Below are 112134 nucleotides of genomic sequence, written 5' to 3'. Positions count from 1 at the left end.
CCGATGAGAGCAAGCCGCCAGCGTTGCTGCTCAACGCATTGAAGAACAGCCGCCGTAATTGCGCGCTTTTTTTCTTCCTGAGATGTCGGCTGCTGGCCGGTAGCGGCCGTCCGCCAGTAGCACATGGAATTCCACTGGAACTACGATATGCTCAAATAGCTGCTCACCGCTCCGCCTAATAAAAACCCAGGCCGCACGATTACAGGCTTGTGTTGATAGGGAGTCCCTGTGCATTGAGCATATCCTGCAGTTTCGCGGCATACAGCTTATCGATCATGCTCGTAATCGGAGGATCCACATGCACCATGCTGATGGCAATCGTCTGATGCACGCTGCGCCCAAACGCACCGGTCTCCACAATGAAGGCTTCGGCACGATATCCCTTCTGGTGGGAGTAGAGCACATCGATTTCATCATGTGTCATCTGGAACAGCATCCCGTAGGCCCATTCGCCCGGCGCTCGGAGCAGGATTGCCTTTTCCCGAACAATGACCTGATGATCTCTGACCCTGGCAGCTTGAGGTGCACGGATCTCCAGCCCTTTCGCGCGCAAGGACGAAGAGTCCATGTGCAAGCCGTAGAAGAAAATATTAACCAGCCTGTTGGGAGTGTTGTCAGCCATCGACGTCAGTGTGAAGGGCGAAGGGTATTGTGGCGAGATGTTTTGCAGCGAGGTAGCCTAGTCTAACATTCACGCCCAATCTGTCGCTGATCAGCGCAGACGATATCTCGGAGTGACTAACATCCGGACGATCCCGCCGCCACCGCTACCCCACGAGGCGGCATCTTTTCCCTACTGGGCATTGTTCAATTCAAAGAATGTCAGTTTCTGGCCGGAAGCAGACCTTTTGGTATGAGGCTTGCGGGTCAGTGGAGGCAAAATATCAGTCAGCTCCTCCGGATCAATCTCCGATCCATCTCACAGAAACCAGGATCGGAGCTCAACCGATTCTGGCGCCCAAGGGTGGCTCAACAAGCTCAAAGATTCTTGGCGTAGAACGGTGTTAGTTTGGCCACCGCGGTTTCGACGTACTTGGGAACCCAGTAAGTTTCGATGTGGGTGGCGCCCTCAATCTTGAATAATTCCTTGTCCTTGGCGCCGCTGGCTTTCGCAAAGGCCTCCTCCGTCATGTAAAGGCTATCGGCCTTGCTGCCCGCCATCATGAGCAACGGCTGCTCGATCAGCGAGATCTGGTCCGTGGCATCCCAGCGCATCAGGTCGAGCAGGCTACTGGTGGTGTATCTGAATGTCGACCCCGGATGGGCATGGGTGCGCCAGTAATATTCATATCCCTGTCGATACAGATCGAACGGCAACGCCGCAATCTGCGCATCGGTCATATCTGCGTCTCCCGAGTAGAGAATCTTGCCACCAGCGCGCTGCCGGGCTCTTGCATCCGAGGCTTGCTGCAGACGTTGCTGAACCGAAGCGAGCTGCGAGTCGACGTATCCGTTGCGCCGCACCCGGCCCGAGTTGAACATGCTGAGCGTGGCGACGGCCCTGAAACGCTTATCCGTCGTTGCCGCCGCCAGCGAATAGCCGCCGCCACCGCAGATGCCGAGTAGCCCTAGACGTCCGGCATCGACGCCCGCATACGAGGTGATGAAGTCGGCCATCCCGTGGATGTCCTCGATACGGTTCGTGGGCGTGTCCACCGAGCGCGGGAGCCCGCCGCTGCCTCCCTGGTAGGCGGCATCGGCGGCAATGGCGATATACCCCTGCTCCGCCAGGCGTTGGGCGTACAGGCCGGCCGTTTGCTCCTTCACGCCCCCGTTGGGGTGCGCGACGACTACCGCAGGATATTTTTTCGATGGGTCGAAGTTCGCCGGCGTGTAGACGTTGGCAACGATGTCCAGGCCATTGAGCTGGTAGGTCACGGGGTGGATGTTGACTGCGCCGGGTACGTTGGCAGTGATTGCATCACCGTACACCAATGTAAAGGGATTGTTGCGGTAGTCGGCAGCCGTCGCAGGAGGAGAAAGGGTCATGGCAGGCAATCCAAGGGTGATTGCGGAAACGGCGAGTGCAGAGGTCCCGAGGAACTCGCGGCGTTTCACGTCGATGGCGTTGTGGGTCATATTGATTCCGGTCTCATGGAACCTGGACGCGGGAAGCGCCCGGGCGCAAAGGGTCAATCCAGCTTCTTTTGATTGAGGAAGGCAGATACCAGGCCGGCAATCTGTACGTTGTTCAGGTCGGACATGATGAAGTGCGTATTTCCGTGGATGCCCGCCTCCGGGAGGTGCACCAACCGGGCGTCGCCGCCGTGCCTGTTGATGGTATCGACCCAGATCCTGGCCATGGCAAGTCGCACGCGCCAGTTATCCTGGCCGCGCTCTGCCGTGGGCGTCGTCGGGAAGTTGTCGCCGTAGTAGATGACTATGGGGATTCGCGTCAGCTTGTCGAAGTCCTCTGCCGAAACAGCTTCAGGCGCCAGTGGCCCGGCCGCACTGGGCATGGCAGGGGGAAGTTCTCCTGGCGGGAAGATGAAGCCGCTGCCGGGTTCAAATGCGACGACGGCCCTGACGTTGGGCGACTTGATGGCCGTCAGCCAGCCAGGACCACCGCCCTGCGAATGCGTGAAGAGAATGGCGGGACCGGTCTGCTTCATTAAAGCGACGATCGCGTCCGAAATCACGCCGGCGTCATAAGGGCCGGTGTTGGGCGTGACAGAACGGAAGAACTGGTCCAGCGTTTCCGGCTTGCGGTCGAACTGCACATTGTCGAAGTATTTGGGCCATTTTCCGATTCGGAACTGGTCAAAGAACAGTTGATCGTTAGGTGCCGGAACGACAGAGGCTGCGACGGTGCTGCTTCCGGCGCGCCCGCGGCGCGGCTGGTCGACGAGATAGACCGGAAAGCCTCGGCGCAGGAACAGGGTCTGGAAGCCCTCGCGGCCGTCCGAGGTGCTCTCCCAGCTGCGCGCTGACTGGAACGCCCCATGCAACATGACGATAGGCAGGGGCCGCGGATTCAAAGGTACTTGATAGAAAGCGTAGAGGTGGTCTCCATGGAAACTCTGTCCCGCGGACGTCGGGTTATTGTTGTCGTAGCGCCCGGGCATCTGCAATACCGTGCCACCAACAGCAAAGCTGCCCTGAGCCTGAATCGCCAGAGCAGCAGGGGCGGCATTACCGCCACCATCTGGCTGAGTCGCGCACCCGGCGACGAATGTTGTCATGGCGACCGCGGTAGCCATCAGGATGCGATTGATGTTCATGTTCAACCTTTCGATGCGGCGGCCAAGGCCTGTGAGAGCGCTTCGCTGGCGCGGGCTCCGGTTTCAGGGCAGATATGGTCGGCGAGAATCCGTGAAAGCTGATGTAGCTGAGCGGCGCTCAAGCCCACGCGCAGACTTGCCCTCATGTGCGAGCGCAACTGCGCCTCGGCTCCTGGCGTGGCTGCCAGCGCGCCGACGGTCGCCAGCTCGCGACTTTGCCAATCGAGGTTGTCGCGCTCGAAGATGTCTCCGAACAGGTGCGCCTGCAGAAACTGGTTGATCGTGGGCGCAAAGTCGAACACGGCACCTTGTACCGGCCCGCCGGAAATCTCTGTCTGATTGGCCTTGCCCACCGCGACCAACTCGGCTCCTGTGGCAAGCACCCGGCCAGGTTCACGCCCCTGTGTGTCGGCGATACCGCGCTGCTTACGTAACTCCACTACCTTCAGCAGTTCGCCGAGCGCATTAAGGCTTCTGGGAAAACCGGCGTAGGCATAGAGCTGCACCAGGATTTCCTTGGTTTCGTTGATGCTCAACCCGGCATCGAGACCTTGACCCAATGCGGAGTTGAGTTTTTGCATATCGCTGCTGGCCGCGAACGCGGCGATTACCGGAATGAGGCGCTGCCGGGCCGACAAGGTCTCGGATGCGGGATAGGCGCGAGACCGGGCGGCGATCGCCGGCGAAACCCCGGTGCGACTCCAGGCGGCAAGATAATCGTCATCAGTGACCTTGCTTTGCCAGATGACCGAGACGCCATTCTCCTTCTCCGCGATAGCCACGTGCGTCATCGGATCGTTGGGACCCGCACCATGCCAATGAAGCACATTGGCGGGGATGACGACGACATCACCGGCGTGGATAAGCCTGGCAGGCTGCCCCTGTTGCTGAACCAGGCCGCCCCCCGCCGTGACGATCAGCGTCTGCCCCAAGGGATGACTGTGCCAGGCAGTCCTGGCGCCTGGCGCGAAGCGTACCGTGGCGCCCCCGGCCTTGCCCGGCGCCAGGGCCTGGAAAGGCGCACTGATGAGCGCGGCGCCCGTGAAGTGGTCTGCTGCGCCTGTGGCGGCGGGCTGGGTCGATGACGAACTGACTTCGATCACCGGCGCAACCGTGCTGGTCGCAATGGACTGCGCGTCAGCACCCACTGCGATCGCGGCCAGCGCAACGTAAAGCGGGAGTGACCTCATGCGGCAGCTGGCCACGATGACGGCCAGCACCTTACCCTGATGACGGCCGGGCGCGCGGGGGCAAGCGGGGTTCACGATGCGCCTCAGATGTCGAGCTTGCGCTCGGCCATCCATTTGACGATAGATGGATCGCGATGCGAGAAGAAGCTGCTCGTGTTGGTGTCGAGCGTCGCAATGCGTGCCATGTCGGTGTCGTCGAGTTCGAAGTCAAAGATGGCGATGTTCTCAGCCATGCGTTCCTTGCGCACGGTCTTGGCAAGGGCCACGATGCCGCGTTGAACGAGCCAGCGCAGAACCACCTGACCGACCGACTTGCCGTGCCGCGCCGCGATGGCCACCAACACTTCGTTCTCGAAAAGACCGTTGCGGCCTTCCGCGAAGGGCGCCCACGCTTCGGCCTGTACGCCGATTTCTGCCATGAACGGGGCCGCTTCCAGTTGCTGCTGGAACGGATTGACCTCGACCTGGTTGACTGCCGGCGCAATGTCGTTGAACGCCTTGATGTCCATCAGGCGGTCGGGATGGAAATTGCTGACGCCGATGGCACGCAGCTTGCCGGCCCGATAGGCATCCTCCATTGCGCGCCACGATCCGTGCACATCACCAAACGGCTGGTGGATCAGATACAGGTCGAGGTAATCGAGCTGCAACCGGCGCAGGGATTTCTCAATCGCCTGCTGGGTGCGTTCGTAGCCCGTCTCCTGGACCCACAGCTTGCTGGTGACAAACAGCTGGTCGCGAGCAATTCCGCTCGATCTGAGTCCCTTGCCAACCGCCTCTTCGTTCATGTACGAAGCGGCGGTATCAATGAGCCGGTATCCGGATTCGATCGCGTCGACAACGCTACGTTGGCATTCATTGGCGTCGGCGATCTGGAAGACACCGTAACCAATGATGGGCATATGCAGGCCATTGTTCAGGACGACGTGTTGCATGTATTTCTCCTCACAGGAAATCTGATGAAAAGAAGTTTAAGCGGCACACTGGCATCTGAATAGTGACAGATGAGTTGATGAATTAGCATAAAATTGATGATAATAGAGCGCGCAGGAGCCCTGAATGGCAATCAATGAACTCCGTTCCATCACGACCTTTATCAAGGCGGCAGAGCTGGGAAGCCTGCGCAAGGCCGCCCAGGCGCTGGGGATTAGTCCGCAGGCAGCCAGCAAGGCGCTCGCCCAGTTGGAGGCGCATCTGGACGCGCGCCTGTTTCACCGCACCACGCGGGTGATGTCGCTGACGGATGCCGGGCAGAGGTTGTTTGAAGACGTCCAGCCGTCGGTACTGGGGATGCAGCGGGCGCTTCAAACGGCGAGATCGGCCAAAGATGAATTCGCCGGGCCTTTGCGAATCACCGGTCCGCGAACGACGTTCCAACCCATCCTCTGGCGCCTGGTTGAAGAGTTTTGCGATATGCACCCCGGTATTCAGCCAGACGTGCTGCTGGAGGACCGCATCGGCAACTGGGTCGAAGATCGGGTGGACGTGGGATTTCGCCTGGGGCCCTCGCCCCATGAAGGTGTCATCGCCCGGCGACTGTTCCCCGTTCAGATGCCCATCTGTGGCGCACCGTCGTACTTCGGGCAACACGGAATGCCGGACTCGGTAGCCGCCCTGGCATCACATCGCTGCAGCGTCTACCGGCATCCAAGCACGGGAAAGGTGGTTCCCTGGCGCGTGAAGCTGCGCGATCAAGTGGTCGACCAACCGGTGGTCCCGGCGATCTACAGCAACGACGAGCTCTTTGAACTGCAAGCCGTCCTGGCGGGAAAAGTGATTGCTCAGCTTGCCGGCGTCACGGCGGCGCCCTACATCCGCTCGGGCCATCTGATTCCCGTTCTCGCGGATCTGGGTACGGGGGAGCGAATTGGTACGGAGGATTTTGCCGGCAGCTTGATAGGTGCCTAGGGCCTGTTAACAATTACAGCAGACAGATTGTTAACAGGCCCTAGTTGAATTTTCTGCCCTTCAGGTGCCTGAAGTTGCTCCCCTGGCAGCAAACCACCTCCAATTACACCTGCGATTATCAAATCTCTGTGAGCTTCAAAAAAATGTGAGAGCACCACACCCGTTACCGGACCCGCGAGTCTGACCAGGTAGTTCCTATCGTGCGTCGGCACCACCTTGAAATTGAAGTACGGCAGCCTTAAGCGTCGCACTGTAATCCTCATCATCACGTGAACAAGACGTGTCTGAGAAGACTACGGTGCCTGACCTATAAATCACGAATGCGCGTTTGCTACCTGTGTATTCGCAAACGCGAGCCTCAATATCAAATAGATCCTCGACCTTGATTGGCATCCATTACGGCTTTGGAATATCTGTTCTCATCATTAAATTTTTCTCATAGTCTGAACATAAAAAACAAACCTCAACCCCAATTTTGTGAAGTTCACACATGCCTCGTTGTCCCCGGCCCATCTCACGGGCCATTCCAGACATGACGAATTTTTTGCAAGTGAGACAGGCATGCAATTCCAACCGATCACCAAATTCTCTCTTGCCTAAAATTTTGAGAAATGACTCAATGCTTCTCGATAAATCAGCACCACTTTCAATCCGATACTCTTTACCATTTAAATGCCATTCAAGAATCTCTCCTGCCAGAGTCCAGCGACCAACATACGCAGCAGCCTTGCCGTTAAGACGTAGTTCTCCAGATAGGGCATTTATCATTTCCTTACCTTATTTAACGAATTCACTAGGGAATTACAGCAGCCAGATATAAGCGCAAACGAGGTTGAGCAAAGCGAAATAGTTGCGTGCAAGTTTTTCAAAGCGAGTGGCAATGCGGCGAAATTGCTTGATGCGATTGAAGAAGCGCTCAACCAGATTGCGCTGCTTGTACAAATGCAGGTCATAGTTGCGCTGAATCAGCCGATTGCGCTTGGGCGGAATGACGGCAACGGCACCGCGATTTTCAATGCTACGCACCAGCGTATCAGCGTCATATCCCTTGTCGGCCAACACGGCATCGGCGCACAACCCTTCCAGCAATGTATCGGCTTGCGTGATGTCAGCGATTTCACCGCCGGTCAGCAACCAACGCACCGGATTGCCAAGCCCATCCACCACCGCGTGAATCTTGCTTGTCAAACCGCCACGCGAACGACCTATCGACTGACAGCCATCTTTTTTTGTGCGCCTGCGGCGTGTTGATGTGCGCGCACCACCGTGCTGTCGATCATTAGCATTTCCATGTCACGATCTTCGCTGACGGCATCAATAATGCGTTGCCATATGCCAGTCACAGTCCAGCGCTTGAAACGCGTGTAGGTCGTATGCCAATTACCCAATTCGGCCGGCAAGTCACGCCACGGCGATCCCGTGCGCACGATCCACAGCACCGCCTCGATAAACAGTCGGTTATCTTGCGCTGTCGCGCCTCGATCTCCTACCTTACCCGGCAACAGTGGCTCAAATTTCTTCCATTGATCGTCACGCAGCAGCTTCCTGACTTCTTGCATTTCGGTACTCGGTTATTCGAATACTGAATGTAAACACATTTCTCTAAATGTTAACAGGCCCTAGTATTCTGTTTGCAAGCTCCGCCAATTTTTCTCCATCGGAAACCTTGTCGATGACATTGAGGGTGATCATGTCGGTCCATCGGCTCAGGTCGCTCTCGGCAGGCGGGGTGAATTCGTTCTGACCGTTCTTTGACCAGCGATGAAGATAATTCACGCCATCCAGGCTCAGTTCGTTGGCGCTCGCCGCCTGCGCCAGTGTCGGCATCAGTGCAAGAGCGAATGCCAAGGCCCACAGATAACGTAACTTCGAAGCTAAGCGTTTCATTTCGACTTCCTTTTTTGCCGCCAATGGATCCGACCTTGTCTTATCGAGTACGTCACGGCAGCTCCTGGCCGATAGCGGACTTCTACTAACGGACATCGCATGACTTTTCGGCTGTCAGTCTTTAAGGTGCTTTTGCACGTCTTCCTTGGCTTGCCCGTTTAATTTTTGAAATTCACCTATTAGCCTATCGCATGCGTCTTTCGTTGCCTCGCACAGAGCAGTCATTTGGATGAATAAAGGTGAGTTGAAGCATCGCGATGACGCTACCGTGCAGTTCCCCTACCAGCAAATATTGATTTGCATCACTGTCGATGAGCTCGAAGGCTTGCTCGTATAGACCTTCGTCACTACCGACTGCTTCGCGGCCTTGTCCTAACGTATCGTCTATTAGCAATTCCAAGAGCCGAGGTAAGTCACTCCGCACTGCGCGGCGTGCGGTTAAGTCCATGAATTCAATCATCAATGTTTATCACTTCTTTTTGAATTAATAATTTTCAGGCAGTTAATTTCAAAGTTTGCTTCTGGCGATTGAGGATATTCGCACTATGCGGTGAGGGAATCTAAGACTTCTTTCAACACAATCAGTTACGCGTCTCAGTTATCTTCTGAGGTTTGAATGTCTCGGAATGGGGCATCGTGAGCAACTCTGATGTGGCGCTCTCAAACTTCATCACAAGGAAATCGAGGATGGCCCGCACGCGAGGAGGCATGTACTTCGTGGCGTGAAACACTGCATACACGCCAGCTTCTTCGATGGCATTCTGAACCAGGAGCGGAGTAATTCTTCCGTTTCGAATGTCATCAACGGCATCCCAAATGGTTCTGCGCGCCAGACCTTTGCCGTCCAGAAGCCACTCACGCGCGAGCGCGCCGTCATTCGTTTCCCAGGCTCGCGCCAATGGAATGACGAAGCGCTGGAGACGGCCATTGCTTTCGAAATGCAGCTCGCTCAGAAGACCGGTCGCCGTCGACAGCACGACGAAGTCATGATGGGCAAGATCTCCGACCGTGAGTGGTGTCCCGTGTCGCACCAGATAGGTAGGCGCTGCACACAGCACTCGCCAGTTCGGCGCCAACCGGCGAGTTGCGAGTGTGCTTTCGTCAGGCCTCCCGAACCGAATGGCAAGGTCGATGTCATCCTGCAGCAAATCCGACAATGCGTCTGACAAAGTGAGCGCAATCTTCAGTCTGGGATGGGCCTGGCAAAATTCATCCAGCCAAGGCTTGAGTGTGCGGCGGCCAAAATCGGCCGATGCGGAGATGCGAATTTTCCCTCTGATTTCGCGCCTGCCTGCCAGCAGCTCGGCCTCGGCATCATCGACCGCGTCGAGTGCTGTTTTGCAGTAACGCAGGTATTGCTGCCCCTCCTCGGTGAGGCGCAGCTTGCGAGTGGAGCGATCGAACAGCTTCGTCTGAAGGGCCGCCTCCAGTTTTTGCAGTCTGGCGCTGGCAGCCGCGGGCGACAGGCCGAGCTTACGCCCTGCGGAAGAAAGGCTGCCAAGTACGGCAGCCTCTGAAAACAGGCGCATATCGCCGAGTCTATCGGTGGCCATTATTCACATGGATTTGAAGATGAATCAAATATTAGACTAATTATCAATTTTAGATTGGTCGGTCACACTGCGCCCTGTTTCGACCATAAAGAAAGAGAATCTCCAATGACCAATCAATCAAACCACTTGGTGCCTCTCCCTTGCGAAGGAGGCCGGGGTCTACCGCTGGCAGCCTTGCTGGCATTGACGATGGCCAGCTTCATCGCCACCGCAAATGAAAGCGTACCGGCCGGATTGTTATTCGGCATTGCACAGGGCTTAGGTGTTTCGGAGGCGGGTGCCGGCCAACTCGTGACCTGCTGTGCATTCGGCTCTGGACTGGCGGCAATACCGTTGACAGCGTTATTCGCTGAATGGCCGCGACGCAGACTGCTGCTTGCAGCGCTTTCAATTTTCCTGGTTGGTAACACGATGACGGCGGCGACCGACTCCTACCTGGCCGCATTGCTCGCGCGCTTCGTGATCGGCTTGGCCACCGGTGTGACCTGGAGCCTGCTGGCAGGCTACGCCCGCTCGCTCGTCGGGCCTGCGCGCCAAGGGCGCGCGATGGCAGTGGCGATGGCAGGCATTCCATTAGCCCTCGCATTGGGCATGCCGTTAGGAAGCTGGCTTGGTGCGGTGGCTGGATGGCGTAGCGTGTTCCTATTCCTTGCTGCGATGGCGGCGGTGCTGATCGTCTGGGTCTATGCCGCCGTTCCTGAACTGCAAGACAGCCAAACACTGCGTCGTAAGCGTTTGCCAGAAGTCCTGACCACGCCGGGTGTTGGGCCGATTCTGGTGGTACTGGCGCTGTGGATTTTTTCCCACTACCTGATGTACACCTACGTTTCCCCCTTGCTTGCGTGGCTCGGTTTCGAGCCCCATTTGCAGCAGGTATTGCTGATATTTGGCCTAAGCGCGGTGGCAGGAAATTGGCTGGTAGGTATGCTGATTGATCGCTGGCTGCGTCGCCTGGTGCTTGCATGTCTTGCAGCATTCGTTGCGACAGCCGCCGGCTTCTCGTTGTCCCCCTCGAACCCTTTGCTGGTCGGCATTGGCGTCATCGTTTGGGGGCTGAGCTTCGGCGGTGCCCCGACGCTGTTGCAAACAGCGCTAGCCGACCGTGCGGAGGCAGAGGCCAACATTGCCCAGTCGGTACTCGTCACGGTCTTCAACCTGGCCTTCGCCGGCAGCGGCGCGTTAGGCGGCGCACTGTTGGAAACACAGGGGGCCAGAACACTTCCCTGTGTCGCGGCAGGCTTGCTGGCAGCTGCCGGATTGATCGTATGGCAAGCATCCCATTCCGGTTTCAAGAGAGGTCCCCGATCCGGTAAGTGATGCCAGAAGAATCAAGTCTGGTTGTGGCCGATAGAGGATGTTGCCAAAGTTGCATCCTTATCCCGCAACATGAATTATTTAGTACAAAAAAATGCGCGATTAATTAATAGCTGGGCGCCATCAGCTTTTTCAGATGGATTCAACTGAATGTATTTTTCTACTTGGCGAAGCAGATCGAGTGTCGAAGCTTTATCTTTATCGACGCAGGCTAAACCGACATTGAGGGCCGAGTTAACGCTGCCTGTTACGTATCCACTCACGTATATCGCTAAAGCTGAATTGGCAGTCGAAAAACTAAGTGCTTCTGAAACACCTTTCTCAAGCTCATTCGATGTTAGCGCCATCGCACTTGTAGAACACATGAGAGATGCTGCTACCGCCACTACTTTTCTAACCAGTGTCATGAAAATCTCTTCTGAAAAATCCTTATATGAAAGACGTCAGCTCTTGGCCGATAGCCGACTTCAAAATCAATCCACTATGGCTAGCGATCCTGAAATCACACTAAGCAGGAAAAATTTGCGGTACTCCATGAGTAAATTCCAGCGGGCGATATTCCCAGCCTCCGTAGGAGCGACTGCGATATGGCATCACAATGTATGCACGTTTATGGTGTTGGTTTTCTATATCAAACATCGCTGCCTGCCATCCGTCGCTAGCAACCTGTTCAGGGGGAATGGGGCAGCATATAAGAGTTGCTACCAACTCCTTCCTTTTGACCATCGGTAGAATCTTTTCAAGAATCTCTCCGATTGCGGAGCCCAACTCCTTACTCTCACTGGAGATTTCTTCCGGCATGTCGCTGTCGTTACTCATCGTCAAGGCAAACGTTTGGAATTCGCCGTTCGCTTTCAGACGTTGTTGTACGATTTCTTCAGCTATATCCAGCAACGCCTCCATGTCTTCCGACAAATCCATTGCGCATTAACTCCATCTTAAATTCACTGTGAGGGCCATAGCGTACAGTCAATACTCTTTGAGGCCATTGGATCGCCACTGCTGGCCGATTGCGCACATCTTGAACGATGTGCCTCAACTCCGACTACGAAGCTATAGTGATGCAAAAATAGAGTTTTACGGTAGCCTCTAAATTGATCTTTGCCCAGGTTTCGGCCTCTTGCATAATCGTCTTCCGGCAAATTTCCCCTGCCTGACCGATAGTGTAATCCTCTAGACTAGTTGTTCCTTTGGGGGCACTACCATGGCCGGTGAGACCGTTCTCGTCCTGTGTCCATCCTTCCCAGCCAAGAATATGTACGCGCTTCGTAACGAGATAATCGATACACTCGATTGCTTGGCGTAGCGGAAGAACTATCTCTACAGAGGATATTGATTGACGCGCAAGATGTGGGGCAGGAACTCTAGTTGGCTCATTGTCAGATTTTAGATTTCATTCCTATGTTGTCCGTTCCTGGCCGCTAGCGGACGAATCCATTAGCGAACTCTTGAAAATTATCTGCTATTCGGATGGCGACCTCAGGCCCCATTCCAATCAGTGGCAACATGTAGACACTGCCTTGTTCATCAAAGGCTAGCACTTCACCACCTCCATTTCCCGCAAAGGCAACGAAGCCGGGCGCGTACGTTTCGATTTCAATATCCGAATTGCTTCCAGCAATTTCATCCATAGTCCAGAGGATGACGTAGCCTGGGCGCGCCTCGTCGACAGTGAATCCTTCGAACAAACCATTTTCTTGAATATAGTTGCGGTAGCCGCTTGGTATCGATGGAAGCATAGTATCTAGCTCATTGTTTTTGAAGGTCCGCTTCTGGCCGAGTGCCGTCCCATACCTCTTCGGAGCGCGCATTCAGATAATCATCAACCCTCTTCAACAGCAATGCGCAGCGTTGCACCGTCGCTTCACTATCATTCAATTCCTGACGTTCGACGATGACAAATTCCTTAATGATTGAACCGGCCGGGAACTGCTGCCAGCTCAGATCTAGATGGTACCAATCACCGCCGACGCGAAGCCCGTTCCAGAAGTGGACGTCTAGCGTCTGCCCGGTCCATACCTTCCCTTTAATGATTTCGGTTTCTGGGTAGTAGTGCTGCACTACCCGGGATGTCGGGTAGCACTGGCCCAAGGCCGGATTTCCCGTTTGCTCAATTTCTAAATAAGCGGTTTTCCTATCCCAAGACGCAGTTAGCGCTTCACGAAGGCGGAGCATGAAATCCTGGGGTAGATGCGCCATCGTCAATACCGATCTATGTTGTTGCGCCAAGGCGCTTAAGGACTGGAAAATTGCCAGCGATGCCGGCCGACAGGAGACCCGGCACTTCGAAGTACTAAGGTACTACCGGTTTTCATCCGCAAGCTGCCGATGAAACAGCAGGCAACGTCACTGTCTTGTCCGCACCTCAATCTCTTTCATCGAGAATCGAAGTGGGGACAAGCTGGTCAACGGCGACGGGCTCTGGTCGCCGCTCAGTTGACGAAAGAGATGTCGTCCTTGGCCTGCGGCGGAATCTTGATCGCGATGGCTTTGACAGGGCCGCTGGTCACAACCGCGCCTGCATGCGCCGTTCCTTTGGGAATGATGATCAAGGTTCCGGGCTTGAATTCTTTGAGCTCGCCGCCCAGCCACATCGATCCGGTGCCTTCAACGATGTATTGGATCTCATCCGTCTTTGCGTGAATGTGCTTGCCGACGTTGCCTGACTGAAGATTGACTGTGGCATTGTCCGTATTGACCAGTATCTTCGACCGCAATTCCGGATAGGGAGTGGCAGGCAGCGCGGCATGTGTGATTGCATTGAGATCAATCACGGCCGGCACCAGAGGCGCCTGTTCTGCATGGGCATCTGCAACAAGATGCTGGGCCAGCGGCGATGCCGCCATTCCCGCTGCAAATGCGCCGACAACGGCGAATGAAAGAATGATGTTTTTTTGGCGCATGGCGATTCCTTTTTTAGTTGTCTTAAATTGCATGGATAGCCTATCTAGGCTGCGCTGATTATGGCACTAACAAGGCTTCACCATAGAGCGCCGACGGCCGGCATTGATCCCGCTGAAGTGCTTGCTTGACGACTCAAGGCGTATCGAGGAATTCGCGTTCCCGCACTTTCGGCGCGTCCCTATATTGTTTTGCTTAATCTTATCGTTGATAATTGCGGCCATGAACGATACTCCACTCCGCCCCCCTCTTCCTGATCGGCTCTCGATCGACCCTCGCAGCCCGCACTACGATGCGGCCATCTTTGAGCATGATGTCGGCATCAAGCTTAACGACAGAGAGCGCTTTGATGTGGACGAATATTGCATCAGCGAGGGATGGATTAAAGTCCCGGCCGGGAAGGCACTCGATCGCAAGGGCAATCCTCTGATGACCAAAGTCAAAGGCAAGGTCGAAGCTTTTTATCGGTGAGGGCGGCGCCGGGAAGCGGCGCGTCCTGATTCCGTGATTGTTTGCAAGGGCAGCTGCGCTACGAATTTCGATAGCGCAGCTGCCCTTTTTGCCGATGGCCGAAGTCGAGGCCGGGCTGACAGGCACAAGCGCCTCTCCCTACAGCCCGGTGAGAATTTTTATCGCTTGCGCAGCGGCAATCTGGCGGTACAGCTCTGCACCGATGCCACCATCTGATCGGCCATCGTGGTCAGCTTTTGCGTCATCTCCGCCTCGCTCTTGTCGGTCGCCGGCTGCGGCGCCATCTGGAATAGCGCGACTTCGATACGATCAGGCCCGCGCACGAAAATCCGGTGCACGGAAAGCGACTGGATCGGCTTTTGCGGATTGGTATAAAACGCCCCGGTGACCAGTGGGAAGGGACCGTTTTCTGTGTCCGGCGCGAGATCCTTCAGCTTCAGTCTGAGGGTCGGGCCGAAATCGGTCATGGTGCGGACCACGCCGAGATCGCGTCCGGTTGCCGCTTCCGCCTGTTTATAGACATCTGCCAGGGTGCCGATTTCGGACTCCGGCGTTCTGCCTTCTGGCAAGACCGACACGGCGAGTGCAGCAACGATTTGGTTATCGTATTCCACCCGGCTCAGGTGGATGGAGTTGCGGTTGAACATGCCTTCCACCATTCTGCGGGCGCGTTCAGGCGTGGGAAAATTGCCGCAGTAGACGCCGGCCCAGGCGGTCTTGCCATCCCAGCTGCCGTCCGACCAGGTCACTTCATAGGCCTTGCTCGACAGCACGAACTGTTGCTGGTCTTGCGCTTGGGCTGCCTGCATGCTGCATCCCGAGGCAACTGCAAACGCCACCACCAGCTTCAATGCATGAACGGAGTTACGGTAAGGCGACATGGTTTTCCCCTGATTCTTGTCCGCGCATGCATGCGATATTGCGCGGCGTTGTTATGTAGCATGAGACCTGCACCTGAAATGGCCACCGAAATCCAGACCGCGCGCAGCGGAAAATGGGGCCAGAGAATCATACCTGAGCTTCCGGCATCGCCCTCGCCGGCCTAGCCTACTATCCGTGAGGTCGCCGATCAGATACTGTTCAAGCCCTTTTGCACGCGCCATGACAAGGGCAAGGTGAACAACAGGATCGCCGCCAGCGTGATCAGCGCGGCGGAAATTCCTGCCGCATCGCCGAGCCGGCCGAACACCACCGGAGACACCGCACCGCCCGCAATGGTGCCGGTGTAGAACAGGGCAAAGGCGTGCTCGTGCTTGTCGTGGCCGGCCAGTTCGGGCACCACGCCATACAACACCGAGGATGTGCCGTTCAGGGCCAGACCCAGCAGCGGCAGCATCGCCATCAATCCCGACAAGGGCAAAAATACCGCCAGCACGATCAGCACGGACGTCATCGATTCGGTCAGCCAGACCGTCTTCATCATGCCGATGCGCGCGCCGAGATAACCGCACAACAATTTGCCGAAAGCGCCGCCGACGAACAGCAGCGACAGCGCGAAGCCTATGCCTGCGGTGCCGGCGCCCTTGCCTTTCAAGAGAAACGGCAGGAAGGTGAGAAAGCCCATGCGCACCGCGCTGTCCAGCGTCCCGGTCAGCAATAGGGCGCGCAGGCCCGCGGGCGATCCGCTGCCGCTTACCTCCCTGGCGGCTTTCGCCTTGCTCATGGCGCGCTGCTCAGGCGCCGGAATCAGCCACCACAGCAAACCCGCAGCGGCCAGACCAAGCAAGCCCATCAGGGTGACGCTGGCCTGCCAGCTCATGACCACCAGCGACAGGCCGACCAGCCCCGGGATCAGCGTCTTGCCGATATCGCCGGCGAAGTTGTAATGCGACAGTGCTTCTTTCACTCCGCCGCCGGCCTGATGTGTGTCGGTGATCAGAGACGATGACAAGGGATGCTGCGTGCTGGCGCCGAGCCCGCCCAGCACCAACGCAATCAGCAGCACCGTCAGACCGCCGGCCTGCCCGGCGATCAGATAGGCGACGCCGGCCAGGGCGGTGCCGCCGATCAGCATGCGTTCGCGGCCCCAGCGTTTTGCCATGCGGCTGGCCAGCAATTGAAACGCCGCCATCGTGCCGGAATACGATGCGCGCAATAGCCCGACCAGGGCGTAGCTGATGGAAAATTGCGACTGCCAGATCGGCAGCAGTACGTAGATCAGATCGGTCAGGCCGTCATGAACGGCATGCGCGCTGCAGGCTGCGATCAGCGAACGGCGACGCACCGAGGCGTCGGCGATATCCGGGTCACGCGGCATTGAGATGGTGTTGAGATCGCTCATGGTTCAGGGCTGGTGAAATCGGGATCAAGCTTGATGAAAATTAAGGCGCTGTGTCCATCTCCTGACTTATCCATTGCAGCACCGAAGGATGCTGAGGCTGCCAGCCCAACTCCGCTCTGGCGCGGATACCGCGAATGCGGCTGTTCGATCCCAGCGAATAGCGCGCGCCATTCAGGCCCCATACCGCGATCGCCTGCTCTTCATCCAGCCCCTCTATGGCTGGAATGCCCAGCCGATTGCTGATCGCCTGCGCAATCTCGGCGAACGAAGCTTCGCCGTTTTCCGCAAAATAAAATCCCTTGGATGAGGGTGCCTCCAACGCCAGTTGATATAGCGCGCAGACGTCATCGATATGCACCGTAGACCAGCGGTTCAGGCCGGCGCCGACAATCTGCACCACGCCCCTGGCCAGCGCATTTTTCACCAGCGCCGGTGTCTGCACGCTATGCGGGTTCAGGCCTCTTCCCTTGCCGTAAATCAGGGTGTTGCAGATGACGATGCCACGCACGCCGGGGGCGGACAGAATGCGCTGGTCCAGTTCATAGCGCGCCTGCTTGCCGGCGCTGACGATCAATGGCGTGCTTTCATCGAAGATCTGTTCGCTGACTTTATTCCCGGCAACCGCGTCGCCTACCTGGCTGGAACCGCTGGTGTGCAGCAGAATTTTCCGGCTGCCGCTCAACCCTGCGAGCAACGCCTCAATCGCGGGCCGGTGATCGCTGCTGGCGCAATTGATGACGGCATCGGCCGCCCTTGCCTCGCGCGTCAACAACCCGCTGTCATCCAGATCGCCCTGCACCGGCTCGATACCCGCCTGGAGCAAGGCCTCGGCCTTGCTCATGTCGCGCACCAGACCGCGCACCTGATAACCGGAGGCAAGCAGATGAAGCGCGATTGAACCGCCGACATAACCGGTCGCACCGGTGATAAAGACTTTCATTTTTCTGTCGATCTCCCATGTATTAATTCTTGTCATGCCCCACATAAAATGTGTGGCGGATATCGGTGGCGAAGTGAGCAGGCAGGCTCTCTCCTGCAGTCTGTCATTTTACTTTGAGCCAATGGCTCTCGCTGGCGAGCCTGAGAACTATCAGGAATCGCCTGATTCAGAACACGCCGCCAATAAGAGATGATCGGGGCGGAGCCTGCCATACTGCAAGAAATCTGTGCTGGCAAGAAACGAAGCTCTTGAGATACGCCACCAAGCCCATGTGATTGAACAGCATATTTCTTGCTAAGATTGAAACATCAATGAACGACCACATTCCCATGCATCCCATTCACGCAGTCCCTTCAGAAAACATCCCTGCAGACAATGCCGAAGACGCTTGCTCAGGCTGCCGCAACTCATCGGCGCCGGATATCGAATTCGAATTTGCCTATCAGCCCATCGTCGACTGCGCCACCAGATCGGTGTATGCCTACGAAGCGCTGGTGCGCGGCCCCGCGGGCGAGTCTGCCGCCAGTGTGCTGGCGCAGGTGGACGACACCAATCGTTACCGCTTCGATCAGGCCTGCCGCACCAAAGCGGTTGAGGGCGCGGCGCACCTGGGCATGACTGAGTTGTTGTCGATCAATTTTCTGCCGAATGCGGTGTATCGTCCTGACGTCTGTATTCGCAGCACCTTTGCCGCCGCCCGCAAATACAATTTTCCGATTGAAAAGATCATTTTTGAAGTGACCGAAGGTGAGCGCGTGCAGGACCGGCCGCATCTGGTGAACATTTTCAAGGAATACCGCCGCTTCGGCTTTCAGACGGCGATCGATGATTTCGGCGCCGGTTACGCCGGTCTGAATCTGCTGGCGGAATATCAGCCGGATCTGGTCAAGATCGACATGGATCTGGTGCGCAACATCGATCAGAAGCAGCCGCGTCAGGCCATCGTGGCCGGCATCACGCGCATCTGCAAGGATCTGAATATTCGCGTGCTGGCCGAAGGCATAGAAACGCGCGCCGAACGCGATTTTCTGCTGGGCACCGGGATCAGCCTGATGCAGGGTTACTGGTTCGCCAAACCCTTGTTCAAGGGCCTCCCCAGGATTCCCGACACTGTCTGGGATTGACGCCGCAAAGCGATATGGCCTGAATACCTCGCCAAGCGCCCCCCTATGAACCTCTGCTGCTGATCCGGCTTACCACTCCCCCGCGATTCCACCCAAGGCATGAATGGCTGCGGCCAGGCGTGCGCCGATTTCGCAGCGGCCGGCACGAATGACCTGCAGCTGGCGATCATCGCCGATGTCGATGCTGCGTTTGCTCTTGATGAGCGCGATCATGCGCTCGCCTTCATGCAGTTCGTCGAGATAGGCGTGGATCAGCACTGACCAATAGACGCGCGGCTCAGGCGTGATGCATGTTGCCCGTAGAGGCGATTTCCCATGCCCGCCCTGGCGCTGCGACGACGATGCGACGGCGGGATGCAGGTGACTGGCAGCAGGCCGGATCATGCTCCCCGCAACTCCCTCTCCCTATCCTGCTCCCGCTCGTAGGCGGCCAGACCGCGCAGATAGATCAGACGGATAAATGCCGCCCGGCTGCGCTGCTCGCGGCTGGCGTGCTGCTCGGTGCGCGCCAGCTCGTCTGCATTGAGACGCAAGGTGATGGGTTGAGAGCCGGCGTGTGGAGACACACCTCGAATGTGGACTTTTGTACTCATGAGATATCATTTGTGTACGTGAATCAGGCAATGATTGCATTTTAGTAAACAATTTTTTACTCTGCAACACATTCAATAACAAATGATTACTTTAGGCCAAAGACTCAAAGAAGAACGAAAACGTCTGGCTCTCACGCAACCAGAATTTGCACTGGCGGGCGGCGTAGAAAAAGCTACCCAGATCAACTACGAACAAGACAAGCGCGCACCGAATACCGACTACCTGGTCGCGATTGCGGGGATAGGCGTAGACATCGGCTATGTGCTGCTGGGGATTCCGTCCAGCGCTGCGTTGCCTGAGGATGAAGCCGAATTGCTGGTCGGCTATCGCAGACTCGACATGCGCAACAAGACGCGCGTGCTGGGCGTCATCGAAGGCATTCTGGAAGCGGAAAAACCCGTGCTGCCTGCCAGGCAGGCAAGCGATCCTGCCAAGGCCAACATCGCGCGCGCCAAAACAGGCAAGCTCGTCGGCAAGCCGGCCCTTGAGACGGCCGACCAAGCGTCTTCCGTTGCGCGCAAGAAAAAATAGTCAGCGTCCAGAGCCGACCGTATCTGCGGAGAATCGGGGTCCTCCCGAATATGAATGGCGGCGGTTTGCCCGGCATGCGCAATATGCAAGCGTCAAGGTTCACACAAGCGGCACGCGACAGTGCGTGGATACGGCGCCGCATTCTTCACACTGTTCGTGCGACAAATTGACGCAGCCTGCTGAAGAACTCCAGATTTATACTGCCGGACCTTCTTCACGAGTCAGAATTGGCGGATTGATACGCCCCCAGCATTCTGCAAGCACGCCATGACAAGCAATGTATATCGCTCGACGGACGACGCCGGCGTTCATTCGACTACCAGATCCGATGTGAGCCAGCTGCTGCGCAGACTTCACTTTTACATCGGGCTGTTTGTCGGCCCCTTTATCCTGATCGCTGCGGTCACCGGCACCTTGTTCGTCCTGACGCCGCAAATCGAAAGTCATCTGTACGCGGAACAGCTGTTCAACACCTCCGCTGGCCGGGCACATACCCTGGACGAACAAGTCGCGGTCGCCAAACACTACATCGGAACGCAAGCCCGGCTTTTTGCCGTACGTCCGGCCAAAGAGCCGGGCTGGAACAGCCGCATCATGTTCACGCAAGCGGGTCTTGGCGACTCCGAAAGCCGTGCGGTCTTCATTGATCCGGTGAGCCTGGCCGTCAAGGGCGATTTGATCGTCTACGGCACCAGCGGAACCCTGCCCTTCCGCACCACGCTCGATTATCTTCATCGCAATCTGCTGCTCGGAGATCTCGGCCGCAACTACAGCGAACTTGCAGCGTCCTGGCTATGGATAGGTTCTTTAAGCGGCTTGTACCTTTGGTGGGCCGCCCGCCGCAAAGCTCGCAGCCCGATTCGTCGTCCTGCGAGCGCAAGAAGCATACATAGCCTGCTCGGACTCTGGATCGTCATCGGCCTGGTCTTCTTTTCGGCGACAGGACTGACCTGGTCGAGATGGGCCGGCGGAAATGTCGATCTGCTGCGCGCCAGGCTGGGATGGGTCACACCGTCGGCATCCATGCAACTCGCCGACAGGCATCCGGAAGCAAGCGGCGGTGAACATGCGCATCACCACGGCGGATCGGGCATGAAGATGGCGCCAATGCCCTCCACGCCAATTGAAATTGATACGGCGAAATTCGACCTGGTGCAGTCAATTGCAAGAGCTGGCGGGATCGATGCCAGGGAGCTTGAGATACGTCCTCCCCGCAATCAGAATCAGGCATGGATGGTGCGTGAGGTAGACCGATCGTGGCCGACTCAGGTCGATACGGTGGCCATTGATGCGGATCGCAAGATCATTACCAGCAGAGCCGATTTCGCGTCATTTCCCCTGATCGCAAAATTGATACGCTGGGGCGTCGACGCCCATATGGGCATTCTCTTTGGCCTCGCCAACCAGATTGCCATGGCCCTGTTTGGTATCGCGCTTACCGCGATGATTATCCTGGGCTACGTCATGTGGTGGAAGCGCCGGCCTGCCATCAGCTCGTCCATGCGCACCTTGAGCGCGGCTTTTCTTGAGATGCCACTGCCTTACCGTATCCCGACGGTGGTTCTGGCACTGCTGCTGGGCTGGGGAATGCCCTTAATGGGGCTCAGCCTGATCGTGTTCCTGATGATCGATATTCTGAGATTCCGGCTGTCGCGAGTGCAGACGACGAGCTGATCTATTGCAATGCGTGGAGATTGAAATTGCGTGGAAGCCTGCTTTGAATTGCAAAAGAGATGCGTGCCGAATAGTCGGCCGTACATGCAGAAGAAATAGATCGGGCCGACATTTCGCCAATGCTCAGCGGGCGCCGTCATTACCAAACGAATGCGCAAGAAAAAAGCCCCTCACTCTTTGACAGAGTGAGGGGCTTTCAACATCCCGATTTTCTTTGGAATACGGATACTTGCAACACACCCGCAAGCAACCTTACAAAATCGACCAGGTGAAATTTAGAACGGGATGTCGTCGTCCATGTCCGAGAAGTTTTGCGCCGGGCGCGAAGCCGGTTGCTGACGCGGGGCGCCGCCACCGCTCGCACCGCCGCCTGCGCTCTGGCGTGGAGCGGAGCTGCCGCCACCGCCGCCGCCGTACGATGCGCCGTCATCCATCGACGGCCCGCCGCCACCGCCGCCTTGACGGCTGCCCAGCATTTGCATGCTGTCGGCGATGATTTCGGTGGTGTAGCGCTCGACGCCATCCTTGTCTTGCCACTTGCGGGTCTGCAGACGGCCTTCGATATAGATCTGCGAGCCCTTTTTCAGATACTGGCCGGCGATTTCAGCCAGCTTGCGATAGAAAGTGATGCGGTGCCATTCCGTCAGCTCTTTCTTTTCGCCGGAATTCTTGTCTTTCCAGCTTTCGGTAGTGGCCACGGCGACGTTGGTGACGGCTTCACCATTCGGCATGTAGCGCGTTTCCGGGTCGCGCCCGAGGTTGCCGACGATGATGACTTTATTGACCGATGCCATTGTTTCTCCTGAATTTCAATTTCAAATTAAGCTGTTGCCTGCGCCGCCTGGGTCCCGCGGCGCGGCAGGTTTTTCATGTTAGCCGCGATTATAAGCCAGGTCAAAGTCACGACCGAGCAAAGTAGAAATACCGACGAAGCATTCACATGTTGTTTGATGAAACCGCCGAAAGCGCCGCCGCAGAACAGCCCCAGCGCCTGTAGCGTGTTGTAGATGCCGAGCGCCGTGCCCTTGGCGGCGGGCGGCGCAATGCGCGACACCAGCGAGGGTTGCGAGGCCTCCAGAATGTTGAACGCGATGAAGAACAGGAACAGCAGCGCGACCAGTACACCCCAGTGCGTGACCGGATGCGAGAGCGCAGCCCAGAATCCGATCTGCACGATCAGCAGCAGCGTGATGGCGGCGACGAATACCTGCTTCATGCGGCCATGCTTTTCAGCAACAAACACCGGCGGCAGCATGAACAGGAACGACGCCAGCACCACCGGCAGGTAAATCTTCCAGTGCTCGTCGATGGCGATGCCGGAATACTGCACCAGCGCCGACGGCAGCACCACGAACATGGCCAGCTGCGTCATGTGCAGTGTAAAGACGCCGAAATTCAAGCGCATCAGTTCACCATGCCTGAGCACTTCGCCGAACGGCACTTTCCGGGCTTTGACCATGGGCGCCTCAGGCACCAGCCACAGCACTACGCCGATGGCCAGTACCGACAGCACGCCGGTCAGGCCGAAGATGCCGCCCATGCCGATCAGCTTGTAAAGGATCGGTGATGCGACCAGCGAAACCGCGAAGGTCAGACCGATGGAGGCGCCGACCATGGCCATGGCCTTGGTGCGATGCTCCTCTCGGGTGGAGTCGGCGATAAAGGCGGTGATGGCGGCCGAGATCGCGCCGGCGCCCTGAATTGCACGGCCGACGATGATCCAGATCAGGCTGTCGGCGCCGGCGGCGATGAAGGAGCCGACGGCAAACAGCACCAGTCCCAGCACAATGACCGGCTTGCGGCCGTATTTATCGGACGCGGCGCCCAGCGGAATCTGGCCAAAGGATTGCGCCAGACCGTAAATGCCCATGGCCAGCCCGACCAGGGTGGCGTTGTCGCCGCCCGGCAGACCTTTGGCAAATACCGAAAACACCGGCAGGATCAGAAACAGGCCCAGCATGCGCAGCGCGAAAATCGACGCCAGCGAAGCGCTGGCGCGCACTTCTGCGCCGCTCATGCGGCTCTTCTCGGGCACGGCGAGGGGAATTTCGGGGGAAGACAGTTGGCTCATCTGGATGTGTCGAATAACACCGAAATTGGCTGCAAACCCGATATGTTAGCAGCATTGATGCAGGGTCTCGGCGTTCGTGTCCGGCGCTGCATCGGCATGCCGGATGCGCCTCCTGAAAAATCACGCAAGGAAGCGCCGCAGCAAAAATCCTACAAAGCAGAAAATATTCATTTTTACAGTACGTTACAGTCTGAAACAAAGGCAAATCTGGGTAGAATCATGCATTGCCGTTTTTATCATTTTCGACAATATTTCATCCTGTTTTTCGAAATTTTGCTCGCATTTCTTTGAAAAAATGAGAACGGTACAAGGGGTCGCAATTACCGATAAAAAATATCCGCACGGTAATTTTTTAAACCATTTTTAATTTTTTACCGCATTTTTTTGTCAGCGCTTAATCATCCTCACGCGCTCTATTCAGCATGACTTTTTCTTTACGAGCCGTTCCCGCCGAGACCATCGTGCCATCCGGAGCGACTCCACTACATTCCCGTTCCACATTTGCGGTATCGCAGACCACCGGCTGGCTACTGCTGGCGGTGATCGCCTGTATCTGGCTGCTGCCGGGCATCTTCGATCACGGCCCGTGGAAGCAGGACGAGACCTACAGCTTCGGCGTGATTCACAACATGCTGGTCACCGGCGACTATCTGGTGCCGACCAACGCCGGCCAGCCCTTCATGGAAAAGCCGCCGCTGTATTACTGGACGGCTGTCGTGTTTGCCAAGGCCCTCTATCCATGGCTCAGCTATGCCGACGGCGCGCGCGTCACCAGCGTGTTCTACATGCTGATCACCCTGATCTTCGTGGCCTTGATCGCCAAGGAAGTCTGGCGCGAGAACGACATTTTCAATCTGCGCGTGCTGGGTACGCTGGCCTTGTTTGCCGGCTCGCCGGGCATGGTCAAGCATGCGCACGACATGTTCACCGACGTCGCGCTGGTGTGCGGCGGCGCCATCGCCCTGTACGGTTTGCTGAAAATCGCCATCAACGAGCAGGAAGGCAAGCCGCAATTGTCGGCCGCAGTCTGGTTCGGTCTGGGCGTCGGTATCACCGAAATGACCAAGGGCCTGTTCGTACCGCTGACTTATGCCGCCACCGCCATGTGCGTCGGCGTGCTGGTGCGTCAGTGCCGCTCGCTGTCATACTGGCGCATGGTCGGCATCGCAGTGCTGGTGTCGCTGCCCTTCTTCCTGATCTGGCCGGCATTGCTGGCGCAGCATTCCGTGCCGCTGTTCATGGAATGGTTCTGGGACAACAACGTCGGCCGCTTCTTCGGTTTCTCGGTCGCCAAACTCGGTTCGGACAATGACTCGACCGTGATCTTCCGTGCGCTGTCGGGCTTTGCGCTGCCGGGTTCGGCTCTGGCGCTGCTGGCGCTGGCCGCCGGTGACTGGCGCCGCATCGGCACACCGCGCGTGGCCTTGCCGCTGAGCTTCTGCGCCATCAGCATTGCCGTGCTGCAAAGCTCGGCCACCGCGCGCCAGCTTTATCTGCTGCCGGTGCTGCTGCCGCTGATCATGCTGGGCACCAGCGCGATACCGCGCCTGCCTAACTGGTTCCATGTGCTGTGGGACTGGTTCTCGCGGGTGCTGTTCGGCCTGGTGTCGGCGGTGGTATGGGCAACTTATGTGGTTTCGACCATGCCTTTCGAATATCACCACTGGATCACCTACTTCGGCCGCTGGCTGCCGCTGGGCTTCATCACCCCGATCCAGCCGCTGGCGCTGACCGGCGCGATCATCATGAGCGGGGTCTGGCTGCTCAGCCTGCGCCATCTCAAGCTGGCCGCCAAATGGCGCGGCGCCTTCAGCTGGTTCGGCGGCATCACGCTGATGTGGGGCCTGACTTATACCTTGCTGATGCCCTGGGGCGACTACGCCAAGAGCTATGAATATACCTACGGTGAATTGCGCGAAAAGATCACGCATGCCTGGCAGCCGAACGACTGCATGGCCAGCGTCAACCTGGGTGAATCCGAAGCGCCCATGCTGTTCTATTACACCCGGATCATGCATCAGCCGATTGACGGCTTGTCGAAGACCCAATGCAACTGGGTCATCCTGCAAACACCGGGCGAGACACCTCTGCCCGACGGCACATGGCAACTGTTCTGGGAAGGCCGCCGCGATGGCGACGAAGATCAACTGCTCAAGGTCTACAAGCGCAGCAGTGCGGCCGAATCAACAAGTGCGCAGACTGCCGCAAAATGATGCAGTCTCCGCAGCCGGAGCCTGTATTCATTAATCTTGAAGCAACAAACCAGAGCCGGCCCCGCGCCGGCTTTTTCTATTGCCGGCAGGCTTGCCGATTCCGCTTGAATGCGGCGCAGCATCGGCCTCTGCCGAGGCTTGACAGTCCTGTTATAGTTACAGGTTGATTCTCCGCTTCCCTCTTACCCAGCGCCACCGGACGGCAGCGCGGCGGCAGGAAAACTTTGCTGAAGGCATCCATGGAAGAAATTCGCATTCGCGGCGCACGTACGCACAATCTGAAGAACATCAGCCTCGATTTACCCCGCAACAAACTGATCGTGATCACCGGCTTGTCCGGCTCCGGCAAGTCTTCGCTGGCGTTCGACACGCTGTACGCTGAAGGCCAGCGACGCTATGTCGAATCGCTGTCGGCCTATGCGCGCCAGTTTCTGCAATTGATGGAAAAGCCCGATGTCGACATGATCGAAGGTCTGTCGCCGGCCATTTCCATCGAACAAAAAGCCACCTCGCACAATCCGCGCTCGACGGTCGGCACGGTCACCGAAATTCACGATTACCTGCGTCTGCTGTACGCCCGCGTCGGCACGCCGTATTGCCCGGATCACCCTGAGCATCCGCTTGAAGCGCAGTCGGTGTCGCAGATGGTCGACGCCGTGCTGGCCATGCCGGAAGACACCAAGCTGATGATCATGGCGCCGGTTGTCGCCAATCGCAAGGGCGAGCACGCCGACCTGTTCGAGCAGATGCAGGCGCATGGCTTCGTGCGCTTCCGCGTGCAGAGCGGCACCGGCGTGGCCAAGGTGTACGAGGTCGACGAACTGCCCAAGCTGAAGAAGACCGAAAAGCACAGCATCGATGTCGTGATCGACCGCATCAAGGTCAAGGCCGACATCAAGCAGCGTCTGGCGGAAAGCTTTGAAACCGCGCTGCGCCTGGCGGAGGGCCGTGCGATCGCGCTGGAAATGGACAGCGGCAAGGAACACATGTTTTCGAACAAGTTCGCCTGCCCGATCTGCGGCTATTCGCTGCAGGAGCTGGAGCCGCGTCTGTTCTCGTTCAACAACCCCATGGGCGCCTGTCCCGAATGCGATGGTCTGGGCCATATCGAATTCTTCGACCCCAAGCGCATCGTCGCCTTTCCCAATCTGTCGCTGGCCTCCGGCGCGATCAAGGGCTGGGATCGCCGCAATCAGTTCTACTTCCAGATGCTGTCTAATCTGGCGGCCTTCTACGAATTCGACATCGATCAGCCCTTCGAGCAGCTCGACGAAAAATCGCAGCAGATCATTCTTTACGGCTCCGGCAAGCAGAACGTGCCATTCACCTATGTGAACGAGCGCGGTCGTACTGTCATCAAGGAACACACTTTCGAAGGTGTGGTTACCAATCTGCAGCGCCGCTATCGCGAAACCGATTCGATGGCAGTCAAGGAAGAGCTGGCCAAGTTCATCAATGAAAAGCAGTGCCCGGCCTGCGACGGCGCGCGTCTGCGCATCGAAGCGCGTTTCGTGAAGGTCGGCACCGGCCGCCAGCAGCGCGCGATCTATGAAGTGGCGGCAACGCCGCTGCGTGAAACCCTGCACTTCTTCGAGACCCTGAAGCTGACCGGCGCCAAGAAGGAAATCGCCGACCGCATCATCAAGGAAATCGTCTCGCGCCTGACCTTCCTCAACAACGTCGGCCTCGACTATCTGTCTCTTGAGCGCAGCGCCGATACGCTGTCCGGCGGCGAAGCCCAGCGCATCCGCCTGGCCTCACAGATCGGCTCCGGCCTGACCGGCGTGATGTATGTGCTGGACGAACCGTCCATCGGCCTGCACCAGCGCGACAACGACCGCCTGATCGATACGCTGCGGCATCTGCGCGACATCGGCAACAGCGTGCTGGTGGTGGAGCACGACGAAGACGCCATCCGCACCGCCGATTACGTGGTCGACATGGGCCTGGGCGCAGGCGTGCACGGCGGCGACATCATCGCTCAGGGCACGCTGGCCGACATCCTGAAAAGCAAGAAATCGCTGACCGCCAAGTACCTCAACGGCACGCTGGAAATCGCCGTGCCGAAGAAGCGCACGCCGGCCGATCAGGAGCGCATGCTGACCATCACCGGCGCCACCGGCAACAATCTGAAGAACGTCGATTTCGAATTGCCGGTCGGTCTGCTGACCTGCATCACCGGGGTCTCCGGCTCCGGCAAATCGACGCTGGTCAACGACACCCTGTATCTGGCGGCATCACGCCACCTGTACGGCTCGCAGACCGAACCGGCGCCACACGAAGCGATCGGCGGCCTGGAACATTTCGACAAGGTGATCGCCGTCGATCAGGCGCCGATCGGCCGCACCCCGCGTTCCAACCCGGCCACTTACACCGGTCTGTTCACACCGATCCGCGATCTGTTCGCGACGGTGCCGATGGCCAAGGAACGCGGCTACAGCGCCGGTCGTTTCTCGTTCAACGTCAAGGGCGGCCGCTGCGAAGCCTGCCAGGGCGACGGCGTGATCAAGGTCGAAATGCACTTCCTGCCGGACGTGTATGTGCCTTGCGACGTCTGCCACGGCAAGCGCTACAACCGCGAAACCCTGGAAGTGCAATACAAGGGCAAGAACATCACCGAGATCCTCGAGATGACGGTGGAAGATGCGCATGAATTCTTCAAGCCGGTGCCGCTGATCGCACGCAAGCTGCACACTTTGCTGGATGTCGGCCTCGGCTACATCAAGCTGGGCCAGAGCGCGACCACGCTGTCGGGCGGTGAGGCGCAGCGCGTGAAGCTGTCGCTGGAACTATCCAAGCGCGATACCGGCCGCACGCTGTACATTTTGGACGAGCCGACCACCGGTCTGCATTTCCACGACATCGACCTGCTGCTGAAAGTGATCCATCGCCTGCGCGATCAGGGCAATACGCTGGTGATCATCGAACACAATCTGGACGTCATCAAGACTGCCGACTGGCTGGTCGATCTGGGTCCTGAAGGCGGCGCCGGCGGCGGCAGGATCATCGCTACCGGCACGCCGGAAGATGTCGCCAGGAACCCGGAAAGCATCACCGGCAAGTATCTGCTGCCGCTGCTGAAGAAGAAAAAATAAGGACTGTTTGATCCGCCGCAAACGGCGCTGCAATGGAAGACTCGCCACGGGCAATGCAAGCGCTACATTAGCGGCGCATAATTTGCATTGTGCATGCTCCGCGTCCTGCGCCATCGCGGCGCCCGCATCGAGGGGTGCGGGCGCGGATCATAGAATCAGGTTCAAGCAACAAAGAAACAGAGATCGAGAAAGATCAAGAAATCGCCATGGATATGCCACTTTCCTCAGCCCAGACGGATGCCTTCCGTGATGAAGGTTTTCTGCTGCTCAAGGGTATGCTGAGCGTCGCCGACTGCGACCGCATGCTGCAGGTCGCGCAGGATCATCTGCAGCGCGCGGTACAGCCGCTCGAATATGAAGCCGAAGTCGGCTATGCCGGCGCCCCGGCGTCGCTGGAAAGCGAAGGCGGTCGCACGGCGCGGCGTCTGCGTGCCGCCTGGCAGCGCGACGAGGTGTTTCGCGAGTGGGCCTCCAGTCCGCAACTGCTGGCCGTGCTGCGCCAGATTTTCGGCGAGCCGGTCTGCATCACGCTCTCGCATCACAACTGCGTGATGACCAAGAACCCGACTTTCGGCACCGCCACCGGCTGGCACCGCGATATCCGTTACTGGTCGTTCCAGCGCAATGATCTGATCTCGGTCTGGCTGGCGCTGGGCCCGGAAAATGAAAACAACGGCGGCCTCAAGTTCATCCCCGGTTCGCATCGTCTGCAACTGGCGCCGGACCAGATGGATGAGCTGGATTTTCTGCGTCCCGAAGTGCCGGCCAATCAGGCCCTGTTTGCGCAAGGCCTGCCGCTGGATCTGCAAAAAGGCGATGTGGTGCTGTTTCACAGCGGTCTGTTTCACGCCGCCGGGCGCAACAATTCCGAACAGGTCAAATCCTCGGTGGTGTTTGCATTTCACGGCCTCAGCAATCAGCCCTTGCCGGGTAGTCGCTCGGCGGCGTCCGAGGATATTCGGCTCAGCGAATGAATCGCTGGCCTGAAGAACAAACCGGCATCAAAAAAACGCGGACACATGTCCGCGTTTTTCATTGCGACTCAGCCTCAGCCTCAGCCACTCCGCTCAGGCAAAAACCTCAGAATTGCTCCCAGTCGCCGGCCTCCGCCTTCGTCGCAGCGACCGCGGCCTTGAGCGGCTTGCCGGCCACAGGCGCCGCTGTAATATCTTCCCCGGCCGGGCGCGGCGAACTGCCGGCGGATACTGCCGCAAGCTGAGCCTTCCTGACCGGCGCGACCGGCGCAGCATTCATCTGCTGCATGCCGTTCAGGCGGAACACGCTGACCGCCGTGAGCAGACGATGGGACTGATCCTGCAGCGACTGCGCGGCCGCGGCGGCCTGCTCCACCAGCGCAGCGTTCTGCTGCGTGGTTTCATCCATCTGGGTGATGGCGCGGTTCACTTCTTCGATGCCGGTGCTCTGCTCATTGCTGGCGGCGCTGATTTCGCCCATCACGTCAGTGACCCGCTTGACGCTGCTGACCACCTCATCCATGGTGCTGCCGGCCTGCGCCACCAGCCGGCTGCCGGCGCCGACCTTTTCCACCGAATCGTCGATCAGAGTCTTGATCTCTTTGGCCGCCGCCGCGGAACGCTGCGCCAGCGAGCGCACTTCCGACGCCACCACGGCGAAACCGCGACCCTGTTCACCGGCGCGCGCCGCTTCCACTGCCGCGTTCAGCGCCAGAATATTGGTCTGAAACGCGATGCCGTCGATCACGCTGATGATGTCCACAATCTTGCGCGATGACTCATTGATCGAGTTCATGGTCTGCACCACTTCGCCCACCACATTGCCGCCATGCACCGCCACCTCCGAGGCCGAGGCCGCCAGTTGATTGGCCTGACGCGCATTGTCGGCATTTTGCCTGACGGTCGAGGTCAGTTCTTCCATGGCCGAGGCGGTTTCTTCCAGCGAGCCGGCCTGCTGTTCGGTGCGCGAAGACAGATCGAGATTGCCGCTGGCGATTTCCGATGAGGCGGTGGCGATGGTGTCGGTGCTCACGCGCACCTCGCCGACGATGTTTTGCAGATTCTGATTCATGGTGCGCAGCGCTTGCATCAGTTGCCCGGTTTCATCCTGGGCGTGCACCACGATGTCCTGCGTCAGGTCGCCGGCGGCCACCCCTTGCGCCACTTTGACCGCCTGTTCCAGCGGCCGCGAAATCGCCCGCACCAGCCATACGCCCATTACTGCCGCCACCAACAGGCCGATCACGATGCCGGCAATCGCCATGCCGAGCAAGACCTGATAACGCTGCTGCGCGTCCTGATAGATTTCACTGCCGACGCGGCGCTGCAATTCGATCAGCTTGCCCAGTGTGCCGTGGGCATCGTTATAGAGTTTCAGCAGATCGCCGTTGTAGAGGTCGGTCGCCCCCTGAAAATCGCGGTTGCGCAAGGCTTCCGCCGCCGGGTGCACGCCGCCCTCGAACAGCTTCTTGCGCTGCTCGACGAACTGCGTGGCCAGACCTTGTTCTTCCGGGGTAAGGTAGGTCGCCATGTAGGCGGCCCAGATTTTGTCGCTATCCTTGAAAGCCTGCTCCAGCTTGTTCATGTTGGCGTCGATTTCGCCGGAGTCGCCGACGATGGCGGTGGCGATGCCGTAGCGGCCGTTGTCGACCGCAGCCGATATCTGCGCCAGTTGCGTCAGCACCACCAGCCGGTCTTCATACATGGAGCGCATGGCGTCGTTGGTCAGACGCAGGCCGTTCAGACCGAGCAAGCCTGAGGCCACCAGCAACACGGCGAGGAAGCCGATCACGAAAATCAGGCGAATCTTGATGGAGAGATTTTTGAGCATAAACACGTCCCGGAAAACGATGCTGAGATGAGGCGAGCGCGGGGCAGGCAAGCATTTTTTCGCCTGACAGAATGCATGCCTGACCGCGATCTTCCTTTACCCTTGGCGGGTTCATCTCTCCAGCATTTCCCGTGCCAGCTTCCCTGTGATGCTGTCCGGCTTAATGCGGACGCGAAGGCAGGCCCAGCCACAGACCAATCGGCACAAATACGATGGCCGCCAGATTCCCCAGCAGCACGATGGAGGCCACCTTATCCGGCTCCTGCCGGTATTGTTCGGCCACCATGAAGCACAGGACCGCCGGCGGCAGCGCTGCGAACAGATACATCAGGCCGCGCTGCTCAGGCGTCAGCGGCAGCACCTGATCCAGCACCAGCGCAGAAACAAGGCCGCTCAGGGGACACACCACCGCGCCCACCAGACCGATATGCCAGCTCTTGAAACTGATGTCCATCATGCGCACGCCCAGCGCGAACAACATGATGGGAATGCTGGCCTCGCCCAGGAGTTTCATGGCCGAGAACAGCGGCGCCGGCACCGGAATATGCAGCAGCGCAAACAGCACGCCAGCGATCATGGCCACCATGATCGGGCTTTTCAGCAGACGCAGCAGCGAGCCGGGACGCTGATCGCGGCCGGCCTGCATCATGCGCACACCCAGCGAAAAGTAGACCAGCGTGGCCGCCGTAAACAACGCCACCGCCGCCGACAGGCTTTGCGGGCCGAAAGCCAGCAGCATCAGCGGCACCCCCATGTTGCCGCCGTTGTTGTACATCATGGGCGGCAGAAAAGTGCGCTTGTCGTAGCCAAGAAAGCGCGCCACCGGCCACGACAGCAAGGCGGAACCGAGCGAGATCAGTACGCTGGCGAGGATCAGCCAGCCGTTGTGCACGAAGTCGAAGTCCTTGGCCGCCAGCGCGCTGAACACCATCAGCGGCGCCAGCACTTCCATCGAGACGCGATTGACCGACGCCATGTCGGAGCGCACCACTTCGCCGCGCCAGCGAGCATAGGCGTAGCCGATGCCGATGATGGAAAAGACCGGGAGGATGATGCTGCAGATGCGCTCGATGAGATTCATGGCTGGGCTTGAGTGTTCTTATGTGCTGCGGAGGCTCTGCGCGTCTGCGTATCTGTGAATTTGCGATTCATTTGCTGAGCAACTGTTTTTCCGCTTTCAGTATGTTTTCCGAGGTGGCGCGCAGCACCACGATGTCGCCGCCCTGCAGCACGATGTCATTGTGCATATCGACGCGCAGTTTGGCGCGCCGGAGCATCGCCACTTCCGCGCCGCACTGGCCCGGCAGATCCAGTTCCGCCAGCGTATGGCCGATGGCGCTGGCGCCGTCGATCAGGGTTACCGATTGCAGCCGCACGTTGAGCCCCTCATTGTCGTCCGGCAGATCGCCGACGCCGTGGAAGTAACCGCGCAACGAGGCGTAGCGTTCGTCGCGCGCCTCCTGCACCCGGTGCACCACGCGCCGCAGCGGCACGCCGAGCATCACGAGCGCATGCGAGGCCAGCATCAGGCTGCCTTCCAGCGACTCCGGCACCACTTCGGTGGCGCCGGCGGCCAGCAACTTGTCCAGATCGGCATCATCGTAGCTGCGCACGATCACCGGCAAATCAGGCGCCAGTTCGCCGGCATGATGCAAGACCTTGAGCGCCGACGGCGTGCTGGCATAGGTCACCACCAGAGCTGCAGCACGATTGATGCCAGCCGCCACCAGGCTCTCGCGGCGCGCCGCGTCGCCGTAGGAAACATTGGCGCCGCCGTTGCGCGCATCCTGCACCAGCTCGGGATCCATCTCCAGCGCGTGATAGGGAATCCCCTCCTCTTCCAGCAAACGCGCCAGACTCTGGCCGCTGCGCCCGAAGCCGGCGATGATCACGTGCTTCTGCGCATTCATGGTGCGTGTCGCCAGTTGCGTGAGCGCCAGCGATTGCAGCATCCACTCATTGGCCGACAGCTTCATGACGATGGCGTCGGATTTGGCGAGGATGAACGGGGCAGCCAGCATCGACAGCACCATCGACGCCAGAATCGCCTGGATCAGCACCGGGTCTATCAGTTGCAGACCGCTCACCTGATTAAGCAGCACAAAGCCGAATTCGCCGGCCTGCGCCAGCGCCAGACCGGTGCGCAGCGCCACCCCGGTGGAGGCGCCGAACAGCTTGGCGAGCGCCGCGATCAGACCGAACTTGAGCAGTACCGGCCCGGTCAGCAGCATCAGCACCAGTGCCCAGTGCTCCAGCATCACGTGCACATTGAGCAGCATGCCGACGGTGATGAAGAACAAGCCCAGCAAGACATCGCGGAAGGACTTGATGTCTTCTTCCACCTGATGCCGGTATTCGGTTTCGGAAATCAGCATGCCGGCGATGAAGGCACCCAGCGCCAGCGACAGGCCGGCCTTTTCGGTAATCCAGGCCGCGCCCAGCGTGATCAGCAGCAGGTTCAGCATGAACAGTTCCTGCGAACGGCGCTTGACCACGATCTTGAACCAGCCGCGCATCAGCTTCTGGCCGAAGAACAGCAGCAGCGCCAGCACCACGATGGCCTTGGTGACCGCCCAGCCCAGCGTGACCATCAGGTTGCCGGTATTGCGCGCCAGCGCCGGCACGATGATCAGCAGCGGCACCAGTGCCAGATCCTGAAACAGCAGCACGCCGAGAATGCGGCGACCGTGCTCGGTTTCCAGTTCCAGCCGTTCGGTCAGCAGCTTGGAGACGATGGCGGTGGACGACATGGTCAGCGCACCGCCCAGCGCGAACGCGGCCTGCCAGCTGATGTCGGCGAATTGGGGAAGCAGATACACCAGGCCCCAGCCGAACACCATGGTCACGGCAATCGTCAGCACCACCTGCGCCACGCCGAGGCCGAACACGATGTGCCGCATCGCCGACAGCTTGTTGAGCGAAAATTCGAGACCGATGGAAAACATCAGGAACACCACGCCGAACTCCGCCAGCGCGTGCGTGGTTTCATTGTCTTCGGCGAAACCGAGACCGTGCGGGCCAATGATGATGCCCACCACCAGATAGCCCAACATTGGCGGCAAATGCATCATGCGGAATGCCACCACGCCCAGCACCGCCGCGCCCAACAGAAATAGTGTCAGCTCCAGACCTGAAAACATTGAGGAGTATTTAGTTTAGGTTTTATTAAGAAGCAAAATACAAACGACAGGCCTGCATTTGGCTAAGCGAGAAACATGCCCATAATTGTGCATTGGCCCGAGACCGGACAGGACATTTAGAGAGAGGCTTTTTGCAAGCTGCTTAAGGGATGGATTTCTGCCAGTGCGGTTAGGTCCGCCGAGTTCAGTCTCTCCCCGGTCGTTGTTTTATAGTTTTTTGTGCGACGCGAAGACTAAGAAGTTGTGACAAATCCTGAAACAAAAAGCTGAGACCTTCGCCTGTCGGCAAGCCCAAGCTTCGCATCGGCACCGCCGTTTTCGGCCGGTCAACTGCGCTCTTGCACGTTTCGCTGTGCTTGCCGTGGTCCTGAAAGTTGCCGGCCCGCTCGACATTTCGGCCATCCCCGGCAAAAGTCTGCCGCCGGGATTTCGCATCGCAACATCCACGCTCCTAAAAAGTGCAAGTGGAGTTTCGAGTTCTGTCAAGACACACCGGCTTACATCTGGCAAGTTTCTTGCTTTGCTAATTCGTTTATACTTCGGTTATGAGTTTAACCGATGATAAAACTACGCCTGCCTCTTTTTCGCCCGAACACGCGCGGCGCGCGCTTGCACTGGCCCGCCAGACGCTGCAGATCGAGGCCGACGCCATTCTGGCGCTGAAAAACCGCCTGTCCGACGACACCGGCGAACCGCTGGCACTGGCCGTGCAACTATTGCTCAATTGCAAGGGGCGCGCAGTCGTTTCAGGCATCGGCAAATCGGGCCACATCGGTCGCAAGATCGCCGCCACCTTTGCCTCCACCGGCACCCCCGCCCTGTTCATGCATCCGGCCGAAGCCGCCCATGGCGACCTCGGCATGGTCACGCCCAACGACGTCTTCATTGCCATCTCGAACTCCGGCGAAACGGCTGAGCTGATGGCCATCGTGCCCATCATCAAGCGCATGGGCGCCGGCCTGATCGCCATGACCGGCAACGATGAATCCGCTCTGGCGCGCCTGGCTGCCGTGCATCTGAACGTCGGCGTGGCACAGGAGGCCTGTACCCTGAATCTGGCGCCCACCGCCAGCACCACCGCCACGCTGGCGATGGGCGATGCCCTGGCGGTATCGCTGCTGGATGCGCGCGGCTTCCGCGAAGAAGATTTTGCGCGCTCGCACCCCGGCGGTGCACTGGGTCGCCGTTTGCTGACCCATGTCCGCGATGTGATGCGCAGCGGCGATGCAGTGCCGTCCGTGCGTCCCGACGTATCGCTGTCGGCGGCCTTGATGGAAATCACCCGCAAGGGCATGGCGATGACCGCCGTGGTCGACGATCAACATCGTCCGCTCGGCGTATTCACCGACGGCGACTTGCGCCGTCTGCTGGAACAGGGCCAGGACCTCACCCGATTCTCGATTGCCGACGTCATGCACGCCAGCCCGCGCACCATTCATCCCGATCAGCTGGCGGTGGATGCGGTGCAGGTGATGGAAGAATTCCGCATCAATCAATTGCTGGTCGCGGATGCGCAAGGGGTGCTGGTCGGCGCCCTGCACATTCACGATCTGACACGCGCCAAGGTGATCTGATGAGCGACGTGTTTGCAAGCGCAGCGCTGGAAAAAGCAGCCGCCACCCGGCTGATGATTTTCGACGTCGACGGCGTGCTGACCGACGGCGGCTTGTACTACGGCGCCGACGGCGAAGCGCTCAAGCGTTTCAATGCGCTGGACGGCCACGGCATCAAGATGCTGCAACAGTCCGGCGTGGCGACGGCGATCATCACCGCGCGCCAGTCGCCGTTCGTGATCCGGCGTGCCAAGGATCTGGGCATCGCCCACGTATTTCAGGGCGTGCACGACAAGCGCGTGGCATTCAGCCAATTGTTGCAGCAGACCAGCCTGACGCCGGCCGACTGCGGCTATCTGGGCGACGATGTGATCGATCTGCCGGTGCTGGTGCAGGTCGGCTTCAAGGCCTGCGTCGCCAACGGCCATCGCGATGTCAAGTCGCGCGCCGACTACATCACGCAAGCCGGCGGCGGCAACGGCGCGGCGCGCGAGATCTGCGACCTGATCATGACTGCGCAAGGTAACTACGAGGCGGCGCTGGCGTCGTATCTGGCATGAGCAACCACAGCGGCGAACGCGCAGCGCAACGCATCCGCATCGGCATCGTGACGGTGGTGCTGATCGCGCTGGCGCTGGGCAGCTTCTGGGTGCTGCAGGTCATGCAGCGCAGCATGGACGACAAACTGTCGGACCGCCCGCGCACCAAGCCTGACTACTATCTGGAAAATTTCCACTACGTGAAGATGGCGCTGAACGGTACGCCGCGCTACGACATTTCCGGCATCAAGATGGTCCACTTCCCGGCGGATGATTCCTTCGAGGTCACCAAGCCCGTGGTGCACAGCCTGACCAAGGAAAGACCGCCGATGGAGTTGTACTCCGACACCGCGCGCATCACCGACGAACAGACCAAGATTCACATGTACGGCAACGCCAATGCAACACGCGGCGCCAGCGGCAAATCGCAACCCATGCATCTGAAATCGGAATATCTCTTGCTGCTGCCCGACGATGAAATCGTCAAGACCGACAAACCGGTTGAAATCACGATGGGCACCACCAAACTGAATGGCACCGGCATGGTCGCCAACAATGCGACACAAGAAGTGAAATTGCTCAGCAGTGTGCGTGGTTACTACGAACCACAGGCGCGCAAGCGCTGAAACCGAACGCGGAAAATACTTATAACGTACGCCCGACAGGATTTTATGAAACGCTCCCTCTTATTGCCGTTCATGCTGCTGATGACTCTGAGCGGCATCGCCCACGCGGAAAAAGCCGACTCCGAAAAGCCGACCCGCATCGAGGCCGAACAGATGGTGTACGACGATGTGCGCCAGATCAAAACCTTCACCGGCAACGTCGTGCTGACGCGCGGCACGCTGCTGATCAAGGCCGGCAAGGTGGTGCTGACGACCGATCAGTACGGCTATGAATTGGCAGTGCTGTATGCAGCGCCGGGCCAGTTGGCCAGCTTCCGCCAGAAGCGCGATGGCGGCCCGAATCTGTGGATAGAGGGCCATGCCGAACGCATCGAATATACCGAGCAGACTGAAATTTCCAAGCTATTCAACCGCGCGCACATCCAGCGCATGGATGGCAGCCGCATCACCGACGAAGTGAACGGCGAGTTCATTTCCTATGACAGCCGTTCCGAGTTCTACTCGGTCAACAACACCGCCGCCGGCGAGAGCAAGCCGGGCGCCGGCCGCATCACCGCGATCATTCAGCCGAAGACGCCGCCGGTGCAAGTACCGGGCGATCCGGCCTCACCGCAGATGCAGCAGCAGACGCCGGCGCAACCAAAGAAAGGCCCTTGATATGGCAAGTTCTCTGGTGGTCCGCGGCCTGAAGAAAAGCTATGGCGCGCGCCAGGTGGTGCGTGACGTTTCGCTGCAGGTCGAAAGCGGCGAAGTGGTCGGATTGCTGGGCCCCAACGGCGCCGGCAAGACCACTTCGTTCTACATGATCGTCGGCCTGGTGCCGTCGGACGGCGGCGAAATCGATCTCGACGGCGCCGCCATCTCGCGCATGCCGATTCACAAGCGCGCCACACTGGGTCTGTCGTATCTGCCGCAGGAGGCTTCGGTATTTCGCAAGCTGACGGTGGAAGACAATATCCGCGCCGTGCTGGAACTGCGTCGTGAAAACGACAAGCCGCTGAGCCGCGATGAAATCGAAGGCCGTCTGAATAATCTGCTGCACGAATTGCAGATCGAGAAGCTGCGCGACAGCCAGGCGCTGTCGCTGTCGGGCGGTGAACGCCGGCGCGTGGAAATCGCGCGCGCCCTGGCCACCGATCCGCGTTTCGTACTGCTTGATGAACCATTCGCAGGTATCGATCCGATTGCCGTGATCGAGATTCAGCGCATCGTGCGCTTCCTTAAGGAACGCGGCATCGGCGTGCTGATCACCGATCACAACGTGCGTGAGACGCTGGGCATCTGCGACCGCGCTTACATCATCAATCAAGGGACGGTGCTGGCCAGTGGCAGCCCGGACGACATCATCGCCAACGAGTCGGTGCGACGCGTTTATCTTGGCGAACACTTCCGCATGTAGCAAGCAGGCCTCAAGGATTAGATGAAACAGTCGCTCCAGTTACGTACTTCGCAACACCTTGCATTGACGCCGCAATTGCAGCAGTCGATCAGGCTACTGCAATTGTCGACGCTGGAACTGCATCAGGAGCTGGAACAGATTCTGACCGACAACCCTTTGCTGGAACGGATGGATGATGCACTCGATAATTCGGTGCGGCTGTTGGCCGACGGCGCCATCAGCAATACCCAGTCCTCGGGCATCAGCGAAGGCGGCGAACATCAGGGCGAGAGCACGCCGGCCTCCGGCGACACCGATCCCGGATTCGAATTTCAGGAACTGTCGCCCCACACCGATACCAGCATCGCCGGCGAAAGCGACTGGAGTTTCGACGATGTCGCCCGCACCGGCAAGACGCCGGATGACGAGGACGCCCGCCCGCAACTGGAAGCCCACGAAACTACGCTGCGCGAACATCTGCTCGAACAGATTCGCGTGACCGCGCGCACCGTGCGCGACCGCGGCCTGCTCGAACTGCTGACCGATGCGCTGGACGAACATGGTTATCTGGAAGAACCGCTGGAAGAAATCCACGCCCGCATTCCGGAAGAACTGGAAGTCGATCTTGAAGAGTTGTCGATCGCACTGACGCTGCTGCAAAGTCTCGATCCCGCCGGCGTGGGCGCACGCTCGCCGAGCGAATGTCTGGCGCTGCAGATCCGGCGCATGCCGAAAGTGGCTTTCGTTACGCGCAAGATGGCACTGCGCATCGTTGAAGAATGTCTGCAGTTGTTTGCACAACGCGACTTCAACAAGATCAAGAAAGCGCTCGATTGCGACGACGAAGATCTGCGTGAAGCGCAGGCGATCATCCGCCAATGCAATCCGCATCCGGGTTCGGAGTTTGCCGGTGATGTATCGGACTATGTGGTGCCGGACGTGATCGTCAAATATTCCAAGAACGGCTGGCAGGTTTTACTCAACCACGATGTGATGCCCAAGCTGCGCGTGAATGCCATGTACGCCAATGCGCTGAAGCAGGCCAAAGGCGAAGTTTCGCTCACATCGCAGCTGCAGGAAGCCAAGTGGCTGATCAAAAACATGCGTCAGCGCTTCGACACCATACTGCGTGTGGCACAGGCCATTGTCGAACGACAAAGAAACTTTTTCTCGCACGGAGCGGTCGCCATGAGACCCCTTGTGTTGCGTGAAATTGCTGATACACTGGGTCTACACGAGAGCACAATCTCTCGCGTGACGACTCAAAAATATATGCTGACGCCACACGGCATGTTTGAGTTGAAATACTTCTTCGGCAGCCATGTCGCAACGGAAACAGGTGGAGAAGCGTCCTCTACCGCGATACGGGCCCTGATCAAACAACTGATAGGAGCAGAAGACCCCAAAACCCCCCTCTCTGATAGCAAGATTGCGGATATGCTGGCTGAACAGGGCATGGTGGTTGCGCGACGCACCGTCGCGAAATACCGGGAAGTTCTGAGAATTCCACCAGTCAATCTTCGCAAATCCTTATAAGTTTTTCTGTAGTAATTTGCACCACGTCACTGTGTTCAGGCGAAAATCTGACAACATTGCATGACCGCTCAGACCGCAGGAACCTCCAGCGACTTCACGATAGGAGAGTTGTATGAATCTGACCATTAGTGGACATCACCTCGAGTTGACCCCAGCCATTCGGGAGTACGTGCAAAGCAAGTTGGCGCGCATCAAGCGGCATTTCGATCATGTCATCGATATCAGCGTCATTCTCAGCGTCGATAAACTGACAGAAAAAGAAAAAAGGCAAAAGGCCGAAATCAACGTCCATATCAAGGGGAAGGATCTTCATGCAGAAAGCATCGCCCACGATCTCTATGCGGCCATTGACGCATTGATCGACAAGCTGGATCGCCAGGTCATGAAACACAAGGACCGCATCCAGAACCACCATTCAGTGGCCAAGCGCCTGCCGGACGAGTCCGACATTGAACCGGCGGCTGCAACATAAATAAACACTTGCCGTGAAGAACCGGCACACAGATGAAAGGGCGCTGCGGCGCCCTTTTTTGCGTCCCGCCTCTCGCGCGTTTGCTTACGCGGCGATACCGCAACAGCCCGGCTGAATGTGTATAAATAATTATCGCATTGGCGCCAGTCTGATTTCTGCGCTTGATATTCCCCTCACAAACCCGCATTTGATCATCAAGACAGTTTTTGCTGCAAAGGCAGCCATGACGTCGATCCGGCCCTGCGCATTGCCGGATGTCAACATCGACTGCCACTGCATCCGAGATGTTCCGCCGCGAGTAAAACGCGCCGGAAACCAGCGGAAAAACCACATTTTCACGCCGGCAAAAAGCCCGAGTCTTCAACGCGCGGGCCCGCTTTTCCCTATAATGTCGGCAATCATCATTTTTTGAGGTAATGCCATGAGCGACGTTCAATCCTGGATCAAGGAAACCGTATCCCAAAACGCTGTTGTGCTGTTCATGAAGGGCACTGCACAATTCCCGCAATGCGGCTTCTCCGGCAAGGCGATCCAATTGCTGAAGGCCAGCGGCGCCGACAATATCGTGACCGTGAACGTGCTGGAAAGCCCGGACGTGCGCCAGGGCATCAAGGAATACTCGAACTGGCCAACCATCCCGCAACTGTATGTGAAGGGTGAGTTCGTCGGCGGTTCGGACATCATGAACGAAATGTACGAATCGGGCGAACTGCAAACCCTGATCAAGGGCTGATCCCAGCCCTCTGATCCGTCATCCGGCCCGCGCCATCTCTTCCGCCAAGCCCCCCGACATGCCTGCACGCCAGCGCCTGATCATCGCCATTACCGGCGCGACAGGTGCAGTGTATGGCGTGCGTCTGCTGCAATTGCTGGTCGATCATCCGAGCATTGAGACGCATCTGCTGATCTCCGACGCCGGCGTGCTGAATCTGCATCAGGAAATGGATCTGGGCCGCAAGGAGGTCGAAGCGCTGGCCGCCGTAGTCCACAATGTGCGTGACGTCGGCGCCTCCATCGCCAGCGGATCGTTTGCCTCAGCCGGCATGATCGTGGCGCCATGCTCCATGAAAACCCTGGCCTCGATTGCGCATGGGCTGTCCGACAATCTGATTACGCGCGCGGCCGATGTCGTATTGAAGGAGCGCCGCCGCCTGGTGCTGATGGTGCGCGAAACGCCCTTCAATCTGGCCCACCTGCGCAACATGACCAGCGTGACCGAAATGGGCGGGATAATCTTTCCGCCACTGCCGGGCTTTTATCAGCGCCCGCAATCCATCGAGCAGATGGTCGATCACACCTTGGGCCGGGTGCTGGATCTGTTTTCGATCCAGCATGAACTGACGCCGGAATGGCGCGGCATGAAGGGCAACTGATTCTTCCGACGCCAGCGCTGCAGAAATTCGGAATGCAAAAAAAAAGCCGCAATGACTTGCGGCTTTTTTATTGGTGCAGCGTGACCGGATCAAGAATCCGGGCAGCGCCGCCGACACATCACGGCATCAACCGCGTCCGACGAAGGGCATGTTGGTCGCCATCACCGTCATGAACTGCACGTTGGCATCCAGCGGCAGGCTATCCATGTAGAGGATGGCCTTGGCGACGTGTTCGGCATCCATTGTCGGCTCGACCTTGGTCGAACCATCGGCCTGCAAGGTGCCCTTCTTCATCAGCGTGGTCATGTCGGTCGAAGCATTGCCGATATCGATCTGGCCGCAGGCGATGTCGTAGCGACGGCCATCCAGCGAGGTCGATTTGGTGAGGCCGGTGATGGCGTGCTTGGTCGCAGTGTACGAGACCGAAAACGGCCGCGGCGCATGTGCCGAAATCGAACCGTTGTTGATGATGCGTCCGCCGCGCGGCGACTGGTCCTTCATGATCTTGAAGGCTTCCTGCGTGCACAGGAAAACGCCGGTCAGATTGATGTCGACGGCCGACTTCCATTGTTCAAAGCTCAACTCTTCCAGCGATACCGGCGGCGCAAAAATACCGGCATTGTTGAACAGCAGATCAAGCCGGCCGAAGCGGTCGTGAGTGCGTTCGAACAGCGACTTCACCGACGCCGGATCGGCCACGTCGGCCGACACCACCAAGGCATTTTCGGCGGCCGCGCCAGCCAGTCTGGCGGTTTCCTGCAGCGGCTCAAGGCGGCGGCCGGCCAGCGCCACCCCGTAGCCCTCGCGCAGCAGCGCCAGTGATATCTGCCGGCCGATGCCGGATCCGGCCCCGGTGACCAACGCTATTCTTTTCGGTGCTGCCATTGTCTCTGCTCCTGTCTGAGGTTGTCAGTGTGTCGTTGTCGCGATGCGGTTTCACCCATACGAGCCCAACCGTTTGCGATCTGAATCGGCGGAGCATGGGATGTTGCCGCCTGCCGCCAATGAATAAGGCCGGTCACGCCTGACGCAACCGGCCTTCCAATATAGCAAAGCGAAACGCGGTCTTCGATGAGAAGTTTTCAATCCGCGCGGCTGATCTTCATGTCAGCCGTGCCTTGAGCAAACTTTCGCAAGCGCGATCCGAACTCAGACGCTGGTGGACAAAGGCTTGCCGGTGTCGATCCCGAGTGTCGCTGCAGCGTCCTGCAACAGCTTGCGGTCGTCTGCGAATATCTCCGCCAGCGCCGCGTAGGCAATCCACTTGGCATCCACCTCGAAGAAGTCGCGCAGATTGACGCGCGTATCGCTGCGACCGAAACCATCGGTGCCGAGCGTGACGTAACGGCCGGGCACGTAGGCGCGAATGCTTTCCTGCAAGGTGCGCACGTAATCGCTCACCGCGATCACCGGCGCCTGGCTGCCCTGCAATTGCTGCGTGACATAAGGCAAGGCGGTCTTCTCTGCCGACAAGCGCGCATTGCGCTCCGCCGCGATGCCGTCGCGCGCCAGCTCGGTATAGCTGGTAACGCTCCAGATTTCCGCCGCGACATTCCAGTGCTTGCGCAACAGTTCGCCGGCGGCAATCGCTTCCTTCAGCAGCGGCCCGGCACCCAGCAGACGCACCTGTGCTTTCGCTTGCGGCTGCAGGCAATACATGCCGCGCAGAATACCTTCCTCAGCGCCGGCCGGCATGCTGGGCTGTGCTTCATTTTCATTGGTGACCGTGACGTAGTAAAAGACGTCGTCGTTGCGCTCCAGCATGCGGCGCATGCCGTTGTCCACGATCACCGCCAGCTCGTATGCGTAGGCCGGGTCGTAGGAGACGCAGTTCGGAATCGTCGCCGCCGAGATGTGACTGCTGCCGTCCTGATGCTGCAAGCCTTCGCCGCCCAGCGTGGTGCGGCCTGAGGTGGCGCCGATCAGGAAACCGCGGGCGCGCTGATCGGCCGCAGCCCAGATCAGATCGCCGATGCGCTGGAAGCCGAACATCGAGTAATAAATGTAAAACGGCAGCATCGGCTGGCCATGCACCGAATAGCTGGTGGCGGCGGCAGTCCACGAAGAAATGGCGCCGGCCTCGGTGATGCCCTCTTCCAGAATCTGGCCGTCCTTGGCTTCGCGGTAATAGAGGATGGAGCCGATGTCTTCCGGCTCATACAACTGGCCTTGCGATGAATAGATGCCGACCTGGCGGAACAGATTGGCCATGCCGAAAGTGCGCGCTTCGTCAGCAACAATCGGCACCACGTACTGACCGATTTCCTTGTCCTTGAGCAGATTGCCGAGCTGGCGCACCAGCGCCATGGTGGTCGACATTTCCTTGCCGTCGGCTTCCAGCGCAAACTTGCTGTGCACCTCGATAGACGGCACCGCCAGCTTGCCGTCGCCGGCCTTGCGGCGCGGCATGTAGCCGCCCAGCGCGGCACGGCGCGCATGCAGATGCTTCATCTCGGCGCTGTCGTCGGCCGGCTTGTAGAAGGCCAGCGTGCGGCATTGCTCATCGGACAGCGGCAGCTTGAAGCGGTCGCGGAAGGCCAGCAGCACTTCTTCATCCAGCTTCTTCTGCTGGTGCGTCGTCATCTTGCCTTCACCGGCCGCGCCCATGCCATAGCCCTTTTTGGTCTGCGCCAGAATCACGGTCGGCTGGCCGCGATGATCGGCGGCGGCCTGATAGGCGGCGAAGATCTTTTTCATGTCATGTCCGCCGCGCCGCAGGCGATTGATTTCTTCGTCGGTCAGCGTGGCGCCGATGGCTTTGGTGCCGGCAGTCTGGCCGAAGAAGTGTTCGCGGTTGAAAGCACCGTCATTGGCCGCAAAGGTCTGCAACTGGCCGTCCACCGTGCGGTTGAGCGCATCCACCAGATCGCCGTCCTTGTCGCGCGCGAACAGTGCATCCCAGTCCGAGCCCCACAGCAGCTTGACCACGTTCCAGCCGGCGCCGGCGAACAGGGTTTCGAGTTCGTCGACGATGTGGCCGTTGCCGCGCACCGGGCCGTCCAGGCGCTGCAGATTACAGTTGACCACGAAGATCAGATTGTCCAGCTTCTCGCGCGAGGCCAGGCTCAGCGCCGCCAGCGATTCCGGCTCATCCATTTCGCCGTCGCCGAACACGCCCCAGACCTTGCGTCCCTGATCCTGCAGCAGGCCGCGGTTTTCCATATAGCGCAGGAAGCGCGCCTGATAAATCGCATTGATCGGACCGATGCCCATGGAGCCGGTCGGGAACTGCCAGAAATTGGGCATCAGCCAGGGATGCGGGTAAGACGACAGACCTTGCTTGCCGTGCTTCTTGGCTTCGATCTCGCGGCGGTAGAAGCCGAGATCCTCTTCAGTCAGCGCGCCTTCGAGAAAGGCGCGGGCATAAATGCCGGGGGCCGAATGCGGCTGGAAGTAGACGATGTCGCCGGCAAATTTGTCATCGCGTGCGCGAAAGAAATGATTGAAGCCGACTTCGAACAGATCGGCGGCAGACGCGTAGCTGGAAATGTGTCCGCCCAGTTCTCCGTAAGCACGGTTGGCGCGCACGACCATCGCCAGCGCATTCCAGCGCATGATGCTGGCCAGATGCTCTTCCAGCGATTGCGCATCGGAGCCGCCCGGGAACGGTGGCTCGTGCGCGGCACGGATGGTGTTGACGTAAGGCGTGTTGCGCGCATCGCGCCAGTTGATGCCCCATTGCTGCGCCGCTGCGCTCATGCGCGACAGCAGGAAACGGGCACGATCCGGACCGGCTTCGGCCAGCACGCTTTGCAGCGCCTCCAGCCATTCCTGCGTTTCTTGCGAATCGATGTCGATATCCCGGGCAATTCCACTGGCTGATGACATGTCCACTTCCTGGTCTCCTTAAGTGTTGGCTAATTAGCGTTCGTTGGTGTTCTTATCGGATAACAAACTACGATACGCCTTAAAGGGCAGCATGAGTCACCAAAATACCGGGACTGACTTACAATGTTCAGCAACTTATGCCGAATATTTCACCAACGCAGAATTAAATTTCAGACATGGAACTTGATACCACCGATTTACGGATTCTCAACATCCTGCAAGAGAACAGCTCCATCAGCAATCTGGAATTGGCCAGCCGCATCAACCTGTCACCCTCGCCGACGCTGGCGCGCGTGAAGCGACTTGAAACCGAGGGTATCATCTCGCGCTACGTGGCGCTGGCCGACCCGCACATGCTCGGACTCAAGGTCAACGTCTTCGTCAAAGTGATTCTGGAACGCCAGGAAGCGCACGCGCTGGCGCAGTTCGAATCGGCCGTGAGCGCCTTCGACGAAGTGATGGAGGTGTATCTCATGACCGGCGACGAAGACTATCTGCTGCGCATGGTGGTGCCGGATCTGCAGGCGCTGGAACATTTCATTCTCGACCACCTCACTAAGATCCCCGGCATCAAGAACATCCGCTCCAGCTTTGCGCTGAAACAGATCAAGTACAAGACCGCCTTGCCGGTGGTGGAAAAGTCGGCGGGCAAACGCTGAAGCGCTGCGATCAACTGCGAATCACCCGCGAATAGGCGGCAACAAGCAAGAAAACGAAGGCCCTTGATCAAGGGCCTTCTTCTTTTACGGCAACGAGTCGCCGCGCTTCTGCCTGCATGATCAGCCTGACAATAAAAACACGAGCCAGCCCGATCCCACACACCGCGATTGACTTTGTGCGACTCAAACCTTCCTCCTGGGCAATATGCGGATATTTCTTTTGCAAGGGCCGATTTGGCAGCCGGCTTCATCGATATAATGCGCCCCAGCACGAGCCCCTCAACGCTGCCAAAAAAATGAGTAAAACTAAAATCGGCGGTCTTATCCTGTTTTCGCTGGCCCTGTCGGCCTGCAGCGATGCGCCCAAAGACGCCAAGCTGAAAGATGGCGTGGTTCGCATTCTGGAAAGATTTCAAGCCCCGGCGACGCTTATCGAAAACGCCAGGAAGGCAGATGTCAGCGACGTCAACTGCAAGACGGAAGACCGCACGGCACGCTGCGATTTCAAGCTCGGCGACAAATCCTACGCCCTCAATCTGGTCAAGGCCGGAGATGACATCTGGGTCGTATCGATCCCGGACAAGAATCCGTTCTGAGCGCGGATGTTCCGGTTCTGAACATGGCTGAAAACGTCCTCGCATAAAATTTTTTTCGCGCACTGCATCCAAAACTGCATCTGGCGGGTAGTACCTGTATCGACCGACAAATCGATACCCTACAACTACCAGGAGCCTCTCATGCAACGCACTTCTTTCGCTTCCAACAGCCTGCGCCGCGGCGCCATTGCTTCGCTGATCCTGTCGTCCGCCGTGCTGGCAGCCTGCGCGCCCATGCAGCCCATGTATTCTCAGGACGCTTTGCCGGCTGCAGTCAAGGTGCCGGCCGGTAACCAGGTCGTGATGCAGACTGTCGGCGTCGGCGACATCACCTACGAATGCCGCGCCAAGAAGGACATGGCCGGCCAGTACGAATGGACCTTCGTCGGCCCCGACGCTGCGCTGAACGATCGCAGCGGCAAGCAGGTCGGCAAGTACTACGGCCCACCGGCCACCTGGGAAAGCATGGACGGCTCCAAGATCACGGCGACTCAGCTGGCGGTGGCACCGGCCGGCGCCGCCAATATTCCGTATCAGCTGGTCAAGGCGAATCCGGCCGTGGGCAGCGGCGCCATGAGCGGCGTGACCTACATCCAGCGCGTGGCGACCATGGGCGGCATCGCACCGGCCAGCCCCTGCGGCATGGCCAACATGGGCATCAAGCAGACCGTCAAGTATCAGGCTGACTACATCTTCTGGAAGGCGGCCTGAGTCTGATGCCAGTGTGAATCAGGTGATCGGCGGTGCGGCAGCGGATAACATGTTGCCCGTCCCGCGATCGCCTCAGTAAATCAGGACTGGCCGGAGCGCATGGTTATAATCCCTGCACCTTCGCCAGGGTCGCGCAGTATCGACCGGCCAATCCGATTTCTGAAAAGCCGCCTATCTTGCCTATCGCTCCCGACACCTTCGACTACGATGCCGCGCTGCGCGCTTGCGCCCGCGGTGAGCGTGGCGCGCTGCAAGGCCTGTATCAACAGGAAAGCCGTTATCTGCTGGGCGTGGCGCTGCGCATCGTGCGCCAGCGCCAACTGGCCGAAGACGTGCTGCACGACGCCTTTCTCAGTATCTGGAGCGGCGCCGGCGGTTTCGATGCAGGCAAAGGTGCCGGACGCGGCTGGATATATTCCATCGTGCGCAACAAGGCGCTCAATGCGATCCGCTCGCGCGAGCGCGAAGTCGCAGCGGATGAAGACACCGTGGAAGCGGTATTGCACGAAAACGCGGCGCACGACGCAGCCGAGGCCTTCGAGCTGAACGCCAGTCTCGGCAAACTCAACGACTGCCTGGCGCATCTGGATGCCAGCAAGCGCGCCAGCATTCTGTTCGCCTACGTCGACGGCTGCTCGCACAGCGAAATCGCGCAGCGGCTCAAGGCGCCGCTGGGTTCCGTCAAAGCCTGGATCAAGCGTGGCCTGGGCGCATTGCGGGAGTGCATGGCATGAACGAAGCAGAAGACCTGATGCAACTGGCCGGCGAATACGTACTCGGCACCCTGAATTTTGAACAACGGCAGGAAGTCGAACGCCGCCTGCCGGATGAAGCCGCATTGCGCGCCGCCGTCGCTCACTGGGAACAGCGTCTGCTGCCGCTGACCGCATTGGCGGAACCGGTGCAACCGTCCTCGCAACTCTGGCAACGCATAGAACGCAGCCTGCCGATGCTGACGCCGCAGCGCGTGCGCGAAGCCGGCGGCTGGCGCGAATGGTGGAACAGCCTGATGTTCTGGCGCTGGCTGGCCGCCGGCAGCTTTGCCACCGCCGTCGCGCTGGGCGCGCTGGTCGGCGTGCGCATGGCGAATCCGCCTGCCACGCCTGGTTTCATGGTGGTGCTGGTGGCGCCACAAGACAAGGCCCCCGGCTGGGTGGTGCAAACCGGCGCCAGCGGCGGCGGCAATGATCAACTGAACCTGATACCGCTAGCGACAGTGAGCGTGCCGCAGCAGAAATCCCTGCAATTCTGGACCAAGGGCAATGACTGGAAAGGCCCGGTTTCGCTGGGTCTGGTCAAACCGGGGCAAAGCCAGCGCATCAACCTGGACCGCCTGCCGCCGTTGCAGGCGGACCAGTTGTTCGAAATCACGCTGGAGCCCGAAACCGGCTCGCCGATCGGTCGTCCGACCGGACCGATTCTTTACATCGGTCGCGCGGTCAAGCTGACTTAGGCTGGCCCAGGAAATGCAAACGCCGCCCTGAGGCGGCGTTTTTAGGCACGCATTAGATGCGCGCGTCACAGAAGCAAATGCGCACTCAGCGGCGCACTACCTTTGAATAATCGACAGGCGGATTCTCGTCGTCGACGAGAATGCGTTGCACCACCACATCACACCATCCCACGCCGCGCGCGACCACCGTTTTTTCGTCGGCGCACACGCCCGGCAAGGCCATCTTGGGAAACAGCAAGGCGCCGTTTCTCAGCAGATGAACACCATCGATGATCCAGCCCTCAGCCGTTTCCGAATAGGCCAACAGATAACGGAATTCGCCGTTCTGACCTTCATAGACACCACTACGCATTTGCCTCACCCTGAACAATGTCTTGGCGCCCACCGTTCCCGCGGCCGGCGCTTTTTTAATGATGGGCTATTGTAACCAAGTTGTAGCACGAGATCAGCCCTGCGCTCTGACTAATCTTCGGCGACTGCGAGGCAAAAAGAAAGGTCCGCCGACCAAGCAGCCCTTCCTTTGACAGCGACTCAGCGAGTTAAGAATCATGCCTCGCAGCAACAGGCGCATGCAATGCCGCAGAATGGGCCGCAGCAAGCGATGTGTAATCCAGCACTACCGGCGCCGCTGTCAATGCGCTCAACGCTGGCATGGGCCTTCCCCTCCCTGCGGTCCTTGTGATCTCTGTTCTGACGACGGCAAGACTGTCGCCGAGTCGAAACACGCCGACCGTCTGCATCAGGCTGCTTGACTGATCCTGCAAGGATTGGGCGGCGGCGGCGGCTTGCTCCACCAGCGCCGCATTCTGCTGCGTGGTTTCATCCATCTGCACGATCGCCTGATTGACTTGCTCAATGCCGGCGCGCTGCTCACGCGTGGCCGAACTGATCTCCGCCACGATAGCGCTTACCCGGCGTACGCTGCTGACCACCTGATCCATGGTGGCTCCGGCCTGCGTCACCAGTTTGCCGCCGGCATCGACCTTGTCGACCGAATCGGCAATCAGCATCTTGATCTCCTTGGCGGCGCCGGCGGAGCGTTGCGCCAGATTGCGCACCTCCGAGGCCACCACCGCAAAACCGCGCCCCTGCTCGCCCGCGCGTGCCGCTTCCACCGCTGCATTCAAGGCCAGAATATTGGTCTGGAAAGCGATGCCGTCGATCACGCCGATGATGTCGACGATCCGGCGCGAGGCCTCGCTGATGGCCGACATGGTGCTGACCACCTGCTGCACCACGCCGCCGCTGTGCTGGGCCACCTCGGATGCCGATTGCGCCAGCGCGTTCGCCTGCTGCGCATTGTCCGCGTTATGGCGCACGGTCGCCGTCAACTGCTCCATGGCGGCCGCAGTCTCTTCCAGCGAACCGGCTTGCTGCTCGGTGCGCGACGACAGATCCAGATTGCCGTTGGCAATTTCCGCCGATGCGGTAGCAATGGTTTCAGCCCCGCCGCGCACACTGGCGACAATCCCGCCGAGACTCTGATTCATCTGCTGCAAGGCCATCAGCAACTGGCCGATTTCATCACGTGAACGCACGCTGATGCGGCTGCTCAGATCACCGTCGGCGACGCGCTGCGCGACCTCCACCGCGTGTTGCACCGGACGCGTAATGGAACGCGTGATCCAGAAGGCGCAGCCGCCGCCGGCCAGCACCGCCAGGGCGGCGATGCCGAGCATGATCAGGGTCTTGTTGCGATATTGATCGGCCGCGTCCTGACTGCTGCGATCCATCATCATCGAGCCGACTGCAATATAGCTTTTGACGCGCGCGATATATTTTTGCTGATCCTCGCGCAGCGTGCTCAACAACAATTGCGAAGCATCCATGGTGGCGCCGGTGGAGGCCAGCTCCAGAAATTTCTTCTGCCCCTCACTGTAGCGCGCACGCAGCCCGGTGATTTCGTCGAATGACTTGCGTCCCTGTTCGCTTGAAAGACGCGCCTTCAGCTTGTCGAGATTAGCCGTAATCTGATCCTCTCCGCGCCCGATCAGAGCGATTTCCTGCTTGAGCTTTTCATGATCGTCGATCAGCAAGAGATTGCGCATGGCGCTGGCGTTTTCACTGATGTTGAGCAGCACATCATTGGCCAGCAGCACCTGCGGATAACGATCCTTGACGATGCGCTGCGTGCCCTCGTTGAGCGTGCCCAGACTGGCGATGGCCAGGGCGGCGATCCCCGCCAGCAATGCCAGCACCAAGCCGAATCCCAGACCTAGCCTGGCCCCCAGTCGCAGATTTGCAATCACGATTTTCCCCTCCCGAAATCATATGGATATGCACAAGGACGTTTGCAGCACGTCTCGAAAATGACATGCTCAGTGACGCCTCTGAATGAGAACAGCAGCGCACGCCGCCCGCCGTCTTGCTGCTTCAGCAATATCGCGCGTTGAAATAAAAAAGCTGCGAAAGATCCACAGATCCTTCGCAGCAAAATACTGCCGGCAAAAACAAGACTACCTACAGAAGTGCAGGACAGGCGCTCAACCCTGTCCTGCGGGACAGCAACAGAACATCAGAACGAATGGTGCATGCCGACCGTGGTCACCAGCTGGCTGGTGCCGCCGGACACGCCGGTTGCGCCGCTGGCGCCGGTACCGTTCATGACCGCAAAGCGCGCGTCGCCGCCGGCGCGCTGATACGCCGCCTGCACGTAGAACTGCGTGCGCTTGGAGAACTCATGCACGTGGCTCAGGCTGAAGGTGTTCCAGCGCGCGCCTTCCAGCTTCGACAGACCATAGCCAAAGTTGATGGTGTCCAGATTGGCGTAACGCCATGCCGCACCCAGATCCAGATTCTTCTGCTTCGGTGTGACGCCGCTCGGCATATCCAGCTTGACCTGGGTGTAAGCCGCGTTCATGCGCACGCTGCCGATGGTGTAGCCGACGCCGCCGGCGATGGTGGTCAGGCTGTTGAACACGGTCGCCGCATTGCCCAGACCGACGCTGGTCAGGAAGGTACCGGCGTAACCCGCTGCACGATTGTTCAGCTTGGAATAGGCCAGGGCTGCGCGCAGCGGGCCGTTGGTGTAGCTGCCGCCGGCGCTGACGTTGCGGCCGTTGCCGCTGTCGCCTGCGACTTCACCGAAACCGTACATCAGGCTGCCCTGAAAACCGCCCATGGTCGGCGAGGTGTAGCGCAGCGCATTGTCGAACTGATAGGTGTTGGCCAGACTATCCAGGTTACCCGGGTGGAACAGGTACCAGTTGGTCAGTTGATAGCCGTTGGAGAGCTTGCCGATGTAATCAAACACCACATCCGGCATATGGCCCATGGTCACCGCGCCGAAGTTGCCCGACAGGCCGACCGTGCTGTAGCGATTGAACAGCTTGCTGCTGTTCGGCTGGGCGCCGCTGTCGGTGTAGAAGCCGGCTTCCAGCTGGAAGTTGGCCTGCAGATTGCCGCCCAGATCTTCAACACCACGGAAACCGATGCGATCAGGCTGCATGGTGCCCTGATCCAGACGGCTGACCGAGCCGCCGTTCAGGTTATTGATGTAGGCCACGCCGGCGTCCAGGCTGCCGTAAATGGTGACATTGCTTTGCGCGAATGCGCCCGCCGATGCACAGGTTGCCGCTGCGGCAATCAGTAGCTTCTTCATTAAACTCCCCTTCAACGAATAAGAACAATTAAGCACGGCCCTCGCCGCGTCCACTGCCTCCATCTGCCCCGCGCCTATGGAAGGTGAATCTCTGCTGCAAACCGGGCTGCTCCGTCCCCGCTCATCCGCGATGAGGGCTCAGGCTGGCGCTGGCTTGCCATGGCACGTTGACCTCTGAAATTCTCGGGTCTTGTTTCACCCATGAATCAACGTTCCACAAAAATCATCAGGCTCAAAAAAATGCCCGGCGCAGTGCGCGGGCATGTTCATGCGTTTTCTGGCTTACACGTCGAGCACCAGGCGTGCGCCCTTGCAACCGGACACGCAGACCATCATGGTCTTGCCGGACGCGCGCTCGGATTTGCTGAGCACGCCATCGCGATGCTCCGGTTCGCCTTCCAGCACCTTGGTTTCGCAGGCGCCGCAGACGCCCTCGCGGCAACTGTGGTCGACCGCAATGCCGGCATCCAGCAACGCGTCCAGCAGCGATTTGCCGGCCGGCACCGTGATGCTCTGCTTGCTGCGCGCCAGTTCCGCCACATAGCTGCCGCTCTGCACCGCCTCCACCTTTTCGGCGGCAAAACGTTCGATATGCACATTGAGCAAACCCAGCTCTTCGCAGATGCTTTCGAAAGCATTGAGCATCGGCGTCGGGCCGCAGCAATAGAAATGCGCGTCCTTCGGCTTGCCGGCCAGATAGCTGCGCAGATCGGGCGGTGCGCCTCGCTCATCGTCGAAATGCGCGCTGGCGCCGGCTTGCTGCAACAAGCGATCGGCAAAGGCCGCTTCGCTGCGCGAACGGGCGCAATAGAACAGCTCGGCCGATTTATCCAGCGCGCGCAAGCGGCCGAACATGCAGGAGATCGGCGTGATGCCGATGCCGCCGGCAATCAGCACCGAATGCGCAGCGCTCTCGTCGAGCGCGAAATTGTTGCGCGGCGCCGAGATGCTGATCATTGCACCGACGCGCAACTGTTCATGCACATAGCGCGAACCGCCGCGGCTCTTGCGATCATTCAGTACGCCGACCACATAACGATGGCATTCGTCCGGCGAGTTCGACAGCGAATAGCTGCGCACGATGCCATTGGCCAGATGCAGATCGATATGCGATCCGGCTTCGAAGGCCGGCAAATCGCCGCCGCCGGCCGGCCTCAGCTCAACGCTGACGATGCCCTGCGCTTCGAAGCGCATCGCCTGCACACGGACGGAAAGAAGAGAGCTGCTAGTCATAGGAAAAACCTGAAGTTCAAAACCTGATCAAGCGATCAGAACTGCACAAGGACACACCGCCTCTACACCGCCTCTACACCGGCCTGACGGCCTGGCGCAAATCGATGTCGCGCCGCGCAAAGGCATCGATCTCGACGGTCAGTTCGGGAAACACCAGCCTGCTGACTTCCACCAGCGTCGAACACGGATAAGGACAAGGCTGCAGCGGCGCAAAGAAATCGCGGCGCGCCCGCCCGACTTCGTCCTTGTCGGCAATGTGCTTCACGTAGATCACCAGCTTGTAGATGCTGCCCAGCGTGCCGCCGGCGGCTTCCACCAGATCGCGCACCTTGCCCAGCACCACCAGCGTCTGCTCGTAGGTGCCGAGCCGGCTGTTGCGCGAAGCCGGATGCGCGGTCATGCCCGACATCGCGATCTCATTGCCGATCACCAGGCAATTCGACCAGGTCGCGGTGGCCAGCTCGGCCACCTTGTCGCTGGTCACGTGACGCACTAGCGACTGCTCGCTCATGCCGCCTTCACCGGCGACTTGGCGGCTGCGGCTTCCGCTTCGCGTGCCAGCTGCTCTTTCGCCAGACCGCGCATGTGGCGGCGCAGGCGCACGATGCCCATGTCGTGCTGGTACAGCATTTCGTTCTGGTTGGCGTCCGGCTCCATCACTTCAAGCACGGCGCGGTCCTGCTCCAGCACGTTCCAGTGACGCGCTTCCAGGCGGTTGCGATAGAGGAAACGCCAGGTGTCTTTCTGCCAGCCGCTCAGCTTGCGGCAGCGCCAGTGGAAGACGGCGGCGATGTTGTCGACGATGGGCGTGTAGCTGCCGACGATGACGAAGCTGCCGCCGGGGCCGCCGGTCTTCGGATACGGGATCGCCAGACGCATCCAGTGCAGGCCGGTGTCGGCCCATTCGGTCCAGTCGAAGTTGACGTCGCGCTGACCTTCTTTTTCGAACACAAAACCGATGTCGGTTTCACGGATGCCGAAGGAGGCGGTGTTGTCGCCCTCTGCCATCGAATGCGATTGCTTGTGCAGGAAAGTGCCGTGCATCGGATCCATCACGTTGTCCAGCACGTAGCGGTAATCGCCCTTCCATTCGGTGTAGCAGAGGAAATTGGAATACTCCGGGCTGGTCAGTTCTTCCGGCAGTTGCAGCGGCGGCGGTTCGGCGATGTCGCTGCTGGCGTTGAACAGAAAGATCGCACCGCAGGCTTCGGTGACGTGATACGAACGGGTCGCTTTCGCGCCTTCCAGTTTGCAGCCGGGGCTGCCGGGCACACTGGTCACCACGCCGTCGAAACGCACTTGCACGCCGTGATAACCGCAGGCAATGCGGTCGCCCATGGCGATGCCCATCGACAAGGGTGCACCGCGATGCGGACAGTGATCGTCCAGCGCATGCAGGGTGCCGTTGGCTTCACGCCAGAGCACGAATTTCTTGCCCAGGCGGCGCAGCGACACCGGGCGCTCGGCGACGAATCCGGAAGGGCAGATCGGATACCACAAGTCTTTCAATCCGGCGGCGAGTACCGCATCGACCGGATCATTGGCTGTCGTTCTCATTGCTATTTCTCCTGAGGGTGGGGGCCGCTGGCTTAGGCTGCCAAGCGGGCGATCTCTTCTTGATAATTGGCTTCCGTCCAGACGCCGTTGTTGTACGGGCAACCGGGACCAGTACGATTCAGATGCGCCACCAGCGCCGCCAGCTCGGTGATGCCGGCGCCGTAGGCGCGCTCGATGGAATCGCCCAGCAGATCTTCATACTGGGTCGGCGCACGACGGCGCGCCTGATGCGGATTGAGATAAACCTCGGTAACTGTTGCAACCATCATTGGCCTCCATTCTTGACGCGCTCACGGATACGTTCGCGCACGGGTACAAAATCGTAAGTCGGATAACACTCGGTACGGAACACGCCCCAGGCGGAGCGCTCCAGCTCGACATTCACCAGCGGCAGCAGCGAGGGCGGCAGCTCCAGCGTGACGATCTGGCCCAGGCCCATGGCCACGGTCCAGGACACCACGCGCGTGCCTTCGACCGGAAAGCGATCCCACCAGCCAACCTTCTTCATGTGCGACTGGATGTCTTCCAGATTCTTCGACTGATCGTGCTTCAACAGCACGGTCAGCAACATCAGTTCCGATTGTTGAGCAGTCTTTTCCATGCTCAGGCCGTTTCAGTTTCGAGCGGCACCGCCCAGGCGTCGTAGCCATAGACCCAATCCGCATTGCCGCCTTCGCGCAGCCAGTTATTGCCGCGCGAACCGATCTGAATCTTGCCGGCGCGTTCACGGCGCAGCTCCTGATAAGTGTTGAGTGCATCGGCAATGCCTTCGCGCGCAGTGACGTGCTGCAGACAGCGCGCCAGCACCACGGCGTCTTCAATCGCCATGCCGGCGCCTTGCGCCATGAACGGCATCATCGGATGGCTGGCGTCGCCCAGTAATGTCATGCGGCCCCTGGACCAGTGCGGCAGCGGGTCGCGCTCGTACAGCGCGGTCTTCAGCACTTCGTCGCAGGCATCCAGCAAGGCGGTCGCATCCGGGTGAAAACCGGCGTAGCTGTCGCGCAGTTCCTGCACGCTGCCCGGCGTGGTCCACGATTCGAGATGCCAGCTTTCCTGTGCGGTGGTGGCGAAGATGAAGATGTCCTTGCCGCAGTTGAGCGGGAAGGTGACAATCTGGCTTTCCGGATTCGGGCCCCACCACTTGGTGAAGGCTTGCAGATTAGGCACCTGCGCCACGCGCTCGGCCGGGATCACGGCGCGGAATGCCACCACGCCGGTGAAGCGCGGGCTCTCTTTGCCGAACATGGCGCTGCGCACGGCGGAGTGGATGCCGTCGCCGCCGATCAGCACATCGACCTGGTCGGTGCTGCCGTCGGTGAAACTCAGTGTGATGCCCTGCGCATCTTCCGTCACCAGTTCGGCACGCTTGGCGAACTGCACGCGTTCGGCCGGAAACTCTTCGGCCAGCGCCGCCAGCAGATCGGCGCGATGGATGGTCAGTTGCGGCGCGCCGTATTTTTTCTCGGCAGTGTCGCCCATTTCCAGACGTGAAGTTTCTTCGCCCGTATTCCAGGTGCGGCTGATGCGATGCGTCGGACGCGCAGCGGTGCGGCGCACAGCGTCAGCGATGCCAAGACCGTCGAGGGCGCGCACCGCGTTCGGCGTCAGATTGATATCGGCGCCGACGCGCAGGAATTGCTTCGACTGCTCGTACACCACCACATCATGGCCGGCGCGATGCAGCGCGATGGCGGCGGTCAGACCGCCGATGCCCGCGCCGAGAATACCGATTTTGAAAGAAGACATATGACTTGCTCCGATTACTTGTGGGTCGGTTGACGGTCGGTCAGGAATTTGCCGCTCGGCCCTTGTGCATTCTTCTGGCGGCGGGTGTTGCCGTCGATGCCGCCGTCGATCGCCCATTCGGCGAATACCGTCGGGCCCGGTTCGAAATCGCGCGGCTCCCAGTCAGCGTCAAGCTGGTCTTCATCGGCGTAGTACTCGATCAGGCCGCCGGCGGGATTTTTGAAGTACCAGAAATAGGCCGACGAAATCGGGTGACGTCCGGGCCCCAGTTGCGTGTCCCAGCCCTTGCGCGACATGTGCATGCCGCCGCCGAACACTTCGTGAATATCGCGCACCGTGAAGGCGACGTGATTCAGGCCCGAACGCGCTTCCGGCGGTTGCAGCAGGAAGATGTCGTGATGCCCGCCGACGTCGGCGCAGCGCAGGAAAGCGCCGCGTTCCGGGTAGCGGTCGGACGGCACGAAGCCGAAGTTCTCGCAGTAGAATTTTTCGCAGGCCTTGACGTCCTTGACGAAGAACACCACATGGCCGACTTCGATCGGCGAAGCGTGGTCGTAGACCGGGCTGCGCTGATTGATGCGGTTCTTTTCATTCCAGGTATTCATGGTGGCGCACTCGACCTGCACATCACGCTTCTGCGACACCTGAAAACGCACCGCCAGACCGTTTGGATCGGTGCAGCCGACACGCTTGCCGTCATTGACGTAGCCCGGCAGATCCTTGATGCGCTCGGCGAATTTCGGCAATACCTCTGCTGCGGACACGCCCCACACCACTTCGCGCAGCGTCGGGCCGGCTTCGATGGCCGGCGGCAAGGCCGGATCGGCGCTGCTGCGCACCACCACCCGGCAGGCATTCTGCGATTCGAACACCAAAGCCTCGGCGCTTTCCTGCGCCAGCGTCATGCCCCAGTCGAGGAAGAACTGGCGGCAAGCCGGCAGATCGTCCGCGCCGTAGGTGATTTCGTCGATACCCAATACGTCCATTTGTTTCTCCTGACTTTTAGCCGCGTGGCGCTGAAGAGTTCTGCACTCTGCGTCGTTCATCCACGCGCGCGTTGATACGTTTTTTCAACCGGCCCACGGCAGCGGCTGCTCATTCAAACCCCAGTACATGGCCTTCTGTTCCATGTATTGCAGAATGCCGAGGCGGCCCTTTTCACGTCCCAGACCGCTGTCGCGCCAGCCGCCGAAGGGGGTTGAAATCGAGAATTGCTTGTAGGTGTTGATCCACACATTGCCGGCCTGCACCGCACGGCCGAAACGCCAGGCCTTCTTGTAGTCGCGGGTCCAGATGCCGGCCGCCAGCGCATACACGCTGTCGTTGGCCTGAGCGATCAGGTCTTCTTCATTATCGAAAGGCATGGCCACCAGCACCGGCCCGAAAATTTCTTCCTGACAGATGCGCTGATCATTGCTCACACCTTCGATGATGGTCGGCTGATAGAAATAACCACGCTCATAAGTCGCGCCCTGCGGACGCGTGCCGCCGGTGCGGATGCGGCCGCCGTCGGTGACGCCGATATCGACGTAGCGCTCGATGCCTTCACGATGGCGCGCCGTGATCAGAGGCCCCATCTGCGTGCGCTCATCGGCCGGATCGCCCACGCGCAGGGCCGCGGCGCCCGCAGCCAGTCGCTCCATGAAGCTGTCGTAAATGCCACGCGCCACGAACAGACGCGAACCGGCGATACAGGACTCACCCGAGCTGCTGAAAATGCCGTACAGCACGCCGGCCACGGCGTGATCCAGATCGGCGTCGTCGAACACCATGGTGGGCGACTTGCCGCCCAGCTCCAGCGAGACCGGCATCATCTTGTCGGCCGCGATGTGGGCGATGTGCTTGCCGGTGGTGGTGCCGCCGGTGAAGGACACGCGCTTGACCAGCGGGTGCAGCGTGATGGCGTCGCCGATCACCGAGCCCTTGCCCGGCAACACGCTGATCATGCCCCTGGGCACGCCGGCCTGTTCGCAGATGCGCGCCAGCTCCAGCGCCATCAAGGGCGTCACTTCGGCCGGCTTGACCACCACCGCGTTGCCGGCCGCCAGGGCCGGCGCCATTTTCTGCGCCTCGCTGGCGATCGGCGAATTCCACGGCGTGATGGCGGCGACCACGCCCATGGGTTCGTACACGCTCATGGTCAGGTTGTCGCCGCGCATCGGCGTAATTGTTTCTTCCAGGGTCTCGCAGGCTGCGGCAAAAAACTGAAACGTGCCGGCGGCGCTGGCCACCAGATTGCGTGTTTCACTGATCGGCTTGCCGTTGTCCAGCCGCTGCTTTTGCGCCAGTTCTTCGCCGCGTTCACGGATCAGCTGCGCCACGCGATAGAGGACGGCGGCCCGCTCATGCGGCTTCTTCTGCGCCCAGCCGCTGGTGCGGAAGGCAAGATCGGCGCCGATGATGGATTCTTCCACATCCGCCACGCTGGCGGCGTTCAGGTAAGCCACCGCTTCGCCGGTGGCCGGATACAGCGTGGCGTAGCGATCGCCGCCGCCGAGGCGCCATTCGCCGGCGATGCAGATCTGCAGTGTCTCGTTTGGATACATGTCTAGGTCGCTCAAATGGATAAGGCGTGTGCGCGATTGCCCAGCGCACGCACCACACTGAATACGGTCAGCGCCGAGGTTTTGGGGTTGGCTGCCAGCGGCTTGCCGCGCATGGTCAGCTCGAAGCCGCCGAAGGCGCCTTTGGCTTCCACGTGATGCACGTTTTCGCTCACGCCCGGATCGGCATACAGACGCACTTGCGTGTGATCCAGTCCGAGGCCGGCCAGCGACAAGGTGGCGGCGACGTTGGCGTTCTTCGGATACAGACGCGCCGCTTCGCGCGCCGTGCCTTCGAAAATCACGGTCGCTTCAGTCAGTTGCGCCAGATCGAAAGGGCCGTCGGCCGGCGTGTCTTTCCACGCAGCGGGCGGCTTGCGGCCGGTGTAGACCACCGACTCCAGGCCGCCGACGCGCGCGGCCGACAAGGCATCGATCGCGCCGATGGCGCCCGACAGCAACTGCACTTGCGTCTTGCCTGCGCGCGCTGCGGCTTCCAGCTTTTCGACCAGTCCCGGCTCCGACAAGGCGCCGATGGACACCACCATGCAGGGGATGCCGCGCAACAGCGCCGGGATGATGTGCTCTTCAATCGCCTGATGGCCCGCGCATTCGATCAGCAGATCGGGACGCTCCTCGCCGAGCCGGGTCTCCACGCGCGCCTTGGGCGCCAGCGACGACACCACGGTGCGGGCGTTCGCCATGTTGGCTTCCGGCACGATGACGACATCGAAGGCGACTTCCGGATCGCTTTTCAGCAACTCCATCACGCCGACGCCGATGGCGCCGCAACCGATCATCGAAACATGCAACATGGGTTTCTCCTCAGTTTCTTCAGACGGCGGCGGTGGCGGCGGTCGTTGCTGCAGCAGCAGTTTTGGTCGTGGCGATGGAGGCAGCCGCGGCTTCTGCAGCAGCTTTCTCCGTCACCGGAGGACCGGCGAAGGCCGTCTTGAAGCTGCCGATGGACAGCATGTCGATCTCCAGCAGGAAAGGACCGGACGCAGACAGCGCGTTCTGCAATGCGCCTTCGACCTCGGCCAGATTGCCGACGCGGGCATGGCGCAGGCTCAGCGCCTGCGACAGCGGTGCGTAGTCCGGCGTGTGCAGGTCGACGTAGTGGCGGCGGCCGCCGTATTGCACGTCCTGAATATTCTTGATGACGCCGTAGCCCTTGTCGTTCATCAGCACGATGATCATGTCGGCCTGCTCTTGCACGGCGGTCGCCAGCTCGCCCAGATTGAGGATGAAGCCGCCGTCGCCGGCCAGCGTGAAAGTCTTCTTGCCCGATGCCGTCACTGCGGCGCCGATAGCCGCGCCGATCCCCATCGCCAGACCTTGCCCGATACCGCCGCCGAGTGCGTGCACGCCGGCCAGCGGATCAAAAATGCGCAGGTAGCGATTGCCCCAGGTGCTGTTCGACACGGTGACGTCACGCACCCAGTTGAAGCTGCGGCCGGCGGCCTTTTGTACTTGCTCAACCAGCGCGCTGTAAGGACCGAGACCGTCGATCAGACCGGCTACGGCGGTATCGCGCGCCTTTTGCAGATCACCCATGAAGGCAGGATCGATCTGCATCGCATGCTGTTGCTTTTCGAGGCGATCAGCCAGGCCTTCCAGCGCCAGCGCGGCATCGCCGCAGACAAAGTAGTCGCTGTTGTAGCAGCGGCCTTCGGCCGACGGATCGGCGTCGATGCGGTACAGCGGACGCGGCAGCTTCAGTTCGTATTTCAGGGTTTCGTTGCCGCGCAGACGCGAACCGATCACCACCAGGGCGTCGCAGGTCTGATAGAAATTTTCGACCGGCTTGTGCAGATTGAAGGCGCCCAGCGAACGCGTATCGTCTTCCGCCACGATGCCGCGCCCTTGCGTGCTGGTGACCACGCCCAGACCAAGCTCGAGCAGACGCTGCACTTGCTTGCCGGCCTGACGCGCACCGCCGCCCAGCCACAGCAGCGGACGCCTGGCTTTGAGCAGACGCGCGGCCAGTTCGTCGAGTGCATGTTCGGAGGGCGCCTGCACGGCGATCGGCAAAGGTCGCAGATCGGACGGCATGGGGATCAGCGCAGCCTGAATGTCGATGGGAATTTCCACGCTGACCGGGCCCATCGGCGGCGTCAATGCGGTCTGCACCGCCAGCTTGATGGTGCTGATGGCGGTCTCGGTGCTGCGGATGCGGAAGGCGGCCTTGGAGATCGCTTTGAGCATCGACAGTTGATCCGGCGCTTCGTGGATGTAGGCCAGGCTCTGATCAAGATACGGCGTTTCGATCTGGCCGGTCAGGTGCAACAGCGGCGTGCCGGCAGTCAATGCTTCGACCATGGCGCCGGCGGCGTTGCCGGCGGCGGTGCCGGTCGAGGTCAGGCACACGCCCAGACCGCCGGTGGTGCGTGCATACGAGTCGGCCATGTTGGCGCCGCCGGCTTCGCCGCGCGCCGGAATGAAACGGATCTTGCCGCGCTCGCCGAAGGCGTCGAGGATGGGCATGTTGTGGATCGAGATCACACCGAATGCCGCCTTGACGTCGCATTGTTCGAGAAAGGCTGCGATGGCGCAGCCGACGGTGACTTGGTTGGTCTTGTTAGGCATGGCGTGAAAGTCCTCCTGAAACATCGATGTGACTGCCTGTTGTGTACGAGGAAAGCGGCGTCGCAAGGAATACGATTGCGCGCGCGGCTTCCTGGGGAAGGCCCAAACGGCCGAGTTGAATATTCTTTTTATGCGCCAGCGCGCCGGTCCACTGCTGCCAGCTCTGGGCTTGCTGCTCAGGGCCGCGCGCCTCGTAGCGGCGGCGCCATTGGCCGGATTCGACCAGCCCGATCAGAATGCCGTTGACGCGCACTTTGGGCGCGGCGCCGGTAGCGAATTCGGTGGCCAGCGAGCGCACCAGATTGTGGACGCCGGCACGCGCGGCCGATGTCGCCACCATGTGCGGCTCAGGCTGGGTTGCCAGCAGCGAGTTGACGCACACCACTGCCGCATCGCCGTGGGCGGCGCTCATGCGCTGCAACTGCGGCAGAAAGGCGCGGGTCGGATAGATCACCGAGAAAAATTTGAGACGCAGTTCTTCAGTCCAGGCTTCATCGGCGGTATCGGCGAAAGTCGAGACGCGGCCTTGACCGGCGTTGTTGATCAGCATCGATACCGGGCCGAGCTGCGCTTCGACGGCGGCGGCAAAGGCCTGCACCTGCTCCTGCGACAGCACGTCGCAGGTGGCGGAAAACATGCGGGCTTGCGGATAGCGCTCACGCAATGCCGCTTCGGTCTGTTGCAGGCGTTCGGCGCTGCGACCGCAGAAGGCCACCGCAGCGCCGGCTTGCAGCAATTGTTCGACGGTCGCCAGACCAATGCCGGAGGAGCCGCCGGTCACTACTGCGACCTGGCCTTCGAGATCGATCATGGCCTTGCTTGCCTTGTTCACTTGATTTACTCCCGCCACATGTTGACGACCTTGGCGCCGGATTTTTCCGGCGCATGGTCGAGCAGGCGCGACAGTTCGCCTGCGGTTTCACGCACGCGGCGCACGATGTCGTCGAGCTGACTGGTTTCGATGTGCGGCGAAGGAATGGTGGCGCCCATGGCCGCTACCACATTGCCGGAGTGATCGCGCACCGGCGCGGCGATGGTCGAAATGCTGGTTTCGAAAAAACCTTCCTGCAGCACGTAACCGCGCTCCTTGTCCTTCTGCACCATGTCGAACAACTCGACCACGGTTTTCGGGGTATTGCTGGAGAACACTTCGAGATGCTCTTCCGGATACAGCACGCGCAGTTCCGGCAGCGACAGATCTTCCAGCAGCACGCGGCCCAGCACGGTTGCATGCGCCGGCAGACGCGTGCCGACGTTGACGTGGCTGGCGAAGGCGGTCTGCGTGACCGACTTGGCGACATACACGATGGAGCGGCCGTCGCGCACCACCAGATTGCAGGAGTAACCGATGTCGTCGCGCAGACGTTCCAGCAGCGGGCGACCGATTTCGGTCAGTTCCAGCGAGGCCAGATATTCGAAGCCGAGACGCAGCACCGACATGCCGAGGCGATAGTCGCGGCCGCCGTCGGTGCGCTCGACGAAGCCCATGCGTTCCAGCGTGGCCAGCAGACGGAACACCGTGGAACGCGGCACGTCCAGACGACGCGCCAGTTCCGGCGCCGACAAGGTCTTGTCCTGGCGGCTGAATTCGCACAACAGGCGCAGGCCCCGCTCCAGTCCCGGCACGAGATATTTTTCCTGCGTCTCTTCTTCTGGCAGCTCTGATTTGCTCATGTCTTGTGGTCTTCTTGTGTTAGTTGATTTGATAGAGATGTTCGCGAATCGCGCCGGCTACCTTGCCCGGCTGTTCGATATAGCATGCGTGCCCGGCCTCTTCCAGCAGATGGAACGGAAGATGCTGCCGTTGCGCCAGTGCGCGGCTGGCTTCGGGTGTCGTCACCACATCCAGCGCGCCGCAATATACCGCCATCGGCAAACCCGCTTTTCTGACGTCCAGCCCGGCGTCGATGTCGTCGCCGCACAGCAGATGCACCGCCTGCGTATAGCCGGCCGGATCCAGCCACTGCATGTTCCAGCGCACCCAGGCGCGCTGGGTTTCCAGCGCATGTTCGGAGAGCAGACGTCCGGAGCGTTTCTGCGCCATGCCGTCGACGCCGAGGGTATGCAGCGCCTCCATTCTTTCCTGCAGCACCTGCTGCGCGCGGGCTTGTTTTTCCGGTGCGCCGTAACCCTGCGCCGGACTCATCAGCACTACCCGGCGCGCGCGGTCGAAGCCTGCGCCGATGTAACCGGAAGCCATCAGGGCACCGAGCGAATGACCGACCAGCACGCAATCGACGATGCCCAGCGCGCGCACGAACTGCTCCAGCCGCGCGGCGTAATCGACTGCCTTGGGATGCGACATCGGCAGCGGCGTCGAGCGGCCATAACCCGGCGCGTTCCAGGCAATGACCTGAGCATCCTTTTCCAGCTTGAGTGCGCAATGCAGCCAGGACGCCGCCCCCGAGCTGATGCCGTGCAGCAGCACCACCACCGGCCCGCTGCCGCAACTGCGATAGGACACCACGCCGCCATCGATCTCGACGCTGCGCTCGGCGAAGCGGCCTTCGAGCAGCGTGAGCGCATCTTTCAGCTCGTAGGAACAGGTAACGGGTGGGCGCGCGTTCATGATGCGGGTCTCGGGCTCTCTGACATCAACCGCGCTTGACCGAAGCCAGCGGATGTTCCGGCGGATAGGTCGGCGTGATCGGCTTCTTCGCGCCCAGCATCACGCACATCAGCGCATCTTCTTCACCAATGTTGATTTCTTCGCGATAGACGCCCGGCGGCACCGACACCACATCGCGGTCGGTCAGGATGGTTTCGAAACGTTCGCCGTCTTTTTCCAGCACCAGCTTGAGCTTGCCGCGCAGGACGAAGAACACTTCCTCGACGTCGATATGCAGGTGCGGCGGACCTTCGTGGCCGGCCGGAATGATCATGGTCGAAAACGTGAAATGCTCGGACGGAATGACGTTGGCGTCTGCCGCCACGCCGGTGCCGCCGGTGCCGATGTAGCGCATCTGCGCACGGCCGTATTTGGGATCGAAATCGGCCTGAAACTTGAGTGCATTCCAGTCGTATTTGCGGGTGGACAGACGCGCCACGCGCGACTCCATCCAGTCGCTGAAGCTGGCGCCTTCAGGCTGATCCCAGCTGCGTTTGATGTTTTCCTGTTCGGACAAATCAGTCATGCTTTTCTCCTTGCGTTGATGCAAAACCCCGGGCTGTTCGGGTTTCGCGGACCTTGTTCGGTATTGCCTTGTCAGTTCAGTACGAAGCCGCCGTTGACGGCCATTACCTGACCGGTAAAGAAACGCGACATGTCGGACAGCGCGAACAGCACGGCGCCGCAGACGTCTTCCGGCATCTGATCGCGCTGTATGGCGCGCCGGTCGTGATAGATCTGATGCCTTTCCCTGGGCACGTATTCGGTGGCTTCCACCAGCGTCAAGCCCGGCGCCACCGCATTCACGGTGATGTTGTCGCCGCCCAGTTCGCGCGCCAGCGAGCGCGTCATGCCGATCACCGCGCTCTTGCTGGCGACATAGGCCAGCAGATTCGGTGCGCCCCACAAGGGCGTGTCAGACGACAGATTGACCACCGCGCCGCGCCCCGATGCGCGCAGGCCGGGCAGGCAGGCATTGGTCATCAGCCAGGTGCCGCGCACGTTGACATCCATCACCCGATCCCACATGTCGATTTCGAGTTGTTCGCTGGTCTTGCCGCCGGAGTTGGTAATGGCGGCGTTGTTGACCAGGCCGTCCAGTCCGCCCAGCCATTCGGTGGCTTGTGCGGCGCAGGCCTTGATCGAAACCGGGTCGGCCAGATCCACCGCAAAGCTGGCCACCTTCAGACCACGTTGCGTCAATGCGGCGACCGACTGCTGCAATTGCTCTTGCAGAATGTCGGCCATCGCGACCGTCGCGCCGGCTTCGGCGATGGCGCTCACGAAGGCCAGGCCCAGGCCGCGCGCAGCGCCGGTCACCAGAATCCGTCGTCCCGCCAGTAAATTCGCCGTTGCTGCCATGTTGCTGCTCCTGATTCTCTTGATGTACTTGACGTGCCGGTTTGAATTTTTGCCGCTTGCCTACGCTGCCGTGCTCAGACCGTGGTGGTGTTGACCTTGGGGATGTAATGCAGCACCTTGCGCTCGACCCAGACGACTGCGCCATAGGTCACGACACCGATCAGCGTCAGGGCGACGATGGCCACGAACACGGCGGCGGTATTGCCCTGGCCTTCGCCATCCACCAGCAGATAACCGAGGCCCTGATTGCCGCCGACCAGTTCGCCGACAGTCACGCCGATCACCGACAGCGTGGAGGCGATGCGCAGACCGGAGAACAGGGCCGGCAGCGCCGAACGCAACTCCACCAGATGGAAAATCTGCCAGCGGCCGGCGTTCAGGGTGCGCACCAGATTGACCATGTCGGGATCGACCGTGCGAATGGCCGACAGCACGTTGATCATGATCGGGAAAAACACGATCAGCACCGCGACGATGATCTTCGGATAGATGGTGTAGCCCAGCCACATCACGAACAGCGGCGCGAACGCCACCTTAGGCGCGATCTGCAAGGCCAGGATGTAGGGCGACAGCATGGCTTCGGCGCGCGGCGACAAACCCAGCGCCACGCCCACTGCCAGGCCGAGCAGCGCGCCGAACAGGAAGCCGAACACCACTTCCATTGCGGTGACGCCGAAGTGCATCAGCAACTGGCTGTTGTTCCACATCACCACCGATTCGCGCACCACCTGCATGAAATTCGGCAGGATGTATTCGGGCATGCCGAGCAGGCCCGGCCCCCATTGCCATGCCGCCAGGAATACCAGCAACAGCGCCAGGCTGCCGCACACGGTTCTGGCTTTTTCGCTGATGACCTTGCGGCTTACCGGCGTGGCTGGAGTGGCGGAAGGCATGGTGATTTCTTTCGCTGTAGTGGTAGTCATGATTACTTGGCGACGCCGACAAATTGGTTGGTGAACAGATCATTGATCGGCGTAGCCTTGGTCACGATGCCTTCGCTGACGTAGAACTTTTGTACGGCTTCCATGCGCGCCGGGTCGATCTGGCCGAGGGTCTTCTGATTGGCGTAGACATACTTTTTGTACATCTCGAAGGTCGCTTCGATGCTGGCTTCCTTGCCCTTGTAGGCGGGCAGCGCGGCAGCGTAGTCGGCGGCTGCGGCCTTCGGATCCTTCATGATGTCCTGCATGCCGCGCAGGGTGGCGCGCACCAGACGCTTGAGCAGCTCAGGCTTGGTCTTGATGGTTTCATCCGAAGCCAGAATCGCTTGCGCCATACTCTTGAAGCCGCCGTTGTCGAGCAGTTCGACCTTGGCGCCGGCATCGGTGGAATTGACCACCCAGTCAGGCACACCGGCAAAGGCAGACGACTTGCCGGCGGTGAATACTTGCCATACGCCGGCCGGGCCCGCCGCCTGAATCTGCAGGTCGGTCTTGGACAGGCCGGCGGTTTTCAGACTGCCCAGAAATGCGTAATACGTGGTGTCGGTGTACGACATGACCGTCACGGTTTTGCCCTTCAGGTCTTTCAGGCTCTTGATGCCTTCGGCCGGATTGGCCGCGACCATGGTGACCGAGCCGGCGCCCAGTACCGCAATGGCCTTGACCGGAATGCCGTTGGCGCGCACCACGATAGGCGTATCGCCGATGGCGCCGCCGATCACGGCATTGCCGGCGCCGATCTGCTTGGCGACGTCAACGCCGCCCTTGGCGACAATGAAGCTGACCTTCAGATTTTCATCGGCGTAGTAACCCTTGTGCTGCGCCAGCACCCAGGGTGCGAAGGCCGGTGAATTCGGCGGCGCCGGCAGCAGGTAGGTGACTTCTTCAGGCGCGGCATTGGCGACGGCAGGTACGGTGGCGGCGCCGATCGCAGCGACCATGGCCAGCGAGGTACAGGCGGATGCAAAAAGTTTTTTCATGCTTGCTTCTCTCCCTAGAGTTTTCGGACAGTGATCTTTTGTTCGGATGCTCGTGTCATCAGCGGCGTGACTCAGTGCAGTTCGGCGCTTTCCTTGCCGACTTTCAGCAACTCCATCAGGCGACCTTGCAGCGGGCCGATTTCCGGCAGCTTGCGGCGCTCCAGCGGGTTGTCGCGGAACGGCAGATTGACTTCGATTTCCTCGACGATGGTGCCGGGGCGTTCGCTCATCACCAGCAGGCGATCCGACAGCGCGATGGCTTCGACCAGATCGTGAGTGATGAACAGCGCAGTCTTTTTCTTTTCGAACAGCATCTTGGCCAGATCCTGCTGCAGCACCATCTTGGTCTGCGCATCCAGCGCCGAGAATGGCTCATCCAGCAGCAGTACTTGCGGGTCTACCGCCAGCGTGCGCGCCAGCGCGGCGCGTTGACGCATGCCGCCGGAAAGCTGGTATGGATAGTGCTCTTCAAAGCCCTTGAGATGGCATTTGGCCAGCAACTCGTCGGCTGCGCGCTTGCGCTCGGCTGCTGATACGCCGTCGATTTCAAGGCCGAGCGAGACATTGGCGCGAATATTGCGCCACGGCATCAGCAAATCTTTTTGCAGCATGAAGGCGACTTTGCGAACCGGCTTGGTGACCTTCTCGCCGCTGACGAAGACTTCACCCTCGGTCGGCAGATACAGGCCGGCGCCCATGTTGAGCAAAGTACTCTTGCCGCATCCCGAGGGGCCGATGATGGAAACCACCTCGCCGCTGCGAATCGACAGATTGACGTTGCTGACGGCCGCGCGTGGTTCAGCGGTCTGACGATCGACGAAGCTCTTGCCGACCTTGCGAAATTCGATTTCGATCATGTTGCCTCTGACTGGTTAAGACCGGCGCCCTTGCGCCCGGAGACTGCGGCGCTTCGCGTGCTAAAAGCATCTGCGTTACGCCCAGCCATTTGTTCCATATATAAAACAATGATTTATATATGGAAGTTATTTCGAAATAATATAGCAGATATTTCGAAAAGAGATAATCCAATTTGTTTCATATATAAACTGATGATTTATATAAGAACTTATTTCGATGATTTAGCAAACTTTATGCCAGGCCAGAACCGCGGCTTTTACGGCATATTTCAGCAATTGAATCCCCAAACGGGGCCGGGATGCCCACCCAAGGTGCATGATTTGCACTCTTAAATACGGTGTCGCGCAATCGCCACAGCAGCACTCACAGTGGCGCGAAAAACTTGCCCCAGAAGCGGCGAGGCGCGGCAAGCCGAAACGGCAGCGCTCAGGCGACATTGCCGCCACACCAGCACTCTGCATGATGAAAAACAAGAAAGACCGTCCTCCGATCAGAGGACGGTTGAGCGACATGGAAGGCAACGACGGCCTTGCACAGGATTTGAGAGTCGCCGGCCGGCGACTCAAGCATGCGAGCGGTACGATGGCGGATCATCGGATGAGCAAACGATGCGCAATGGGAGCGATACTCGCGAGACCACAAAGACGGTCCGGATGATGCCCAGCCCTCAGGCGTCTCCATCGACAAGGAATTTTCCGGCAGCCGTCTGCGCAAGCGCAGGAGCGCAAGGAGCGCAAGGAGCGCAAGGAGCGCAAGGAGATGCGCCCGATGCATCAATCAGATGCAAAAAGCGGCAACCGGCATCAGAAGTGAAATGGGCAATGCGACGGCCGGACGCGAGAAATCGCGACGGATAAAGAAAAAGGCCCACCAAACGGTGGGCCTTTTTGAATGCTGGTGCTGGCTGCAGGACTTGAACCCGCCACCCCCTGATTACAAGTCAGGTGCTCTACCAGATGAGCTAAGCCAGCTAAAAACTAAGCCTGCGATTATAACTACTTAATTCGAGTTAGTACAGGCCTTCCACCTTTTTTTGGTGGTTCCGGATCATTATTATCATCGTCACCCGATTTTTCCTCCGGCTTTTCCGCCGTCGGCACCGAACTGAGCGTGGTGACCGTTGCTGGCGTCTCGCTCTGATCGCGGCTGACTTCGCTGTCGACCGGCGTACCGGTGTCGGGCGTCGGCGCTTCGAAGGCCATGCCCTGGCCGTTTTCACGCGCGTAGATGGCGATGACATTTTCGACCGGGATCTGGATGTCTTTGGACACGCCGCCGAAACGCGCGCTAAAGCGAATCAGGTCGTTTTCCATCTTCAGAGCGCTGGTGGCCTCAAAGCTGATGTTGAGCACGATCTCGCCGTTCTTGACGAACTGCATCGGCACTCTGGTGCGGCCATCCACCACAACCGCGATGTGCGGCGTGTAGCCATTGTCGGTGCACCACTCATAGATGGCGCGCAAAAGATAAGGTTTGGTGGAGACTTCTTGCATTGAGAAAAACCGGTAGGGGCGATGATTTAAGAGCCGCAGTCAGACAGGTGAACGCGATGGAGCGACGGGCCGCGTTGCGGAACAGGCGAGCGCCTAGCGTAACACCGGAATGCAAATCGCGCTGAGCGCCATGGACGCCTGCAGTGCGAGCGATCCGCCGACCAGACAAACCGGCGGCCGCTGCACGAAGCAAATTGCTGATCAGCGCTGATTAACGGCGCATGACCTTTTCGGACGGGGTCAGCGCTTCGATATAGGCTGGACGCGAGAAGATGCGCTCAGCGTATTTCATCAGCGGCGCTGCCGTCTTCGACAGTTCGATGCCGTAGTGATCCAGACGCCACAGCAATGGCGCCAGGGCCACGTCGAGCATTGAGAATTCGTCGCCCAGCATGTACTTGTTCTTGAGGAACAGTGGAGCCAGCGTGGTCAGGCGATCGCGGATTTCATTGCGCGCCTTTTCCTGGCTCTTTTCGGCAGCCTTGGACTTTTCGTTTTCCAGGGTGTGCACGTGGATGAACAATTCCTTTTCGAAATTGAACAGCATCAGACGCGCACGCGCGCGCATCAGCGGGTCGGCCGGCATCAGTTGCGGATGCGGGAAGCGTTCGTCGATGTATTCGTTGATGATATTGGACTCGTACAGAACCAGATCGCGCTCGACCAAGATCGGCACCTGGCCGTAGGGATTCATCACCGAAATATCTTCAGGCTTGTTGAACAGGTCAACGTCGCGGATCTCGAAGTCCATGCCCTTTTCAAACAGAACCAGGCGGCAACGTTGCGAAAATGGGCAGGTCGTGCCCGAGTAGAGAACCATCATTTTTGTAGAGCCTTAGAAACAAAGGGGGCGAGACGCAGAACGCTCACCCCGGTACACAAGTCCGCAAACCCCACGGACACGGAATTTCTTACTTGACCTGTTTCCAGTACGACGCGTTCAGACGCCATGCCAGAACCAGGAATACGCCGAGAAACAGCAGCACCCAGACACCCAGCCGTTTGCGCGTGTTCTGCGCAGGTTCGGCCATCCATTCCAGATAGCCGACCAGATCGGCAACGGCGTTATCGTATTCGATCGCGCTCATCTTGCCGGGCCTGGCCTGCTCGAAACGGTCAAACTTGTGAATCGTCTTGCTTTCGTCGTGGGGATCCTTCTCATCCACATACTTGGCAGTACGCACACCTTGCAACTCCCACAACACATGCGGCATGCCGACATTGGGGAAAACCATGTTGTTCCAGCCGGTAGGACGCGTATCGTCCTTATAATAGCTGCGCAGGTAGGTATAAATCCAGTCCCCGCCCGATCCCGCGTCAGAAGCCTTGGCGCGTGCGATCACCGAAAGGTCCGGCGGCGTGGCGCCAAACCAGGCCTTGGCGTCGGCCGGCAGCATCGTGATTTTCATCAGATCGCCGACCTTCTCGCCCGTAAACAACAGGTTGTTCTTGATCTGATCGTCACTCAGGCCGATATCGCGCAGGCGGTTGTAACGCATGGACGAGGCCGAGTGGCAGTTCAGACAGTAGTTCACAAACAGCTTTGCCCCATTCTGCAGCGCCGATACGTCCTTGGTACGATCGGGGGCGCGGTCCAGCGCAAAACCGGCTTCATTCGCGTACGCGATCGCCGGCAACAAGACCAGCGTCGCAATCAGTCTCTTCAGCAATTTCATGTTTTTATCCTCTTGGCGTCTGGCTTAGTGCGGGTGAAAAGTCACACGATCAGGCACCGGCTTGAAGGTGCCGGCGGCGCTCCACCAGGGCATCAACAGAAAGAAGCCGAAGTAGATGAAGGTGCATACCTGTGAGACCAGGGTGCCGATTGTGGTCGGCGGTTGCACACCAAGATAACCAAGAGCGATAAAAGCAATACCAAAGACAATATAGATGTACTTGTGCCAGCCCGGGCGATAGCGGATCGACTTGACCTGCGAGTGATCCAGCCAGGGCAGCGCGCCGAGAATCATGACCGACACGCCCATCAGCACCACACCCCAGAATTTCGCATCGAACACCAGCATGCCGGCGACTACCGCCAGGCCGATGACAATCGCCGCAACCTTCAGGAATCCTGCCAGCTTGGTCTTCAGCACCAGCAAGGCGACGTAAGCCGCAATGCCTGCAATCAGCCAGCCCATGAAGTCGGAGGTGGTGGCGCGCAAGATCGAATAGAACGGAGTGAAATACCAGACTGGCGCAATGTGCGGCGGCGTTTTCAGCGAATCGGCCGGGATGAAGTTGTTGTACTCCAGGAAATAACCACCCATTTCCGGCGCAAAGAATACCACAGCCGAGAAAACCAGCAAAAATACTGCCACCGCCATGATGTCGTGCACAGAGTAAAACGGATGGAACGGCACCCCGTCCAGAGGCACGCCATGCTCGTCGGTCGTCTCCTTGATTTCGATGCCGTCGGGGTTGTTCGAACCGACTTCGTGCAGCGCAATGATGTGCGCCGCCACCAGACCGATCAACACCAGCGGGATCGCAATCACGTGGAAGGAGAAGAAGCGATTCAGCGTCGCATCCGAAACCACGTAGTCGCCGCGGATCCACAGCGACAGGTCAGGCCCGATGAAAGGAATCGCGCCGAACAGATTGACGATCACCTGCGCGCCCCAATACGACATCTGGCCCCAGGGCAGCAGATAGCCCATGAAGGCTTCGCCCATCAGGCACAGGAAAATCCCGACGCCGAACAGCCAGACCAGCTCGCGCGGTTTGCGGTAGGAACCGTACAGCAGACCGCGCACCATGTGCAGATACACCACGATGAAGAAGGCCGAAGCGCCGGTCGAGTGCATATAGCGCACCAGCCAGCCCCAGGGCACGTCGCGCATGATGTATTCGACCGAGGCGAAGGCCAGCGTGGCGTCCGGCTTGTAATGCATCACCAGGAAAATGCCGGTGACGATCTGAATCACCAATACCAGCAATGCCAGCGAGCCAAAGGCGTACCAGAAATTGAAATTCTTGGGTGCGTAGTATTCGGAGAGGTGGGCCTTCCAGGTGGAAGTCAGAGGGAAACGGGCATCAACCCAGTTCAGTGCCTTGGCGGCGATGGGAGCGTCTTTCGGCAGTTGCTTTTCGTGAAATGCAGCCATGATCACGCCTCCCCTTTTTCATCTTTGCCGATGACGAGCTTGGCGTCGCCTTCGAACATATACCGTGGAACCTGGAGGTTGTCTGGGGACGGTTTGTTCTTGAAGACCCGTCCCGCAAGATCGAAGGTCGAACCGTGGCAGGGGCAGAGAAATCCGCCCTGCCAGTCGTCCGGCAAGGAGGGCTGGGCGCCGGCCTGGAAGCGCGAACTGGGAGAGCAGCCGAGGTGTGGACAAATGCCGACCACCACCAGAATGTCTTTCTTGATCGAACGCCATTCGTTCAGAGCGTATTCAGGAGTTTCAGAGAAATCCTTGCGCTTCGAATCAGGGTCGGCCACCTGGCCATCCGCCTTCTTCAAGGAGGCAAGCATCTCCGGAGTGCGCTTGAGAATCCAGACCGGCTTGCCGCGCCACTCTATGGTTCTCATTTCGCCTGGGGTTAATGTCGAGATATCCACTTCCACCGGCGCGCCTGCCGCTTTGGCGCGTTCCGACGGCTGCAAGGTGGAGACGAATGCTCCTGCGGTGGCCAGACCGGCCACGCCGCCCGCTGCGCAGGTGGCGACAAGCAAACCTCGTCGACCGGAGTCGACCTGATGTTCGTTACTCATACAAACCCCATATCTCCAGTTATTAAAATTAGCGTGGACCATCTGTGCGGACCCTCTTGCAACCTTAGATTATATATAAGCTCAATAGGGTTTTAAAGCGTGTAAGGCCTCATCAAAAACGCCGCAAGGAACTTTTAACCCCAATTGCACCCTCTCTTGTTTCAGTTGCGCGACGGCATCTGCAGCATTTTTGGCGGCGCGGCCGCCGGATTTTACTTTTCGCTTAAAGCAGGCTATAAACCCTGCACCCGGCAATCATTACTAATTCACAACATTCGGAAGGAGCAAACGATGAGCATGCTTAAGGAATTCAGGGCTTTTGCGGTCAAGGGCAACGTGGTCGATCTGGCGGTCGGCGTGATCATCGGCGGCGCCTTCGGCAAGATCGTCGAATCCATGGTGCAGGACATCATCATGCCTATCGTCGGCAAGATTTTCGGCGGACTGGATTTCGCCAACTACTACATTCCGCTCAATGGGCAGGCCAGCGGCATGGCACTGGCAGAGGCAAAAAAAGCGGGCGCCGTGTTCGCGTACGGTAATTTCCTGACGATTCTGATCAACTTCCTGATCCTGGCCTTCATCATCTTCCAGATGGTGCGCATGATCAACAAAGCCCGTGATATCGCCAGCAAGCCGGAAGCAGAAGCAGCCGCCAAGCCGGTCACGCCGCCGGAAGATATCGTGCTGCTGCGCGAAATCCGCGACGCGCTTAAAAAGTGATGGAATGACAATAAAAATGCCGGAGCGATCCGGCTTTTTTATTACTGCGCGCTTCGACGCCCGAGGCGTTCAGACCGGATTGTCGATATCCACGAACTGGTGGCTGATGCCGAAATGCTCGGCCACATGCCGTCCCAAAGCCTGTACGCCGTAACGCTCGGTGGCGTGATGGCCTGCGGCGATATAGACCACCCCGCTCTCGCGCGCCAGATGCACCGTAGGCTCCGATATCTCGCCGCTGATGTAGGCACTCGCGCCGGCGGCAATGGCGTCGCCCAGCATGCCTTGTGCGGCGCCTGTGCACCACGCGATGTCACCTAATTGAAACTGCGGATCGCCGATCAGCAACGGTGTGCGGCCGAGGCGCTTTTCGATCAGCACGGCCAGATCGGCTGCCGTCTTGATGGAGGCATTCTCGCAGCTACCGATCCAGCCCAGCTTGTCCTCGCCGAAACGGTCGCGCCCGAGCAGATCAAGCTGGCGCGCCAGCTGGGCATTGTTGCCCAGCTCCGGATGCGCATCCAGCGGCAGATGATAGGCAAACAGATTGACGTCGTGGCTGAGCAGTTGCCTAAGACGCTTTTGCTTGATGCCGATCACGCGCGCATCTTCCCCGCGCCAGAAATATCCGTGATGCACGAGGATGGCATCGGCGCGTAAATCCAGCGCCGCTTCAATCAGCGCCAGGCTCGCGGTGACGCCGCTGACAATGGCGCCAATCCGGCTGCGCCCTTCCACCTGTAGCCCATTTGGGCAATAATCGCGGTATTGCGTAACATTCAAGAGCTGCGCCAAATATCTCGCAAACTCGTCCCTGCTTGTTTGCCCAGTCATTTTCTTATCCTCACTCAATTTCAATATGCGACGTTTCTGGTTGTTGTTTGCACAAACCGTAACAGTAGGTTTGGCGGTATGGTTCATTGTAGCGACCTTGAAGCCCGACTGGACGACGGGCAATTTCAGTTCGCGCGTGCGCCCGGCCGCTTCCTCGGTGCAGATGCAGGAAGCCACGCCCGATACGCCGACGCCCAACTCCTATCGCCATGCGGCGCGGCAAGCCATGCCGTCGGTGGTAAACATCTTCACCACGACCGAGGCGCGTCCGCAAAAGAGTCCGTTTCAGGACGATCCTTTCTTCCGTAAATTCTTCGGCGACCAGTTGGACGATCAGCAGGACGACAAGCAATCCAGTCTCGGCTCGGGCGTGATCGTCAGCCCGCAAGGTTACATCCTCACCAACAACCACGTGGTGGAAGCGGCAGATCAGATCGAGGTGGCCCTGGCGGATGGCCGCAAGGCGACCGCCAAGGTGGTCGGCATCGACCCTGAAACCGATCTGGCCGTGATCAAGATCGAACTGCCTAACCTGCCGGCGATCACGCTCGGCCATGTCGAACAAAGCTCGGTGGGCGACGTGGTGCTGGCTATCGGCAATCCCTTCGGCGTCGGCCAGACCGTGACCATGGGCATCATTTCGGCACTGGGACGCAATCACCTCGGCATCAATACCTTCGAGAATTTCATCCAGACCGATGCCGCGATCAACCCGGGCAATTCGGGCGGCGCGCTGGTCGATACCAACGGCAATCTGCTGGGCATCAACACGGCGATCTATTCGCGCACCGGCGGCAATCTCGGCATCGGTTTTGCAATCCCGGTCACCACTGCCAAGAGCGTGATGGAGGCCATCATCAATCACGGCCAGGTGGTACGCGGCTGGATCGGCGTGGAACCGCAAGACATCACGCCTGAACTGGCCGACAGCTTCGGCCTCGGCAAGAAAACCGGCGCCATCATCGCCGGCGTGCTCAAGGGCGGACCGGCCGACGGGGCCGGCATGAAGCCGGGCGACATCCTGATCAGCATCGATGACAAGGCGGTCAACGACACCACCGAAATGCTGAACGTGATCGCGCAGCTGACGCCGGGCCAGAACGTCAAGATGACGGTACTGCGCAAATCGCAGGAAACCAAACTCAACATCGTGGTCGGCAAGCGTCCGCCGCCGAAGCGTGAAGAAACCGACGGCGACGAAGAATAAAAGAACGTCGGCCCAGAATCAAAAAGGGAATCCATATGCACGTGCGTGACCTGATGCAGTTCCTGGCGGAACTGTCCGAAAACAATAACCGCGCCTGGTTTGTGATGAACAAGCCGCGCTACGACATCCTGCGCGAAGAGTTTCTGGCGCTGACCACGCAACTGATTGCCGACATAGGCAAATTCGATCCGGCCATCATCGGCTGCAATCCGAAAAAAGCCTTGTTCCGCATCAATCGCGACATGCGTTTTTCGCATGACAAGAGCCCGTACAAGACGCACTTCTCGGCGGCAATCACCGCCAGCGGGCTGAAGAAGCCCAGTCAGGGCGGCGGTCCGGCCTATTACTTCCACATCGACGCGGCTGGGCAGTTGCTGATCGCGGGTGGCGAATACCTGCCGCCATCGGATCGCCTGCGTGCGATTCGCCAGCGCGTCATCGACGACGATGCCGGTTTCAACAAGATGCTGAAGAACAAGAAGCTGAAGGAAACCTACGGCAGTCTGCAGGAAGAAGGCAAGCTGAGCCGACCACCCAAGGGATTCGATGCTGATGTGCCCAACCTTGAGTTCGTGAAGCTGAAAAGCTTCATCGTATGGACCGACACCAGCATCAAAAAGAAGGTGCCAACCGATCTCGGCAAGGATGTGCTGAGCGGCTTCAAGGATGCCTATCCGCTGGTCAACTGGCTGCGTCAGGTACCGCTGATTCCGGTTGAGGAATAGCCTCCCGTCTTCTGCGACTAACTCCGAAGCCGGAAGCCATTGCGCGCGCGGCAAAGAAAAAGCCCGGATTCAACATCCGGGCTTTTCAATTTCAGAGCCATGCTTGCATCAATTCAATGCCGGCTTACCTGATTCCCTCATCCACTGACTCGACCGGCTCCTCTTCCGGAGCGTCCGGCACCCGCGTGGCGCGCACAAAGATCGGAGCGATGAACAGGCCGACTTCGTACAGCAGCACCAGCGGCACCGCCAGCAGCAATTGGCTCATGATGTCCGGCGGCGTGACCACGGCGGCAATGACGAAGGCGCCGACCACCACGTAAGGACGAATCTGCTTGAGCTTTTCCAGTGGCACGATGCCCATGCGCACCAGCACGATCACGATCACCGGCACTTCGAAGGTAACACCGAAGGCGAAGAACATGGTCAGTACAAAATCGACGTAGCTGTCGATATCAGGCGCCACCGATACCGACTTTGGCGCGAAGTTGTTGATGAAGGGGAACACCACGCCGAACACGAAGAAATAGCAGAAGGCAACACCGGCGATGAATAGCATCGACGATGAAATCACCAGCGGTGCGATCAGCTTCTTTTCATGCGCATACAGGCCTGGCGCCACGAAGGCCCACAGCTGATACAAGACCCACGGCAGAGCCACCAGCACGGCCACCAGCATGGTGACCTTGACCGGGATCAGGAATGGCGTGATGACGCCGGTGGCGATCATCTTGCTGCCTGCGGGCAAGGCATGAATCATTGGATTGGCCAGCAGATCGAAGATGTGCGCAGCCCAGGGCATGAGGCAGAGAAATACGATGATGACCGCTGCCGAGGCCTTGACTACGCGACTGCGCAATTCGATCAGATGCGAGATGAAGGTATCTTCGCTACCCGACGTGTTCTGTTCTTCAGCCATGGATTTACCGGATCTGCTACCTGAGTGGGATGGCGTGCATGCCCATCGTGATTAAAAGAAGCCTGCCGCCCTGCTTAAAAGAAGCCTGCGGACTTGCCGCCGCCGATGGGGCGATACCTGGCCACGCGCGCCGATGCCGAGATCACGCGTGTCTTGCGGCCGCTCTGGTGTTTGTACCAGCTCGGAACAGCGGTGGTGCGCGCCAGCTTCTTGCGACGGAAATTCTTGGCCTTGATGCTCAGCGTCTCGACGCTGGGTGTGCGCGTCCAGCTGGAACTACCCGAGTCGTCGCCTGAGCTGTGGCTGGGCGTACTGCCGTTCCAGGCATCGTTGATCGACGCCTCGGTATCGGACATGCTTTTGTGAATGCTGTTGCCGACGTCGTGCGCCGCGTCCTGCACGTCCTGCTTCATTTTGCGCAGTTCGTCCAGTTCGATCTCGCGGGTGACTTCGCTCTTGACGTCGTTGATGTAGCGCTGCGCACGCCCGAACAGGGTGCCGGCCATGCGCGCAACTTTCGGCAGGCGCTCGGGGCCGATCACGACCAGCGCGACGACGCCGATCAGCGCCAGCTTGGTAAGGCCTATATCGATCATGGGTCTATGCAGGCAAGAAATACGTGATGAAACCGAAGCTTGTGATTCCGGCTCTGTGACGCCGCCGATTCCCATGTCGACTCAAACTCGGGTCGGGCAGAAAAGTCCGGCGTCGCCAGCGGAACACAAACGAGACAGCGGCGGCAAAGCCGACCCTGCTGAACACCATGCAACGCGATTGCGGCCTGCTTGCGCCGGAAGCATCTGCATCCATGGAGTGCCTTGCTGCACTTCCTCAATCTTTTCCGGAGCCGCACCGCCCTCACAGCACATTGCAAATCGCTGGCGCGGCACAAGCCGGGATCACATCGGAATCACAAAAAGCAAATCAAGCGCAGCCTGAAACTCTGCGCTTGATGTCAAGCAGGACTGTTTTCCGTCACCCGATCAATGACCGGTCTTGTCTTTTTCCTTGGCCTGGACGTCGATCGCCTGATCGGCGGCAGCCGGCTTCTCTTCTTCGCCGCCCTTGACGCCGTCCTTGAAGCCCTTCACCGCCTTGCCCAGATCGGAGCCCATATTGCTGAGCTTCTTGGTGCCGAACACCAGCATCACGATCACCAGAACAATCAACCAATGCCAAATACTGAACGAACCCATGCTATTTCTCCTAAGCGGACATCGCTGCCCTGTATTCAAAAATTCCTGTCCCGGTCTGCCTTGCGCCTTGTCTGCACCGGCAAGCTCTTGTCGATTTATTGTTGCACGAAGCGCACGCGCCACGGATGCGGCCCGCCGATCACATGCATGTGCAGATGGTACACCTCTTGTCCGCCATCCGGTCCGGTGTTGAACAAGGTCTTGAAACCGCCGCTCTTGTTGCCCTCGGTATCTGTCTGATAACCGCAGCCCAGCTCTTGCGCCAGTTTCGGCGCCAGGGCCGCCATTTTACCCAATAGCGGTGCTTCCTTCTCGCCGCAATCCGACAAGGTCTCAATATGTTGCTTGGGCACAATCAGCAAGTGTACCGGCGCAGCAGGGTTGATGTCGTGGAAGGCAATGACGTCCTCGTCTTCATAGACCTTCTTGGATGGAATCTGACCGGCGGCGATCTTACAGAATATGCAATTATCCAAAACGACTCCTCCTGCGTTGATGTGCCTTCACGTTCGATGCGTTTATGCAGCGCTTATGACGTGAAGATGATGTCTTGATGAGTCGCGGGCAGCCGCTGCCCGCTCTCGGCTCATTCCTTGCGGCTGGCCTTTTCGTCGAGTCCCGACAAGCCTTCGCGGCGCGCCAGCTCATTGAGTACGTCCTGCGGCGTCAGGTCGAACTGCGCCAGCAGCACCATGGAGTGAAACCACAGATCCGCGCATTCATACAGCACCTTGGACTTGTCGCCGCTGACGCGTGCGTCCTTGGCGGCCATGACGGTTTCGGTGGCTTCTTCGCCGATCTTCTTCAGGATCGCATCGTCGCCCTTGGCGAACAACTTGGACACGTAGGATTTTTCGGGATTGCCGCCATTGGCCAGCTTGCGCGACTCGATCACTTCGGCCACGCGCCTGAGGGTTTCGCTCATGATGTGGAAGAACCGCTATCGACTGCCTTGACGGCTGTCTTGCGCGGTTTCTTTGGTTTGTCCTTGGCTTTTTCGGGGGCGGCCAGATCCTTGAGCACCGGCTCGATGGTCTGCCATTCGCCGTTGTCGGCGCTGCCTTCGAACTTCTGGAAGAAGCAGGAATGACGGCCGGTGTGGCAGGCGATGCCGGCTACCTGCTCGACCTTCAGCAGCACCACGTCTTCGTCGCAATCGAGGCGAATTTCATGCACCTTCTGGAAGTGGCCGGACTCTTCGCCCTTGTGCCACAGCTTCTTGCGCGAGCGGCTCCAATAGACGGCCTCACCGGTTTCCACCGTACGCGACAGCGCTTCACGATTCATCCAGGCGAACATCAGCACATCGTTGGAACCGACTTCCTGGGCAATCACCGGCACCAGTCCGACTTCGTCCCATTTGACCTTGTTCAGCCACTTCGCACTGATGCTCATACCAGCCTCATCGGGATGTTTTGATCGGCCATGAAACGCTTGGCCTCCTGCACCGTGTGGTGTCCGTAATGGAAGATGCTGGCCGCCAGCACAGCGTCAGCCTTGCCGCGCGTCACGCCATCCGCCAGATCCTGCAAGCCGCCGACGCCGCCCGAGGCGATCACGGGAATCGAGACGGCTTCCGACACCGCGCGCGTCAGATCCAGATCGAAGCCGCTGCGCGTACCGTCGCGATCCATACTGGTCAGCAGAATCTCGCCGGCGCCCAGGCGCGCCATGTTCTGCGCCCAGGCCACCGCATCCAGCCCGGTGGCCTTGCGGCCGCCGTGGGTGAATACTTCCCAGCGCCCATCGCCGCTGCGTTTGGCGTCGATGGCGACCACGATGCATTGCGAACCGTACTTGCTGGCAGCATCCGCCACCAGTTGCGGATTGGTCACTGCAGAGGTATTGATGCCGACCTTGTCGGCGCCGGCGTTGAGCAGACGACGCACGTCGTCGACCGCGCGCACACCGCCGCCGACGGTTAGCGGAATGAAAACCTGCGAGGCTACCGCTTCGATGATGTCGAGAATCAGATCGCGACCGTCAGACGAGGCGGTGATGTCCAGAAAGGTCAATTCATCTGCGCCCTGATCGTCGTAGCGACGGGCGATTTCGACCGGATCGCCGGCATCGCGCAGTTCGAGAAAATTGACGCCCTTGACCACGCGACCAGCGGTCACGTCGAGACAAGGGATGATGCGTTTTGCTAAGGCCATGTTATTCGCCGTCGGCTGGGGTCTCTTCGCCGGGCGCTTCCGTCAGTTCGTCGGCACGATCCTGCGCCGAGCGCAGATCGAGCGTGCCTTCATAAATGGAGCGGCCGCAGATGACCGCCTCGACGCCTTCATCCTGCACTTCACACAGCGCTTCCACATCCTTGATGTTGTGCACGCCGCCGGAAGCGATGATGGGGATCGCCACCGCCTGCGCCAGACGCACCGTCGCTTCGATGTTGACGCCGCCCATCATGCCGTCGCGGCCGATGTCGGTGTAGACGATGGCTTCGCAGCCATAGCCCTCGAACTTCTTGGCAAGGTCGATCACTTCATGGCCGGACAACTTGCTCCAGCCGTCAGTGGCGACCTTGCCGTCCTTGGCGTCAAGACCGACGATGATCTGCCCCGGGAAGGCGCTGCATGCGTCATGCAGGAAACCCGGATTCTTCACCGCAGCGGTGCCGATGATGATGTACGACAGGCCGTCGTCCAGATAACGCTCGATGGTGTCCAGATCGCGAATGCCGCCGCCCAGTTGCACGGGGATTTCTTCGATGCCGTTTTCGTCGGCGAACTCGCGCACGGATTTCAGGATGGCCTTGACCGCGCTTTCGTTCTTCGGCTTGCCGGCAAAGGCGCCGTTGAGGTCGACCAGATGCAGGCGACGGGCGCCCTGCAACAGCCAGTGGCGCGCCATTTCACCGGGATCTTCGGAAAACACGGTGGCTTGGTCCATATCACCTTGTTTCAGGCGAACGCAATGACCGTCTTTCAGGTCGATGGCAGGTATCAGCAGCATGGCTACGGTAGTGAGTACTTGTCAGTGAAAGGGTTGATAAAAACAGCGCCCGGCGATCCTTGGATGCATCCTTGTGCGGACTTGTCCAAGAAGCAAAAAATCAAGGCTTCCAGTGTACGAAATTCCGATACAGCTGCAAACCCGCCGAGGCACTTTTTTCCGGGTGGAATTGCGTTGCAAAAATATTATCGCGGGCTACTGCGCAGGCGAAGTCCTTGCCGTAGGGGGTTTCACCCACTACATGCGCGCCATCCGCCGGCACTGCGTAAAAACTGTGCACGAAATAGAAGTAGTCATTGTCGGCAATCCCTTCCCACAATGGGTGGGCCGACTTCTGGCGGACACGGTTCCAGCCCATCTGAGGCACCTTGAAGCGCGAACCATCGTCCTGGCTCATGCCTTCCAGCTCGAAGCGCACCACCTTGCCGGGCAACAGGCCCAGACCCGGCGTGCCGCCTTCGTCGCTCCAGTCGAACAGCATCTGCTCGCCGACGCATACGCCGAACAGCGGCTTGCTGCGCGAGGCTTCAATCACCGCCTCTTGCAGGCCGGATTCGCGCAGGCAGCGCATGCAGTCGGGCATCGCGCCCTGACCCGGCAGCACCACACGATCGGCAGCGCGGAGTTCGGCGACCTCGCCGGAGATGCGCACATCCGCTTCCGGCGCGACATGGCGCAGGGCCTGCGCTACCGAGCGCAGATTGCCCATGCCGTAATCCACTACAACAATTTTATTCATATCGAAGATACCGGGGCGGCCATGCCGCACCGCAGATGATTACAGACTGCCCTTGGTGGATGGAATCGTGCCGGCGGAGCGCGCATCGAGCTCGGTTGCCATGCGCAACGCGCGGCCGAAGGCCTTGAACACGGTTTCGCATTGATGGTGGGCGTTGATGCCGCGCAGATTGTCAACATGCAAGGTCACCAGCGCGTGGTTGACGAAGCCATGGAAAAATTCGCTGGTCAGATCGACGTCGAAGCCGCCGATCATGGAACGCGTAAAGGGCACGTGAAACTCCAGGCCGGGACGGCCGGAGAAATCGATCACCACGCGCGACAGCGCCTCATCCAGCGGCACGTAGGCATGGCCGTAACGGCGGATGCCCTTCTTGTCGCCGATGGCCTTGGCAAAGGCCTGGCCGAGCGTGATGCCCACGTCTTCCACCGTGTGGTGCGCATCGATGTGCAGGTCGCCCTTGGCTTCGATGTCGAGATCGATCAAACCGTGACGCGCGATCTGGTCCAGCATGTGGTCGAGAAAAGGCACGCCGGTGTTCAGCTTCTGCTGGCCGGTGCCGTCCAGATTGATCGCGACGCGAATCTGCGTCTCATTGGTGTTGCGGACAACTTCCGCGGTTCTTGGTGTAGACATGGTCAGGGGTAACACGGGACTTTACAAAGATGATTCCGACAAGGCCGCTTTCAAGGCGTCCAGAAAAGCAGCATTTTCTTGTTCTGTGCTGACGGTAATGCGCAAACAGTTCCGCAGCAGTGGGTGCATTTTACCGGCATTTTTGACTAATACCTTATGCCGCAGCAAAGCGGCAAAGACTTTGTCCGCATCCGGCACCCGGATCAGCACGAAATTGGCGGCTGAAGGGAAGCTCTGCACCTGCGGCAAAGCCTGCAACTGCGCCAGCAGAGCGCTGCGTGCGCTGCGCAGACCGGCGGCCTGCTGATCCAGCACGGCGGCGTGCTGCAACACGAACTCGGCCGCAGCTTCGGTCAGCACATTGATATTGTAGGGCGGGCGCACCTTGTCGAATTCGCGCAACAAGGCCGGCGCCGCCGACATGTAGCCGAGCCGGATGCCGGCCAGGCCGAGCTTGGACACGGTTCGCATCACCACCAGATTATTGAAATGCGGCAACTGCGGCATCATGCTGTGCAGCGCGAAAGGCTGATAGGCCTCGTCCAGCACCACGATGCCGAAGGGTTCTGCGGCGCGGATGATCTGCTCGATCTCGGCCGCGTCGAACAAGGTGCCGGTCGGATTGTTCGGATAAGGCAGATAGGTCACCACCGGCCGGTGCGTCTCCATCGCCGCCAGCATGGCCGGCAGATCGAGCGTGAAATCTTCGCGCAACGGCACGCCGACAAACTCCAGCCCGGCAAACCTGGCCGACACCGCATACATGACGAAACCGGGTTCGGGCGCCAGCACCTTGCGCCCCGCGCCCGCACAGGCGGTGGAAATCATGGAAATCAGTTCATCCGAACCATTGCCGAGCAGCACGTCGAAACCTTCAGGCACGCCGAATTGCGTGCAGATCATCTGCCGCAGACGCGTATAGGACGGTACCGGATAACGATTCAGATCGACTTGCGCCAGATGACGCCCCAACGCTTCACGCAGGGCCGGCGGCAACTGATGCGGGTTTTCCATCGCGTCCAGCTTCAGCATGCCCTCCGCCGACGGCACGGCATAGGCCGACAAGGCGCGCACGTCGGCGCGAATTACGCCATCAACCACACCATCAACCACGCCACCGATCAGCGCTTCCGTGGATGCAATGGATGAACTGGATAAATCAGCCGGAGACTTGTTCATTGGCTTCTGCTTTCGTTTCCTCGGTGTTCTTCACGACCTTGGCTTTGCGCTTTGCTTTGGCCCTGGTCGCCTTCACTTTCTTCACAACGTTCGTTGCAGCGACGTCAGCAGGCGTCTCGCCGACGTCTTCCGGCATTGGCACCAAGGCCAGCGCATCCAGCCGCTGCGCGATCAGTCTGCAGTAGTCGGCATTGAGTTCGAAGCCGACGAAATCGCGGCCGCAGCGACGTGCCGCCACAGCCGTGGTGCCGCTGCCCATGAAGGGGTCCAGCACGACGCCGCCCGGCGGGCAGGAGGCCTTGATCATGCGCTCCACGATCTCCAGCGGCTTCTGGGTCGGATGATCGGCGCGCTCCTTGTGCTCGCGATGCAGGCGCGACACGCTCCACACATCCTTGGGGTTGTAGCCCATCTCCAGCCACTTGGCGCCGACGAAGATAGAGCGCGAACGCGCCTTCTTGGTCTCGGCATCGTAGGGAATGCGGATGGCGTCGAGATCGAAATAATAATCTTTGGCGCGCGCGAAAAACCCGATGGTGTCATGCACCGAAGAGTAGCGGCGCGTGGTGCCGCCCATCGACGGCACACGGCGATCCCAGACGATTTCGTTGAGCATGGTCATGCGCTGCTTGAGCATGACGAAGATTTCCGGCGAATAACGCCAGGTCAGAAAGATGTAGAGGCTGCCGTTGGCCTTGAGCTTGGGCAGCGCGGCGTCTATCCATTGCTCGGTCCAGCGCAGATAGGCTTCGGTGTCGAGCTTGTCGGAGTCGTTGCCGTAGTCCTTGCCGAGGCCGTAAGGCGGATCGGCGATCAGCAGATCGATGCTGCCATCGGGTATGCGCGCCAGGCCTTGCAATGCGTCTTCACAATGCACGCGATTGCGCCAGCCGATGTCGGCCGCGCAGACCGGCGCCGAACCGGCAGCAGGCATATCAGCCGCCATGGGCGGGGCTCATGATGTTGGTTTCAGGCGCAGCTCGGCGGAACGCGCGTGCGCCTGCAGGCCTTCGCCGTAAGCCAGTTCGGCCGCGACCTTGCCGAGGGTCTGGGCGCCCGCTTCGCTGACGCGGATGATGCTGGAACGCTTCTGGAAATCGTAGACACCCAGCGGCGACGAGAAGCGTGCAGTGCGCGACGTCGGCAGCACGTGATTGGGACCGGCGCAGTAATCGCCCAGCGATTCGGACGAGTAACGACCTAGGAACATGGCGCCCGCGTGACGAATCCTGTCGGCCCATTGCTGCGGTTCTTCCGCTGAAATTTCCAGATGTTCGGCCGCGATCATGTTGGCGATCTCGCAGGCTTCAATCATGTCGCGCACCTTGACCAGCGCACCGCGATCGGTCAGCGAGGTGCGGATCACGTCCTTGCGCGGCATGTCATCCAGCAACTTGTTGATGCTGGCTTCCACGCGTGCGATATACGCGTCGTCCGGGCACAGCAGGATCGATTGCGCCAGTTCGTCGTGCTCGGCTTGCGAGAACAGATCCATGGCGATCCAGTCGGGATCGGTGCTGCCGTCGCAGATCACCAGAATTTCGGAGGGCCCGGCGATCATGTCGATGCCCACCGTGCCGAACACGCGGCGCTTGGCAGCGGCGACATAGGCGTTGCCGGGACCGACGATCTTGTCGACTTGCGGAATCGTATCTGTGCCGTAAGCCAGCGCGCCCACCGCTTGCGCGCCTCCGATGGTGAACACGCGATCGACGCCGGCGATGGCCGCTGCGGCCAACACCAGTTCGTTCTTCACGCCGTCCGGCGTCGGCACCACCATGATGACTTCCTGTACGCCGGCCACCTTGGCCGGGATCGCATTCATCAGCACCGAGGAAGGATAAGCCGCCTTGCCGCCCGGCACGTAAATGCCGACGCGATCCAGCGGCGTGACCTTCTGTCCCAGCTCGGTGCCGTCGGCTTCGCGATACAGGAAACCGTCGGAACCGCATTCCTTCTTTTGCCGCTCGTGATACGCGCGCACGCGGTCGGCGGCGGTCTGCAAGGCGGCGCGACGCGCCTGCGGCAAGGCAGTCAGGGCCGCCTGCAATTCAGCCTGAGGGATTTCCAGCGCGGCCACCGAGGCGGCTTGCAGACGGTCGAAGCGTTGCGTGTACTCCAGCACGGCGGCATCGCCGCGCGCCTTGACCTCGGCCAGAATCGATGCTGCGGCGCGGTCGATGGCTTCGTCTTCACTGGCTTCAAAGGCCAGCACGGCCGACAGGTTCTGCTTGAAGCCGGCATCGGCGGAATCGAGTTTTCGAATGGCTATGCTCATCTTTTTACCTGCATCAATGGCGTGTGACGTATGGGTTGTGACTTGAACCGAGGGGAAACTTAAAATTATTTGTTCTGCGAGGCTTTTTCGAAGGCATCCAGAATCGGCTGCAAACGTTCGCGCTTGAGTTTCAGCGCCGCCTGATTCACTACCAGACGCGATGAAATCTCGGTGATGTGTTCGACTTCCACCAGCTTGTTGGCGCGCAGCGTGCCGCCGGTGCTGACCAGATCGACGATGGCGTCCGACAGGCCCACCAGCGGGCCGAGTTCCATCGAGCCGTACAGTTTGATCAGATCGACGTGCACGCCCTTGGAGGCGAAGTGCTCGCGCGCCGTCTTCACATACTTGGTCACCACGCGCAGACGCGCACCCTGGCGCACCGCGCTGGCGTAATCGAAGCCTTCCTGCACCGCCACCGACAGACGGCATTTGGCGATGTTCAGATCGATGGGCTGATACAGGCCTTCGCCGCCGTGCTCCATCAATACGTCCTTGCCGGCCACGCCGAAATCGGCGGCGCCGTATTGCACGTAAGTCGGCACGTCTGAAGCGCGCACGATGATCACGCGCACGTTCGGATCGTTGGTCGGCAGAATCAGCTTGCGCGACGACTCCGGATCTTCGGCCACCTCGATCCCGGCGGCCTTCAGCAGCGGCAGGGTCTCTTCGAAAATTCGGCCTTTGGAAAGCGCCAGCGTCAGTTGTTGAGTCATGGTCTAGTCTTGGATCGGTGTCTGATTTTCGGTATTGCTCGCAGTATTGCTCTCGGACTTACTTCACGCGTTCGATATTGGCGCCGATCGACGACAGCTTCACTTCCATGCGGTCGTAGCCGCGGTCGAGGTGATAGATGCGTTCGATCAGGGTTTCGCCTTGCGCGGCCAGGCCGGCAATCACCAGCGATGCCGAAGCGCGCAGATCGGTCGCCATCACCGGCGCGCCGATGAATTTTTCAACGCCGTTGATGATCGCGGTATTGCCTTCGATGTCGATGGCCGCGCCCAGGCGATTCAGTTCCTGCACGTGCATGAAGCGATTTTCAAAGATCGTTTCAGTGACGTGGCTGGTGCCGTCGGCCAGGCAATTGAGCGCCATGAACTGCGCCTGCATGTCGGTCGGAAAACCCGGATATTCAGTGGTACGGAAACTGACCGCCTTGGGGCGTGCCGCCATCTGCACGCGAATCCAGTCTTCGCCGGAAGTCAGAATCGCGCCGGCCTCGCGCAGCTTGTCGAGCGCTGCGTCGAGCAGATGGCTGCGCGTGCGCTTGAGCGTGACGTCGCCGCCCACTGCTGCGACCGCGCACAGGAAGGTGCCGGTTTCAATGCGGTCGGCGATCACGTCATGCCGTGCACCGTGCAGCTTGGCGACACCGTTGATCACCAGATGGTCGGTGCCTATGCCTTCGATCCTGGCGCCCATGGCGACCAGCAGATTGGCCAGATCGGTCACTTCAGGTTCGCGCGCAGCGTTTTCCAGCACGGTCTCGCCGTCGGCCAGCACCGCTGCCATCAGCAGATTTTCAGTGCCGGTGACGGTGATCATGTCGGTCACGATACGCGCGCCCTTGAGGCGCTTGGCCTTGGCGTAGATATAGCCGGCGTCGATATGAATCTCAGCGCCCATCGCCTGCAAGCCCTTGATATGCTGATCGACCGGACGCGAACCGATGGCGCAGCCGCCCGGCAGCGAGACCTTGGCTTCGCCGAAGCGCGCCAGCAACGGCCCCAGCACCAGAATCGAGGCGCGCATGGTCTTGACCATTTCGTAGGGTGCTTCCAGACGCGTGATGTCGTTGCCGTTGAGCGTGGTCAGATCGCCGTCCTGCTTGACCCGCAGACCGAGCTGGCCAAGCAGCTTGATCATGGTCGAAACGTCCTGCAATTGCGGGATATTGCCCAGCAACAAATCGTCGGCGGTCAGCAGACCGGCGCACAGGATAGGCAGCGCGGCGTTCTTGGCGCCGGAAATGGTGACTTCGCCGGAAAGGCGTTGACCGCCGCGAATCAGTAACTTGTCCATACGGGTAATGCCTTATTTCTGGAATTCTTCAGGAGTGAATGTCTTCATCGACAGCGCATGGATTTCTTCGCGCATGCGGTCGCCCAGCACGGCGTAGACCAGTTGGTGGCGTTGTATCGGACGTTTGCCGGCAAACGCGCCGGAGACGATGACGGCATTGAAGTGCTGACCGTCGCCTTCGACTTCGATATGGGAGCATTCGAGGCCGGCGACGATGTAGCTTTTGACGAGTTCAGGTGTGGGTAGCATGATTCAGCTCTTCACGAGGTTCTGGGTAAATGAATGGAGGCGGCGCTCAATCGGTTTCAATGTGCGCCTCAATGGGCACCGGCGCGCAGTTTGTAGCCGCTCTTGAGCATGCGTACCGCCAGCGTGGACAGCACGATGAAAAACACGGCGACGATACCGAAGCTGACCAGCGGATCGATGTCGGACTTGCCGAAGAAGCCGTAGCGGAAGCCGTCGATCATATAAAAAAACGGGTTGAAATGCGACACCGCCTGCCAGAAAGGCGGCAGCGAGTGTATCGAATAGAACACGCCGGCCAGGAAGGTCAGCGGCACGATCAGGAAATTCTGGAACGCCGCCAGCTGGTCGAACTTCTCGGCCCAGATACCCGCGATCAAACCCATGGTGCCGAGAATGCCGGCGCCCAGCAGCGCGAAGATCACGATCCACCACGGCGCCACAAAATCCAGATGGCCGAACCAGGCGGTCACCACGAACACGCCGGCGCCGACCAGCAGGCCGCGCACCACGGCCGCCAGCACGTAGCCGCCGAACAACTCCCAGTGCGACAGCGGCGTCAGCAGCACGAACACCAGATTGCCGGTGATCTTGGACTGGATCAGCGAGGAAGAGCTGTTGGCGAAGGCATTCTGCAACACGCTCATCATCACCAGGCCGGGCACCAGAAAACCGGTGTACTGCACACCCGGATAAACCTGTACGTGATCCTGCAGCACGTGGCCGAAGATCAGCAGATACAGCATGGCGGTGAGGATGGGCGCGGTGACGGTCTGCGTCGCGACTTTCCAGAAGCGCAGGATTTCTTTGTAAAACAGTGTCTGGAAACCGGTCATTTTTCCTCTCCCATGATCTGGATGAAGACGTCTTCCAGGTCGGCCTGCTGCAATTGCAGGTCGTCGATCACCGCACCGGCAGTGCGCAGCGCCGCCAGAATCGGTTCGACATCGTTGTAGTCGGTCACGCGCAGCGTGTATTTCAGGCCGGCGACCAGCTCATCCGGATAAATCACCAGCGGCTTGAGACTGTCCGGCAATGCGCCCGACTTCAGCCGCAGCAGCAATTGCGAACCGGAAATGCGCTTGATCAGACCTTCGGTCGAATCCAGCGCCACCACCTTGCCGGATTTCAGCATGGCGATGCGGTTGCAGAGCGCCTGCGCTTCTTCCAGATAGTGGGTGGTCAGGACGATGGTGTGCCCCTCGCGATTGAGGCGGCCGATGAACTTCCACAGCGTCTGACGCAGTTCCACGTCGACGCCGGCGGTCGGCTCATCCAGCACGATCACCGGCGGCTTGTGCACCAGCGCCTGGGCAACCAGCACGCGCCGCTTCATGCCGCCCGACAGCGCACGCATGTTGGTGTCGGCCTTGTTGGTGAGGTCGAGGTTGCCCATCACCTCGTCGATCCACTTGTCGTTGTTCTTCAGGCCGAAATAGCCGGACTGCATGCGCAAAGTTTCGCGCACGGTGAAGAAGGGATCGAACACCAGCTCCTGCGGCACCACACCCAGCTTGGTGCGCGCGGCGCGGTAGTCGGTCACGACGTCGTGACCGTGAATGGTGACGTTGCCGGAATCGGCACGGTTGAGACCGGCGATGATGGAGATCAGCGTGGTCTTGCCGGCCCCGTTGGGGCCCAGCAAGCCGAAGAACTCACCTTCCTCGATCGCCAGTGAAACGCCGCCCAGCGCTTGCAGCGACTGGTAGCGTTTTTTGATGTCATTGATTTGAAGTGCGGCCATTTGCCTGATACAACTGATTTTGTTGTTCCGCCCCACATCCCGTTTGTCCATGGGGGCTGGAAATAATGAAAGGCATCGCCCGCAGCTATAGCAATTTATAACTGCGGCCTGCCTCAGCCCGGCATGTCCACGCCACCCGTGCGCGCATGCCGCTTTATATGTGTATGAATCTGGTGATTTCCCTGCCGCGGTCTGCGCCGCTTGCTTGCCGGTCTGCTCTGTGATGATGATTGCGCGCTGCGCAACACGCGATAGCCATGCAAACCGGAAAACGCCATCCGGCGTTCGCAAAAACTCTCGATTATAGGGGAATTCAGTTTCCGGAGCCGGATTGCAGCATTTCCGGCACAGCGTGGGCAAGCCGCAGAAGCTTACCGCCAGGCGTTGCGATCAGTGATGTCGATCGGTTGCGGAAGTGGGAGCGGAGGTGGAATTTCCTTGCAGCAACGAGCCTACGCCATACAGATCGGCCAGACTCTGCAGATTGGCCGGCAAGGTGCCGAAATCCAGCGACCGGCCCTGCTCTACGGCAGCGCGGCGCCACGCCAGCAAGGTGGCAACGGCGGACGAATCCACGGTCGCCACCTGGCTCAGGTCGATGTCGGTCTGGCCGCCCGCAATCGCCCGCAATCCATCCTTGAGGACGGCGCTGGCGTTGTCGGCGGTCAGAACGTTATCGGGCTTGAACATGATGCTTTCCTGTTGGTGCTGCGTGCTTCTTTGCGACTGTTGCCTATATCTGACTTCAGGCTGAATGCTTATTTCTTGACGTTGCCGCGTGCCGCCAGTTGCTTGTTCTTGTCCGACAGCGCCTTGATCAGGCCATCGATGCCGCCCTTGTTGATTTCACTGGCGAAGGTGCCCTTGTAAGCCTCGATCAGCCATGCGCCCAGCACATTGACGTCATACAGCTTCCAGCCGTCGGCCTTCTTTTCCAGGCGATAGCTCAGCTGGACAGGCTCGCCGCGCGGTTGCAGCACTTGCGAATTCACTTCGACTTCGGTGTCGCCAGGCGCAGCACGCAGCGGCTTGAACTCGATCTTCTGATCGCGCACTTGCGACAGCGCGCCGGAATAAGTGAACACCAGCAAGCTGCGGAATTCGGTGATCAGCTTGCTTTGCTGCTCAGGCGTAGCCTGGCGCCAGAAACGGCCGGCCGCCAATTGGGTCATGCGCTCGAAGTCGACGTAAGGAATGATCTTTTGCTCGACCAGCTGCATGATGCGGCCAGTGTTGCCGGCTTGAATTTCCTTGTCGTTCTTGGCGGTGTCGATCACGTCGGAACTGATGCGCTTGATCAGCGCATCCGGCGCTTCCTGGGCCGATGCAGCGCCGGCGAAGCTCAGAGCGGAAAACGAAACGGCGATTGCCAGAAATTTGGTAAACATCTTCATAAGTCTTATATCCATTCTCGATTTAACCGGAACCAGATTGCGCTGAACGCATGAGGCCGACAAGCTTAATGTCGCCGGCACACATGCTCAACCGATTGCAGCGAACTGCTGTCGCAGTGTTATCCGAAAACAACAGAGCGCGTCGGTAAAGGCTTGGAAAAGCGGATTCAGATCAGGTTCCATCGCCGTCACAGACGGCTACGGGTGTTACAGATTGTGCGATTTGCTGCGAATTCAAGAGCGTCGGGCGCAGCCCCGATCTGGCGGCTGGGGCGCCCTGCCCGGTTTCATATGCTCGGCATCGGACACCGCCTGATGCTCAGCTATGTCACCGAAAAACTGACCACGATGAAACGGCACAGAACCGTCTCATCGCGTGTTGCTGTCGGCTCAGGCCTTAAGGCTTGATCGACTCTTCCTTGCTTTCCGGCTTGTTGCTACCGCCGGCGCCTTCGATTTGCGATTGACGACGCTGCAGATATGCATCGCGCACAAAGTCGTATTTATCCAGTGCAGCATCTTCCAGCAAGGTCGACGCATCCAGCAGTTGGGCGCGACGATCCACGATGCGAATCACGCTGCCGACATTGCGCCAGCGAGTAGGACGCTTGTAGCTCCACAGGTCGCCGTAGAAATCGGCCGGCAGACCGGCGGTATCGCGCACGGTGGACGGGCCGAGCAGCGGCAGCACCACGTAAGGGCCGGAGGCCACGCCCCACTTGCCCAGCGTCTGACCGAAGTCGGAGCGCTCACGCGTCAGACGCGCTTCGCTGGCGACGTCCAGCACACCGCCCAGACCGAAGGTGGTGTTGACTGCCACGCGCATGAAAGTGCTCACGCCGCGTTCGACGCGACCTTGCAGAATCTGGTTGATCGAGGACCACAGGTCGCCGATATTGCCGAAGAAGTTGCCGATACCGGTTTGCACGAAACTTGGCGTGATGGTGTCATAGGCCTGTGCGGCAGGCTTCAGGGCCACCTGATCGACGGTGTCGTTGAAGCTGAACATCGCGCGGTTGAAGCCTTCGAGCGGATCGTTAGGATTGTTGTTGGTGGCGCAGCCGGTCAAAGCTGCTGCTGCCAGTGTGAATGCGCCTAGGCGTGCCGCGTATTTCATTTTGAATCATCCTTTCCCTCGGCCGCCTTGCTATAGAGAAACTGACCGATCAGGTTCTCCAGAACAATTGCCGACTGTGTCATTTTTATATTGTCGCCTGCTGCCAGGTTCTTCGTGTCGCCGCCCGGTTCGATGCCGATGTACTGCTCGCCCAGCAAGCCGGAGGTCAGAATCTTGGCCGAACTGTCTTTCGGAAACTTGTAGCTGTCGTTCATGTTCATCGCGACCGATGCGCGGAAGGTGTTGTCGTCGAACGAAATCGAATCGACGCGGCCCACCACCACGCCGGCGCTCTTGACCGCTGCACGTGCCTTCAGTCCACCGATATTATCGAACTTGGCTGTGACGGTGTAAGTTTTCTGCCCGAAGGAAAGCGAGCTCATGTTGCCGGCTTTGAGTGCCAGAAAGATCAGCGCCGCGACGCCCAGCAGCACAAAAATTCCAACCCATGCGTCCAATGATTTTCTTTGCATATCTTTGCCTTCTCATTCAAGACGACGCCGGCAGATGCCGGCCACGTCAATTGTTCTTCTGTTTCGGTGCTGCTGATGCTTGCTGCCTGCTACTTGCGGCCTGCTTCAGGTAAACATCAAGGCCGTCAGCAGGAAATCCAGACCCAGCACCAGCAGCGAAGCGATCACCACGGTACGGGTTGTCGCGCGCGCCACGCCCTCCGGTGTCGGCTTGGCTTCGTAGCCCTGATACAGCGCAACGAAGGTGACCGCAACCCCGAACACCACACTCTTGAGCACGCCGTTGGCGATGTCGGCCCAGACATCCACGCCGCCCTGCATCTGTGACCAGAACGCGCCTTCATCGACGCCCAGCATCTGCACGCCGACCACATAGCCGCCCATCACACCGACCGCGCTAAAGATGGCAGCCAGCACCGGCATGGCGATCACGCCCGCCCAGAAACGCGGTGCAACCACGCGTTGCAGCGGATTGACGGCCATCATTTCCATCGCCGACAACTGCTCGCCGGCTTTCATTAAACCGATCTCGGCGGTCAGCGAAGTGCCGGCGCGGCCGGCAAACAGCAAGGCCGTCACCACCGGACCCAGCTCACGCGTCAGCGACAGCGCCACCAGCAAGCCCAGCGCCTGTTCCGAGCCGTATTTATTCAGTGTGTAATACCCTTGCAGACCCAGCACAAAACCGACGAAAAGGCCCGACACCGCAATGATCACCAGCGAGTAATTGCCGATGAAATGGATCTGGTCGGTAATCAGGCGCGGACGACGCAACAAACCGAAGGAAGACGCGAGCACGTTCCAGAACATGCGTGTTGCAAAACCGATGCCGGTGACGAATTCACGCAGCGAGGCGCCCAGCGCACTCAAGAGATTGATGATCATGGGCGCCCCCCCGAACCCAGCCCGAGATCGTCGGCCAGCGACTTGCCCGGATAGTGGAAAGGCACCGGGCCATCGGCCTCGGCGTGCACGAACTGCTTCACGTAAGGATCCTGGGACACGCGCATTTCAGCCGGCGTACCCTGCGCTACGACCTTGCCTTGCGACAGGAAGTACACATAGTCGGCGATGCCGAAGGATTCATTGACATCGTGCGAAACCAGGATAGAAGTGGAACCCAGCGCGTCGTTGAGACGACGAATCAGATTGGCGGTGACGCCCATGGAAATCGGATCGAGTCCGGCGAACGGCTCGTCGTACATGATCAGAGAAGGATCAAGCGCGATCGCGCGCGCCAGCGCCACACGGCGCGCCATGCCGCCGGAGATCTCGGACGGTTTCAGTTGCGCGGCATTGCGCAGGCCGACCGCATTGAGCTTCATCAGCACCAGATCGCGGATCAGCTCGGGCGCCAGATCAGTATGTTCATTCAGGGGGAAAGCGACATTCTCGAACACGGTCATGTCGGTAAACAGTGCGCCGTTCTGAAACAGCATGCCCATCTTGCGGCGCAACAGATAGAGATCGCGGGTATTAAGCGTCGGCACGTTCTGGCCGCCCACATTCACGCTGCCTTCTTGCGGGGTCAACTGACCGCCGATCAGACGCAGAATGGTAGTCTTGCCTGAGCCCGAGCCGCCCATGACCGCAATCACCTTGCCGCGCGGAAAATCCATGTGGAGACCCGACAGGATCGGGCGATCGCCATAACGGAAGTGCAGGTCTCGGATTTCGACGATATTTGGCAAGGCTTCTTCTATTAGTCTTCTGAAAAGCGACATTGTAGAGCAAATTTGCAAATTACTTTCGAGTCAGCAATAGTCATTGTCAATCTTGTACAACGCTTAGATGATTTTTTTCACAGATGGAAACAAAATCGCTACAAGTTGACAGCGGATCGCGTGAGAGCCCGAAAGCGTAATTAAGCGATAAGTTGATTAAAGAAAGCCTGACGACTTGCCCTCCCTCCAAACGAGAAGCACAGCCGGCGCACCGCCGCATCGGTCAATCCTCAGCAAGCTCGGGCAATTGACTGCCAATTTCCGCTCAACGCCTCCCAATTACGCCTGAGCCGCCCACAATCGCCGAAAAGCATGAAGCCGAAGCTAGGGTAAGTCCGGCCGGCTTGATACAATGGCGCTTTTGCTTTCGAAAGATTTTGTCATGAGCCTCAAATGCGGCATTGTCGGCTTGCCGAACGTCGGTAAATCGACCCTGTTCAATGCACTGACCAAGGCGGGTATTGCCGCTGAGAACTATCCGTTCTGCACCATCGAGCCCAACGTCGGCATGGTGGAAGTGCCGGATCCGCGCCTGCAGGCGCTGGCAGAAATCGTCAAGCCGGAGCGCATCCTGCCGGCCACCGTTGAATTCGTCGACATCGCCGGCCTGGTGGCTGGCGCCTCCAAGGGCGAAGGTCTGGGCAATCAATTCCTGTCGCACATCCGCGAAACCGATGCCATCGTCAACGTGGTGCGCTGCTTTGAAGACCCGAACGTGATCCACGTGGCCGGCAAGGTCAGCCCGCTGGACGACATCGCCGTGATCCAGACCGAACTGGCGCTGGCCGACATGGGCACCGTCGAAAAAGCCATCCACCGCGAACAGAAAAAAGCCCGCTCGGGCGACAAGGACGCCGCCAAGCTGGTGGCGCTGCTGGAACGCATCATGCCGGCGCTGGACGATGCCAAGCCGGTGCGCGCACTGGGTCTGGACGCCGAAGAAATGGCGCTGATCAAGCCGCTGTGCCTGATCACCGCCAAGCCGGCCATGTATGTGGCCAACGTCTCCGACTCCGGCTTCACCAATAACCCGCTGCTGGACCTGCTGACCGGCTACGCCAAAGAACAAGGCGCACCGATCGTCGCCATCTGCGCCGCCATCGAAGCTGAAATCGCCGACCTCGAAGATGCCGACAAGGAAGTCTTCCTGGCCGACATGGGCATGGAAGAGCCTGGCCTGGATCGCCTGATCCGCGCCGGCTTCAAGCTGCTCGGCCTGCAGACCTACTTCACCGCCGGCGTCAAGGAAGTGCGCGCCTGGACCGTCCCGGTCGGCGCCACCGGCCCGCAAGCCGCCGGCGTGATTCACACCGACTTCGAACGCGGCTTCATCCGCGCCCAGACCATCGCCTATGAAGACTACATCGCCTTCAAGGGCGAAACAGGCGCCAAGGAAGCCGGCAAGATGCGCGCCGAAGGCAAGGAATACATCGTCAAGGATGGCGATGTCATGAATTTCCTGTTCAACGTCTAAGCAGTCATTTTGCGGCCGGCATACCCGGCAAGCAGAATCAAAAGAGCTGCCTGATCAGGCGGCTCTTTTATTTTCCGCCGGCAAATTACCTCAACGCCAGGGGCGCAGGCGCAGCGGCCGCCGCGTCTCGCCATCCGCTGGTAAAATCGCGCTCTTCCCCCATTCACTCGCCGGCTTTCAAATCCGGCGCCGGATGCAGTCAATCCCGAGTCGCAGCGCAGATAACACGGCGCGCGCTCCAACCGATCCCGCAGCAAGCATATGAGCAAGACGAGCGAACGCCCCTCGGGGCAGCGAAAAAACAAGGGCAAGGAAAAAGACGATGGCCAGGCGAATGCGCTGGCCTCTGAAATCCGTCCCGGCCAATCGATAGAACTGCTCAAGGAGCTGCACATCCTGACGCGCGACGGCAAGTTGAATCAGGACAGCCGCCGCAAACTCAAACAGGTGTATCACCTGTATCAGTTCATCGAGCCGCTGCTGCAGGAGGTGCGCCAGCATCATCCCGACATCAGCCTGGTCGATCACGGCGCCGGCAAGTCCTATCTGGGCTTCATTCTGTACGACCTGTTCTTCAAGGCGCTCGACGGTGCGCCGCGCATCTACGGCATCGAGACGCGTGAAGAGCTGGTGCAAAAGTCACAGGCGCTGGCCACGCAGCTCAACTTCCCGGGCATGTCTTTCCTCAATCTCTCGGTAGCAGATTCGACCGAGTCGGATCTGCTGCCGGCCAGGATCGACGTCGTCACGGCGCTGCACGCTTGCGACACCGCGACCGACGACGCGATTCATTTCGCTCTGAAGAAGCAGGCGCAATTCATCGTGCTGGTGCCGTGCTGCCAGGCCGAAGTGGCGTCGGTATTGAACCGCAACAAGGGCAAGTCGCTCGCCAATTCGCTCACCGAAATCTGGCGCCATCCGCTGCATACGCGCGAATTCGGCAGCCAGGTCACCAATGTGCTGCGCTGCCTGCAACTGGAAGCGCACGGCTACAAGGTCAGCGTGACCGAGCTGGTGGGCTGGGAACATTCGATGAAAAACGAGCTGATCATCGCGCAGTATCGCGACCTGCCGCGCCGCAAGCCGGGCGAGCGCTTGCAGGAAGTCCTGCGCACGCTGGGGCTGGAAGAAATGGGTGAGCGTTTCTTCGCTCAGGTCTGAAGCGGACTTCAAACTCATACCCAAAAGCGCGCCTGATCGGAGGAATGCGGCAAGGATAGTGACTGCACAATGGAACAAATCTTGCGTGTTGCAGGCACGTCATATGCGCCTGTTAAGCTGCGTACGCTGAAACTGGTCAGACGGCTCGCCATTGACGCACGATCGGTGCATGCCTGGCGCATGACACGCAGAAGATGTACAGACGCAAATGTCTGTACATAGATGGCGCAGCAAGGGCGATGACATGTCAGGGGTGACATGGCCGTGCAACGAACGCGACAGGCTTTGACAAGCGCGTATCGACTGCACAGGAATAATCGCGGCATCGCGAACATCGGAATTCGGATTGGTTTTAAATCGGGGGAGGGCCGGTTGCAGGACCGGTAATGCATATGACATCCGCTGTCGAAACAGAAATTCTGCTGGCTGATAATCAGCAATTGCGATCTGAATTGCAAGACTTGCTGGAACAGGCGCACATCAATCAATCCATCATCGAACGCCATCAGGCTTTCGACCTGCAGCTGATCAGCGCCAGCGAATTCCGCGAGCTGATCGAAACCATGCTGGTGGCCATGCCCGGCACCTTCAACCTGGAATGCGTGACGCTGTCGCTGCTGGATCAGGACTACGCGATCCAGCGCATCCTGCGCGATCTGCAGATCGGCCTGCTGGAGTTCCGCAACCTGCTGTTTCTGCCGGCCAGGATAGGCTTACCCGCCAGCGAACATCCGGAACAACCGTATCTGGGTGAATATCAGGCGGCGACTCACGCGCCCCTGTTTCCGCATTACCTGCCGGCCAGCGTCGCCATTCTGCCGCTGACGCGCCAGAATCGCCTGCTCGGTTATCTGTCGCTGGGCAGCGCCCATGCCGAACGCTTTACGCCGCAAATGGCGACCGACTTCATCCGCCGCCTGGCGACAGTGGTGGCGATCTGCCTGGAAAACGTGATCAACAACGAGCGCCTCAAGCACATCGGCCTGACCGATCCGCTGACCGGCGTCAACAACCGTCGCTACATCGAGCAGCGTCTGTATGAAGAGGTGGCGCGCGGTCAACGCGAACGTTCCTCGCTGTCCTGTCTGTTCATCGACATCGACCACTTCAAGCGCGTCAACGATCAGTACGGCCATCAGAGCGGCGACGATGTCTTGCGTGAAGTGGCGCTGCGCATCAAGCGCGAGTTGCGCCTGTCGGACGCGCTGGGCCGTTTCGGCGGCGAAGAATTCGTGGTGCTGCTGACGCATGCCACGCTGGAAGACGCCGCCCGCATCGCTGAACGCATCCGCGCCGGCATTTGCAATTCGTCTATCACCATCGAAGGCGCGGAAGGCGGCTTGCTGATCACCGCCTCCATCGGCGCCGCCGCGCTGACCCCGCCGGATCGCACACGCTCGGCGGAAGATCTGAAACAGACGCTGTTGAAACAGGCCGACCAGGCCTTGTATCAGGCCAAGGAAAGCGGACGCAATCGCGTGATGCTGGCCATTCCCGGCAGCGAAGCGCTCACACCGCAACAGGCCTGAGCCTGGCGCCGGCCGGCGTTCTCTATTGATCAGCTCATTGCTCAGGCCGTCGCCGCTTGCGGCCGTTTGTCCCGGATCAGCCACGGCGTGGCAATGATCAGCACACCGCCGATCAGATCCTGCGGCCGCAATTCTGCAGCGCCCAGCAGCCATGCCGAGAAGGTGGCGATCAGAATCTCGATCAGCATCAGCACCGCCGTGATATTGGCCGGCAGGCGCGAGACGCCGTATTGCATCGCCAGGTTGGAAATCAGAAACAGCACCGACCACAGCCCCAGAATCGGCCATGCCGCCGACGGCACCTGCAACGGCCAGTCAATCATGCCGAAGCCCGCGCACAACACGCCCAGCAAGGTCGCCAGCGTCGCGCCGCCGCCCAGCATGGCGATGGCGCGCACGCTGTCAGAAACGCCATGCAAGCGGCGCAGCAGCACGTTGTTGACTGCCAGCGCCAACCCGCCGAGCACCGCCGCCCAATCCGAGATGCTGTGCGGCAGCGGCACACCCAGTTCCGGACGGTACAACACGATCATCGCACCGCACAGGCACACGGCGATGCGTGCCAGCGCGCGTGGCGTGACCGGCTCGTGCAGCATGAGGCGCGCCAGAATCACGGTCCAGATCGGCATCAGATAAAACAGCAGAATCACGCGCACCACGTCGCCAAAGGCGATCGCACCATTGAAGCAGCTGTTGGCCGCGCCCGCCGCCAGCGCGACGTACAGCAGCTCGGGATGGCCGCGCATCTCGCGCAGCACATTGCGCTTGATCAGCAGCAGCCACAACGAACAGCAGATGAAGATGGCGGCAGTCGACCACAGCGGATGGATGCCCATGGCCTGCAGCGATTTGAAGGCGGTCCACGACAATCCCCAGATGGTCGTGTTGAGCAGCAAGGCGCCCACGGCGGGCTTGGGTAGGTGTTGCATAAGTCCAATCTGGCGGGCGCCGACGCGTGGTCGGCAACGCATTCACATTTCAATCAGCAGAAAATCAGCCGCGCATAAGCAGCATGGTCTTTGACGAGCCCGCAGGCTGGCAGAGACGTCTTTCATTTTTATCGATGCATGCGCGAACGGCATTGCGGGCTGGCAATAGCCGCTATCAGCTCCGGCGTATCGCGCGCGCATCGCAATCTGCGCAAATTCAGCGAGGCTCGTCGATGAGGTTTTAACGAAAATGCGCGCGCCATGAAAAAAGCCGGCGATGCCGGCTTATGGAACGGGCGCTGCTACGAAACGAGAAATCAGACTGTCTTGCTCTCGGCCTGCAGTTTCTCGTACTTGCTCATCAATTGTTCCGGGCTTTCGCGCCAGGCCGGATCGAAGGGAATGCAACTGACCGGGCACACCTGCTGACACTGCGGCTCATTGAAGTGGCCGACGCATTCGGTGCATTTACCGGGGTCGATCTCATAGATCAGGGGCCCCATGTAAATCGCCTCGTTCGGACACTCCGGTTCGCACACGTCGCAATTGATGCAATCGTCGGTGATCATCAATGCCATACGACCTCCTTTGCGAATGCCTTGCCGGCTACGTTGCTGACCGCCTGCGGCACCCACGCCAAAACTTTCATTCCCGCCATCCCTGCAAAGAACTTGCCCTGCTTCAGATTACTTGTTCACGCCACATTGTATTCAGCTGCCGATGCCGTGATCGGCACCGGGCAGCCCTCATTCGCTTGCGATCTTGCTCATTTTTTCCTTCAGCCACTTTTCGACCGAAGGGAACACGAACTTGGACACATCACCGCCCAGCAAGGCGATCTCGCGCACGATCGTGCCCGATATGAACTGATATTGATCCGACGGCGTAAGAAACAAGGTTTCGACGTCCGGCAACAGATAGCGGTTCATGCCGGCCATCTGAAATTCGTATTCAAAGTCGGACACCGCGCGCAGACCGCGCACAATCACGCGCGCATTGTTTTGCCGCACGAAGTCCTTCAACAGCCCGGAAAAACTTTCCACCTGTACGTTCGGATAATGCCCCAGTACTTCGTTAGCGATCGACAAACGCTCTTCGAGCGAGAAAAACGGTTTCTTGTTTTTGCTATCCGCTACGCCGACCACCAACTTGTCAAACAACCCGGAAGCGCGGCGGACCAGGTCTTCATGGCCCCGCGTCAACGGATCGAATGTTCCTGGATAAACAGCTGTCACCATCGGTGTCTCCTCACCAGCAATTCAATCAGAACGCGCATTATGCCTGAATTTGCGGGGCGCTCTTGCGTTGCAATAAATGGTAGAACACCATCCCGGCCTTGTCGGCGCGCAACACTTGCCAGTCTTCCATCCAGGCCGGCGCGTCCTCGCCGTCCAGCGGGTATTCGGCCTCGGCATAGACCAGCCCTGCCGGCGCCAGCAATTGCGCGCAGAGCGGCAAGATCCTGGGCAGCCATTCCTGCTGATAGGGCGGGTCGACAAAGATCAGCTGAAAACCCGGATTGCCGCTGCGCAGCGTCAGATTGCGGGCGATCGCGTAGGCATCGCCGCGCTGCACCAGCACCGCATCGGCCTTGAGTTTTTCGCGCACGGTTTCAAGCTGGCGCAACGCCGGCGTGTGCTGCTCGACCATGATCACCTGACGCGCGCCGCGGCTGGCGGCTTCGAAGCCGAGCGCGCCGGTGCCGGCAAACAGATCGAGGCAGTTCACGCCATCCCAGTCGCCGTCCAGCAAATGCGTCAGCCAGTTGAATACCGTTTCGCGCACGCGATCCGGCGTCGGCCGCAAACCTTCAGCGTTGAGCACCGGCAACGGCGTGCGTTTCCATTGGCCGCCGATGATGCGCACCTGCTGCGGGCCGTTCTTCGACGCAGTGTCCTTGGCGGTTTTGGCGCCGCCGCTCTTGGCGCCGGACTTTGGGGAGGCGTCCTTCTGTTCTTTCACGGAACGCTCGATTTCTTGCCTGCTCATCTGCGACCTCATTTTGACGTCGCCTTGGTTGTTGCCTTAGATGCGGCTGTAGTTGCGGCTGAACCTGCTGTGCCGCCTTCGGGTGCAGCCTCTTCGCCGGGCGCACCAACGATCACGGTGGCCATGCGATCGACCAGCACATGACGCTTGAAGGCGGCGCGGATATCCGCCACGCTGACCTTGGCCACCTGCTCGGTCCAGTGATCCAGATAATCCAGCGGCAAGCCGTAGTAGCCGATCACCGCCATGTTTTCCAGAATCTTGCGATTGTTGTCGATGCGCAGCGCAAAGCCGCCGATCAGATTGTCCTTGGCGCCTTTCAGCTCATCGCGCGTCGGGCCTTCGTTCAGATACTTGTTCAGCGTGTCGCGCACCACCTGCAAGGCTTGCTGGGTCTGCTCCTTCTTGGTCTGCAGGCCGATCTGGAACGGCCCCGGCTGCGCCATCGGCGAGAAGCCGCTGTAGACGCCGTAAGTCAGCGCGCGCTTTTCGCGCACTTCATTGGTCAGACGCGAGGCAAAACCGCCGCCGCCCAGAATGTAGTTGCCCACGGTCAAGGGGAAGAAATCCGGATCGCCGCGCTTCAATGCCGGCAGGCCGATCAGAATGTGCGACTGCGACGCCGGGTGCGCAATGCGCTGTTCGCTGGCCGCCGGCAAACTCACTTCCGGCAGCGCCGGCAAGGGCGCGCCCTGCGGCAGAGCGGCCGTCAGTTGACGCGCAATGGCATCGGCCTCGGCGCGGGTGAGGTCGCCGATCATGGCGATCACGGCGCGATTGGCGACGTAGTACTGACGATGAAAGTTCACCAGATCATCGCGGGTGATGGCTTGCACTGAGGCTTCGCTGGCGCTGAAGGCGTAAGGATGCTTGCCGTACAACGCCGCCATGAAGGCCTTTTCGGCAATCGCTTCAGGCTTGGTTTCGGCCTCGCGGATATCGGAAATCGCCAGCGCCTTGTCGCGCTCGAGGGCGGCCTGCGGGAAGCTCGGTTGCGACAGCACACGCGCCAGCAGGCTCAACGCAGTCTGCCGTTCGGTCAGCGACGACAAGCTGCGCAGGCTGACGCCGGCGCGGTCATCGCCGGCACCGCCGCCGCGCTCTGCGGCGACGTCGGCAAAGCCGTCCAGAATCTGCGCCTCGCTCAGCGCCGGCGCACTGCCCTCAGCCGCCACGCCGTGCGTGAGCATGACATTGGTCAGTGCGGCCAGACCGGCCTTGCCCTGCGGATCGCGTCGCTCGCCGGCATCGAATTGCACGCTGACATCCAGCATCGGGATAGCATGATTGGAAACGAACAGCACCCGCGCGCCATTCGGCAGACTCCAGGATTCGATGTTGAGCGCGGCCTGGGCCGGCGCTGCAGCACTCAGGACGCCGGCAAAAACGGCGATTGCGACAAAATATTTTTTCATATGCATCTATACAGATTAGAGATGTGCCGGTGGCGATCACGAGGATGCCGCCGCCCGGCACATCCGGGAGAATTCAATGATCAAGCTTGACCGGCGCCTTATCGACCCAGTCGAGAATCGGCTGCCATTGATCCAGATCGCGCTGCACGCGCGACACTGCAATGTCCCACAGCGTCAATCCGTGCGCGGCAAGCTGCACGTAATTCTGGGTGTCGCGCAAATAGCCCAGCACCGGCAGATTCAGGCCTTCAATAAAGCGATGCAACTGCTCCGCTGAACGGGTACGTGCGTCAACCCGCATGCCGACGATGCCGACATCGATCTCACCCTGCCGCACGGCCTTTTCTTCAGCCAGCCGGCGCAGAAAATCCTGGGTCGCCAGGATGTCGAAGATCGACGGCTGCAGCGGCACCAGCACCTTGTCGGCCAGCTTCAGAGCATCGTTCAGGCGCCAGCCGTGCAAGCCGGCCGGCGTATCCAGCACCACATGGCTGGTGCCCTTGGGCGGTTTGGCGATGTGGTCTTCACTGACCTCCCAGGTGGCAATCGCAGGCGCCGCCGACGGCCTGATATTCAGCCATGCACGCGCCGACTGCTGGCGATCGATATCGCCCAGCAACACAGCGTGGCCGCGATTGGCAAAATAACCGGCCAGGTTGGTGGACAAAGTGCTCTTGCCCACGCCGCCCTTGGGGTTGGCAACGACGATGACTGGCATGTTTCCTCCGGGAAGAACAGCAGAAAAGCGTCGACGATCAGTGCAGCATACCGGGCGGCGGCGCCAGTTTCTTGCCGTTCAGCGGCAGCGGCACCAGCGTGGCGGCGGTCAGGTTGTCGTCATTGAAATACTTTTTGGCAACCGCCTGCACCTGCTCCGGCGTCACCGCCTTGAGCCTGTCGATGATGCGATCGATGTTCTTCTGGCCGACGCCGGTCATTTCCATCACGCCGATTTCCATGGCCTGCCCCATCACCGAGTCGCGCTTGTAGACCTGGGAGGCGATCAGCTGCGTCTTGACCCGTTGCAATTCCTGCGGCGACACGCCTTCATCGGCAATCCGTCTGACTTCGGCGCGCAGCAGATCTTCGAGTTGCGCCGTGGTGGTGCCGGCGCTCGGCGCACCTTCCAGCGTGAACAGCACCGGACCGCGTGCAATGCCGCTGTAGCTGGCGCCGACGCTGGTGGCCAGCTTGCCGGTGCGCACCAGACGCGCATTCAGACGCGCGTTGTCGTAGCCGTCCAGCACGCCGGACAGCACATCGAGCGCGTAAGCGTCCTGATCCTTTTCCACATCACGCAGGGCCGGCACCTTGTAGGCCAGCACCACATAAGGATTTTCAGCCGGCGCCTTGACCGTGACCCGTCGCATGCCGTCCTGCTTTGGCTCGGTCTGCGGCTTGGACTGCGGCAGGGCATGCGAGGCAATCTTGCCGAAATACTTGTTGGCCATGGCCAGCACGCGCTGGGCATCGACATCGCCGGCCACCACCATGGTCGCGTTGTTCGGCGCATACCATTTGCGATACCAGGCGGCGATGTCCTGAATGTTCATGTGTTCCAGATCGTCCATCCAGCCGACCACCGGATGATGGTAAGGATGGGCAACGAAGGCGGCGGCGTTGAGCGCCTCGTCCAGCATGCCCATGGGCTGGTCGTCGGTGCGCCAGCGGCGTTCTTCCATCACGACCCGGATTTCCTTGGCGAACTCGCCGGCGTCGAATTGCAGATTGGCCATGCGGTCCGCTTCCAGCGCCATCACCGCTTCCAGCCGCGAGGTCTCGATCTGCTGGAAGTAGGCGGTGTAGTCCTTGCTGGTGAAGGCGTTTTCGTTGCCGCCCATTTCGGCCACCAGACGGCTGAATTCGCCAACCTTATGCTTCTTCGTGCCCTTGAACATCATGTGTTCCAGCGCATGCGAAATGCCGGTGGTGCCGTTGATTTCGTCGATCGAGCCGACCTTGTACCAGACCATCTGCACCGCAGTCGGCGCCCTGTGGTCTTCCTTGACGATCAGCTTCATGCCGTTCTTGAGCGTGAACTCCTGCGCCGGGGCGGCGTGGGCCAGTGCAGTGCAGAGGCCGAAAAGCCCCATCGACAGGATTGCTCTGATCTTCAATTTCATTCGCTGTGCTCTGATAAAATGCGGGATTGTTTAGCCTGGGCGCCTGCAGCAACGCCGGCCTTGTGGATGGGCAATTGTAACCTGTCCAATGCGCTTGTCTGCGTGCACGCCCGGCCTGACTTGAACCATTCCCCCGCTGCTGCGCCGATCCGCGCCATCCGCCAACCGAGTCCAATCCAGCATCCGATGTTTAGTTTCTTCAAGAAAAAACCCAAGCCGGACACACCGGCAGCGCCAGTCGAACCGCAGCAGCTTGCGGCTCAAGCTGTTCCCGTCCCGCCAGCGGCCCCTGCATCTGATCCCGCTCCGGTGGCACCGCCAGTGCTTGCGACACCGCCGGCCCAAGCCACGCCGGAAGCGCAAGCAGCCTTAGCGGAAACGCCGGAGCCGCCCGACACCGTAGAAATCGTGCAGGCGCCGCCGCCCTCGCCGGAGGCCAAACGCTCCTGGCTGTCGCGCCTCAAAAGCGGCCTGACCAAGACCTCCACCAACCTGACCACGCTGTTCATCGGCGCACGCATCGACGATGAGCTCTACGAAGAGCTGGAATCGGCCTTGCTGGTATCGGATGCCGGCGTCGAAGCCACGCAATGGCTGCTGAACGCGCTCAAGAAAAAGGTCAAGGACGAACGCCTGACCGAAGCATCGCAGGTGCGCACCGCCTTGCGCGCACTGTTGATCGAACTCTTGCAACCTTTGCAACAGCCGCTGGTGCTCGGCCGCGAAAAGACCATGGTGATGATGATTGCCGGCGTCAACGGCGTCGGCAAGACCACCACCATCGGCAAGCTGGCCAAGCATTTGCAGGCGCATCAGCAAACCGTGCTGCTGGCCGCCGGCGACACCTTCCGCGCCGCCGCGCGCGAACAGCTGACGATCTGGGGCGAGCGCAACAATGTCAGCGTGATCTCGCAGGAATCGGGCGACCCGGCTGCAGTGGCCTTCGACGCCGTGCATTCGGCGCAGGCGCGCGGCATCAACATCGTGATGATCGACACCGCCGGCCGCCTGCCGACGCAATTGCATCTGATGGACGAGCTGAAGAAGGTCAAGCGGGTGATCGCCAAAGGCATGGCCACGGCGCCGCACGAAGTGCTGCTGGTGATCGACGGCAACACCGGCCAGAACGCGCTGGCGCAGGTCAAGGCCTTCGATGATGCGCTGGGCCTGACCGGGCTGGTGGTGACCAAGCTGGATGGTACCGCCAAGGGCGGGATTCTGGCCGCGATCGCCAAGACGCGGCCGGTGCCGCTCTACTTCATCGGCGTGGGCGAACAGATCGAAGACCTGCAGCCCTTCAACGCGACCGAATTTGTCGATGCGCTGTTGAGCTGAACTTAGCTGAAGCCATGCACAGCGCCGCCGGTCTTTCTGTATTTTGTGAAGAGGAACGGCGCCAGCTGTGCGCATTGCCCGGCGTCGGCGCCGGCATCCTGCGCCGGCTGGAAGCACTGGGTCTGAGCAGCCTGCAGCAACTCGGCACGCTGGACGCGCACGGCTTGACGCACCGGCTGGCTCTGGCAAACTGCTCGGATTGCTGGACCCGCAGCAGCGTGGCGCAGCAACGCATCGCCGCCATCATCGCGCTGGCGCAGGCCACGCAGCGGCGGAACGCAAGATGATCAAGACAGCTCCGTAAAGACATCCCTCTTGCAGGAATACATATAACAAGGCGATCCGGCACACATCTCGATGATTGAATTCTCCAGGGTATCCAAACAATATTCACGCGACGTCTATGCGCTACGCGACGTCAGCCTTTCGGTGAGCAAAGGCGAACTGCTGTTTCTGGCCGGTCCGTCCGGCGCCGGCAAGTCGACCCTGCTGAAAATGATCGCCGCCATGGAGCGTCCGACCGCCGGCACACTCAGCGTCAATGGTCAGAGCATCAATGCCATCAAGTCGTCCGGCCTGCCCTATCTGCGCCGCAATCTGGGCCTGATCTTTCAACAGCAGCGTCTGTTGCAGGACCGTAATCTGCTGGCCAATGTGATGCTGCCGCTGATCGTCACCGGCTCTTCGCGCCCGGATGCAGAGAAACGCGCCCGCGCCGCGCTCGACAAGGTCGATCTGCTGGACAAGGCCAACTCCGAGCCGCAGGAACTCTCGGGCGGCGAACAGCAGCGCGTGGCGATTGCGCGCGCCATCGTCAACCGCCCGCAAATCATTCTGGCCGACGAACCGACCGCCAACCTAGATCGCGCCAACGCCAACAAGGTGCTGGCCGCGCTGAAGTCGTTTCACGGCGTCGGCGTGACCTGCCTGATTTCCACCCATGACGAGCAATATCTGACCGGCGCCGACCGCATCGTCTATCTGGACCGCGGCCGCATCGTCGACGGCTGGCACAACGGCGTCGCCAATCCGGTGGAGGTATCGCCATGAACTGGTTGCGTCAACATTTCTTTGCGCTGGCAGATGCCTTCAACCATCTGATGCGCTCGCCCGGCAACTTCGTATTGAACGTACTGGTGGTGTCGATTGCGCTGGCGCTGCCGTTTTCCGGCCTGTCGGTGCTGGAAAACGTGCGGCCGATCTCGGATCAGATGTCGGTCGAGCCGGAGATCAGCATTTTCATGAAGATGGAGGCCACTCGCGAGAATTCGCAAGCCATGGCCGCCGCCATTCAGAAGGCGCTGAAGGAGAGCGACAGCGTCGGCAAAGTTGAATTCATCCCGCGCGAGAAGGCCTTTGAAGCGCTCAAGAACAAGACCGGCCTGACCGACGTGCTGGCCACCCTTGGCGCCAACCCGCTGCCGGACAGCTTCGTGCTGCGCTTGCCGGGCCTGCAGAACGCCATGAACGCCGGCCTGGTCGATGATCTGGCGCAAAAGCTGAAGGCACAGCCCAATGTGGATACGGTGCAGATCGATTCGGCCTGGGTCAAGCGGCTGGCGGCGCTGCTACGGATTCTGCGGCTGGTGCTGCTGTTCCTGGGCGTCACGCTGGGCGCGGTAGTGGTAGCGGTGGTGTTCAACACGATCCGCCTGCAAGTCATGACGCAGCGCGAGGAAATCGAAGTATCGCGCCTGCTGGGCGCGACCAATTCCTTCATCCATCGGCCGTTCTATTACACAGGTGCGCTGCTCGGGCTGTGCGCCGGCGCGGTCGCGCTGGGACTGGTGATCCTGGCGCAGCAGCCGCTGAACACGGCGATTGCCGAGTTCGCCCGGCTGTATGCCTCGGAATTCCGTCTGGCGCCGCCCAGCGCCTGGGCGATCCTGACTTTGCTGGCGGTCAGCGCCCTGCTCGGCCTGTTCGGTGCGATGCTGTCGGTCAAGCGCCATCTGGCGCGGCTGAGCTGATTTCACGGAAAAGAGGCAAACCGGCGGAATGCTCCGCTGTTGCTGAGGTGCTAATGCCATGCATTAGCGCCTAATCCTTCCTTTCCGGCAAACAATCTGGCGCACTGCAAAATTTGTTACAGCTTTTTGACTTGCCGCAGCAACTTTCATCCCCATACCAATTCTAATGTTTAGCGATGAAAGCAATTATTAATACAAATGCAATAGAGCAACCCTATCATCGTCTTCCAAACATGCAATTAGCACTCACTGGGATGGAGTGCTAAAATACCCGATAGAAATGCTCCAGTAATGCACAAGTTTTGGCAATTGCTTAAATTTACCCATCGCGCCCTCATTTAAGGGACAAGGAGAAACAATGAAAGCGTCTGCACAATCTGCAATCATGCCGGTCGAGGCCAACGCTCTCGCGCTCGGTTTTTCGGGCACTCTGGGCAACATCGACGCCTATATCTCGGCGGTCAATCGCCTGCCGATGCTGACTCAGGAAGAAGAAGTGTCGCTGGCCCGCAATCTGCGCGAAAAGAATGATCTGGGCGCCGCCCAAAAGCTGGTGTTGTCGCACTTACGCCTGGTCGTATCGATCGCGCGCGGCTACCTCGGTTACGGCTTGCCGCACGCCGATCTGATTCAGGAAGGCAATATCGGTCTGATGAAGGCGGTCAAACGCTTCGATCCGGATCAGAACGTGCGTCTGGTGTCGTATGCGATGCACTGGGTCAAGGCCGAGATGCATGAGTACATCCTGAAGAACTGGCGTCTGGTCAAGGTCGCGACGACCAAGGCGCAGCGCAAGCTGTTCTTCAATCTGCGCAGCCACAAGACAGGTCTGGACGCCATGACGCCGACTCAGGTCGACGCATTGGCCAAGACCTTGAACGTCAAGCGTGAAGAAGTGATCGAGATGGAAACCCGGCTGTCGGGTCGCGATGTCGCGCTGGAAGCGCCGACGGACGACGAAGACGACAAGTTCGCTCCGATTGCCTATCTGTCCTCGGACAACAGCGAGCCGACCCGCGTGATGGAAGCCAAACAATACGACCGCATGCAGTCGGAAGGGCTGGAAGCGGCGTTGAGCAAGCTGGATGATCGCTCGCGTCGCATCGTGGAAGCGCGCTGGCTGGCCAACGACGACGGTTCGGGCGCGACCTTGCACGAACTGGCCGATGAGTTCGGCGTATCGGCGGAACGTATTCGTCAGATCGAGGCAGTCGCCTTGAAGAAGA

General features: G+C 59.7%; 118 protein-coding genes, 1 tRNA gene and 1 pseudogene (1 of these 120 cut by a window edge). 35 read left to right on the top strand and 85 right to left on the bottom strand.

The features are described from left to right. Positions 1-199: 199 nt before the first annotated feature. The 5 genes from PQR62_RS20495 to PQR62_RS20475 all read right to left on the bottom strand — a co-directional run bounded on the left by PQR62_RS20495 (position 200) and on the right by PQR62_RS20475 (position 5346). The gene (locus PQR62_RS20495; protein ID WP_408159879.1) at positions 200-622 is read right to left on the bottom strand and encodes a hypothetical protein; all 423 of its coding nucleotides are present in this window, start codon (positions 620-622) and stop codon (positions 200-202) included. A gap of 356 nt (positions 623-978) precedes the next feature. Continuing rightward, entirely contained in the window at positions 979-2079 is a 1101-nt protein-coding gene (locus PQR62_RS20490; RefSeq protein ID WP_408159878.1) for an alpha/beta hydrolase, read from the bottom strand. A gap of 53 nt (positions 2080-2132) precedes the next feature. After that, positions 2133-3221 (bottom strand): alpha/beta hydrolase, encoded by a 1089-nt coding sequence (locus tag PQR62_RS20485; RefSeq protein ID WP_408159877.1) that lies wholly within the window; start codon positions 3219-3221, stop codon positions 2133-2135. A 2-nt stretch (positions 3222-3223) separates the two neighbouring features. Further along, positions 3224-4411, bottom strand: a complete 1188-nt coding sequence (locus tag PQR62_RS20480) for a (R)-mandelonitrile lyase (protein WP_408159965.1) — start codon at positions 4409-4411, stop codon at positions 3224-3226. Between the two features lie 83 nt (positions 4412-4494). Beyond that, positions 4495-5346 carry an aldo/keto reductase gene (locus PQR62_RS20475; protein ID WP_408159876.1) on the bottom strand — a complete coding sequence of 284 codons (852 nt, stop codon included), beginning with the start codon at positions 5344-5346 and terminating at the stop codon, positions 4495-4497. Positions 5347-5470: 124 nt separating this feature from the next. Between PQR62_RS20475 and PQR62_RS20470 the strand changes: the two genes are divergently transcribed. Next, positions 5471-6319, top strand: coding sequence for a LysR family transcriptional regulator (locus PQR62_RS20470; protein ID WP_408159875.1), 849 nt, complete (start codon positions 5471-5473; stop codon positions 6317-6319). 396 nt (positions 6320-6715) lie between these two features. On the opposite strand, the gene PQR62_RS20465 is transcribed toward PQR62_RS20470, so the two are convergent. The 4 genes and pseudogenes from PQR62_RS20465 to PQR62_RS20450 all read right to left on the bottom strand — a co-directional run bounded on the left by PQR62_RS20465 (position 6716) and on the right by PQR62_RS20450 (position 9759). Beyond that, positions 6716-7087 carry a hypothetical protein gene (locus PQR62_RS20465; protein ID WP_408159873.1) on the bottom strand — a complete coding sequence of 124 codons (372 nt, stop codon included), beginning with the start codon at positions 7085-7087 and terminating at the stop codon, positions 6716-6718. A gap of 33 nt (positions 7088-7120) precedes the next feature. After that, positions 7121-7878 (bottom strand): annotated as a pseudogene (locus tag PQR62_RS20460) (IS5 family transposase). Positions 7879-7921: 43 nt separating this feature from the next. After that, the gene (locus tag PQR62_RS20455; protein WP_408159872.1) at positions 7922-8206 is read right to left on the bottom strand and encodes a hypothetical protein; all 285 of its coding nucleotides are present in this window, start codon (positions 8204-8206) and stop codon (positions 7922-7924) included. Between the two features lie 581 nt (positions 8207-8787). Next, positions 8788-9759, bottom strand: coding sequence for a LysR family transcriptional regulator (locus PQR62_RS20450; RefSeq protein ID WP_408159871.1), 972 nt, complete (start codon positions 9757-9759; stop codon positions 8788-8790). A gap of 105 nt (positions 9760-9864) precedes the next feature. Between PQR62_RS20450 and PQR62_RS20445 the strand changes: the two genes are divergently transcribed. Further along, positions 9865-11076 (top strand): MFS transporter, encoded by a 1212-nt coding sequence (locus PQR62_RS20445; RefSeq protein ID WP_408159870.1) that lies wholly within the window; start codon positions 9865-9867, stop codon positions 11074-11076. A gap of 74 nt (positions 11077-11150) precedes the next feature. Here the strand turns inward: PQR62_RS20445 and PQR62_RS20440 are convergent, their stop codons facing one another. From PQR62_RS20440 to PQR62_RS20420, 5 genes are all read right to left on the bottom strand, one after another. Next, positions 11151-11480, bottom strand: coding sequence for a hypothetical protein (locus tag PQR62_RS20440; RefSeq protein ID WP_408159869.1), 330 nt, complete (start codon positions 11478-11480; stop codon positions 11151-11153). A 100-nt stretch (positions 11481-11580) separates the two neighbouring features. Next, positions 11581-11994: a hypothetical protein gene (locus tag PQR62_RS20435; RefSeq protein WP_408159868.1), complete on the bottom strand. Its 414-nt coding sequence runs from the start codon at positions 11992-11994 to the stop codon at positions 11581-11583. Positions 11995-12494: 500 nt separating this feature from the next. Beyond that, positions 12495-12812 (bottom strand): SMI1/KNR4 family protein, encoded by a 318-nt coding sequence (locus tag PQR62_RS20430; RefSeq protein ID WP_408159867.1) that lies wholly within the window; start codon positions 12810-12812, stop codon positions 12495-12497. 10 nt (positions 12813-12822) lie between these two features. Beyond that, the gene (locus PQR62_RS20425; RefSeq protein WP_408159866.1) at positions 12823-13272 is read right to left on the bottom strand and encodes a YunG family protein; all 450 of its coding nucleotides are present in this window, start codon (positions 13270-13272) and stop codon (positions 12823-12825) included. Positions 13273-13505: 233 nt separating this feature from the next. Continuing rightward, a complete protein-coding gene (locus PQR62_RS20420) occupies positions 13506-14009 on the bottom strand; it encodes a cupin domain-containing protein (RefSeq protein ID WP_408159865.1) in 504 nt (167 codons plus the stop codon). Between the two features lie 187 nt (positions 14010-14196). On the opposite strand from PQR62_RS20420, the gene PQR62_RS20415 reads away from it, so the two are divergent. Next, on the top strand, positions 14197-14445 hold the full coding sequence (locus PQR62_RS20415) for a DUF3297 family protein (RefSeq protein WP_408159864.1): 249 nt from the start codon (positions 14197-14199) through the stop codon (positions 14443-14445). Positions 14446-14603: 158 nt separating this feature from the next. On the opposite strand, the gene PQR62_RS20410 is transcribed toward PQR62_RS20415, so the two are convergent. From PQR62_RS20410 to PQR62_RS20400, 3 genes are all read right to left on the bottom strand, one after another. Continuing rightward, positions 14604-15326, bottom strand: a complete 723-nt coding sequence (locus tag PQR62_RS20410; protein WP_408159863.1) for a hypothetical protein — start codon at positions 15324-15326, stop codon at positions 14604-14606. Between the two features lie 188 nt (positions 15327-15514). After that, positions 15515-16726: an MFS transporter gene (locus PQR62_RS20405; RefSeq protein WP_408159862.1), complete on the bottom strand. Its 1212-nt coding sequence runs from the start codon at positions 16724-16726 to the stop codon at positions 15515-15517. A gap of 40 nt (positions 16727-16766) precedes the next feature. Continuing rightward, entirely contained in the window at positions 16767-17666 is a 900-nt protein-coding gene (locus PQR62_RS20400; protein WP_408159861.1) for an NAD-dependent epimerase/dehydratase family protein, read from the bottom strand. Between the two features lie 329 nt (positions 17667-17995). Between PQR62_RS20400 and PQR62_RS20395 the strand changes: the two genes are divergently transcribed. Next, positions 17996-18790, top strand: a complete 795-nt coding sequence (locus tag PQR62_RS20395; RefSeq protein WP_408159964.1) for an EAL domain-containing protein — start codon at positions 17996-17998, stop codon at positions 18788-18790. Positions 18791-18859: 69 nt separating this feature from the next. On the opposite strand, the gene PQR62_RS20390 is transcribed toward PQR62_RS20395, so the two are convergent. Continuing rightward, on the bottom strand, positions 18860-19174 hold the full coding sequence (locus tag PQR62_RS20390; protein ID WP_408159860.1) for a hypothetical protein: 315 nt from the start codon (positions 19172-19174) through the stop codon (positions 18860-18862). Beyond that, positions 19171-19383: a hypothetical protein gene (locus PQR62_RS20385; RefSeq protein WP_408159859.1), complete on the bottom strand. Its 213-nt coding sequence runs from the start codon at positions 19381-19383 to the stop codon at positions 19171-19173. The genes PQR62_RS20390 and PQR62_RS20385 overlap by 4 nt, the downstream gene beginning before the upstream one ends. An 82-nt stretch (positions 19384-19465) precedes the next feature. Here PQR62_RS20385 and PQR62_RS20380 point away from each other — a divergent pair, with 82 nt between their 5' ends. Together PQR62_RS20380 and PQR62_RS20375 are read left to right on the top strand one after the other, a co-directional pair. Next, positions 19466-19915 carry a helix-turn-helix domain-containing protein gene (locus tag PQR62_RS20380; RefSeq protein ID WP_408159858.1) on the top strand — a complete coding sequence of 150 codons (450 nt, stop codon included), beginning with the start codon at positions 19466-19468 and terminating at the stop codon, positions 19913-19915. Between the two features lie 267 nt (positions 19916-20182). Further along, on the top strand, positions 20183-21589 hold the full coding sequence (locus PQR62_RS20375; RefSeq protein ID WP_408159857.1) for a PepSY-associated TM helix domain-containing protein: 1407 nt from the start codon (positions 20183-20185) through the stop codon (positions 21587-21589). A gap of 275 nt (positions 21590-21864) precedes the next feature. On the opposite strand, the gene ssb is transcribed toward PQR62_RS20375, so the two are convergent. Both ssb and PQR62_RS20365 read right to left on the bottom strand, forming a co-directional pair. Continuing rightward, complete coding sequence (ssb, locus tag PQR62_RS20370; protein WP_408159856.1) at positions 21865-22383, bottom strand: single-stranded DNA-binding protein; 519 nt, start codon at positions 22381-22383, stop codon at positions 21865-21867. A 26-nt stretch (positions 22384-22409) separates the two neighbouring features. Then, a complete protein-coding gene (locus PQR62_RS20365; RefSeq protein WP_408159855.1) occupies positions 22410-23606 on the bottom strand; it encodes an MFS transporter in 1197 nt (398 codons plus the stop codon). Positions 23607-23651: 45 nt separating this feature from the next. Here PQR62_RS20365 and PQR62_RS20360 point away from each other — a divergent pair, with 45 nt between their 5' ends. From PQR62_RS20360 to PQR62_RS20345, 4 genes are all read left to right on the top strand, one after another. Beyond that, the gene (locus PQR62_RS20360) at positions 23652-23951 is read left to right on the top strand and encodes a hypothetical protein (protein WP_408159854.1); all 300 of its coding nucleotides are present in this window, start codon (positions 23652-23654) and stop codon (positions 23949-23951) included. Between the two features lie 170 nt (positions 23952-24121). Continuing rightward, positions 24122-25873, top strand: coding sequence for an ArnT family glycosyltransferase (locus tag PQR62_RS20355; RefSeq protein WP_408159853.1), 1752 nt, complete (start codon positions 24122-24124; stop codon positions 25871-25873). Between the two features lie 239 nt (positions 25874-26112). After that, positions 26113-28968 (top strand): excinuclease ABC subunit UvrA, encoded by a 2856-nt coding sequence (gene uvrA / locus PQR62_RS20350; RefSeq protein WP_408159852.1) that lies wholly within the window; start codon positions 26113-26115, stop codon positions 28966-28968. A gap of 206 nt (positions 28969-29174) precedes the next feature. Then, on the top strand, positions 29175-29942 hold the full coding sequence (locus PQR62_RS20345; RefSeq protein ID WP_408159851.1) for a phytanoyl-CoA dioxygenase family protein: 768 nt from the start codon (positions 29175-29177) through the stop codon (positions 29940-29942). A 106-nt stretch (positions 29943-30048) separates the two neighbouring features. Here PQR62_RS20345 and PQR62_RS20340 read toward each other — a convergent pair whose 3' ends face one another. The 3 genes from PQR62_RS20340 to PQR62_RS20330 all read right to left on the bottom strand — a co-directional run bounded on the left by PQR62_RS20340 (position 30049) and on the right by PQR62_RS20330 (position 34913). Next, positions 30049-31773: a methyl-accepting chemotaxis protein gene (locus PQR62_RS20340; protein ID WP_408159850.1), complete on the bottom strand. Its 1725-nt coding sequence runs from the start codon at positions 31771-31773 to the stop codon at positions 30049-30051. A gap of 160 nt (positions 31774-31933) precedes the next feature. After that, positions 31934-32854, bottom strand: coding sequence for an AEC family transporter (locus PQR62_RS20335; RefSeq protein ID WP_408159849.1), 921 nt, complete (start codon positions 32852-32854; stop codon positions 31934-31936). A gap of 67 nt (positions 32855-32921) precedes the next feature. After that, a complete protein-coding gene (locus tag PQR62_RS20330; RefSeq protein WP_408159848.1) occupies positions 32922-34913 on the bottom strand; it encodes a monovalent cation:proton antiporter family protein in 1992 nt (663 codons plus the stop codon). Positions 34914-35458: 545 nt separating this feature from the next. Here PQR62_RS20330 and PQR62_RS20325 point away from each other — a divergent pair. The 9 genes from PQR62_RS20325 to PQR62_RS20285 all read left to right on the top strand — a co-directional run bounded on the left by PQR62_RS20325 (position 35459) and on the right by PQR62_RS20285 (position 42390). Continuing rightward, entirely contained in the window at positions 35459-36487 is a 1029-nt protein-coding gene (locus PQR62_RS20325; protein ID WP_408159847.1) for a KpsF/GutQ family sugar-phosphate isomerase, read from the top strand. Beyond that, entirely contained in the window at positions 36487-37026 is a 540-nt protein-coding gene (locus PQR62_RS20320) for a KdsC family phosphatase (protein WP_408159846.1), read from the top strand. Before PQR62_RS20325 ends, PQR62_RS20320 begins: the two co-directional genes overlap by 1 nt. After that, on the top strand, positions 37023-37631 hold the full coding sequence (gene lptC, locus PQR62_RS20315; protein WP_408159845.1) for an LPS export ABC transporter periplasmic protein LptC: 609 nt from the start codon (positions 37023-37025) through the stop codon (positions 37629-37631). Before PQR62_RS20320 ends, lptC begins: the two co-directional genes overlap by 4 nt. Before the next feature lie 45 nt (positions 37632-37676). After that, positions 37677-38288 carry a lipopolysaccharide transport periplasmic protein LptA gene (gene lptA / locus PQR62_RS20310; RefSeq protein WP_408159844.1) on the top strand — a complete coding sequence of 204 codons (612 nt, stop codon included), beginning with the start codon at positions 37677-37679 and terminating at the stop codon, positions 38286-38288. Between the two features lies 1 nt (position 38289). Next, positions 38290-39030 carry an LPS export ABC transporter ATP-binding protein gene (gene lptB, locus PQR62_RS20305; RefSeq protein WP_408159843.1) on the top strand — a complete coding sequence of 247 codons (741 nt, stop codon included), beginning with the start codon at positions 38290-38292 and terminating at the stop codon, positions 39028-39030. A 21-nt stretch (positions 39031-39051) separates the two neighbouring features. Then, positions 39052-40545, top strand: a complete 1494-nt coding sequence (locus PQR62_RS20300; protein ID WP_408159842.1) for an RNA polymerase factor sigma-54 — start codon at positions 39052-39054, stop codon at positions 40543-40545. A gap of 112 nt (positions 40546-40657) precedes the next feature. Further along, entirely contained in the window at positions 40658-41017 is a 360-nt protein-coding gene (gene hpf, locus PQR62_RS20295; RefSeq protein ID WP_408159841.1) for a ribosome hibernation-promoting factor, HPF/YfiA family, read from the top strand. Positions 41018-41438: 421 nt separating this feature from the next. After that, positions 41439-41750, top strand: a complete 312-nt coding sequence (gene grxD, locus PQR62_RS20290; protein WP_408159840.1) for a Grx4 family monothiol glutaredoxin — start codon at positions 41439-41441, stop codon at positions 41748-41750. Between the two features lie 58 nt (positions 41751-41808). Then, positions 41809-42390, top strand: coding sequence for a UbiX family flavin prenyltransferase (locus tag PQR62_RS20285; protein ID WP_408159839.1), 582 nt, complete (start codon positions 41809-41811; stop codon positions 42388-42390). 126 nt (positions 42391-42516) lie between these two features. Here PQR62_RS20285 and PQR62_RS20280 read toward each other — a convergent pair whose 3' ends face one another. Next, on the bottom strand, positions 42517-43275 hold the full coding sequence (locus PQR62_RS20280) for an SDR family oxidoreductase (protein ID WP_408159838.1): 759 nt from the start codon (positions 43273-43275) through the stop codon (positions 42517-42519). A gap of 264 nt (positions 43276-43539) precedes the next feature. Next, a complete protein-coding gene (mdeB, locus tag PQR62_RS20275; protein ID WP_408159837.1) occupies positions 43540-46218 on the bottom strand; it encodes an alpha-ketoglutarate dehydrogenase in 2679 nt (892 codons plus the stop codon). A 176-nt stretch (positions 46219-46394) separates the two neighbouring features. Here mdeB and PQR62_RS20270 point away from each other — a divergent pair, with 176 nt between their 5' ends. From PQR62_RS20270 to PQR62_RS20250, 5 genes are all read left to right on the top strand, one after another. Next, positions 46395-46877, top strand: a complete 483-nt coding sequence (locus PQR62_RS20270) for an Lrp/AsnC family transcriptional regulator (protein WP_408159836.1) — start codon at positions 46395-46397, stop codon at positions 46875-46877. 296 nt (positions 46878-47173) lie between these two features. Next, positions 47174-47473: a hypothetical protein gene (locus PQR62_RS20265; protein WP_408159835.1), complete on the top strand. Its 300-nt coding sequence runs from the start codon at positions 47174-47176 to the stop codon at positions 47471-47473. Positions 47474-47614: 141 nt separating this feature from the next. After that, a complete protein-coding gene (locus tag PQR62_RS20260; protein ID WP_408159834.1) occupies positions 47615-48184 on the top strand; it encodes a DUF3455 domain-containing protein in 570 nt (189 codons plus the stop codon). 176 nt (positions 48185-48360) lie between these two features. Continuing rightward, entirely contained in the window at positions 48361-48918 is a 558-nt protein-coding gene (locus PQR62_RS20255) for a sigma-70 family RNA polymerase sigma factor (protein ID WP_408159833.1), read from the top strand. Further along, positions 48915-49637 (top strand): anti-sigma factor, encoded by a 723-nt coding sequence (locus tag PQR62_RS20250; protein ID WP_408159832.1) that lies wholly within the window; start codon positions 48915-48917, stop codon positions 49635-49637. The genes PQR62_RS20255 and PQR62_RS20250 overlap by 4 nt, the downstream gene beginning before the upstream one ends. An 85-nt stretch (positions 49638-49722) precedes the next feature. On the opposite strand, the gene PQR62_RS20245 is transcribed toward PQR62_RS20250, so the two are convergent. The 27 genes from PQR62_RS20245 to petA form a co-directional block, all read right to left on the bottom strand. Then, positions 49723-49989: a hypothetical protein gene (locus PQR62_RS20245; protein WP_408159831.1), complete on the bottom strand. Its 267-nt coding sequence runs from the start codon at positions 49987-49989 to the stop codon at positions 49723-49725. A gap of 187 nt (positions 49990-50176) precedes the next feature. Then, complete coding sequence (locus PQR62_RS20240; RefSeq protein ID WP_408159830.1) at positions 50177-51886, bottom strand: methyl-accepting chemotaxis protein; 1710 nt, start codon at positions 51884-51886, stop codon at positions 50177-50179. A gap of 266 nt (positions 51887-52152) precedes the next feature. Further along, positions 52153-53238, bottom strand: a complete 1086-nt coding sequence (locus PQR62_RS20235) for a porin (RefSeq protein WP_408159829.1) — start codon at positions 53236-53238, stop codon at positions 52153-52155. Between the two features lie 282 nt (positions 53239-53520). Beyond that, positions 53521-54471 carry a PDR/VanB family oxidoreductase gene (locus tag PQR62_RS20230; RefSeq protein WP_408159828.1) on the bottom strand — a complete coding sequence of 317 codons (951 nt, stop codon included), beginning with the start codon at positions 54469-54471 and terminating at the stop codon, positions 53521-53523. Between the two features lie 73 nt (positions 54472-54544). Then, a complete protein-coding gene (locus PQR62_RS20225) occupies positions 54545-54982 on the bottom strand; it encodes a RidA family protein (protein ID WP_408159827.1) in 438 nt (145 codons plus the stop codon). After that, positions 54979-56028 carry a Rieske 2Fe-2S domain-containing protein gene (locus tag PQR62_RS20220; protein ID WP_408159825.1) on the bottom strand — a complete coding sequence of 350 codons (1050 nt, stop codon included), beginning with the start codon at positions 56026-56028 and terminating at the stop codon, positions 54979-54981. The genes PQR62_RS20225 and PQR62_RS20220 overlap by 4 nt, the downstream gene beginning before the upstream one ends. 32 nt (positions 56029-56060) lie before the next feature. After that, complete coding sequence (locus PQR62_RS20215; RefSeq protein WP_007882409.1) at positions 56061-56294, bottom strand: recombinase-like helix-turn-helix domain-containing protein; 234 nt, start codon at positions 56292-56294, stop codon at positions 56061-56063. Next, positions 56294-56629 carry a hypothetical protein gene (locus PQR62_RS20210; protein ID WP_408159824.1) on the bottom strand — a complete coding sequence of 112 codons (336 nt, stop codon included), beginning with the start codon at positions 56627-56629 and terminating at the stop codon, positions 56294-56296. The genes PQR62_RS20215 and PQR62_RS20210 overlap by 1 nt, the downstream gene beginning before the upstream one ends. 2 nt (positions 56630-56631) lie before the next feature. After that, positions 56632-57777 (bottom strand): FAD-dependent monooxygenase, encoded by a 1146-nt coding sequence (locus tag PQR62_RS20205; protein WP_408159823.1) that lies wholly within the window; start codon positions 57775-57777, stop codon positions 56632-56634. Between the two features lie 14 nt (positions 57778-57791). Further along, positions 57792-58763 (bottom strand): VOC family protein, encoded by a 972-nt coding sequence (locus tag PQR62_RS20200; RefSeq protein ID WP_408159822.1) that lies wholly within the window; start codon positions 58761-58763, stop codon positions 57792-57794. Positions 58764-58847: 84 nt separating this feature from the next. After that, positions 58848-60323 carry an aldehyde dehydrogenase gene (locus tag PQR62_RS20195; RefSeq protein ID WP_408159821.1) on the bottom strand — a complete coding sequence of 492 codons (1476 nt, stop codon included), beginning with the start codon at positions 60321-60323 and terminating at the stop codon, positions 58848-58850. A gap of 11 nt (positions 60324-60334) precedes the next feature. After that, positions 60335-61135: an aspartate dehydrogenase gene (locus PQR62_RS20190; protein WP_408159820.1), complete on the bottom strand. Its 801-nt coding sequence runs from the start codon at positions 61133-61135 to the stop codon at positions 60335-60337. A gap of 19 nt (positions 61136-61154) precedes the next feature. Beyond that, entirely contained in the window at positions 61155-62909 is a 1755-nt protein-coding gene (locus PQR62_RS20185) for a thiamine pyrophosphate-binding protein (protein WP_408159819.1), read from the bottom strand. Beyond that, positions 62902-63720 (bottom strand): SDR family oxidoreductase, encoded by an 819-nt coding sequence (locus tag PQR62_RS20180; protein WP_408159963.1) that lies wholly within the window; start codon positions 63718-63720, stop codon positions 62902-62904. Before PQR62_RS20180 ends, PQR62_RS20185 begins: the two co-directional genes overlap by 8 nt. A gap of 26 nt (positions 63721-63746) precedes the next feature. Further along, on the bottom strand, positions 63747-64583 hold the full coding sequence (locus PQR62_RS20175; protein ID WP_408159818.1) for an IclR family transcriptional regulator: 837 nt from the start codon (positions 64581-64583) through the stop codon (positions 63747-63749). Between the two features lie 19 nt (positions 64584-64602). After that, positions 64603-65478: an alpha/beta fold hydrolase gene (locus PQR62_RS20170; RefSeq protein WP_408159817.1), complete on the bottom strand. Its 876-nt coding sequence runs from the start codon at positions 65476-65478 to the stop codon at positions 64603-64605. Between the two features lie 25 nt (positions 65479-65503). Beyond that, complete coding sequence (locus PQR62_RS20165; RefSeq protein ID WP_408159816.1) at positions 65504-66043, bottom strand: cupin domain-containing protein; 540 nt, start codon at positions 66041-66043, stop codon at positions 65504-65506. Positions 66044-66114: 71 nt separating this feature from the next. Further along, entirely contained in the window at positions 66115-66879 is a 765-nt protein-coding gene (locus tag PQR62_RS20160; RefSeq protein WP_408159815.1) for an SDR family oxidoreductase, read from the bottom strand. 74 nt (positions 66880-66953) lie between these two features. Next, positions 66954-67802 (bottom strand): ABC transporter permease, encoded by an 849-nt coding sequence (locus PQR62_RS20155; protein WP_408159814.1) that lies wholly within the window; start codon positions 67800-67802, stop codon positions 66954-66956. Between the two features lie 2 nt (positions 67803-67804). After that, the gene (locus tag PQR62_RS20150; RefSeq protein ID WP_408159813.1) at positions 67805-68800 is read right to left on the bottom strand and encodes an ABC transporter substrate-binding protein; all 996 of its coding nucleotides are present in this window, start codon (positions 68798-68800) and stop codon (positions 67805-67807) included. Between the two features lie 71 nt (positions 68801-68871). Further along, on the bottom strand, positions 68872-69657 hold the full coding sequence (locus PQR62_RS20145) for an ABC transporter ATP-binding protein (RefSeq protein ID WP_408159812.1): 786 nt from the start codon (positions 69655-69657) through the stop codon (positions 68872-68874). An 896-nt stretch (positions 69658-70553) separates the two neighbouring features. Then, positions 70554-70629: transfer RNA gene (locus PQR62_RS20140), tRNA-Thr, on the bottom strand. 24 nt (positions 70630-70653) lie between these two features. After that, a complete protein-coding gene (locus PQR62_RS20135) occupies positions 70654-71151 on the bottom strand; it encodes a ClpXP protease specificity-enhancing factor (RefSeq protein ID WP_408159811.1) in 498 nt (165 codons plus the stop codon). Positions 71152-71362: 211 nt separating this feature from the next. After that, positions 71363-71974 (bottom strand): glutathione S-transferase N-terminal domain-containing protein, encoded by a 612-nt coding sequence (locus PQR62_RS20130; protein WP_408159810.1) that lies wholly within the window; start codon positions 71972-71974, stop codon positions 71363-71365. 88 nt (positions 71975-72062) lie between these two features. Continuing rightward, positions 72063-72827: a cytochrome c1 gene (locus PQR62_RS20125; RefSeq protein ID WP_408159809.1), complete on the bottom strand. Its 765-nt coding sequence runs from the start codon at positions 72825-72827 to the stop codon at positions 72063-72065. Between the two features lie 24 nt (positions 72828-72851). After that, entirely contained in the window at positions 72852-74258 is a 1407-nt protein-coding gene (locus tag PQR62_RS20120) for a cytochrome b N-terminal domain-containing protein (RefSeq protein WP_408159808.1), read from the bottom strand. A gap of 2 nt (positions 74259-74260) precedes the next feature. Then, positions 74261-74869 carry a ubiquinol-cytochrome c reductase iron-sulfur subunit gene (gene petA, locus PQR62_RS20115; protein WP_408159807.1) on the bottom strand — a complete coding sequence of 203 codons (609 nt, stop codon included), beginning with the start codon at positions 74867-74869 and terminating at the stop codon, positions 74261-74263. 291 nt (positions 74870-75160) lie between these two features. Between petA and mscL the strand changes: the two genes are divergently transcribed. Further along, positions 75161-75592, top strand: a complete 432-nt coding sequence (gene mscL, locus PQR62_RS20110; RefSeq protein ID WP_408159806.1) for a large conductance mechanosensitive channel protein MscL — start codon at positions 75161-75163, stop codon at positions 75590-75592. Positions 75593-75661: 69 nt separating this feature from the next. Here mscL and PQR62_RS20105 read toward each other — a convergent pair whose 3' ends face one another. Beyond that, positions 75662-76426: a Nif3-like dinuclear metal center hexameric protein gene (locus PQR62_RS20105; protein WP_408159962.1), complete on the bottom strand. Its 765-nt coding sequence runs from the start codon at positions 76424-76426 to the stop codon at positions 75662-75664. 25 nt (positions 76427-76451) lie between these two features. Between PQR62_RS20105 and PQR62_RS20100 the strand changes: the two genes are divergently transcribed. Both PQR62_RS20100 and PQR62_RS20095 read left to right on the top strand, forming a co-directional pair. Next, the gene (locus PQR62_RS20100; RefSeq protein ID WP_408159805.1) at positions 76452-77633 is read left to right on the top strand and encodes a Do family serine endopeptidase; all 1182 of its coding nucleotides are present in this window, start codon (positions 76452-76454) and stop codon (positions 77631-77633) included. A 35-nt stretch (positions 77634-77668) separates the two neighbouring features. Continuing rightward, on the top strand, positions 77669-78358 hold the full coding sequence (locus PQR62_RS20095) for a DUF2461 domain-containing protein (RefSeq protein ID WP_408159804.1): 690 nt from the start codon (positions 77669-77671) through the stop codon (positions 78356-78358). 124 nt (positions 78359-78482) lie between these two features. Here PQR62_RS20095 and tatC read toward each other — a convergent pair whose 3' ends face one another. From tatC to PQR62_RS19975, 24 genes are all read right to left on the bottom strand, one after another. After that, positions 78483-79277 (bottom strand): twin-arginine translocase subunit TatC, encoded by a 795-nt coding sequence (tatC, locus tag PQR62_RS20090; RefSeq protein ID WP_408159803.1) that lies wholly within the window; start codon positions 79275-79277, stop codon positions 78483-78485. A gap of 74 nt (positions 79278-79351) precedes the next feature. Continuing rightward, entirely contained in the window at positions 79352-79873 is a 522-nt protein-coding gene (gene tatB, locus PQR62_RS20085) for a Sec-independent protein translocase protein TatB (protein ID WP_408159802.1), read from the bottom strand. Positions 79874-80260: 387 nt separating this feature from the next. Beyond that, on the bottom strand, positions 80261-80473 hold the full coding sequence (gene tatA / locus PQR62_RS20080; RefSeq protein ID WP_408159801.1) for a Sec-independent protein translocase subunit TatA: 213 nt from the start codon (positions 80471-80473) through the stop codon (positions 80261-80263). A gap of 95 nt (positions 80474-80568) precedes the next feature. After that, a complete protein-coding gene (locus PQR62_RS20075; RefSeq protein WP_408159800.1) occupies positions 80569-80949 on the bottom strand; it encodes a histidine triad nucleotide-binding protein in 381 nt (126 codons plus the stop codon). Between the two features lie 110 nt (positions 80950-81059). Beyond that, positions 81060-81398, bottom strand: a complete 339-nt coding sequence (locus PQR62_RS20070; RefSeq protein ID WP_408159799.1) for a phosphoribosyl-ATP diphosphatase — start codon at positions 81396-81398, stop codon at positions 81060-81062. Further along, positions 81395-81868, bottom strand: coding sequence for a phosphoribosyl-AMP cyclohydrolase (gene hisI / locus PQR62_RS20065; protein ID WP_408159798.1), 474 nt, complete (start codon positions 81866-81868; stop codon positions 81395-81397). The genes PQR62_RS20070 and hisI overlap by 4 nt, the downstream gene beginning before the upstream one ends. Beyond that, entirely contained in the window at positions 81865-82629 is a 765-nt protein-coding gene (gene hisF, locus PQR62_RS20060; RefSeq protein ID WP_408159797.1) for an imidazole glycerol phosphate synthase subunit HisF, read from the bottom strand. Before hisF ends, hisI begins: the two co-directional genes overlap by 4 nt. Before the next feature lies 1 nt (position 82630). After that, entirely contained in the window at positions 82631-83428 is a 798-nt protein-coding gene (gene hisA / locus PQR62_RS20055; protein WP_408159796.1) for a 1-(5-phosphoribosyl)-5-[(5-phosphoribosylamino)methylideneamino]imidazole-4-carboxamide isomerase, read from the bottom strand. Positions 83429-83528: 100 nt separating this feature from the next. Then, positions 83529-84167, bottom strand: coding sequence for an imidazole glycerol phosphate synthase subunit HisH (hisH, locus tag PQR62_RS20050; RefSeq protein ID WP_408159795.1), 639 nt, complete (start codon positions 84165-84167; stop codon positions 83529-83531). Between the two features lie 39 nt (positions 84168-84206). Beyond that, a complete protein-coding gene (hisB, locus tag PQR62_RS20045; protein ID WP_408159794.1) occupies positions 84207-84803 on the bottom strand; it encodes an imidazoleglycerol-phosphate dehydratase HisB in 597 nt (198 codons plus the stop codon). A gap of 21 nt (positions 84804-84824) precedes the next feature. After that, positions 84825-85982, bottom strand: coding sequence for a histidinol-phosphate transaminase (gene hisC, locus PQR62_RS20040; protein ID WP_408159793.1), 1158 nt, complete (start codon positions 85980-85982; stop codon positions 84825-84827). Beyond that, positions 85963-86928, bottom strand: coding sequence for a DNA-methyltransferase (locus tag PQR62_RS20035; protein WP_408159792.1), 966 nt, complete (start codon positions 86926-86928; stop codon positions 85963-85965). The genes hisC and PQR62_RS20035 overlap by 20 nt, the downstream gene beginning before the upstream one ends. Positions 86929-86937: 9 nt before the next feature. Further along, positions 86938-88260: a histidinol dehydrogenase gene (gene hisD / locus PQR62_RS20030; RefSeq protein WP_408159791.1), complete on the bottom strand. Its 1323-nt coding sequence runs from the start codon at positions 88258-88260 to the stop codon at positions 86938-86940. Between the two features lie 65 nt (positions 88261-88325). Then, positions 88326-88976, bottom strand: coding sequence for an ATP phosphoribosyltransferase (hisG, locus tag PQR62_RS20025; protein ID WP_408159790.1), 651 nt, complete (start codon positions 88974-88976; stop codon positions 88326-88328). 58 nt (positions 88977-89034) lie between these two features. Next, a complete protein-coding gene (gene murA / locus PQR62_RS20020) occupies positions 89035-90285 on the bottom strand; it encodes a UDP-N-acetylglucosamine 1-carboxyvinyltransferase (protein ID WP_408159789.1) in 1251 nt (416 codons plus the stop codon). Positions 90286-90297: 12 nt separating this feature from the next. Then, on the bottom strand, positions 90298-90534 hold the full coding sequence (locus PQR62_RS20015) for a BolA family protein (RefSeq protein WP_408159788.1): 237 nt from the start codon (positions 90532-90534) through the stop codon (positions 90298-90300). A gap of 68 nt (positions 90535-90602) precedes the next feature. Beyond that, positions 90603-91367: an ABC transporter permease gene (locus PQR62_RS20010; protein ID WP_408159787.1), complete on the bottom strand. Its 765-nt coding sequence runs from the start codon at positions 91365-91367 to the stop codon at positions 90603-90605. Next, entirely contained in the window at positions 91364-92275 is a 912-nt protein-coding gene (locus PQR62_RS20005) for an ABC transporter ATP-binding protein (RefSeq protein WP_408159786.1), read from the bottom strand. The genes PQR62_RS20010 and PQR62_RS20005 overlap by 4 nt, the downstream gene beginning before the upstream one ends. A gap of 390 nt (positions 92276-92665) precedes the next feature. After that, positions 92666-92965, bottom strand: coding sequence for an STAS domain-containing protein (locus tag PQR62_RS20000; protein ID WP_408159785.1), 300 nt, complete (start codon positions 92963-92965; stop codon positions 92666-92668). Between the two features lie 68 nt (positions 92966-93033). After that, positions 93034-93669 (bottom strand): MlaC/ttg2D family ABC transporter substrate-binding protein, encoded by a 636-nt coding sequence (locus tag PQR62_RS19995; protein ID WP_408159784.1) that lies wholly within the window; start codon positions 93667-93669, stop codon positions 93034-93036. 397 nt (positions 93670-94066) lie between these two features. After that, entirely contained in the window at positions 94067-94786 is a 720-nt protein-coding gene (locus PQR62_RS19990) for an MlaA family lipoprotein (protein WP_408159783.1), read from the bottom strand. After that, positions 94783-95259 carry an outer membrane lipid asymmetry maintenance protein MlaD gene (gene mlaD, locus PQR62_RS19985; RefSeq protein ID WP_408159782.1) on the bottom strand — a complete coding sequence of 159 codons (477 nt, stop codon included), beginning with the start codon at positions 95257-95259 and terminating at the stop codon, positions 94783-94785. The genes PQR62_RS19990 and mlaD overlap by 4 nt, the downstream gene beginning before the upstream one ends. A 105-nt stretch (positions 95260-95364) precedes the next feature. Next, complete coding sequence (mlaE, locus tag PQR62_RS19980) at positions 95365-96144, bottom strand: lipid asymmetry maintenance ABC transporter permease subunit MlaE (RefSeq protein WP_408159781.1); 780 nt, start codon at positions 96142-96144, stop codon at positions 95365-95367. Further along, positions 96141-96950 carry an ABC transporter ATP-binding protein gene (locus PQR62_RS19975; protein ID WP_408159780.1) on the bottom strand — a complete coding sequence of 270 codons (810 nt, stop codon included), beginning with the start codon at positions 96948-96950 and terminating at the stop codon, positions 96141-96143. Before PQR62_RS19975 ends, mlaE begins: the two co-directional genes overlap by 4 nt. A 415-nt stretch (positions 96951-97365) precedes the next feature. Between PQR62_RS19975 and ychF the strand changes: the two genes are divergently transcribed. The 3 genes from ychF (at position 97366) to PQR62_RS19960 (ending at position 101147) form a co-directional block, all read left to right on the top strand. Then, entirely contained in the window at positions 97366-98457 is a 1092-nt protein-coding gene (ychF, locus tag PQR62_RS19970) for a redox-regulated ATPase YchF (RefSeq protein WP_408159779.1), read from the top strand. 261 nt (positions 98458-98718) lie between these two features. Next, on the top strand, positions 98719-99618 hold the full coding sequence (locus tag PQR62_RS19965) for a class I SAM-dependent methyltransferase (protein ID WP_408159778.1): 900 nt from the start codon (positions 98719-98721) through the stop codon (positions 99616-99618). A gap of 392 nt (positions 99619-100010) precedes the next feature. Further along, positions 100011-101147 (top strand): GGDEF domain-containing protein, encoded by a 1137-nt coding sequence (locus PQR62_RS19960; RefSeq protein WP_408159961.1) that lies wholly within the window; start codon positions 100011-100013, stop codon positions 101145-101147. A 41-nt stretch (positions 101148-101188) separates the two neighbouring features. On the opposite strand, the gene PQR62_RS19955 is transcribed toward PQR62_RS19960, so the two are convergent. From PQR62_RS19955 to PQR62_RS19925, 7 genes are all read right to left on the bottom strand, one after another. Continuing rightward, entirely contained in the window at positions 101189-102076 is an 888-nt protein-coding gene (locus tag PQR62_RS19955) for a DMT family transporter (RefSeq protein WP_408159777.1), read from the bottom strand. 317 nt (positions 102077-102393) lie between these two features. Further along, positions 102394-102654 carry a YfhL family 4Fe-4S dicluster ferredoxin gene (locus PQR62_RS19950; RefSeq protein WP_408159776.1) on the bottom strand — a complete coding sequence of 87 codons (261 nt, stop codon included), beginning with the start codon at positions 102652-102654 and terminating at the stop codon, positions 102394-102396. A gap of 168 nt (positions 102655-102822) precedes the next feature. Then, complete coding sequence (gene coaD, locus PQR62_RS19945) at positions 102823-103314, bottom strand: pantetheine-phosphate adenylyltransferase (protein WP_408159775.1); 492 nt, start codon at positions 103312-103314, stop codon at positions 102823-102825. Between the two features lie 37 nt (positions 103315-103351). After that, the gene (gene rsmD / locus PQR62_RS19940; protein WP_408159774.1) at positions 103352-104065 is read right to left on the bottom strand and encodes a 16S rRNA (guanine(966)-N(2))-methyltransferase RsmD; all 714 of its coding nucleotides are present in this window, start codon (positions 104063-104065) and stop codon (positions 103352-103354) included. Positions 104066-104073: 8 nt separating this feature from the next. Next, a complete protein-coding gene (locus PQR62_RS19935; protein WP_408159773.1) occupies positions 104074-105480 on the bottom strand; it encodes a M16 family metallopeptidase in 1407 nt (468 codons plus the stop codon). Between the two features lie 73 nt (positions 105481-105553). Continuing rightward, positions 105554-106198 (bottom strand): nucleotide-binding protein, encoded by a 645-nt coding sequence (locus PQR62_RS19930; protein ID WP_408159771.1) that lies wholly within the window; start codon positions 106196-106198, stop codon positions 105554-105556. A 37-nt stretch (positions 106199-106235) separates the two neighbouring features. Next, positions 106236-107603, bottom strand: a complete 1368-nt coding sequence (locus PQR62_RS19925) for a M16 family metallopeptidase (protein ID WP_408159770.1) — start codon at positions 107601-107603, stop codon at positions 106236-106238. A gap of 186 nt (positions 107604-107789) precedes the next feature. Here PQR62_RS19925 and ftsY point away from each other — a divergent pair, with 186 nt between their 5' ends. The 5 genes from ftsY to rpoH all read left to right on the top strand — a co-directional run. Continuing rightward, positions 107790-108938: a signal recognition particle-docking protein FtsY gene (gene ftsY, locus PQR62_RS19920; RefSeq protein WP_408159769.1), complete on the top strand. Its 1149-nt coding sequence runs from the start codon at positions 107790-107792 to the stop codon at positions 108936-108938. A 14-nt stretch (positions 108939-108952) separates the two neighbouring features. Beyond that, on the top strand, positions 108953-109225 hold the full coding sequence (locus tag PQR62_RS19915) for a helix-hairpin-helix domain-containing protein (protein ID WP_408159768.1): 273 nt from the start codon (positions 108953-108955) through the stop codon (positions 109223-109225). Between the two features lie 70 nt (positions 109226-109295). Next, positions 109296-109988 (top strand): cell division ATP-binding protein FtsE, encoded by a 693-nt coding sequence (locus tag PQR62_RS19910; RefSeq protein WP_408159767.1) that lies wholly within the window; start codon positions 109296-109298, stop codon positions 109986-109988. Beyond that, positions 109985-110908 carry a permease-like cell division protein FtsX gene (ftsX, locus tag PQR62_RS19905; protein ID WP_408159765.1) on the top strand — a complete coding sequence of 308 codons (924 nt, stop codon included), beginning with the start codon at positions 109985-109987 and terminating at the stop codon, positions 110906-110908. The genes PQR62_RS19910 and ftsX overlap by 4 nt, the downstream gene beginning before the upstream one ends. Positions 110909-111266: 358 nt before the next feature. Continuing rightward, on the top strand, positions 111267-112134 hold the 5' portion of the coding sequence (rpoH, locus tag PQR62_RS19900; protein ID WP_408159764.1) for an RNA polymerase sigma factor RpoH. Its footprint extends 29 nt past the window's final position; 868 of the gene's 897 nt are visible here — the first part of the coding sequence; its start codon is at positions 111267-111269; its stop codon lies beyond the right edge, outside the window.

Source organism: Herbaspirillum lusitanum (assembly GCF_046025995.1).
Taxonomy (GTDB): Bacteria; Pseudomonadota; Gammaproteobacteria; order Burkholderiales; family Burkholderiaceae_D; genus Herbaspirillum; species Herbaspirillum lusitanum_A.
The sequence above is the reverse complement of the archived record's forward strand: the minus strand, read 5'-3'. Positions and strand labels throughout refer to the sequence as shown.

Excerpts from the sequence above, each read along its gene's own strand:
- PQR62_RS20435 (WP_408159868.1), bottom strand. The coding sequence starts at position 11,994 with ATGGATTTGTCGGAAGACATGGAGGCGTTGCTGGATATAGCTGAAGAA.
- mscL (WP_408159806.1), top strand. The coding sequence starts at position 75,161 with ATGAGCATGCTTAAGGAATTCAGGGCTTTTGCGGTCAAGGGCAACGTG.
- PQR62_RS20475 (WP_408159876.1), bottom strand. The coding sequence starts at position 5,346 with ATGCAACACGTCGTCCTGAACAATGGCCTGCATATGCCCATCATTGGT.
- PQR62_RS20455 (WP_408159872.1), bottom strand. The coding sequence starts at position 8,206 with ATGAAACGCTTAGCTTCGAAGTTACGTTATCTGTGGGCCTTGGCATTC.
- coaD (WP_408159775.1), bottom strand. The coding sequence starts at position 103,314 with ATGGTGACAGCTGTTTATCCAGGAACATTCGATCCGTTGACGCGGGGC.
- hisD (WP_408159791.1), bottom strand. The coding sequence starts at position 88,260 with ATGAGCATAGCCATTCGAAAACTCGATTCCGCCGATGCCGGCTTCAAG.
- PQR62_RS20285 (WP_408159839.1), top strand. The coding sequence starts at position 41,809 with ATGCCTGCACGCCAGCGCCTGATCATCGCCATTACCGGCGCGACAGGT.
- PQR62_RS20335 (WP_408159849.1), bottom strand. The coding sequence starts at position 32,854 with ATGAATCTCATCGAGCGCATCTGCAGCATCATCCTCCCGGTCTTTTCC.
- lptB (WP_408159843.1), top strand. The coding sequence starts at position 38,290 with ATGGCAAGTTCTCTGGTGGTCCGCGGCCTGAAGAAAAGCTATGGCGCG.
- PQR62_RS20390 (WP_408159860.1), bottom strand. The coding sequence starts at position 19,174 with ATGATCCGGCCTGCTGCCAGTCACCTGCATCCCGCCGTCGCATCGTCG.
- PQR62_RS20325 (WP_408159847.1), top strand. The coding sequence starts at position 35,459 with ATGAGTTTAACCGATGATAAAACTACGCCTGCCTCTTTTTCGCCCGAA.
- PQR62_RS20490 (WP_408159878.1), bottom strand. The coding sequence starts at position 2,079 with ATGACCCACAACGCCATCGACGTGAAACGCCGCGAGTTCCTCGGGACC.
- hisI (WP_408159798.1), bottom strand. The coding sequence starts at position 81,868 with ATGAGCATCAGTGCGAAGTGGCTGAACAAGGTCAAATGGGACGAAGTC.
- PQR62_RS20150 (WP_408159813.1), bottom strand. The coding sequence starts at position 68,800 with ATGAAAAAACTTTTTGCATCCGCCTGTACCTCGCTGGCCATGGTCGCT.
- hisA (WP_408159796.1), bottom strand. The coding sequence starts at position 83,428 with ATGCTGCTGATACCTGCCATCGACCTGAAAGACGGTCATTGCGTTCGC.
- hisF (WP_408159797.1), bottom strand. The coding sequence starts at position 82,629 with ATGGCCTTAGCAAAACGCATCATCCCTTGTCTCGACGTGACCGCTGGT.
- PQR62_RS20200 (WP_408159822.1), bottom strand. The coding sequence starts at position 58,763 with ATGGACGTATTGGGTATCGACGAAATCACCTACGGCGCGGACGATCTG.
- PQR62_RS19955 (WP_408159777.1), bottom strand. The coding sequence starts at position 102,076 with ATGCAACACCTACCCAAGCCCGCCGTGGGCGCCTTGCTGCTCAACACG.
- PQR62_RS19915 (WP_408159768.1), top strand. The coding sequence starts at position 108,953 with ATGCACAGCGCCGCCGGTCTTTCTGTATTTTGTGAAGAGGAACGGCGC.
- lptA (WP_408159844.1), top strand. The coding sequence starts at position 37,677 with ATGAAACGCTCCCTCTTATTGCCGTTCATGCTGCTGATGACTCTGAGC.
- PQR62_RS20185 (WP_408159819.1), bottom strand. The coding sequence starts at position 62,909 with ATGCCTAACAAGACCAACCAAGTCACCGTCGGCTGCGCCATCGCAGCC.
- PQR62_RS19930 (WP_408159771.1), bottom strand. The coding sequence starts at position 106,198 with ATGCCAGTCATCGTCGTTGCCAACCCCAAGGGCGGCGTGGGCAAGAGC.
- PQR62_RS20220 (WP_408159825.1), bottom strand. The coding sequence starts at position 56,028 with ATGAGAACGACAGCCAATGATCCGGTCGATGCGGTACTCGCCGCCGGA.
- uvrA (WP_408159852.1), top strand. The coding sequence starts at position 26,113 with ATGGAAGAAATTCGCATTCGCGGCGCACGTACGCACAATCTGAAGAAC.
- PQR62_RS20320 (WP_408159846.1), top strand. The coding sequence starts at position 36,487 with ATGAGCGACGTGTTTGCAAGCGCAGCGCTGGAAAAAGCAGCCGCCACC.
- PQR62_RS20125 (WP_408159809.1), bottom strand. The coding sequence starts at position 72,827 with ATGAAATTGCTGAAGAGACTGATTGCGACGCTGGTCTTGTTGCCGGCG.
- PQR62_RS20100 (WP_408159805.1), top strand. The coding sequence starts at position 76,452 with ATGCGACGTTTCTGGTTGTTGTTTGCACAAACCGTAACAGTAGGTTTG.
- PQR62_RS20145 (WP_408159812.1), bottom strand. The coding sequence starts at position 69,657 with ATGATCGAAATCGAATTTCGCAAGGTCGGCAAGAGCTTCGTCGATCGT.
- PQR62_RS20445 (WP_408159870.1), top strand. The coding sequence starts at position 9,865 with ATGACCAATCAATCAAACCACTTGGTGCCTCTCCCTTGCGAAGGAGGC.
- PQR62_RS20300 (WP_408159842.1), top strand. The coding sequence starts at position 39,052 with ATGAAACAGTCGCTCCAGTTACGTACTTCGCAACACCTTGCATTGACG.
- PQR62_RS20175 (WP_408159818.1), bottom strand. The coding sequence starts at position 64,583 with ATGAGCAAATCAGAGCTGCCAGAAGAAGAGACGCAGGAAAAATATCTC.
- PQR62_RS20190 (WP_408159820.1), bottom strand. The coding sequence starts at position 61,135 with ATGTTGCATGTTTCGATGATCGGTTGCGGCGCCATCGGCGTCGGCGTG.
- PQR62_RS20375 (WP_408159857.1), top strand. The coding sequence starts at position 20,183 with ATGACAAGCAATGTATATCGCTCGACGGACGACGCCGGCGTTCATTCG.
- PQR62_RS20330 (WP_408159848.1), bottom strand. The coding sequence starts at position 34,913 with ATGTTTTCAGGTCTGGAGCTGACACTATTTCTGTTGGGCGCGGCGGTG.
- PQR62_RS19995 (WP_408159784.1), bottom strand. The coding sequence starts at position 93,669 with ATGAAGATGTTTACCAAATTTCTGGCAATCGCCGTTTCGTTTTCCGCT.
- rsmD (WP_408159774.1), bottom strand. The coding sequence starts at position 104,065 with ATGAGCAGGCAAGAAATCGAGCGTTCCGTGAAAGAACAGAAGGACGCC.
- PQR62_RS20180 (WP_408159963.1), bottom strand. The coding sequence starts at position 63,720 with ATGATCGATCTCGAAGGCCAGGTCGCAGTAGTGACCGGCGGCTCCTCC.
- PQR62_RS20105 (WP_408159962.1), bottom strand. The coding sequence starts at position 76,426 with ATGACTGGGCAAACAAGCAGGGACGAGTTTGCGAGATATTTGGCGCAG.
- hisB (WP_408159794.1), bottom strand. The coding sequence starts at position 84,803 with ATGTCTACACCAAGAACCGCGGAAGTTGTCCGCAACACCAATGAGACG.
- PQR62_RS20160 (WP_408159815.1), bottom strand. The coding sequence starts at position 66,879 with ATGGCAGCAACGGCGAATTTACTGGCGGGACGACGGATTCTGGTGACC.
- PQR62_RS20280 (WP_408159838.1), bottom strand. The coding sequence starts at position 43,275 with ATGGCAGCACCGAAAAGAATAGCGTTGGTCACCGGGGCCGGATCCGGC.
- murA (WP_408159789.1), bottom strand. The coding sequence starts at position 90,285 with ATGGACAAGTTACTGATTCGCGGCGGTCAACGCCTTTCCGGCGAAGTC.
- PQR62_RS20000 (WP_408159785.1), bottom strand. The coding sequence starts at position 92,965 with ATGTTCAAGCCCGATAACGTTCTGACCGCCGACAACGCCAGCGCCGTC.
- ssb (WP_408159856.1), bottom strand. The coding sequence starts at position 22,383 with ATGGCATCGGTCAATAAAGTCATCATCGTCGGCAACCTCGGGCGCGAC.
- tatA (WP_408159801.1), bottom strand. The coding sequence starts at position 80,473 with ATGGGTTCGTTCAGTATTTGGCATTGGTTGATTGTTCTGGTGATCGTG.
- PQR62_RS20495 (WP_408159879.1), bottom strand. The coding sequence starts at position 622 with ATGGCTGACAACACTCCCAACAGGCTGGTTAATATTTTCTTCTACGGC.
- PQR62_RS20230 (WP_408159828.1), bottom strand. The coding sequence starts at position 54,471 with ATGACTAGCAGCTCTCTTCTTTCCGTCCGTGTGCAGGCGATGCGCTTC.
- PQR62_RS20430 (WP_408159867.1), bottom strand. The coding sequence starts at position 12,812 with ATGCTTCCATCGATACCAAGCGGCTACCGCAACTATATTCAAGAAAAT.
- PQR62_RS20385 (WP_408159859.1), bottom strand. The coding sequence starts at position 19,383 with ATGAGTACAAAAGTCCACATTCGAGGTGTGTCTCCACACGCCGGCTCT.
- hisG (WP_408159790.1), bottom strand. The coding sequence starts at position 88,976 with ATGACTCAACAACTGACGCTGGCGCTTTCCAAAGGCCGAATTTTCGAA.
- PQR62_RS20035 (WP_408159792.1), bottom strand. The coding sequence starts at position 86,928 with ATGGCGGCTGATATGCCTGCTGCCGGTTCGGCGCCGGTCTGCGCGGCC.
- PQR62_RS20440 (WP_408159869.1), bottom strand. The coding sequence starts at position 11,480 with ATGACACTGGTTAGAAAAGTAGTGGCGGTAGCAGCATCTCTCATGTGT.
- PQR62_RS19950 (WP_408159776.1), bottom strand. The coding sequence starts at position 102,654 with ATGGCATTGATGATCACCGACGATTGCATCAATTGCGACGTGTGCGAA.
- tatC (WP_408159803.1), bottom strand. The coding sequence starts at position 79,277 with ATGGCTGAAGAACAGAACACGTCGGGTAGCGAAGATACCTTCATCTCG.
- tatB (WP_408159802.1), bottom strand. The coding sequence starts at position 79,873 with ATGATCGATATAGGCCTTACCAAGCTGGCGCTGATCGGCGTCGTCGCG.
- PQR62_RS20420 (WP_408159865.1), bottom strand. The coding sequence starts at position 14,009 with ATGCAATTTAAGACAACTAAAAAAGGAATCGCCATGCGCCAAAAAAAC.
- PQR62_RS19960 (WP_408159961.1), top strand. The coding sequence starts at position 100,011 with ATGACATCCGCTGTCGAAACAGAAATTCTGCTGGCTGATAATCAGCAA.
- PQR62_RS20225 (WP_408159827.1), bottom strand. The coding sequence starts at position 54,982 with ATGAGCGAGCAGTCGCTAGTGCGTCACGTGACCAGCGACAAGGTGGCC.
- PQR62_RS20470 (WP_408159875.1), top strand. The coding sequence starts at position 5,471 with ATGGCAATCAATGAACTCCGTTCCATCACGACCTTTATCAAGGCGGCA.
- PQR62_RS20195 (WP_408159821.1), bottom strand. The coding sequence starts at position 60,323 with ATGTATCCAAACGAGACACTGCAGATCTGCATCGCCGGCGAATGGCGC.
- PQR62_RS20210 (WP_408159824.1), bottom strand. The coding sequence starts at position 56,629 with ATGGAAAAGACTGCTCAACAATCGGAACTGATGTTGCTGACCGTGCTG.
- PQR62_RS19925 (WP_408159770.1), bottom strand. The coding sequence starts at position 107,603 with ATGAAATTGAAGATCAGAGCAATCCTGTCGATGGGGCTTTTCGGCCTC.
- PQR62_RS20235 (WP_408159829.1), bottom strand. The coding sequence starts at position 53,238 with ATGAAGAAGCTACTGATTGCCGCAGCGGCAACCTGTGCATCGGCGGGC.
- PQR62_RS19990 (WP_408159783.1), bottom strand. The coding sequence starts at position 94,786 with ATGAAATACGCGGCACGCCTAGGCGCATTCACACTGGCAGCAGCAGCT.
- PQR62_RS20120 (WP_408159808.1), bottom strand. The coding sequence starts at position 74,258 with ATGGCTGCATTTCACGAAAAGCAACTGCCGAAAGACGCTCCCATCGCC.
- PQR62_RS20015 (WP_408159788.1), bottom strand. The coding sequence starts at position 90,534 with ATGCTACCCACACCTGAACTCGTCAAAAGCTACATCGTCGCCGGCCTC.
- PQR62_RS20365 (WP_408159855.1), bottom strand. The coding sequence starts at position 23,606 with ATGAGCGGCGCAGAAGTGCGCGCCAGCGCTTCGCTGGCGTCGATTTTC.
- PQR62_RS20215 (WP_007882409.1), bottom strand. The coding sequence starts at position 56,294 with ATGGTTGCAACAGTTACCGAGGTTTATCTCAATCCGCATCAGGCGCGC.
- PQR62_RS20410 (WP_408159863.1), bottom strand. The coding sequence starts at position 15,326 with ATGTCGCCTTACCGTAACTCCGTTCATGCATTGAAGCTGGTGGTGGCG.
- PQR62_RS20465 (WP_408159873.1), bottom strand. The coding sequence starts at position 7,087 with ATGATAAATGCCCTATCTGGAGAACTACGTCTTAACGGCAAGGCTGCT.
- PQR62_RS20260 (WP_408159834.1), top strand. The coding sequence starts at position 47,615 with ATGCAACGCACTTCTTTCGCTTCCAACAGCCTGCGCCGCGGCGCCATT.
- PQR62_RS20170 (WP_408159817.1), bottom strand. The coding sequence starts at position 65,478 with ATGAACGCGCGCCCACCCGTTACCTGTTCCTACGAGCTGAAAGATGCG.
- PQR62_RS20395 (WP_408159964.1), top strand. The coding sequence starts at position 17,996 with ATGCATCCCATTCACGCAGTCCCTTCAGAAAACATCCCTGCAGACAAT.
- hisH (WP_408159795.1), bottom strand. The coding sequence starts at position 84,167 with ATGAATAAAATTGTTGTAGTGGATTACGGCATGGGCAATCTGCGCTCG.
- ychF (WP_408159779.1), top strand. The coding sequence starts at position 97,366 with ATGAGCCTCAAATGCGGCATTGTCGGCTTGCCGAACGTCGGTAAATCG.
- PQR62_RS20165 (WP_408159816.1), bottom strand. The coding sequence starts at position 66,043 with ATGACTGATTTGTCCGAACAGGAAAACATCAAACGCAGCTGGGATCAG.
- PQR62_RS20380 (WP_408159858.1), top strand. The coding sequence starts at position 19,466 with ATGATTACTTTAGGCCAAAGACTCAAAGAAGAACGAAAACGTCTGGCT.
- PQR62_RS19965 (WP_408159778.1), top strand. The coding sequence starts at position 98,719 with ATGAGCAAGACGAGCGAACGCCCCTCGGGGCAGCGAAAAAACAAGGGC.
- PQR62_RS19910 (WP_408159767.1), top strand. The coding sequence starts at position 109,296 with ATGATTGAATTCTCCAGGGTATCCAAACAATATTCACGCGACGTCTAT.
- hpf (WP_408159841.1), top strand. The coding sequence starts at position 40,658 with ATGAATCTGACCATTAGTGGACATCACCTCGAGTTGACCCCAGCCATT.
- PQR62_RS20415 (WP_408159864.1), top strand. The coding sequence starts at position 14,197 with ATGAACGATACTCCACTCCGCCCCCCTCTTCCTGATCGGCTCTCGATC.
- PQR62_RS20405 (WP_408159862.1), bottom strand. The coding sequence starts at position 16,726 with ATGAGCGATCTCAACACCATCTCAATGCCGCGTGACCCGGATATCGCC.
- petA (WP_408159807.1), bottom strand. The coding sequence starts at position 74,869 with ATGAGTAACGAACATCAGGTCGACTCCGGTCGACGAGGTTTGCTTGTC.
- PQR62_RS19935 (WP_408159773.1), bottom strand. The coding sequence starts at position 105,480 with ATGAAAAAATATTTTGTCGCAATCGCCGTTTTTGCCGGCGTCCTGAGT.
- PQR62_RS20425 (WP_408159866.1), bottom strand. The coding sequence starts at position 13,272 with ATGGCGCATCTACCCCAGGATTTCATGCTCCGCCTTCGTGAAGCGCTA.
- PQR62_RS20070 (WP_408159799.1), bottom strand. The coding sequence starts at position 81,398 with ATGAGCGAAACCCTCAGGCGCGTGGCCGAAGTGATCGAGTCGCGCAAG.
- PQR62_RS20265 (WP_408159835.1), top strand. The coding sequence starts at position 47,174 with ATGAGTAAAACTAAAATCGGCGGTCTTATCCTGTTTTCGCTGGCCCTG.
- PQR62_RS20400 (WP_408159861.1), bottom strand. The coding sequence starts at position 17,666 with ATGAAAGTCTTTATCACCGGTGCGACCGGTTATGTCGGCGGTTCAATC.
- PQR62_RS20095 (WP_408159804.1), top strand. The coding sequence starts at position 77,669 with ATGCACGTGCGTGACCTGATGCAGTTCCTGGCGGAACTGTCCGAAAAC.
- grxD (WP_408159840.1), top strand. The coding sequence starts at position 41,439 with ATGAGCGACGTTCAATCCTGGATCAAGGAAACCGTATCCCAAAACGCT.
- PQR62_RS20485 (WP_408159877.1), bottom strand. The coding sequence starts at position 3,221 with ATGAACATCAATCGCATCCTGATGGCTACCGCGGTCGCCATGACAACA.
- PQR62_RS20245 (WP_408159831.1), bottom strand. The coding sequence starts at position 49,989 with ATGCGTAGTGGTGTCTATGAAGGTCAGAACGGCGAATTCCGTTATCTG.
- ftsY (WP_408159769.1), top strand. The coding sequence starts at position 107,790 with ATGTTTAGTTTCTTCAAGAAAAAACCCAAGCCGGACACACCGGCAGCG.
- PQR62_RS20010 (WP_408159787.1), bottom strand. The coding sequence starts at position 91,367 with ATGACCGGTTTCCAGACACTGTTTTACAAAGAAATCCTGCGCTTCTGG.
- PQR62_RS20345 (WP_408159851.1), top strand. The coding sequence starts at position 29,175 with ATGGATATGCCACTTTCCTCAGCCCAGACGGATGCCTTCCGTGATGAA.
- mlaE (WP_408159781.1), bottom strand. The coding sequence starts at position 96,144 with ATGATCATCAATCTCTTGAGTGCGCTGGGCGCCTCGCTGCGTGAATTC.
- PQR62_RS20155 (WP_408159814.1), bottom strand. The coding sequence starts at position 67,802 with ATGACTACCACTACAGCGAAAGAAATCACCATGCCTTCCGCCACTCCA.
- ftsX (WP_408159765.1), top strand. The coding sequence starts at position 109,985 with ATGAACTGGTTGCGTCAACATTTCTTTGCGCTGGCAGATGCCTTCAAC.
- PQR62_RS20250 (WP_408159832.1), top strand. The coding sequence starts at position 48,915 with ATGAACGAAGCAGAAGACCTGATGCAACTGGCCGGCGAATACGTACTC.
- PQR62_RS20450 (WP_408159871.1), bottom strand. The coding sequence starts at position 9,759 with ATGGCCACCGATAGACTCGGCGATATGCGCCTGTTTTCAGAGGCTGCC.
- mdeB (WP_408159837.1), bottom strand. The coding sequence starts at position 46,218 with ATGTCATCAGCCAGTGGAATTGCCCGGGATATCGACATCGATTCGCAA.
- mlaD (WP_408159782.1), bottom strand. The coding sequence starts at position 95,259 with ATGCAAAGAAAATCATTGGACGCATGGGTTGGAATTTTTGTGCTGCTG.
- PQR62_RS20135 (WP_408159811.1), bottom strand. The coding sequence starts at position 71,151 with ATGCAAGAAGTCTCCACCAAACCTTATCTTTTGCGCGCCATCTATGAG.
- PQR62_RS20005 (WP_408159786.1), bottom strand. The coding sequence starts at position 92,275 with ATGGCCGCACTTCAAATCAATGACATCAAAAAACGCTACCAGTCGCTG.
- PQR62_RS20340 (WP_408159850.1), bottom strand. The coding sequence starts at position 31,773 with ATGCTCAAAAATCTCTCCATCAAGATTCGCCTGATTTTCGTGATCGGC.
- PQR62_RS20480 (WP_408159965.1), bottom strand. The coding sequence starts at position 4,411 with ATGAGGTCACTCCCGCTTTACGTTGCGCTGGCCGCGATCGCAGTGGGT.
- lptC (WP_408159845.1), top strand. The coding sequence starts at position 37,023 with ATGAGCAACCACAGCGGCGAACGCGCAGCGCAACGCATCCGCATCGGC.
- PQR62_RS20270 (WP_408159836.1), top strand. The coding sequence starts at position 46,395 with ATGGAACTTGATACCACCGATTTACGGATTCTCAACATCCTGCAAGAG.
- PQR62_RS20205 (WP_408159823.1), bottom strand. The coding sequence starts at position 57,777 with ATGTCTTCTTTCAAAATCGGTATTCTCGGCGCGGGCATCGGCGGTCTG.
- hisC (WP_408159793.1), bottom strand. The coding sequence starts at position 85,982 with ATGAACAAGTCTCCGGCTGATTTATCCAGTTCATCCATTGCATCCACG.
- PQR62_RS20130 (WP_408159810.1), bottom strand. The coding sequence starts at position 71,974 with ATGATGGTTCTCTACTCGGGCACGACCTGCCCATTTTCGCAACGTTGC.